We start from the raw sequence: 88601 nt of genomic DNA, 5'->3' as shown, positions 1-88601 counted from the left end.
CTCCGACGCGGCCCTGGCGCCCCCCACCGTGGCGCCCGCGCCCCGCGCCGCGGGACTGCCCAGAGCGGTGTGGGCCACGGTCGTGGCGCTCTACGTGGTCCTCTTCCCGTACCACCCGGGTCTGCGCTCGCCCAACGAGCTGTGCCGGCTGTGGCAGACGCGCGCCCTGGTGGAGGACGGGACGCTGGAGATCAACCGCGCCCTGCGCGACTACGGTCCGGTGGGCGACCTGTCCGTGATGGACGGGCGCTACTACCCGTCCAAGGCGCCGCTCCTGTCCTTCGCCGCGGTGCCCGTGTACGCGGGCCTGAGAGTCATTGGCGGCAGCCACCGCTACGCCGTGCCGGAGGTGCCGCTCGTCTTCTTCAGCCGCCTCTTCCTCACGGTGCTGCCCACGCTGGGGCTGCTGTGGCTGGTGCGCCGCTTCCTGCGCGCGTTCCTGTCGCCCGTCGTCGCGGACGGCGTCACGGTGACGTACGCGCTGGGCTCGCTCGCGTTCAGCTACTCGCTGCTCTTCATGAGCCACCAGACGACGGCGGTGCTGCTCTTCGCGGGCTTCTACGCGCTCTGGAAGCTGTCGCGCGGCGATTGGCGCGAGCGCGGCTACGTCGTGGCCGGCGCGTGCGCGGGCGCCACCGTCGCCGCCGAGTACACCGGCGCGCTGGGCGTGCTGGGCCTCATCCTCTACGCCGTGCTCACCGTGCTGGGCACGCCGGAGCCCTGGGCCGCGCGGCTGAAGAAGCTGGGCCGGGCCACGGGGCTCGCCGTGCTGGGCGCGCTGCCCTTCATCGTGGCGCTGGGGCTCTACCACCAGGCCACCTTCGGGCACCCGCTGGAGACGGGCTACAAGCACCTCAACGACGCGGCCTACCAGCCGTGGCACCTGGGCGGCTTCCTGGGCATCCGCACGCCGGATCCGCGCGCCTTCACGCTGTCGTTCTTCTCCCCGCTGCGGGGCCTCTTCACCCTGTCGCCGTTCCTCTTGCTCGCGCTGCCCGGACTCGCGCTGCTCAAGCGCCTGGGCCGGACGTCCGCGGAAGGACGCGCCCTCTTCTGGATGTCCGCGGCCACGCTCGCCGGCTACACGTACTTCACCTCGTCGTTCACCTACGACTCGTGGGGCTGGACGACAGGGCCCCGGCACCTCACGGGGCTGGTGCCCTTCCTGCTGCTGCCCGCGGGCCTGGTGCTGGAGCGGCTGCGCGGCGCCGGCCGGCCGGTGCTGTCCGGCATCGCGGCCATGCTGTGCGCGGCGTCCGTGCTCGTCACGGGGCTGGCCACCTTCGTCAACTACATCCCCGACGACGTCTCCACCCCCGTGCTCGCGCTGGCCCGGCCGCTGCTCCTGGACGGCTACCACCCGCCCAACCTGCTCGCCTGGCTGGGCCTGCCCACGTCCCTGGCGGGCGCGGTGCTGCTCGCGGCGCTCGTCACCGTGGCGGCGTCCGTCTTCGGAGCGCTGCTCCGGGACGCGGCCGGACGCACGCCTCCGCCAGCGGCCTGGGTGGCGGGGCTCGCGACGCTGGCGGTGCTCACGAGCGCACAGGCGGCGTTCACCCGGAACGACCGGGCGGATCAGAACGCGGTGCGCTTCCTGGAGTCCGTCTGGCTCCAGCCTCCCAACCGCCCCACCGCGCCCTTCTGGCCCCGCGCCGGTTCCTGAGCGCGTGGCTATACTGGCGTCCCCCTCCCTCGGAGACCGTGCATGACCTCGCGGTGGTGCCTGCTGTCCACCCTCCTGCTGTGCGCCCCGGCCGTTTCCCACGCCGAGGACGCCGCCGCCCTCTGGGACAAGAGCTGCAAGAACTGCCACGGTCCGGACGGCCGCGCCCAGACGCGCATGGGCCAGAAGGAGTCCATCCCCGACATGAGCCGGGCCGCCTGGCAGAAGGCGGAGTCGGACACCGAACTGCGAGACGTCATCGCCAACGGTTCGTCCCACAACCCCAAGATGAAGGCCTACAAGGACCGGCTCACCCCGGAGCAGCTGGACGCCCTGGTGCGATACATCCGCACCTTCAAGGCGAAGGAGTAGCGCTCGTGAATAACCCTCCGCGCCCGGGCGTCGTGGGGATTGGGAGAATTGGAGCCGCCATGAAGACCCTCACCGTCGCCATCGTGTTCTGCCTGTCCATGGTCAGCCTCTTCACGTCGGTGCGCGCCGACGCCAATGCCTTCCCCCGCCTGGAGCCGGGCGTCTCCCAGCCGGTGGCGCTGATGCCCAAGGGCGGCGACGGCAAGGGCGGTGGCAAGGGCGGCAGCGACGGCGGCAAGGGCGGCGAGGAGGACGAAGAGGAGTACCGCCGGCAGACCCGCGCCCTCTCCCAGAAGGCCGCCCTGGAGCTGGTGGACCCCGGTGTCCTGGACGACATGCTCCGCCTGCGCGCTGCCGTGCGCGGCGGCCAGCGCTGAGGCTCGGGCTACCTCGCAAGAATGAGGGGGCTCGCAAAGTTTGCGCAGCCCCCTGACGTCAGACGGCACCCCCCCGCCTCACGGACATCCCTTATTCCGGCGGGTTGAGCGCCGGAATTCCCGGCACGAAGCTTGCTGTTCATTGGCTCCCAAGCCGTACCTCCCCCCAGGGGTACGTGAAGGAGCCCCCGATGGTGCGTCGCCCAACTCCCCGCCGTCAGTCCCGTGGCTTCACGCTCCTGCTCGCGCTGGGCGTGGTCGCGGTCGTGACGATGGCGGTGATGCTCAGCTACAGCGTGGTGGGCCGCGAGGCCGACACCCAGGCGGACACCCGCCGCCAGAAGCAGGCGTTCTTCGCCGCCGAGGCGGGCCTCGCCGAAGGGCGCGAGACGGTGCGCCTGCTGCTGAACAACAACGGGAACAACGCCACGATGGGCCTGTCCGCCGCCCTGGGAGGGGTCGCTCCGGTGGCCGACATCCCCGCGCTGGCCGCCGCCAATCCCCCCTGGTACGAGCTGCTGCCCGGACCGGAGGACGGATGGAACCCGTACACGGTGACCACGACCAACCTGAGCGCGTCTGAAGTCCCCGTGGGCGTGGACTTCCCGGAGCAGCGCAACGTGCGCTACCGCGTCTTCATCCGGGATGACCTGGATGACGACCAGAACACCGTCGACAGCAACCGCCAGCTGTGGGTCCTCGCCGTGGGCGAGGTGACCATGGAGAACGGCCGCCGTCCGACGCGCTCCATGGTCCAGGCGCTGGTCACCAACGCGATTGGCGAATCCATCTTCGCGCCCGGCTGCATCACCAAGGGCTGCGGCCCGGACATGACCTACAACAATCCCACGGACCAGAAGGCGCCCGCGGGAACCACCATCACCCTTCCGTGACCTCGTCTTCTCCCACGAGCCCCCCCATGAAACGCCTGATTCCCCTGCTGCTCCTGCTGCCGGTGCTCGCCAGCGCCCAGGACCGAGGCGCGGTGGCCTTCAACAAGGCCTGCGCACAATGCCACCAAGCCAGGACCCCGACGGAGAAGCAGCCGGTGGGGCCGCTCGGCGTGCGCAAGCCCGTGGGTCCCTACATGGACCAGGTGCTGGACAAGAAGACCCTGGTGGAGGTCCGCACGTGGGTGCAGTCCCCCCACATGATCAACCCGAAGACGGACTGCGACACGCGCCTGCTGCCCCGCGACGAGCTGGACGCCCTCACCAGCTACCTGTCCACCGTGGTGGTGGCCCCCGCGCCCCCCCGCCGGATGATGCTGCGCAAGCAGATGACGGAGCAGGTGGCGGCACGCAAGGCGCGTGACAAGGCCGAGGCCGAAGCGAAGGCGAAGTCCCAGCCGAAGAACCAGGGGAAGCAGTGATGCGCACGCTCTTTCAACGAACCCTCACGGCGCTGGTGCTGGCGGTCGCGACGCCCTCGCTGGTCCACGCGCAGCAGCTCTGCCAGGACGACCTGTCCAACGACAAGCAGGGCGCCTTCAAGCTGGGCCCTGACGGCCTCACCGTCGCCAACGACACCATCCTCCTGCGCAAGGACGGCCGGCTCCAGCTCAACACCAACCTCAAGAAGCTGGACTCAGAGAACATCATCTTCCCGTTCGACCAGACGGTCACCATCGACTACGTGTACGAGTCCGCCGGCGCGTCGCACTCGCTCGGCTACATGTACATGGAAGACGTGGTGAAGCGGGGCTACGCGGACAAGGACACCCACGAGCTGGTCGACCTGAACGACAACGGCATCCTCGACCTGCACGAGGCCATCTACAACCTGACGCCGGACGACGACACCGTCCTGCCCATCAAGTACGTGGGCCTGTCGCGGCGCTGCAACAACACCTTCACGTCCGGGGGCAAGAAGTACAACGAGCCCGAGCTGGCGATGGGCGCCTGCGGCAGCACCTTCCGCCACGACGACGACGTCACGGACGCGCGCCCGGGCCGCGGGCACTCCGCCGAATTCAACATCGCCACGGACTGGGTGGGCGTCAACGACGTCAACGACGCGCAGGGCGACCGGGGGCTGTTCAACTACATCCCCAACCTGCTCGAGCCGAAAGTGCCGGAGAACGGCAACCTGGGCATTGGAAGAATGGTCTACCTGCTCGTGGACGACGACAGCGACCATACCGTCACGCGCAACCTGGGTCCCGTCGCGGACGCCGACGACACCTTCAACGGCGTGCCCGACTACAACGTCTCCCAGTATGACTTCCGGGGCATCAAGCTCCCCGCGCCCATCAAGCCCCCTAACGATGCGCCGAAGTCAGAAAAGGACCAGTACGCCGCGGACAAGGACAACTACGAGAAGATCAACACCGGCGACCGCCGGGTGAACCTGGGCCTCGTCGCGGGTGGCAAGGAGATCATCTTCTTCGCCGTCGTCTACTACGAGGCCCGCCACAACACGGACAACGACACGGTCGCCCCCTGCCTCAAGCGCCAGCCCTATACGGGCAACCCCCTCGAGGACGGCAAGTGCCTGTTGCACCTGCAGACGTCCGTCTCCGTGTTCTTCTCCAAGGCCACCTGGAACCTGGACCAGAACTTCAAGGCGCCCACGAACAACGTGGTGGCGGAGCGCAACATCGGCTGCAAGTACTCCGAGAGCTGCAACTCCCCCACGGACGGGTCCGCCTGCAAGATTGACGGCACGAGCCCGGTCAAGAAGGCCTGCGGCTGGCTGGAGAATGACACGCTCAAGCGCCTGGACTCGCCTGCCTACAAGAACCTGAAGATGCCCATGGAGGGCGTGGTCGTGCCGGTTCCGGGTAAGGACATCACCGACCCGGAGAAGGCCGCTGCCATGGCCAGCATGAACTTCATGCCCCACGTCATCGTGGGCGCGCCCACCACGGACCCCTTCCGGTGGATCCTCGGCTTCGAGGACCTCAACGGCGGCGGTGACCGCGACTTCAACGACATCGTGTTCATGATCAACAAGGAGAACGGCGGTGGCGCCAAGTCCACCACCATCACCTCTGACGTCATGACCGACGATCCGGCCAAGGGCAAGCTGGGCCCGGAATTCACCATCACCAAGGTCCGCTTCCGCCGCCAGGACGACGTCGCCCCGTACGCGACCCCGGGCAACCCGCCCACGAACATCCGCACCAAGTCCTCCTGCAACATGGTGGAGGATCCGGCCTGCAAGCCCGCCCCAGCCTGCACGAAGGCGCCCTGCTGGACCGAAGAGGTCGCGGGTGCCTGCACCGCGAGCAGCGTGAAGCCCACCATCACCTATTCCATCGCCGTGGACTGCCGCACGCTGAACGCCGCGGGCATCTACGAGAAGAACGAAAACCCCGCGTGGGTGCCGGTGCCGCTCAACAACGACAAGCAGTACCCCGACCAGGAGGTGGAGATCGACATCCTGGCGCTGGGCCTCACCGGGTCGCAGCTGTGCTGGAAGGTGGACATCAGCAGCCCCAGCGAGCTGTGCCGTCCCATCATCGACGAGGTCGACATCGGCTACCAGGCGGTGCGCTCCGGCTCCTACGCGCGCTCCAGCCCCAGCACCCTGGGCAACGTCGCGGTCTGGGGCGTGAACGAAACGCCGGGCCAGAACTGGGGCAAGGGCTGGAGCGCCACCGAGGGCAGCCTGCCCGCGGCCGGCACGCGCGCCTATGACGACGCCAAGGACTTCACCATCCGCGGCCGCCTGTACATGCAGTCGCTCTACGAGCCGGGGGTCGCCAAGACCGACCCGAAGCTGCGCTGGGAATCCGGCCGCGTGATGGCGCTGTCGCTGGCCGGCTCCGCTCGCAAGCTCTACACGACGAACGGCTCGGGGGTCCGCACGGAGGTCAGTGACGTGGCCGCGTTGGGCAACACGCTGCTGCCTTCCTCCTACTGCAACACGTACAGCGAGATTGACGGCCGCTACCTGTACGACATGAACAACGACGGCACCTGCAGCGTCGCCACGCAGACGGATCCCGCCGCCAACCCCTACAGCGACCGCCAGTTCCTCGTCGACTGGTTGTACGGGTACGACAACAAGCGGACCTCGACGTTCCGCCCCTGGGCCTTCGGCGGCATCAACCTCTCCACCGTGGCGGTGGCGGTGCCCCCGTACCAGGACAACTGGTACCAGAACGCGAAGGGCACCGAGCGCGACACCTACCGCAAGAACTTCATGACGCCCCTCCAGGAGCGCAGCACCAAGGCCTTCGTGGGGACGATGTCGGGCGTGCTGCACGCCTTCGACGCGGGTGAGTTCCGCAACGCCCTGAACGACGACTGCGTGGGGGAGGCCCAGTTCCGCGGCTACTTCCTGCCGAAGACGTGCCCTGCCGACAAGACCAAGGCGATCCGCGAGTACGGGACCGGCAAGGAAGAGTTCGCCTACATGCCCTTCCTGATGCTGGATCAGTACCGCAACCAGTACGTGCGCTTCCGCGGCTCGGGCACCCTGCCCAAGCCGCAGATGGACGCTTCGCCCAGCATCGCCAACGTGGACCTGGGTGACCGCAACGACTGGAACGACAACATCAAGTACACCTGGACGCCCGCGGCCACGGCGCAGAAGCAGCAGGGTGCCAAGACGGTGCTCGTCTCCGCCACGGGCAAGACCAGCCCGGTGGTCTTCGCGCTGGACATCACGGATCCCTCGAAGACGGACCGGTACCCGCTGCCCATGTGGGAGTTCAGCCTGGCGAACACGGAGGTGACGTCCGCCTTCACCCAGGCCGTGAAGGACGACAAGACCGGCACCGTGAAGCTGCCGGACAACTCGGGCTCCCGGCACGCGCCTTCGGTGGGGCGCATCTCCTGGGGCTCCGCGCAGGACAAGGACCGGCGCTGGGTGGCGGTGGTGGGCACCGACTACGACCCGGGCGAGGCGCGCGCGGGCGCCGTCTACATCCTCGACATGAAGACGGGGAAGCCGCTCGAGTACGGAAGCGGCAAGTACGCGGGCGTCGTCACCTTCGAGCAGGGCTCGGGCATCGCGGCGGAGACAGCGATGCTGGACCTGGACCAGGACGGCTCCTACGACGTCCTGTACGTGCCCACCACGGCCGGCAGCGTGTGGCGCGTCAACCTCAAGGACGTGAACACCTCGCGGAAGCTGGGCAGCCAGGTGCAGAAGTGCATGGTGGCCCACGCGGCGTCCGCGCTGGAGGGCCGCGCGGATGCGAGCCAGACGCAGCTGGACCTGCAGGAGCTCTACTCCAACATCGCGGTGAAGCTGGTCGCGACGGATGCGGGCCCGGCGGTGCGCTTCTACTTCGGCACCAGCGACAGCCCCGACAAGTACACGGACGGCTACCTCCCGGATGTCCAGAACCCCCAGAACCCCACGTACCAGTACCACCTGCTCGCCTTCGAGGACACGGACCCCACGGGCAAGAACGGGTGCACGGAGCTCAAGCCCCTGTGGGTGCAGAAGATGAGCCCGGGCCAGAAGCTGTGGGGCGGCGTGGCGCTCAGCTCGGACAACATCTACGCGGCGACCGCGGTGGGCACGGCGGCGGACATCTGCAGCCTGAACGCGGACGCGAAGGGTGAGGCCTACATGGCCAGCCAGTCGAGCGGCGCGCTTGTCGGTGGTGGGGCGACCGAGCTGGACGGCCACGCCATCTCCGCGCCGGTGGTCCACGACGAGCACCTCTTCGTGCTCACGGCCACGGGTAAGATGAAGGTCAAGGGCGGAGAGGACTGGAACAACAAGGCGGGCACGAGCGGCGTGCCGCGCTCGCAGATCATGTTGTGGGAACCGCTGCCTGACGGGAGACTGCCGCAATGAAGCAGCGCGCCTCACGGGGTGTCACCCTGCTGGAAGTCATGGCCACCATGGCCGTCATGCTGCTGGGAGTCGCGGCGGCGATGACCGTGGTGAGCCAGACGACCCGCTCCAATCGCCGGACCCTGACCGCCAACCAGGCGCAGATCATCGCGGAGCAGACCCTGGAGAACATCCTTCAGCGGGGCTGCCAGGGTTCGGTGACGTGCGAGACGGCGTCGAACGAAACCTTCGACGTGTACCAGACGTCGGAGGGGTTCCAGCGGGAGACGGCTCCCACGGATCCGAACATCGTCGCGCGCAAGTACACGGTGACCGTGGACGTGGACAACTCCGTGGTCCCCGGCAGCATCGAGGATGGCAAGGCGGGCGAGCCGGCCATCACCCGCCCGCTCGTGGGGGCCACGACGGGCACGCTCGTGAACGTGCGGGTCTCCGTGGCCTGGGATGAGCCGGGCATCCGCGAGGGCCAGCAGATGGTGGTCCTCCAGAGTCGAATGGCGCCATGAAACCGTCCTCCTTGCGCAACCGGGGCTTCACGCTCCTTGAAGTGATGATCGCCAGCGCCATTGGGGTCATCGTGCTCACCACGGGGCTGGTGGTGGGCGCCCAGATGCAGAAGCGCGCCCTGTTCGAGGAACAGACGATGACCGCCCAGGTCACCGGGCGGGCCGTGAAGGATCAGATCACGCTGGACGTGTCCCGCGCGGGCACCGGCATGGGCAACACGCCCATCTCCTTCGCGAACGACGACGAGCGCTCGGCCATCACGGTCTGGTCCAAGCCGGACCTGACGACGGGCATCGGGACCACGCTGGGCGCGGACCCGACGGACTACGCGCCGCCGCCCGTGGGGTTCCCGGCGTCGGACGCCCTCCAGCTCTACTGGGGGGACACGAACGGGATGCTCACCCTGAGGACCTGCGACACGCTGTCGCGGATCCGCGAGGAGGAGACCACCACGGCGGGCACCTTCTGCACGCGCCCGAATCCCTCGACGGCGCTGGCGGATCCCGCCACCCCTACGCTGGCCGTTATCGCCAGCGGCGGCAACAAGAAGGCCTGTCCCGTCCTGGTGGACAGCGTGCAGGAGTCCTCCGGGAAGCTCGTCATCAAGGGGCCGACCCCCGAGGTGCCGCGCTCGGATGTCTGCGCCGGCAAGGACCTGTGGACGAAGGCGTCCGGGGACGTCGAGAACTGGGTGGCCCTGCGGCTGAGCGGCGCGGCCTACCGGGTGAACTGGATGGGCGGCATCCCCACCCTGGAGTACCGCGCCCCGAACCAGGAGGACTGGTCGGTGTTGAGCCGTGACGTGGAGCAGCTCACCGTGCGCGAGGGCGTCGTCAATCTCGCCAATCCCCTGAACACGCTGGACTGGTATCCCGGCGAGAACCCGGCGGCCCCGGGCGCCCCGCATCCGGCCATCTCCGACTGCGACGTGGGCAAGTACACCCTGGGCTCTTGCAAGACGGACGACCTCGCCTTCGGGGGAGGTCCTCTTCCGGCCGCGACCACGAAGGAAGAGGTCATCAAGCGCCTCCGCCAGCGGGTGCGTGAGCTGGAGGTGACGCTGGTCATCCGCACGCGGCGCATCAACCGCGACGCGGACACCACGGGCACGGATGAAGAGGGCCAGGCGAAGGACGGCTACACGCGCCGTCGCTACACGTTCCGCGTCGCGGCGCGCAACATGACCGTGGGCCTGACCCGGCCCGTTTCGGCTCCGGTGACTCCATGAAGCAGACGCGTGGCATGACGTTGTTGGAGATACTGACCGCGCTGGCGGTGGTGTCCGTCTTCATCGCCCTGGCGGTGGGAGGGCTGCAGGGGCGCATTGGCGGGCAGCGCGAGAGCATGGCCACGCGCGAGCTGTGGTCGGGCGCGCTGCGAGCGCGCCAGCTGGCCATCAGCACCAACCAGCCCGTGCGCATCGTGGTGGAGAAAGACGTCGACCTGCCGGATGGCACGCGGCGCACCGTGGCTCGCTGGGAACAGCTGAAGTGCGGCGATGACCTGGCCAACCCGGACCAGTGGTCCATGAACCAGTGTCCCAGCACGGCCTGCGTGGCCACGACCTGCCGCGACATGCCCGACTGCTGCAGCACCACGGGGCCGGACATCGTCATCCCGGACAGCATGAGCGCGGCGGACATCAACAACCTGTGCTTCCTGCCGGGTTCCGGCCGGCCGGCGTTGAACAAGATGGACTGCATGCAGGGGCAGCTGGGCCAGGCCGCCCTCGTCGCCGCCGCGGCGCCGAAGGACCACCAGATCCAGTTCCGGTTCACCTCCGGCCGCCCCAAGAGCGTGCTGATGGTGGAGCCGCTGACGGGCCTGTCCAGCGTGATGGATTGCGACTCGGTGGCCGCTACCACCACGGACGCCACCCGGAAGGACCTCCGGCTGGCGAACGCCTGCAACGAGCCCTGAGCGGGCCCGCCGCGCGCCTGGGGACCTTCCCGTGTCCCGGGCGCGCGTGAGCCTCCCCGCCCAGCCGCCGTCCCGCTGTCCCCATGGACACGACAGGTGTCCGCATCCAGCGTTGATTTGGGAGAAGCCGCACCCTAATTAGCCGAGGGCCCCACACGGGCCCCCGAATGGATACCTCTCTTCCTCCGAAGTCCGATGGCACGTCCTGGCCCGGCGGTGCTCCCCCTCCCTCCGGTGATGCCTTCGCCCGGCTCCTCGCCTCCCTGCGCGTGGGGCACCGCGCGCGAACACAGGGGGTGAAGGGCGCGGCGCGCGGCCACCTGCTCGCCCGCCTGCACCGCGAGCTGCGCGCGCCCCTGGTGTGCGTGGCCGTGGATGAAGAAGCGGCGGACGCGCTCGCGCACGACCTGGCCTTCTTCCTGGGAGGCACCGGCAGCCTGCTGGAGCCCCGCGTGCTGCGGCTGCCCGCGGACGAGGTGCTCCCGTACGACGAGCTGTCACCGGAGGCGGGCCCCATCACGGAGCGCCTGGGCGCGCTGTTCCACCTGGCGCGCGGCACGCCGTTCCCCGCGCTGGTGCTGTCCCTGCGCGCGCTGCACCGCCGCGTGCTGCCGCTGGGGGTGATGGAGGGGCTGGCCCAGCGCGTGGAGGTGGGCCAGGACTTCGACCGCGACTCGCTGGCGCGGAAGCTGGCGCTGATGGGCTACCAGAACAGCCCGCTGGTGGAGGACAAGGGCACCTTCAGCGTGCGCGGCGGCCTGCTGGACGTCTTCAGCCCGCTGTACGAGCGGCCGGTGCGCCTGGAGTTCTTCGGGGACACCATCGAGTCCATCCGCGTCTTCGACCCGGAGTCGCAGCGCACCGTGGACGCGCTCAAGACGGTGGACCTGGTGCCCGCGCGCGAGCTGCTGCTCACCGACGACACCCGCCCGCGCGCCGAGGCCGCCGCCCGCGCGGTGGCGGACCGCATCAACCTGCCCACCATCAAGCTGCGCGAGCGGCTGGACGCGCTCCGCGAAGGGCTGCCCGGCTTTGGCCTGGAGGGGCTCCTGCCCGGCTTCTTCGAGGGTGGGCTGGCGTCGGTCTTCGACTACCTGCGCGCGTGGGCCCCGGAGCCCGTCGTCTACCTGGACGACCCGGTGGGCCTGGACCGCGCGCTGGAAGAATTGTCGGTGGAGCTGGCGAAGGGCGTGGAGGAGGCGGACGCGCGCCAGGACCTCACCTATCCGCCGGAGCACCACTTCCTCACGCGCGAGGGCGTGGCGGAGGGCCTCAAGGCCCTGCGCGTGGTGGAGGGCGGAGGCCTGTCGCTCACGCAGTCCGAAGCGCCCGTGGCCTTCACCTTCGGCACGACGCAGGACCTGCGCGAGGCCATCCTCGCGCACCACGGTGAGGAGGGCGCGCTCACCCCGCTGGTGGAGCGGCTGCAACGCTGGCGCGACACCGGCGTGGCGTGCGCGGTGGCGTGCGGCACGCTCAGCCAGGCGGACCGGCTGAAGCGGCTGCTGTTGGACCGCTCCGTGATGGTGAAGGTGCACACGGAAGCGTTGCAGGACCCGGCGAAGCTGTACGAGCCGGCGGTCTGGGCGCACCTGTTCACCGGCGAGGTGAGCCACGGCTTCATCGACCCGGAAGGCCGTCTGGCGGTGCTCGCGGATGAAGAGATTTTTGGCGTCCGCTCCCGCCGCCGCGTCAAGCGCAGCAAGAAGCTGGACGCGTTCGCCGCGGGCTTCAAGGACCTGAAGGAAGGCGACCTCATCGTCCACACCGACTTCGGCATCGGGCGCTACGCGGGCCTGACGAAGATGGAGGTGCAGGGCGTGCCGGGGGACTTCCTCGTCCTGGAGTACGCGGGGCGGGACAAGATCTACCTGCCGGTGGGCCGCATGCGGCTCATCCAGAAGTTCACCGGCGGCGACCCTGAGAAGGTCCAGCTGGACAAGCTGGGCACGGCGAGCTGGGAGAAGACGAAGAAGCGCGTCAAGGAGCAGCTGCTCAAGATGGCGGCGGAGCTCCTGCAGATGGCCGCCGCGCGCAAGGCACACCCTGGCTACGCGTTCGCGCCTCCGGACCGCTACTTCGCCCAGTTCGAGGCGGACTTCGAGTTCGAGGAGACGCCGGACCAGGCGAAGGCCATCGAGGACGTGCTGTCGGACATGCAGAAGGCGCAGCCGATGGACCGGCTCGTCTGCGGCGACGTGGGCTACGGCAAGACGGAGGTGGCGATGCGCGCCGCCTTCAAGGCCACGTTGGATCGCAAGCAGGTGGCGGTGCTGGTGCCCACCACGGTGCTGGCGCAGCAGCACTTCCACTCCTTCAAGAAGCGCTTCAAGGACTACCCCGTCACGGTGGAGGTCATCTCCGGCATCCGCAAGCCGCCGGAGATCCGCGACATCCTGCGCCGCGCCAAGGAGGGCAAGGTCGACATCGTCATCGGCACGCACAAGCTGCTGGCGGGCGAGGTGGCCTTCAAGGACCTGGGGCTGCTGGTGGTGGATGAGGAGCAGCGCTTCGGCGTGAAGCAGAAGGAGGCGCTCAAGCGGCTGCGCACGCAGGTGGACGTGCTGACGCTGACGGCGACGCCCATCCCCCGCACGCTGCACATGAGCATGTCCGGCGTGCGCGACATGAGCATCATCGCCACGCCGCCGCAGGACCGCCGGGCCATCCGCACCTTCGTGATGAAGTACGACGAGGCCGCCATCAAGGAGGCCGTCGAGCGCGAGATTGCCCGCGGTGGCCAGATCTTCTTCGTGCACAACCGCGTGGAGTCCCTGCCGTCCATGGAGCAGGAGCTGAAGAAGCTCTTGCCGAACGTCTCCATCGGCGTGGCGCACGGCCAGATGGGCGAGGGGCAGCTGGAGAAGGTGATGCTCCAGTTCACGGAGCACAAGTTCCAGGTGCTCTTGTGCACCAGCATCATCGAGAGCGGCATCGACATCTCCAGCGCCAACACGATGATCGTCAACCGCGCGGACCAGTTCGGCCTGGCGCAGCTCTACCAGCTGCGCGGACGCGTGGGCCGCAGCAAGGAGCGCGCGTACGCGTACCTGCTGGTGCCCACCCGCCGCCCGGTGACGAAGGACGCGCAGCGGCGCCTGGAGGTGCTCCAGAACTTCACGGAGCTGGGCGCGGGCTTCTCCATCGCCAGCCACGACCTGGAGATCCGCGGCGCGGGCAACCTGCTGGGCGAGAAGCAGTCCGGCGCCATCGCGGAGATTGGCTTCGACCTGTACGCGCAGCTGATGGAGGAGGCCGTCGCGGAGCTCCAGGGCCAGCCGCCCAAGGTGCACGTGGAGCCGGACATCAACCTGCCCATGCCGGCGCTCATCCCCGACGACTACGTGGCGGACGTGCACCAGCGGCTGGTGTTCTACAAGCGCTTCAGCCAGGCCAGCCACCCGGACGAGGTGACGGACCTGCGCGCGGAGCTGGTGGACCGCTACGGCGAGGCGCCCGACGAGGTGGACGCCCTCTCCGAGGTGACGCTCCTCAAGATCGACATGCGCGAGCTGCGGCTGCGCGCGCTGGAGGGGGGCCCGGCCCGGCTGTCCCTGGCGCTGGGCGGAGACGCGCTCCTGGACGGCGCGAAGGTCGCGGGGCTGGTGCAGCGCTCCAAGGGCTTCTACCGGCTGACGCCGGACATGAAGCTCATCGCCCGCGTGCCCCCGGAGGTGAAGGGGCACGCCCTGCTGGCGGAGGCGCACAAGCTGCTGCGCGACGTGGGCACCTGCGCGCTGCCCCGGCACTGACGCACGTCCGGGGACTTGAGATAGGCTGGCCGCCGAATGGCGATTGAGAAGGCGCTGTTGCTCATCGCGGACATCGGCGGCTACACCCGCTTCATGCGGCAGCACCGCTTCGGTCTCGCGCACGCGCAGGACACGGTGGCCCAGCTGCTGGAAGCCGTCATCGACGCGTCCGGCCGGTTCAAGCTGGCGAAGCTCGAAGGCGACGCGGCCTTCTTCTACGCCGTGGGCGAGGACACCTCGCCGGTCGCGAAGCAGGTGGCGGCCATCCGCCGTGCCTTCCTGGAGCGCCGGGAGCAGCTGGCCATCGACCGCATGTGCAAGTGCGACGGGTGCACGCAGGTGGGCAACCTGACGCTCAAGTTCGTGGCCCACGCCGGCGAGGTCGCCTTCCAGAAGGTGAAGCACCTCACGGAGCTGGCGGGCGTGGACGTCATCCTCCTGCACCGGATGCTGAAGAACGACGTGCCCGTGTCCGAGTACGTCCTGATGACAGACGCGGTGCACCAGCGCCTGGAGCCGGAGCTGCGCCAGCTCAGCCAGGGGCTGGAGCACGACTTCGAGGGCATGGGCCGCACGCCGACGCACTACATCGAACTGAGCTCACTGGTGACGAGCGTGCCCGCGCCGCGCCCCAACCTGCTGCGCAAGCTGTGGAACAAGCTGGCGATGGAGCTGCGCTCGCTGAAGTACGTGCTCGGCTTCAAGGAGGCGTGCGAGGGCTTCCGCAACGTGGAGGTCGTCGAAGACGCCGCACCCGGGAAGCCCTGAGCGCGGCCTTCAGCCGCCCGTGCAGAAGCGCGCGACGGCCTGCGTGAGCGCGGCCTCGCAGCGCACCAGGTCCTCCATGGGGACGAACTCGCCCGTCTGGTGCGCGACGCGGATGTCGCCGGGGCCGAACACCACGGCCTCCGCGCCCAGCTCCGTGAGCTGCGGGGCCTCCGTGCCGAAGGACACCGTTTCGGACGCGTTGCCGCTGACCTGCTCCAGGAAGCGCACCACGTCCGCGTCGCCTCGCGTGTGGACGCCGCGGTCCATGCGCAGGACCTTGATGCGCGCCTCGTAGGCGGGCTCGTCTCGGGTGAGCTCCTGGCGGATGTGCTCCAGCATCTCGGGGACGCGCTCCGCGGCCTGGCCGGGGATGGGGCGCCATTCGACGGTGAAGCGGCAGGAACCGGGCAGGACGTTCTTCGCCTTGCCACCCTGGATGAGGCCCACGTTCACGGTGGTGAAGGGCGGCTGGAAGCCTTCGTCGCGGTCCTCGCGGAGGACGGTGTTGGCCAGCGTCTCCAGCCGGTGCAGGAAGCGGCCGGCGCGGAAGATGGCGGACGCGCCCAGCTCCGGGTACGCGCTGTGCCCTTCCTTGCCCAGCACCTCCACCTCCGCCAGGCAGTAGCCCTTGTTGGCGCGCACGGGGATGAGGCGCGTGGGCTCGCCGACGATGGCGTGCCTCGCGCGGCCCAGGCCGGCGGACACCAGCTTCTTCGCGCCCACGAGGCCGACCTCTTCATCGGCGGTGAGGATGACGAGCAGGGGCGCGTCCAGCTTCGGCAGGTCCTTGCGCGTGGCGGTGTGCAGCGCGCAGGCGATGAAGCCCTTGGTGTCACAGGCGCCGCGGCCATACAGCTTGCCGTCGCGTTCCGTGAGGCGCAGCGCGTCCGTCCAGGCGGCGTCATAGGGCACGCAGTCGGAGTGGCCCACCAGGGCCAGCGCGGCGCGGTCCGCGTCGCCCTTGCGCGCGACGAGGTTCACCTTCGCCACGCCCGCGTCGTCGGTGTAGTGCTGGCGCTCGGCGGTGAAGCCCGCGGCCTCCAGCCGCGCCTGGGCGTAGTCGATGAGGGGCGCGTTGGGGCGCGAGGACGTGGTGTCCAGTGCCACCAGTTCCGCCAGGGTGGCCCGCAGGGCGGGCAGCGTGTCGCTCATGGGACGGCCTCCAGTCAGGCCACCTCCATGCCACCGCCCGCGCCGCGACGCCAGTGGGCCCGTGCCCTCAGCGTCGCGCGGAGGCCACCGCGGGCTACAGACCCGGCGCGGGCGACGGCGTGGACACCGCGTCCGGGTTCCCCAGCCCCTTGAGGATGGCCGGTTCGGACGCCGTCACGTGGCCCACGTAGAAGACGCCGTGGTAGCCCTCTGCGTTGGCCGAACTCCAGGTGTGCATGAAGAAGCGGTCCCCGTTGTCCTTGCCCTTCGCTTCCTTCACACCGCAGTCCAGCTTGCTGCTCTGCTGGTTCGCCGCGCAGATCCATGCCGTGCCGCTGTCGTAGGCCATGTCGAGTGCCGTGACGTCCTCGAGCTGTGCCTTCAGCAGGTGGCCCATGGGCTTGTACTGCTTGTCCCAGGGCAGCCCCTTCTCCGTGCGGGGGTGGATGTTGCCGCTCACCACCAGGTGGAAGCGCTCCGGCTTTGCCTTCACCTGTGCCAGCACCGTCTTCGTCAGCGCATCCTCACGCGGCTGGCCGGACAGCTTCGGGTGGTCGTAGACGAACACCGCCACATCCAGGCCCTGCGCGCGCAGGTGGCGCAGCTGCTCCAGCATGTTCGCCACCGCCTCGCTGCCACGGCCGTCCGGATACGGGCTGCGCCAGAAGGGGGCTTCCATCAGCTTGAGCCAGTCCACGTCACCCCCCTGGCTCTGGAGGAAGGCGGTGATGCGGTCCTCGTTCTCCACCGGCAGCTCCAGGCCCACCGTCACTGGCATGCCGGACGTGACGAGCTGGCACACGGCCTGCGCGATGAAGCGCGGCACCTCCTGCGTGCCGTGCAGCTCGCCCAGCAGCATCACCCCACCCACCTTCGCCAGCTTCTTCAGCCCGAGGATGGACTGGCCGCATTCGGTGAACACCGGTGCTTCCTTCGCGCCCGGCGCCTTCGCCACCTGCTGCTCCGCGCTCACCGCCTGCTGCTTCGCGAGCTTCGGCATGATGCCCCGGAACACGCGCCACTCCATGGTCAGGTCGCGCGTGCCCTGCCCCGACTCCATGTAGAAGGCATTCTCTCCCACCGGGAAGGCCAGCCGGTCCTCATCGTCTTCCACGCTCAGGATATTCGGATCACCGCCCCTGAGAACCACCCGGGAGACGCTCCAATCCAGCTCCTTGCCGGGCTGCGACAGCGTCTTGTTCACCGACTTGGTGATGCGGGTGATCCACAGCTTGCTCTTCGTCGGCGTCTCCCGCTTGCCCATGACCATGTACCGGTGCCAGTAGCCCGCGATCTTCGAGCCGCCAAACTCCTGCTTCCACTCGGTCTCCAGCACCATGCTGCCGCGGTCTTCGCGGTAGGGCAGGTGCGCGGCCGTGAAGTACTCACGGACCGACGGCCACATCTCCTCCAGGGGCACGTCGTAGATGGCCTCGTAGTCCGGCGTCTCCAGGTCCTGCCGTCCGGCGCAGCCCACCGCCAGGAGCAACGCCAGCCATCCCACTTTCACCCTTGAGCACATCCGCAGTGTCCCCTCTCGTTCCCCGATGCGCTGAACAACGCCGTGGGGGCGGTGGGCATATCGGGTCCCGTGCAAAAACCAGAGGCCGCGCAGGCCACCGTCTCCGGTGACTCGCACGGCCCCTGTGCTTCTCCCTCGGGTACGGGTTACGGAGCGGACGCGGGCTCTTGCGCGGGCGGCGCGTTCGGATTCCCCAGGCCCTTGAGGACGGCGGGCTCGGAAGCCGTCACGTGGCCCACGTAGAAGACGCCGTGGTAGCCGTCCTTGTTGGCGGAGCTCCAGGTGTGCACGAAGAAGCGGTCGCCGTTGTCCTTGCCCTTCGCTTCCTTCACACCACAGTCCAGCTTGCGTCCCTGAGCATCCGCCGCGCAGACCCACGCCGTGCCGCTGTCGTAGGCCATGTCCAACGCGGTGACGTCCTCGAGCTGTGCCTTCAGCAGGTGGCCCATGGGCTTGTACTGCTTGTCCCAGGGCAGCCCCTTCGCCGTGCGCGGATGGACGTTGCCACTCAGCACCAGATGGAAGCGCCGAGGTGTCGCCTTCACCTGCGCCAGCACCGTCTTCGTCAGCGCATCCTCACGCGGCTGGCCGGACAGCTTCGGGTGGTCGTAGACGAACACCGCCACGTCCAGGCCCTGCGCTCGCAACTGCCGCAACTGCTCCAGCATGTTGGCCACCGCCTCGCTGCCACGGCCGTCCGGATACGGGCTGCGCCAGAAGGGGGCTTCCATCAGCTTGAGCCAATCCACCTCACCGCCCTGGCTCTGGAGGAACGTGGTGATGCGCTCCTCGTTCTCCACCGGCAGCTCCAGACCCACCGTCACCGGCATGCCCGCCGTGACGAGCTGGCAGACGGACTGCACGATGAAGCGCGGCACCTCCTGCGTGCCGTGCAGCTCCCCCAGCAGCATCACCCCGCCCTCCTTCGCCAGCTTCTTCAGCCCGAGGATGGACTGGCCGCACTCGGTGAACACCGGTGCTTCCTTCGCGCCCGGCGCCTTCGCCACCTGCTGCTCCGCGCTCACCGCCTGCTTCTTCGCGAGCTTCGGCATGATGCCCCGGAACACGCGCCACTCCATGGTCAGGTCTCGCGTCCCCTGCCCCGAGTCCACGTAGAAGGCGTTCTCTCCCACCGGGAAGGCCAGCCGGTCCTCGTCGTCCTCGACGGAGATGCCGTATGCGACGCTCGAGGACGAATCGCCCGGGGCCCCAGTGCCGCGGTCATCGAGAATTCCGCCGACCCCGCGACCGACGCCCCAATCCAGCTCCCGGCCCGGCTGCGACAGCGTCTTGTTCACCGACTTGGTGATGCGGATGATCCACAGCTTGCTCTTCGTGGGCGTCTCCCGCTTGCCGATGACCATGTACCGGTGCCAGTAGCCGGCGATTTTGGAGCCACCGAACTCCTGCTTCCACTCGGTCTCCAGCACCAGGCTGCCCCGGTCCTCCCGGTAGGGCAGGTTCGCGTCCGTGAAGTACTCCCGGACCGACGGCCACATCTCCTCCAGCGGCATGTCGTAGATGGCTTCGTAGTCTGGCGTCTCCAGGTCCTGCCGCCCGGCGCAGCCCCCCACGGCCAGTCCCATCAGCATCACCAGAGACAACCAGATTCCTGAACGCATCCGAATCCTCCCGCACCACCAACGCGCCGGCGGCGCCCCCATATCGGACCGGGTCCCCGTCCTACGGATAGAGGCGCCGGGCGAGCTGCTGGAACGCCCTGCCACCCTCCTCCGTCAGCGGATGGCGGCCGTCCCGGACCACCAGCCGGCCCGCCACGGCCACCTCGCGCACCGCGCCTCCCGCCGCCCCGAAGACGATGCCCGGCAGGAGCGACGCCACGCCCGCGCCCACCAGCGACGGATGATTCACGTCCACCGTGAAGAAGTCCGCGGGAGACCCCGGCGACAGCGTGCCCGTGCCCATCCCCAGGCTTCGCGCGCCCTGCACCGTGGCCATGTCGAAGAGCCGCGCCGCCAGTCCGTCCAGGGTCCCCGTCCCCGGGTCCAGCACCGCCCGGCGCAGCCGCACCAGCCGCAGGTGCTGCTCCAGCTGCCGCGCCTCGTCCAGCAGGTCCACCACCGTCTGGCTGTCCGAGCCGAAGCTCACGCGCGCTCCGGCCTTCACCAGCGCGTCCGCCGGCACGATGCCGTCGCCCAGGTTGCGCTCCGTGGACGGGCACGCGCACACCGTGGCCTCCGCGCGGCCCAGCAGCGCCACCTCCTCCTCCGTCAGGTGCACGCCGTGCACCGCCGTGAAGCGCGGCCCCAGAAGGCCCACGTCCGATACCAGCTCCACCGGACGGCGGCCGTGCTCCGCGAGGCACGCTTCAATCTCCTTCGGCTGCTCCGCCACGTGCATGTGGATGGGCATGCCGGCGGGCGCGGCGCGGGCCACCTGCGTCAGCCAGTCCCGCGACACCGCGCGCACGCTGTGCGGCGCGAGCCCCACGTTCACCCGCGCGTCACCGCGCACCGCGTGGGCCAGCGCCTCCGTGGTGGACAGGAACGTGTCCACGTCCGCGTCGATGAAGCGGCGCTGACGCGGGTTCGCTTGCACGTTGAAGCCCGCGCGCGCGTAGCCCACCCGCAGCAGACAGATGCGCAGCCCCACGTCCGTGGCCGCGCGGATGACCGCGTGCGCCAGCGCGTTGCGGTCCGCGTAGGGTGTCCCGTCCGGCTGGTGGTGCAGGTAGTGGAACTCGCCCACCGTGGTGATGCCCGCGAGCACCATCTCCAGGAACACCTGCCGGGAGGCGATGTGGATCTCCTCCGGCGTGAGCGCCTCCGCGGCGCGGTACATCGCCTCGCGCCAGGACCAGAAGTCGTCCTGTCCTCCAGCGGACGCCACGTATTCGGTGCGTCCGCGGATGAGCCGCTGGAACGCGTGCGAGTGGCCGTTGACGAGCCCCGGCAACAGCGCCCGCCCCGCGAGCCGCTCCACGCGCGCCCCTTCGGGCACCGCGTCGAGGACCCGGCCATCCGCGCCCACCGCCAGCGCGCGGCCTTCGTGGAAACGCCCTTCCGTGAAGAGGAAGTCGGGTTGGTAGACAGTGATGTCGCTCACGCGCGGCAGCGTATGCCAGTTCCCCGCGACACGCGGTAGCGGCTTCAGGCGCCCATTTCGGCGGTGTCCATGAAGGGCAATCGGCTGTCCGCCCAGGGCCGGGTGCGCACCGCGTCGCGGATCCACGTGCCGTGGCGGCGTTCGTCCTCGCGGTGCTGACGGATAAGGGCCTTCACCTCCGGGGACCACTCGAACTGGAGCGCCAGCTCATAGGCCCGGTCGAACAGCTCCTCGTTGCCGAGCATGGCCCACAGCGTGGCCTCCGTCCCCATCAGCCCCGTCATGGCCGTCAGGCCCTTCATCGCGGAGCCCTTCAGGTCCGGGCGCAGCGTCACCGGTTCGCCCCCGAAGTGCCGGATGAGCGCGTTGAGGTCCTGCACGTGGCGCAGGTGGTCCGCGCGGAAGCTGTTGAGGCGCTCGCGCACCAGCGCGGGCCCGATGCGGGCGATGGCCACGTCGTACGCGCCCACCGCGTCGGCATCGAGCTGGGCCAGGCTGTGCAGGCGGCGCTCCACTTCGGACTTGTCGGCCATGGGTGCCTCCTCCAACCGGGTGCCATGAATGCTTGGGCCCGAACAACGTGGGGCCTCCTCCGCCCGGAACCAACGGCCCTCCCCGGTACCCATCCCTCCTTCGCACCCAGAGCAGGCGGGCAGCCTGGGTTTCACTCGGGGGTGTGGCCGAAAAGCGGGTCCCGGGTCCGCATGGAGCGCCTGTCCTCCTGGTCGCCCACCAACCCATGTGAGGAATTGCGCGCTCGCCCTCCTGTGCAGAGCGTTGGAGGGTGAAGACCTCCGAGACCCAGAAGCGGCTGCGGCGCTACCAGACGAAGCGCGACTTCCAGCTCACCCCCGAGCCGTCCCCGGACGTGGTGGCTCCGAGGACGTCCGCGCCCGTCTTCGTCATCCACAAGCACGACGCCACGCGCCTGCACTACGACCTGCGCCTGGAGATTGGCGGCGTGCTGGTGAGCTGGGCCATTCCCAAGGGCCCCAGCCATGACCCTTCCGTGAAGCGGCTGGCGGTCCAGACGGAGGACCACCCGCGCTCCTACGCGGACTTCGAGGGTCACATCCCGGATGACCAGTACGGGGGCGGTGATTCGCTGCTCTGGGAGTCCGGGACCTTCGAGGTCGTGCCTCCCGGCGACGCCGAGGCGCAGCTGAAGCGCGGGCACCTGGAGGTCCTGCTGCACGGCGCGAAGCTCAAGGGGCGCTGGCACCTCATCCGCACGCGTCCACGCGGCGGCAAGGCGCAGTGGCTCTTCTTCAAGGCGAAGGACGAATACGCCAAGGCCGGCTACGACGTCACCGTGGAGCGCCCCGAGTCCGTGAAGAGCGGACAGGTGGAGACGCAAGGGCCTCGCAAGCCCGGCGTGCTGCGCAACAAGAAGCCCGCGGCGCCCGTGCGCGCGGCCCGTCTCCCGAAGGCCGTGCGCAAGGCCGCGAAGAAGCCGGCCCGTCCGCCCTCGACGCCGGAGAAGCTGCTGGAGCGCGTGTGGCCGCCCATGCTCGCGCGGCTGGCCGTGTCCGACGAGGTGCACGACGAGACGCACGCCTACGAGGTGAAGTACGACGGCTTCCGCGCCGTGTGCGCGCTCACGCACGGGAAGCTCGCCTTCCAGAGCCGCCGGGGCAACGACCTGTCGGGCCGCTTCGCCCGGCTCACCGCCGCGCTGCGCGAGCTGCCCGCGAAGGACGTCGTCGTGGATGGAGAGATTGTCGCGCTCGACACGAAGGGCCGCTCGCGCTTCCAGATCCTGCAGAACACGGAAGAGGGCGCGGAGCAGCGCTTCATGGTGTTCGACCTGCTGTGGATGGACGGCGAGGACCTGCGCGAGCGTCCCTATACGGAGCGCCGCGCGCGGCTGGAGAAGCTGATGGCCGGGGCGCGGCTGCCCCTACAGCTCTCCGAGAAGGTGGACCTGCCGCTGTCGCGCGCCCTGCTGGAAGCGCGGCGCAAGGGGTGGGAGGGGCTCATCGCCAAGCGCGAGGACTCGCCCTACACGGGCACGCGCTCCGGGGACTGGCTGAAGCTGAAGGTGGTCGCGGGCCAGGAGGTCGTCATCCTGGGCTACCTGCCCATCAAGAACGAGCGGGCGAAGTCGGAGATTGGCGCGCTGCGCGTGGGAGTGCGCGGCAAGGACGGCTTCCACGACGTGGGCAAGGTGGGCACGGGCTACACGTCGAAGGACCGCCGCGAGCTGCGCTGGCTGCTGGACGCCACGCGCGTGAAGAAGCCCACCGCCGTGGATGCGCCCACGAACACGGACACCGTCTGGGTGAAGCCGAAGTACGTGGCGCAGGTGAACTTCACCGAATGGACGAAGGACGGCCGCCTGCGCCACCCCGTGTTCCAGGGCCTGCGCAGCGACAAGGTGCCGCAGGAGGTCGTGCGCGAACACCCCGCCCCCATCGAAGGCGCCGCACGCCGGGGCTCGCGGCGCGCGCCGGTGCAGGCCGCTGCCCGCACCGCGAAGGCGCCCGCCGTGAAGACGCAGCGTGGGAAGCAACGCGCGCCGGAGGTGGCCCTCACACACGGCGACCGCGTGCTGTTCCCCGAAGCCGGCCTGACGAAGGCGGACGTGTTCGCGTACTACGAGCAGGTGGCGCCGCTGCTGTTGCCCGTGCTCGCGGACCGGCCCCTGGCCCACCAGCAGTGGCCCGCGGGCATCCAGGCCCCCGGCTTCTTCCGGCACGAGCTGTCCGGCCTCCCCGCGTGGATGCCCACGCTGCGCGTGCGCCACGAGGACAAGACGCTGCGCCACGTGAACGTGAAGAGCACGTCCGCGCTCCTGTGGCTCGCCAACCAGTCCGCGCTCACGCTGCACATGTGGCTGTCCCACGCGCCCCGGCTGGCGCAGCCGGACTTCGTGGTGTTCGACCTGGACCCTGGCGAGGGCGGCTGGAAGGACGTGGTGAAGGTGGCCACCCTGCTGCACGCGCGCCTGGACGAGCTGGGGCTCAAGGCCTTCCCGAAGACGTCCGGCAAGCGCGGCCTGCACGTGCTGGTGCCCCTGGCGCCAGGCCACACCTACGCGCGCACCCAGGCGTTCGCGGACGCGCGGGCGCGAGAGCTGGAGGAGGAGCTGGGCGACATCGCCACCACGGAGCGCTCCATCCGCGAGCGCGGCGGGCGGCTCTACATCGACGCGGGCCAGAACGCGCGCGGCAAGACGGTGGTGGCGCCCTACTCCCTGCGCGCCGTGGAGGGCGCACCCTTCTCCGCGCCGCTCGAGTGGAGCGAGGTGAACGGCCGCCTGGACCCGCACCGCTTCCGCCTGAGGACGCTGAAGAAGCGCCTGGACGCCGTGGGGGACCTGTTCGCGCCCGTGCTCCGGCTGAAGCAGGTGCTGCCGGACGAGTGAGCAGGCGGCTGACGCGCCGCGCCCTGAACGGATGTTTCCCGAAGGGGCGGCGCGTGTTAGTGCGGCGCCGCCATGTCGTCCGTGACCGTCGTGACCCCGGCCGCGCAGCCCGCGCCGCGGTGGAAGGTGTCCCTCGCCTACGCCACCTGCTTCATCCTCTGGGGCTCCACGTGGGCCGCGGTCAAAGTGGGGCTGGAGGACCTGCCGCCCCTGCGCTTCGTGGGCACGCGCATGCTCGTGGCCGGGGTGGCGCTGTTGCCCTTCGCGCGCTCGCGCGGGACGGCGCTGGGGGGCGGCACCGGGTGGCGCATCGCGGGGCTGGGCATACTCCAGCTGGCGGTGCCCTTCGGGATGCTCTTCGTGGCGCAGCAATGGATTCCCTCCAGCTGGTCCGCGCTGCTCTTCTCCACCTTCCCCGTGTGGCTGCTGCTGGTGGGGCGCGTGGTGTTTCCGGACCAGCCACTCACCGGGCGCAAGCTCTTCGCGGCGGGGCTGGGCCTGACGGGCGTGGTGGCGCTCCAGCACCAGGAGCTGGTGTCGCTCAGCTTCTCCGGGCAGGTGCTGCTGGGCTGCGCGATGACGCTGTTCGCGGCGTCGGTGGTGGCGGTGGCCAACGTGCTGGTGCGCCGGCACATGACGCACGTGCCGCCGCATCTGCTGACGTTGGTGCAGACGTTGAGCAGCGCGGCGCTGCTGCTCTCCGCGTCCGCGATGTTCGAGTGGAGCCAGCCGTCGCACTGGACCCCGAAGGCGGTGGGCGCGCTCCTGTACCTGGCGCTGGGCGGGACGGTGCTCACCTACCAGTGCCTGTACTGGCTCCTGCCGCGCATCTCGCTGGCGGCGCTGGGCGCCATGGCGCTGCTGGACACGCTGGTGGCGGTGACGCTGGGCGTGGCGCTGCTGGACGAGCCGCTCACGCCGTCGCTGCTCGCGGGCGGCGTGCTCATCCTCACGGCGGCGGCGCTCGCCAACCGCGACGAGGCCCCGGAGGCGAAGGTGCCTCCGGAAGCCCCGCCCGCGGGGTGAATCAGAACGGCAGGGGCAGCGAGTACGCCGTGCCGTTCTGCGTGCCGGTGCGGTAGCTCCTCGGCGCGCCGATGACGACCGACGGCGGCGAGCCTCCGGAGCCCGGGACGACCGCGATGGACTGGCCCAGATAGGAGCGCTCCGCGCCGTCTCCCACCACCAGCAGGAACGGCGACAGCGCGCCCGTGGACCTCGCGCCACCGGCGAAGAGGAACGCCGCGCCGTCGCCGTCCGAGGCCACCGACGCGTTGGGCGCGCCCACCCACAGGTCCGGCACGCTGTCGCCATTCAGGTCCGTGCCGCCCGACAGCGACGTGCCGAAGCTCACCGCGCGGGCGCGGTACGTCACGGGAATGGGCGTCAGCCCGTCGTTGATGGCGCCCACCAGGGTCTCGCCGGAGGAGGCCGGGCGCCTCGCGTTGATGGCGGCGACGTCGTAGAGCAGCACCGTGGGCTGGTTCACGCCTTCGAACAGGTAGTTGTTGGCCGTCACCGCGATGAAGTCGCGCGAGTCCCCCAGGAACTTCCCCGCGCGCGTGGTGGCCACGCCCAGGTTCATCAGCGCGATGTTCTTCTCCGTGTCACCGGAGATGCGCACCATGGACGGCGTCGTGCGGGCAGCGCACCGCGTGCCCCCCGGGTCGTAGCCATAGAGGATGACGATGCCGGAGCGGGTGCCGTCGTTGTAGCGCCACGCCACCTCATCGCATCTGTCCCCGTTCAGGTCGCCCAACGCGGCGGGCGCGGACGTCTGCAGTCCGGCGGTCGCGGCGGAGAAGAAGGAGGAGTAGAGGGGGTCGCAGGCCAGCGTCATCTTCGCGAGCGACGCATCCTCGGGTGCACGGCCCAGGAACAGCTCGAAGCCGCGATCCCGCAGCACGGCCAGGTCCTGCTTGCCATCGCCGTTGAAGTCGAAGCCGCCCACCACCCCCCGGCCGATGCTGGTGCGCTTGCACCGGGCAGCCGCGGCATCGTCGCAGTCGGTGACCACGGACGGCGCGAACACGCGGTAGGCCGGCTTGAAGGTGCCGTCCGACTGGCCCAGCGACACCAGCAGTCCGCCCAACGACTGGGTGGCCGTCGTCATGCAGGCGTTCTGCACGTAGGGGTCCCGCTCCGTCGCGGCGGAGTTCGTGGCCGGGATGACGAGCCCCGTGGCGCCGGCCACCATGTCCGGCCGGCCGTCGCCGTTGAAGTCCGTGAACGCCACGTCCACGCCCACGTTGCGGCCGCCGTGCCACGGAGAGCTGGCGCCCTCCCCTGACACGATGGCCTTCCCCGGCTCCGCGGTGTCGAAGGTGTACGCGCGGCCCACGGTCATGTCCGCGCCGTCGTTGTTGGGGCCCGGGCCGGAGAAGCCCGGCGAGCCCACCAGGGCCATCACCTTGCTGTTGAGGCGCGCGACCGCCACGGTCTCACCGAAGCGCTCCACGCTGGCCTTGGCCGTCACGTCCATGCCGCTGCGCGACCACTCCGCGATGCTCGCACCGGCCTTGGAGAAGACATCCACGCGGCCGGTGAAGGCGCCCGGGGTGAGAGACGCGCGGCCGGAGAAGCCCGCCAGCACCGGGCCGGACGGCAGGTTCCACGCCGCGAGGCCCGCGCCCAGCACCTCCGCCTTCGCCGCGCCGCCCAGCGCCGCGAGCGGCTTGTTCATCACCGTGTCCTTCGACAGGCCGGTGAGCGGGAACACCAGCACCTTGCCCGCGTTGCCCAGCGTCGCCGTGCCCGCCGTCACCGACGCGTAGGGCGCGCCCAGGAGCAGCTCCGGCCCCGCCGTGCCGTCCACATCCATCACCGCCCAGCTGCGCGTCGCGGTGATGCTCCGCGCGTCGCCGTAGAAGCGCGCGAACGCGTTCGCCAGCGGCACCGTCGGCGGATTCACCACCGACGGGTCCGCCGCCAGCGTCGCGCCCCGCAGGTCGAACAGGTACGCGCCGCCCGCGTCCTGCGCCGCCGCCACGCCCCCCACCTTGCTCAAGTCCGGCGAGTCCGCCTTGTCCGCCATCACCACGAGGAACGGGGGGCGGCTGCCCTCGCCAGGGATGGCGCCCAGGCGGAAGGTGCCCTCGTTGGCCATCGTCTCCACGGCGGTGTTGGACACCAGCACGTACTGGTCCGCCGCGGAGCGGTAGCGCGGCGCCGAGTCCCGCGCGAAGTACACCGCCACGGCCATCTGCTGCCCGTTGGTGCTGCCGTCCGCGTTGTAGCGGGTCAGCCGGTGCAGCGCCGCCAGGTCCGGGCGGCCGTCGTCGTTGAGGTCCGCCACCACGAGCGCCCGGCCCAGCTCCGTGGTGCTCTTCAGCAGGAACTTGCCGCTCGCATCCAGGTCCTGGCCGCCCAGGCGCACCACCGGCAGGTCCGGAACGGTCTGACCCTTGGTGAGGATGAAGATGTCGATGACGCCGCGCCGGCTGATGCCGGAGAGGGTGGACAGGTCCGCGCCGGGCGAGCCCACGAACAGGTCCATGTCCCCGTCGCCATCCGCGTCCGCGATGGCCAGGCCCGTGCCGAACCCGCCGCGGCCCAGGCCGGTGAGCGCGGGCCTCATCAGCGCGGGCCCCTGGCCCGGCTTGAACGAGTAGAGGTACACCGCGCCCGAGTCACCGATGGTGACGTCCGCGGCCGGCGAGGACACCGCCAGGTCCGCGATCCCGTCGCCGTCCAGGTCACCCGCGGCCAGCATGTCACCGAAGAGCGCGCCCTCCGTCTCACCCGTCAGCACCCAGGTGGGCTTCGAGGGCAGGCCGGACGCGCTGCCCTTGTAGATGAACACCGCGCCGCCCGTGGGGCGCGCCAGCTCGCTCTCGCGCTGGCCCACCGCCAGGTCCTGGATGCCGTCGCCGTCGAAGTCCGCGGTCACCAGCGTGGCCACGTCCGACAGCTTGCCGTGCGCCAGCAGGGGCCGCGTCAGCTCGTCCAGCACGCGCACCGACACCGGGGCCACGTCGCCGGTGAAGGCGTCCTTCGCCTCCAGCACGACGGTGCCTGCCGCGCCCGCCTCCACCACGATGCGGCCGTTCACCACGGAGCCGGGGCCGGACTTCTTCGTCCACGTCACGCGGTCCGAGCCGCCCGTCGTGCCCAGCGGCGCGGAACTGCCCGACGGCACGCCCAGGTACTGCGGGTCGCCCACCAGCTTCGCGGCCTTGCTCACGGTGTACTGGAGCGACTCCGTGTCGCCGGACTTCGTGTCGCGCACCGTGATGACGTCCAGCGCCTCCACCTGCCCCGCCGTGTAGAGGCCCGCGTCGGAGAGCGTGGCGCCGGAGCCGTTGTTGGTGAGCGCGAAGGTCGCCGTGCCCACCAACCCTTCGATGGCGATTTGAAAGGACGTGCCCGGCCGCAGCATCGCGCGCGCGGGCGCGACGCCGAACCTGGAGATCACCTTCACCCGCACGCTGGTGGCGCCGCCGCACTGCTCGTCCACCACCGTCAGCGTGTCCTCGCCGGGCGTGCCGCCCGCGACGAAGCGATTGCCACGCACGTCGCCGGAGGAGCCGCCTGCCTCCGCGCGGAAGGAGTAGTGGCCGCTGCCGCCGCCGGCCGTCAGCGTGGCCACGCTGCCGGAGCGCACCGTGGTGGGCTCCGCCGACAGCGTCAGCGGGGCAAGGCCCTCGCAGGGGCCCACGTAGGGAAGCTGGTCGGCGGGCTTGAGCTCACCGTCACAGGCCAGGGTCAGCAGCGCGGCGAGGGGGGTCGCGCGGAGGAGACGTTTCATGGGGGTGCCTCGGAAGGGGGCGCCCGTCCTCCCCCGGGACGAAAGGAAGACGGGCGCATGCAACTGACGGAGAAGCAGTCTTGAAGCAGGGACTTCAGGGCAGCGCGCCGGAAGACACCCACCGCTGGATGAGGGCGATGCCCTGCTGATCCAACGGCCCGTCCGCGGGCATGCGCACGTCGCGCACCGCCGCGTTGATGAGCTGGGCGTTGGACTTCCACAATTCGTAGGTGTTCAGCGCCCGGCCGTTGCCGCCGGGGGTGTGGCACTTGGCGCAGCGGGCTTCGTGGATGGGCCGGATGTCGCGCGCCCAGCTGGGGACGGTGGCGAGCGGCTGGTAGAGGAAGGGCATCTGCCGGCGCGCCTCCGTGCCGTCCTCGAAGCGGGACACGACGCTCAGCGTGTGGCCGCCCGGCGCCAGGGTGGTGAAGGAGAACGCCTTGAGCGTCTCGCCGTCCGCCTCCAGGCCGCCCATGCTGAACGCGGGCCCGGTGGCTTCGACCTCCTGGCCTTCCAACTGGAAGTGGACGCTCTTCGGCGGAGTGCCCGGCGGCAGGCGGGCCTGGACCACCAGCCCGTCATCCACCACCAGCATGCCCTGGTGCATGCCCGTCACGCGCGGCGCCGGCGTCTGGCTGATGGCCAGGGCCTGCTCACCCACGCGCAGCCACGCGCAGCCGCTCTCGTCCGCGGCCAGCAGCGTCACCGCGCCGGATGGCAGCCCCTCCGCGGAGCCCCAGAGCTTCGTGTCCGCGTCGTAGGTGAAGAGCCGGTCCCCGGCGCGGGCCCAGAGGTAGCGCCCCGCGCCCAGCAGCTGTTCGGGCAGCGCCGGCAGCGGCACCGTGCTCCAGCCGTCCGTGTTCCGGCGCAGCACGCGGGTGCTGGTGAGCACCCAGGCCTCACCCGCCGTGCCCGTGCCCGCGCTCAGCCCCGCGAGCGCGCGCACCGTCTCACCTCCGGCGAGAGGCGCGTCCGTGCCGCGCACCTGGTAGACGCCCGGCGCGGACGCCACCACCACGTTCAGCTTGCCCTCGCGCGCGAACCACAGGCCCGCGAGGCCGTCCTCCGCGGGCGCGGCCGCCATGGTGGTGATGCCGGTGAGCGGCTGCCCGGACAGCTTCAGCGACGCGAGCACGCCGCCTTGAATCTGGAACAGGCCCGTGGGGTGGGCAATCCAGGCGGCGCCGTCCGCGGTCCGCGCGGTGGCGACGATGCCGGTGCCCAGCACCTCCTGCCACAGCGGTTCGATGAGCCAGCCCTGGTCCGCGAGGAACAGGCCGCGGTCCGTCTCCACCAGGGCGCTGTGCGGCCCCAGGCGGAAGGTGGCGCGCACCGAGCCCAGCGCCGCCGTGTTCTTCGGGTGGGCGGAGAGCGCGGCCTTGCTGCCATCCAGCCGCAGGCGCACGGCCTCACCCGTCGCGGTGGCGAAGATGCCGCCGCCGGACTGGTCCGCGAAGCCGGGCACCGCGGCCAGCGACTGCGCCGTGGTGACCCGCGTGGCCGTGAATGCCGCGGGCTTCGCCGGGTCGCTGCCCGGAGGTGCGTCCTCGCCGCATGCGGCGGACAGCACCGCGGACATCAGCAGGAGCGAGGTGGGGAGGAAGCGCGCCACGGTGGGGGAACCGTGGCGCGGACGGGGACGCATGAGGGGAGTGCTCATCAAGGTTCAGGCAAGGATGAACCGCAGCGGGTCCACCCGCGTGATGCTGTAGTCCAGCTTCGCCGAGGCCAGCACCGTGGCGATGATGTGCTCGGGGAAGATGTTGGAGCCGTTCGGATCATTGGCGCCCGTGCGCAGGTCCACCAGGCCCGGCGACATGCCAATGTCACCGCTGCGGCCCACCACCAGGTTGTGCTTGATGCCCGCGCCCATCAGCAGGCAGCTGTTGGACAGGTGGTGGTCGCGGCCGCCCGTGGCGTTGATGGTGGGCGTGCGAGCGAACTCGCTGAACACCAGGATGGTGGTGTGGTCCATGAAGTTGCCGCCGCCCGGGTGCTGGGTGGCGCGCAGGTCCGTCACCAGCAGGTTCAGCGCGTTGAAGCCCGCGCGCTGGTTGGTCGCGTGCGTCTGCTGCGTGCCGAAGTGGGTGTCCAGGCCGCCCGCCAGGTTGATGGACACGCACTGGCTGATGCCCTTCTTCAGGGCGGTGGCCACCATGGCCGCGCGGCCCGCGGCGCTGTTGTACGGGTAGGCCTGGTTGTTGAGCCCGTAGAAGTCGCGCACGGACTGGTTGGCCGCCAGCTGGAAGCGGAACGAGTCCGACAGCTTGTTCTCCATCACGGTCTGCATCTGGCCGCGGCTGCTCTCATAGGCGGTGCCCACGCCCCGCGCGGTGAGCGCCTGCTCCTCGCAGGTGATGGGCATGCCGTTGAGGTCGATGAGGCTCTTCTCGATTTCGCTGTCCAGCTGGCGCGACGCCACGGGCGGGTCCAGCGTGAGCACCAGGTCCGCCAGGCCGCTGACGCGCAGCGCGTTGGCGTAGCCGCCGTAGCGGTCGTTGTAGGACTCCACGCCCTGGGCGATGGACGGGATGGGCACCGTGGGCTTCATCTGGCCCACGATCTCCGTGGCGGTGGAGGAGCCGCGCGCCGCGCTGCCGATGGGCATCTTCCCGGTGAGGAAGTAGCGGTAGCCCACCTCGTGGGTGAGCGTGCTCATGTTGATGCCGCGCACCACCGTCATCAGGTCGTAGTGGTCCGACAGGTTGGCCACGCGCGGGTCGCCGATGGCCGGCCCGAACGCGATGTTCGACGGGCCCGCCCCCGCCCGCTCCTTGGGGGTGACGGGGGTCTGCGCGAAGGCCCCGTCGGTGAGCAGGCTGTAGCCCGGCATGATGCGCGTCTCGCTGACGCGGTCGGCGGTGAACACCGCCGGGTCACGCGGGTCGAACGCGAGCAGCTGATCCCACCCTCCGCTGAAGTAAACGAACACGAAGCAGCGGTCGGGCGGGGCCAGGTTCGTCGCCTGGGCCACGGCCTTGAAGGGGATGCCTCCCAGGAGGAGGGAGCCCATGAAGCCGGCTCCGGCCTTGAGGAAGGTGCGGCGCTCGGGGCTGCTGAGGTCGTCTTGGCGTGTCTTCTTCATCGCAGGCACCGTCAAGGTCAGTAGGTGATGAAGCGCGAGTCCGTCAGCATGGCGATGCAGACCACCGCCAGCGCCTGGTCGCGCTTCTTGAGGGTTTCGGCCCGGGCCGCGGCCTTGCGGAAGAACGTCGCGTAGCGCGTCAGCTCCTCACCGGCGAGGGGCGCGCCCCAGAACCGGGTGGAGAGGTACACGAGCGTTTCGTCCACCTGCGCGTCCGTGAGCTTCGTCAGGTCGCTCATGGGCGAAGGCAGCGTGCGCCCCAGGGTGCGCAAGCTCACGTCCACCTGCGCGATGTCCTTCTGCGCCTGGGCGATGCAGACCTTGCGCGCGCCGTCGTCCAGGAAGCGGGCGAAGACGAGGTTGGGCTCCGTGTTCTCCGAAGTGATGAGCGCGTAGTCGGCGCGGCCCAGCGACTGGGCGCGCGCCTCCAGCTCATCCCACTCCATGCCCACGGCGATGCGGATGGACTCCTTGAGCTGCGCGACGGTGAGGCGGCGGGGCGCGCGGCCCACGCTGCCGCCCTGGGCCTCCGGGTCCGGCAGCGGGTCGATCTGGTCCGTGTTCCCGTGCGGGTTGGGCACCGGGTCCAGCTGGGCGTCCAGCGGGACGGGCTTGGCGGGGACGTCCACGGAGCCCTGGGTGCAGCCCGTGGCGAGCGCGAGCAGCGCGGTCAGCAGAAGGCGGCGCATCAGTCGATCCTCCGGTACGCGTCGGACATCACCACCTGCTCGATGAGGCCCTTGAGGCTGTGGTTGTTCTTGGCGAAGTCCTGCGACAGCGTCTGGAGGTACATGCGCTGCTCCTCGGCCGTCATGGCGCGGCCCAGGAACTCGTTCCAGACGCGCTTGACGGTGCAGCGCTCCAGGTCGCCCGTCTCCATCATGCGCTCCACCAGCGCCTGCGGACCGCCCTCGATGTTCTTCTCCTCGGCCGGGCTGCGGTAGAGGTAGGTCTTCAGGAGGCCCAGCGAGTTGGCGCCGTCGCCGTCGAAGGCCTGCATCACGTACTGGCTGCACTCGCCGCCGCAGTTGGTGTCACCGTTGATGGCGCAGTCGCGGCACTTCACGTCCAGGCGGGGGAACTGGTCCGGGGACAGGAACAGCGCGGAGCGCTCCGCGTAGCGGCCCCAGTGCGCGCCCGTGGGCTCGATGGTGGCGTGGCAGTAGTTGCAGCCGCAGCGCGTGGCCAGGTTGTTGCTCCGGTTGCAGATGTCGTCCGGGGACGGCAGGTTCGCGTCCGCGGCCGGGGCGAAGTGCTTGCAGAGGAACGCCTCGTAGAAATGGTTCACGCGGGCGCGCTGCGTGGGGAAGCGGTAGAGGAACGCGGGCGTGGTGAGCACGCCGGAGTGGGTGTTGTCGCGGACGTACGAGGTCCACTCGGTGGCGTTCGCGTACGTCACGGCGGGCAGCGTGGCCGCGTCCGCGGGGGACTTGATGCTGAAGACGCCCACGCCCTGGCGCTGCTTGTAGAACTCCGCCAGCGGGCCGTTCACGAAGGAGCCGCGGGTGGTGAGGATGTTGAAGTAGGGCTCGTCGTTCCGCACCACGGAGTCCGTGATGTAGAGCGGCTCCTCGTTGAAGGCGGCCACGCGCGCGGTGTGCACGTCGGCGATCTCGCAGCGGCGCATCTTGTCGCCGCAGCCGCAGCTGCGGTCGCTGTTGAAGCGCGGCGTCTCACAGGACTCGCCCGTGTACGGGTTCGCCGCGCGGTCCTGCGCCTCCACGGCACACACCTTCACGGTCTCCGTGGTGGTGGACCAGAAGGGCTGCACCGTGGTGGTGACGTAGCCCTCGCGCTGCACGCAGCCGCGCTGCGTCGCCCAGACGCCGTCGCGGGTCGGCCTGTTGTTGACGTCCGTCTTGATGTCGAACCCGCAGCGCTTCAACGTCAGGGTGCCGGTCCCACCCGCCGGCTGCACCCATTCGGTGATGGTGCCCGTGGCCGGCGACGCCACCAGCACGTTGGTGGTGTTCTTGTTCGGGTCCGGCAGGCAGAGGTAGCCCACGGACTTGCCCGCGGACGCCAGGAAGCGGTTGTCGCAGAAGTTCACGTACTTGCCGTACGTCGCGTCGGCCTTCAGCGCGTTGCAGTCCGCGAACTTCAGCTCCGGCGCCGTGGAGGCCACGTCCAGCTGGCGGCACTGGTAGAAGTTCGTGTCGTAGTCGTAGCTGACCGGCAGCGGAATGCCCTGCGCGTCACGGCAGGCGGGGGCCGTGGAGTTGTCCTGGTGGGGGTCCTGCGGGTTCGCCTTGCAGCTGTCCTGCGCGATCTCCCCATCACAGCGCTGGCTCTGGCCACCGCGCAGGTTGTTGGAGTTGTTGCCCGCGAAGCTCAGCGGCGTGCCGGACACGCGGTAGTCGCCGTTGCCCTGCACGCTCGAGTTGATGTTCGAGCGCAGCAGCGCGCGGTGGTAGTTGCGCATCCGGGCGTAGAAGGACTCGTCCTTCATCATCGCGCGGACGTCTTCCGCCGTGACGGAGCCCTTGGCCTGGAACGCCTTGTACTCCTCCATGGTCGGAGGACGTCCCAGCAAATCGAGAGAAAGCTGACGTAGATGCCGCTCCAAGGGAACCTTCGCCACGGGCGCGCACACCGCTTCTTCAGCGGCTGCGGGCAGGGCGAGCAGGAGGGCGGCGCTCGCCAGGGGGGCAAGGCAACGCACGCTGAACACGGGGAACCTCCGAGAGGGGGGGTCGGGGGTGACGCAGTGGACCGAAGTATGAAGGAATTTCCGGTTTGATATCCAGTTGACCTAACCGATTCCATTCAACCGACATGTAGGCATTAGCCGGATTCCGCTTGGAGTCCCTGTTGCAAGCTGTCCGGACGCGGTCCACAAGGGAGACATGTCCAACGCCGCTTCCGGGCTCACCCCGTCGTCTTCGTCCACCAACGACCGCTCCTTCTTCATCGCGATCGGCGTGGTGTCCGCTGGCGCGCTGGCGCTGCTGGCGTGGCTGCTGCTCATCCGGCGCGGAGGCGCGGGCATGGGCGTGGACCTGCGCTTCATGCCGGCGGTGAACGCGGGGCTCAACGCGACGGCGGCGGCGCTGCTTTTGGGCGGCTGGGTGGCCATCAAGCGCGGCGCGCGGAAGGTGCACCAGAATCTAATGGTGAGCGCGTTCGCCGCGTCCGCGCTGTTCCTGGTGGGCTACCTCGCCTACCACTTCGTGCACGGGGACACGCGCTACGTGGGCGACTTCCGAGGGCTGTACCTGACGCTGCTGGCCAGCCACGTGCTCCTGTCCATGCCGGTGCTGCCCATGGCGCTGGTGGCCTTCTACTTCTCCTGGCGGCAGCAGTTCGCCCGGCACCGCAAGGTGACGCGGTGGCTGGCGCCCATCTGGCTCTACGTGTCGGTGACGGGCGTGGTGGTGTTCTTCATGCTGCGCGGCGGCGTGCCCGCGGTGTCCTGAAGCGCCGCGCTACGGCGCGGTGTGCTCGGACGTGGACCGCGCGGGCCCCGCGGGGAGCGCGATGCCCCGGGGCAGGCGCACGGTGAAGGTGGAGCCCTGCCCCTCCACGCTGCGCACGGCGAGCGTGCCGCCGTGCAGCTCCACCATGCGGCGCGCGCTGGCCAGGCCCACGCCGCTGCCGGACACGTCCCGGGACACGTTGCGCCCGCGGTGGAAGCGCTCGAAGACGAAGGGCAGGTCCCCGGCAGGGATGCCGATGCCCTGGTCCGTCACGGCGAGCAGCACGAACTGCTGCGTCTGCGCTTCTTCCACCGTCAGGTGCACGATGACGGTGGAGCCCGCGGCGCTGTACTTCACCGCGTTGCCCATCAGGTTCTCCAGCACGCGCTCCAGGGCGTGCGCGTCCCAATCGCCGGTGAAGTCGCGCCCGTCCGGCACCTCCAGGACGAAGTGGTGGCGTGACGCGTTGGCCTCCAGCTCGCGCACCTTGCCGCGCACCATGGCCAGCAGGTCCATGGGCTCGCGCTTGAGGGGGCGCTCCTGGCCGCGCGTCACCTCCAGGAAGTGGTCGATGAGCTCGCCCATGCGGTGCGCCGCGCGCACGATGTGGCCCAGGCGCGTCTCCAGGGCGGGCGTCATCGCGGCGGGGGGAATCTGCCGGCGCAGCACCTGGGCGTTGAGCGTCATGATTTGAAGCGGGCCCTTCAAGTCGTGCGTCGCCAGCGAGAAGAGTTCGTCGCGCACGGCCAGGGCCTCGCGAGCGGCGGCCTCGGCGCGCTCGGCACGCAGGCGGCGCTCCTCCAGCTCGCGCGTCATCAGCACCGTGTCCACCGCGGCGCGCAGGCTGCGGCGCAGGCGCTCCGGGCTGAAGGTCTCCTTCACCAGGTAGTCCTGGGCACCGGCCTTCATGGCGTCCACCGCGACGCGCTCGTTGCCGCTGCCGGTGAGCACCACCACGGCGGGCACCCTGGGCAGCGCCAGCTCCGTGAGCCTCTGGAGCATGCTGACGCCGTTCATGCCGGGCAGGTGGTAGTCGAGCAGCATCGCGTCCACGGTGTTGGCGGCCAGGTACGCCAGCGCGTCCTCCGCGGAGGACACCGGCACCACCTCCCACTGCATGTCCGGGTCACGCGCCAGCGCGCGGCTGACCGCGAGGCGGTCCGCCATGCCGTCGTCCACCAGCAGCACGCGCAGGCTCATGCTTCCGGCTCCTGGACCTCGGGCAGGCGCGCGGCCTTGAACCAGAAGGCGTGGAGCGCCTCCGCGGTGGCCTGCAGCTGGGGACCGACTTCGGGCTTGAAGAGGTAGCTGTTGGCGCCGTCCGCGTAGGCGCCCTCCACGTCCCCTACCTCCACGGAGGAGGAGAAGATGATGACGGGGATGGAGCGCAGGTCCGGGTCCGCCTTCAGCGTGGCCAGCACCTCGCGCCCGCTGATGCCGGGCATGTGCAGGTCCAGCAGGACGAGCACCGGGCGCTCCGCGTCCGCGTGGGCCCCGCGCCGGTAGAGGTAGTCCAGGGCGTTCTCGCCGTCGCGCACGCGCACCACCGGCACGGGCAGGGGCAGCCGCTTCGCGATGCGCATCAGCGCCTCCGCGTCTGGATCACTGTCCTCCACCAGCAGCAGCGGCTTCATGAACGCGGTCCCTCGCCCAGCGTGAAGAAGAAGGTGGAGCCCTGGCCCGGCGCGGAGTCCACCCAGAGCGCGCCGCCGTGCAGCGACACCAGCCGGCGCGCGATGGCCAGCCCCGCCCCCGTGCCGCCGCCATAGGCCTGCGCGGGATGCAGGCGGCGGAACAGCTCGAAGATGGCTTCGTGGAACTGCGGCGCGATTCCGATGCCCGGGTCCTTCACGTAGAAAAGGTAGGGCGCGGTGACGTGCCGCGCCGCCTCCGGGCGCGCTTCCCCGGGCCCCACGAAGCCCACCTCCACCCAGCGCGGCTCGGCTGTCTGGTACTTGGCCGCGTTGCTGATGAGGTTGGCCCACACCTGGCGGATGCGGACGGCGTCACACGCCACCGTGGGCAGGCGGCGGGGCAGGCGGACCTCCACCCTGCCCTCCTCCAGCCGTGCGCCCAGCGTCCTCAGCACGTCCTCCACCAGGGCCTGCTGATCCGTCTCCTCCCACGACAGCTCCAGGCGGCCCAGGCGGCTGAACTCGAAGAGGTTGTCCAGCAGCTCGTGCGTGCGCTTCGCCAGCCACCCCAGGGCCTCCAGCTGCCCGAGTCCGTCCGTGCCCAGCGTGGAGCCGAAGTCCTCCTGCAGGAAGGAGCTGTACTGGAGGATGCCGCGCAGGGGCTCCTTGAGGTCGTGCGCCACGGTGCCGCCGAACGCGTCCAGCTCCGCGTTGGAGCGGGCCAGCTCCCGCGACAGCCGGGCCAGCTCCTCCGCGTGCCGCAGCACCACGCCCACCAGCGCCCCCTTGAGCGCGCGCGCCGCCTCCAGGTCCTGCGCGGACCACGGAGTGGAGGCGCCCTTCATCTCCTCGCGCCACACGTCGAAGGACGCGCGGGGACGCAGCCGTGCATGGCCCGGTTCCGGACGCACGGGCTTGTTCGGGTTGCCGGCCCACGCCACGGTGCGCGCCACCTCCGGGCGGAACCACAGCGCGAAGTGCGGCACGGACGGGTCCAGGCGCACCGCCAGCAGGCCCGCGGCCACGTCCGCGCGCGAGGCCAGCGGCGGGTACACGTCCCCCAGCCGGTCCACGTGGAAGGCTTCCTCCGAAAGCTCGCGCTCCGAAAGCCAGGCCACCAGGGCGCGCACCTCCTCCGCGGACGGCGTGGTGCCGAGCAAGAGGGGCGACGCCTCCGGGCCCGCGCTCGCGCCCAGCACCAGCGCCACGCCGTGGGAGCCCGTGAGCTCCATCAGCAGCGGGGCCTGCGCCTCCAGCGCCTTCGCGGGGCTGTGCTCGCCCAGGTTCGGCAGGACCAGCGCGTTGAGCAGCGACGCGCGGCGCGCCTGGGCGGCGGACTCCAGGCTCCGCTCCTCCGCGGCGAGCTGGAGCGACAACACGCGCGCCAGCACCTCGCACGCCTGCCGCCGCGCGGCGGACACCGTGCGGGGCGCCAGGTGGTGGCAGGCCATGAGCCCCCAGAGCTGTCCGTCCTTCAGGAGCGACACGCTGAAGGACGCGCCCACGCCCATGTTGCGCAGGTACTCCAGGTGGATCTCCGACACGCTGCGGAGCGCGGAGCCGGACAGGTCCAACGGGCGCTGGGTGCCCGGCAGCACCGGCGGCACCAGGCCCACGGCCTTCGCGTCCACGTCCGCGATGAGGCGCACGGGGTTGCGCGTGTAGAGGGCGCGCGCCTGCGCGGGGATGTCGCTCGCGGGGTAGTGCAGGCCCATGAAGGAATCCACGCCCTCGCGCACGCTCTCCGCCACGACCTCGCCGTGGAAGTCCGCGTGGAAGCGGTAGACCATCACCCGGTCGTAGCCGATGAGCTCCCGCACCGCGTCCGCGGCCTCTTGAAGCAGCGCGACCGTGCCCTTCGCGCGCGCCAGCGGCGACACCAGCCGCTGCACCGCGCCCAGCGCCGTCTCCTCCGCGCCCACGTCCTCGTCCGCCAGCGGCTCCAGCTCCAGCACGCGCAGGCCGTCGCTGTCATGCAGGAGCGCGGAGCAGCGCTGTCCCGACACCTCCACGGTGACGGGCCCCGGCCCCGTGCCCGCCTCCACGCGCGCGAGCAGCCCGCGCGGCAGCACGCCGGACAGGGGCTTGCCCAGGAGCGCATCCGGCCCTGCGCCGAGCAGCGCGGGGACGTTCGCGCTCACGACCGCGACGGCCTCCGTGTCCGGGTGGAAGGCGACGAGCACACCCCGGGGCTGGATGCCCCCCAGCAGGTGGATGGGCTCGCGTTCGCAGACGCTGAGGTCGGCATCAGAGACGGACGGAGCCATCGTGCTCTCGCATCAACCAGGCGGCGAAGGTGTCGAAGGTATCGCGGGCGCCCTGCACGACGGCTGCGTCGAAGGTGTCGGAGGCCGCCCGTTCGGACGCCCGGGTGAGGGCTTCACCGAACGCGCGCCACATGGGGCCCACCTGGTCGCCATAGGCCCGGAAGAAGGCGAAGTTCCCCACGCGTGCGTCCGGCCCGAAGTGGCGCGTCAGGTGGCGCAGGATGAGCTGGCCCCCCAGCGTGGAGCCCTCCAGCACGTATGCGCAGCCCAGCGCCTCCGCCAGCCCCGGCAGCGCCGGCAGTGAAGAGGCGCGCGGCAGCCGCGCGAGCGAGGCCGTGTCGTGCCCCATGGCGCGCAGGTCCGCATCCAACAGCGGCGTCTTCCAGCGCGCCCTCGAATCCAGCGCCGGCTCCAGGGCCGCCAGGGGTCCGGCGAGCAGCGCTTCCAGGGGCAGGTAGAGACCGTAGAAGGCCTCCAACTGGCGCTGGTAGGCCGCGGGTGTCAGGTGCGCGTCCATCAGACGCACCGCGCCCTCCGTGCGCTCATGGTGGGGGCGCGTCTCCGTCCTCAGCCGCTGCATCAGTTCCAAGGTGCCCGGAGGATCGGGAGCGGCGCGGCACGAGGAAAGAACCAATTGCGCTGAATGTTGGCCGTTCATCGCGGGTGACTGTTGTCCGTTCACTTACGCATGCGGCGGGGGGCGCACGGAGCGTGAGGCTTCACGGGGTGCCTGTTTCCCCGGCACCACTCCACGCGGTGAGTCGACCCCCTGAGTCGCCCTGTCTTTACGGGCCGCGACACAACGCGTTAGCCTGAATGCTCCACAGCTTGGCTTCCCGCGTCATGCGGGAAAGGGGCCCTGACGATGCCGTTCACCCTCCCTCCGCGCTACGGGCTGTATGAGCCGGAGACCGAGCACGACGCCTGCGGCGTGGGATTCGTGGCCCACATCCGTGGACAGCGTTCGCGGGGCATCGTGGAGGACGCGCTGGAGCTGCTCAACCGGCTGAGCCACCGCGCCGCGGCAGGGCGCGACCCGGAGACGGGCGACGGCGCCGGCATCCTGGTGCAGCTGCCGCACCGCTTCTTCAACCACGAAGCGCCGCGGCTGGGTTTCGAATTGCCGCCGCGACGCCAGTACGGCGTGGCGCAGGTGTTCCTGCCGCCGGAGCCGGAGGCGCGCCGCGCGTGCGAGGCGCTGTTCGAGGACGTGGTGGAGGAGGAGGGGCAGCGGCTGCTCGGCTGGCGCGACGTGCCGGTGGCGCCGGAGGAGCTGGGGCCGCTTGCTCGGGAGGCGGCGCCGGTCATCCGGCAGCTCTTCATCGCGCGCAGGCGCGTGGTGCCCAGCGCCTTCGAGCGCAAGCTCTACCGCATCCGCAAGCTGGTGGAGAACCGCGTGCTGGCGCGCGGCGTGGATCCGCAGGGGCGCTTCCACGTGGCCAGCTGTTCGTCGGAGACGCTCATCTACAAGGGCCTGCTCTTGCCCCGGCAGCTGCCGCGCTTCTACGCGGACCTGCGGCACCCGGAGTTCGTCAGCGCGCTGGCGCTGGTGCACTCGCGCTTCTCCACCAACACCTTCCCCACGTGGGAGCTGGCGCAGCCGTTCCGCTTCATCGCGCACAACGGTGAAATCAATACACTGCGTGGCAACCGCAACTGGATGACGGCGCGGCGCGGGCTGCTCCAGACGGCGAAGCTGGGCGGGAGCCTGGAGCCGCTGTGGCCCATCATCGTCCCGGGCAAGAGCGACTCCGCGCAGTTCGACAACATGGTGGAGCTGCTCTACCTGGGCGGCCGCACCCTGCCCCACGCGATGATGATGATGATCCCGGAGGCGTGGGAGGGCCACAAGGAGATGGGCGACGAGCGCCGCGCCTTCTACGAGTACTCCGCGTCCCTGTTGGAGCCGTGGGACGGCCCCGCGGCCATCGCGTTCACGGACGGGCAGCTCATTGGCGCGACGTTGGACCGCAACGGCCTGCGCCCCGCGCGCTACCTGGTGACGGAGGACGACCGCATCATCCTGGCGTCGGAGACGGGCGTCATCGACGTGCCCTCGTCGCAGGTGCGCCGCAAGGGCCGGCTGACGCCGGGCCGCATGCTGCTGGTGGACACCACGGAGGGGCGCATCCTGGAGGACGAGGAGGTGAAGCATGAAATCACCTCGCGCTGGCCCTACCGCCGCTGGCTCCAGCGCAACGTCTTCACCTTCGAGGACCTGCCCGCCGTCCCCGCCCCCGCGCGCCTGAAGGGCGAGACGCTGTGGAGGCTGCAGCGCGCGTTCGGCTACACGGACGAGGACGTGCGCACCACGCTGGCCCCCATGGCGGAGACGGGCAAGGAGCCCACGGGCTCCATGGGCACGGACACGCCGCTCGCCGTGCTGAGCGACCAGGCCCCCACCCTCTTCAACTACTTCCACCAGTTGTTCGCGCAGGTGACCAACCCGCCCATCGACCCGCTGCGCGAGGCGCTGGTGATGACGCTGGCCACCGCGCTGGGCCCGGAGGGCAACACCTTCGAGGAGACGCCGGAGCAGTGCCACCGGCTGTCGCTGCCCGGCCCCATCCTCACCAACGGGCAGCTGGCGCGGCTGGCGAACCTGCGCGGAGACACGGGCCTCTTCGAGCCGCGTCCCTTGAGCCTGCTCTACCCGCACGCGGGCGGCGCGGCGACAGCGCTGGAGGTCGCGGTGGAGCGGCTGTGCACGGCGGCGGTGGACGCCGTCGACGCGGGCGCGAGCATCCTGGTGCTGAGCGACCGGGGCGTGGACGCGGCGCACGCGGCCATCCCCGCGCTGCTGGCCGTGTCCGCGGTGCACCAGCGGTTGGTGCGCGACGGCACGCGCATGTACACGGGCATCGTGCTGGAGACGGCGGAGGCGCGCGAGGTGCACCACTTCGCGTGCCTGTTCGCCTACGGCGTGTCCGCGGTGAACCCGTACCTGGCGCTGGACACGCTGCGTGCGCTGGCGGACGCGGGCGAGCTCAAGGCGGACGCGGACAAGGCGCAGGCGCAGTACCTGCACGGCCTGGAGGAGGGCCTGCTCAAGGTGATGTCCAAGATGGGCATCTCCACGCTCCAGTCCTACCGCGGCTCGCAGCTCTTCGAGGCGGTGGGCCTGCAACGAAGCCTCATCGAGAAGCACTTCACCGGCACGTCGTCGCGCGTGGAGGGCGTGGGCCTGCCGGAGCTGGGCCGCGAGGTGGCGGAGCGGCACGCGCGCGGCTTCGGCGCCGGCGCGGACGGCGAGGAGGACCTGCTGCCCGTGGGCGGTCAGTTCCGCTGGCGCCGGCAGGGTGAGCGGCACAAGTGGAACCCGGCCACCGTGGCGAAGCTCCAGGAGGCGGTGCGCACGAACGACGCGGCCCGGTTCCAGGAGTACTCGAAGCTGGCGGACGACGAGACGCGCGAGCACAGCAACCTGCGTGGCCTCTTGGACGTGGTGACGGACGGCTGCACGCCGGTGCCGCTGGAGGAGGTGGAGCCCGCGCTGGAGCTGGCGCGGCGGTTCGTCACCGGCGCCATGTCCTTCGGCTCCATCAGCGCGGAGGCGCACGAGACGCTGGCCATCGCGATGAACCGGCTGGGCGGCCGGTCCAACAGCGGCGAGGGCGGCGAGGAGTCCCGCCGCTACACCAAGGACCCCAACGGCGACTCGCGCCGCAGCGCCATCAAGCAGGTGGCCAGCGCGCGCTTCGGCGTCACCGCGGAGTACCTGGTTAACGCGGACGAGCTTCAAATCAAGATGGCCCAGGGCGCCAAGCCCGGCGAGGGCGGCCAGCTTCCGGGCCACAAGGTGGACGAGCGGATTGCCCGCGTGCGCTGGAGCACGCCGGGCGTGACGCTGATTTCGCCGCCGCCGCACCACGACATCTACTCCATCGAGGACCTGGCGCAGCTCATCTACGACCTCCAGTCCGTGAACGCGAAGGCGCGCGTGAGCGTGAAGCTGGTGAGCGAGGTGGGCGTGGGCACCATCGCCGCGGGCGTGGCCAAGGCGGGCGCGGGCTGCGTGGTGGTGGCGGGCTACGAGGGAGGCACGGGCGCCTCTCCGCTCTCCAGCCTCCAGCACGCGGGCCTGCCGTGGGAGCTGGGGCTGGCGGAGACGCAGCAGGTGCTGGTGCACAACGGCCTGCGCTCGCGCATCCGCGTGCAGGTGGACGGCGGCCTGCGCACCGCGCGTGACGTGCTGGTGGCGGCGCTCCTGGGCGCGGAGGAGTTCGGCCTGGCCACCGCGAGCCTCGTGTCCGTGGGCTGCATCATGCTGCGCAAGTGCCACCTCAACACCTGCTCGGCGGGCATCGCCACGCAGGACCCCAGCTTGCGCGAGCGCTACCAGGGCACACCGGAGAACGTCGTGAGCTTCTTCCTGCTGCTGGCGGAGGACCTGCGCCGGCACATGGCGAAGCTGGGCGTGCGCAAGCTGGATGAGCTGGTGGGCCGGGTGGACCTGCTGCGCCAGCGCGCGGCGGTGGACCACTGGAAGGCGCGCAAGGTGGACCTGTCCGCGCTGCTCACCGCGCCGTCCGCGCCGGCCACCGAGCCGCGCCACTGCCAGACGCCACACCGCAAGGACGTGGCGGACCACCTGGACCACGAGCTGCTGACGAAGGCGCAGTCCGTGCTCGCGGGCGGGCCGCCGCTGATGCTGTCGCTGCCGGTGGCGAACACGCACCGCGCGGTGGGCGCCATGCTGTCCGGCGAGATTGCCCGCCGCCACGGCGCGCAGGGGCTGCCGGACGGGAAGCTGCGGGTGAAGCTGAAGGGCTCCGCGGGCCAGAGCTTCGGCGCGTTCCTCGCGTCCGGCGTGACGCTGGAGCTGGAGGGCGACACCAACGACTACCTGGGCAAGGGGCTGTCCGGCGGACGCATCATCGTCTACCCGCCAGAGGGCAGCCGCTTCACTCCCGAGGAGAACGTGCTCGTCGGCAACACGGTGCTCTACGGCGCCACGGCCGGCGAGGTGTACCTGCGGGGACTCGCGGGTGAGCGCTTCGCGGTGCGCAACAGCGGCGCGCAGGCGGTGGTGGAGGGCGTGGGCGACCACGGCTGCGAGTACATGACGGGCGGCGTGGTGGTGGTGCTGGGCCAGACAGGCCGCAACTTCGCGGCCGGCATGAGCGGCGGCACCGCGTACGTGCTGGACCGCGAGCGCAGCTTCCGCGAGCGCTGCAACCTGGAGATGGTGGAGCTGGAGTCGCTGGTGGACGAGTCGGAAATCTGGCTCGTGCACGGGATGATTGAACGCCACCTGCACCACACCGGCAGCGCGCTCGCGCGGCGGGTGCTCGACAACTGGGAGCTGATGGTGCCGCAGTTCATGAAGGTGATGCCGTCCGACTACAAGCGCGTGCTCCAGGCGCGCAGGGCGGCGCGCAGGCCGCCGCCGGCCGCGGGCGTGCAGCAGCTCCACGTCGTTGGCGGAGGGGCCTGAACCATGGGCAAGCCCACGGGTTTCATGGAGTGGCAGCGCGTCCACGCACCCAAGCGGGACAAGGTGGAGCGCCTGGAGGACTGGCGCGAGCTGCACCTGCCGCTGGCGGCGGACGAGGCGAAGCGGCAGGCGGGGCGCTGCATGGACTGTGGCATCCCCTTCTGCCACCAGGGGTGTCCCCTGGGGAACCTCATCCCGGACTTCAACGACGCGGTGTACCGGGGCCAGTGGAAGGAGGCGTACCAGGTGCTCAGCCGCACCAACACCTTCCCGGAGTTCACCGGACGGCTGTGCCCCGCGCCGTGCGAGGCCGCGTGTGTGCTGGCCATCGACCGGGACGCGGTCACCATCGAGCAGATGGAGAAGGAGATTTCGGAGCGCGCCTTCGCGGAGGGCTGGGTGAAGGCCCGGCCTCCAGCGCGGCGCACGGGCAAGCGCGTGGCGGTGGTGGGCTCCGGCCCCGCGGGACTGGCGGCGGCGGCGCAGCTCAACTCGGCCGGGCACAGCGTGACGGTGTACGAGAAGGACAGCCGCGCCGGTGGCCTGCTGCGCTACGGCATCCCGGACTTCAAGCTGGAGAAGGCGGTGCTGGACCGCCGGCTCGCGCTGATGGAAGCGGAGGGCATCGTCTTCCGCACGGGTGAGGACGTGGCCGTCACGCCGGGCTGGCGCGCGCTGCGCGAGCAGTACGACGGCGTGGTGCTGGCCCTGGGCGCACGCAAGGCCCGCGAGCTGGACGTGCCGGGCCGCGAGCTGTCCGGCGTGATGCAGGCCATGGACTACCTGGAGCACCAGAACCGCGTGGTGACGGCGGGCGCCGCGCCGGACGCGCGGCTGGAGGCACAGGGCAAGCGGGTCATCATCCTCGGCGGCGGCGACACGGGCTCGGACTGCCTGGGCACGGCGCTGCGCCAGGGCGCGGCGAGCGTGATGCAGGTGGAGCTGCTCCCCGCGCCGCCACAGGTGCGCGCGAAGGAGAACCCGTGGCCGCGCTGGCCGCTGGTGTTCCGTACGTCGTCCAGCCAGGAGGAGGGCGGCGACCGCGCCTTCGCGCTGATGACGAAGCGGCTGGAGGGCGAGGACGGCCAGCTCAAGCGCCTGCACACGGTGGGCGTGGAGGTGCAGCGCGAGCCGAACGGCGCGCTGAAGCGGGTGGAGGTGCCGGGCTCCGAGCAGGTGTTCGAGGTGGACCTGCTCGTGCTGGCCATGGGCTTCACCGGCCCGAACACGGACCGGCTGGCGGAGGAGCTGGGCGTGACGCTGGCGCCGCGCGGCACGGTGCAGGTGGACGCGAAGTTCGCCACCTCCGCGCCGGGCGTGTACTGCGCGGGCGACGCCAGCCGGGGCGCGAGCCTCATCGTCTGGGCGCTCGCGGACGGCCGCGAGGCGGCGCGCGCGCTGGACACCTGGCTGTCCGGCACCACCTCCGTGCTGCCCACGCGCGGCCAGGACTGCGCGTTCTGAAAAGACGCAAACGGCACGGGGCCCCTCCTCCTGAGGGGAGAAGGAGCCCCGGCCGGCTTTAGTGGACGCGGGCCGCGGGCGGCTGGAGGAAGTCGAGCGGCACCTCCCGCGGCTGCGTCCTGAAGTCCTGGCGCAGCTCCAGCAGTTTCTTCACCACGCCGACGTCGCGGATGGGCCCCACCGTGAGCGCCGGCTCGGGCGAGCCGGGCGGCACGTCCAGGGGCACGCTTCCGGCGAGCGCCTCCATCCGCTCCAGGTAGCCCGTGTCCAGGCCCCTGACCCATCCGCACGTGGTGCAGTTGGCCAGTTCCTGGAGCCGCTGATGCCGGCGCAGCAGGTCCGCGAACGACCACGACGCCACGGCGGACCCGAACTGGGCGTCCGGTACGGCGAACATGAAGCCTGGGCCCCCGCCCGTCAGGAACCTGGACAGCCGCGCCGGGATGCCCGACGTGGGGCTGACGTGCGTGAAGGCCAGGTTGTCCGTGCCGGAGAGGTCGTTCGTGCCCGTGTCCTTGAAGTGACAGCCATTGCACGTGTTGACGGAGAACTCCTTCCGCGCGCAGACCTCCGTGGCATTCGTGGGCACCACGCTGAAGCCCTCCCAGTGGGTGGGCGACGCCACCAGCGAGTTGGCGCCCAGGAACGGCCTGCCATTGAAGGTGCGAGGCACCGTGAACTGCGCGGTGCACCGGGTGGGGACGGTCACCGGCTGCTCGACGCCGTTCTTGACCTGGGTGCGTACGAAGGAGTCGATGTCCGGATCCGTCTGGGAATCATGGGTCGCGTCATCCGGAGTCAGCGCCATGGTGTGGACGCGCAGGAATCCGTTGGAGGGTTTGTCCTTGCCGGTGACGGGGTTCTCGTCCGCCAGCCGGAACTCGCGCAGCTCCCACGGAAACGCCAGGGCGGCCTCGTTGGTGCGGATCTGGTTGAGCGCGTTGGCGTTGCCCTTCCCCGGAGCCCGCCCCCGCAGGACGACGCTCTGGGTCATCTGCGTGAGCTGCGCCTTGTAGGCCGCGTTGAAGGAGCTGTACGTCCCCAGCAGCGCCCACTGCCGTGCCCAGGCGACGACCGGCGAGCACCCCTCGCCGGGCACGCCGTATTCGAAGATGACGGTGAAGGGCTTGAGGTTGCAGGTCGCCTCCGTGCCGCCGCTTCCCCAGGGCGAGGGGCGCGTCAGCCCGAAGATGAAGCGCAGCTCGCCCGGGTCGGTCTGCCGGTCGGCGTAGTCCCAACTGCTGGCCAGGTCGATGCGGTTGACGATGGACAGCAGCCGGAAGGGCGCGATGTCCAGGTCCAGCGGCTTGCTCAACACCACCTCCCAGCGGTTCGTGGAGGCGTTGAACTCAAGGGACGAGGTCGCGCCGCTGGCGGCGGCCCAGGGGGCAATCACTTCGTCATACATCTTGCGGCGCGCGGGCACCGTGTCGCCGTTGGACTGGAAGTCATTGAGCCAGAGCGACAGCCAGTTCAGCACGAAGGCCTCCGGCCGCGCGCCAGACCCCTGGGCCATCTCCCGCATGAGGTGCGCGAAGGTCCACACGCCGCCCTTCGTCCCCGCGCCGGTGCACGGGTCCCACGTGCGCGCCGGGTCGAGCACCACGGCCGGGTCGCGGATCATCAGCGTCCGCTCCCACCGGGGCTGGGTGGAGGCCGGCAGCAGGGGGCAGATCGTAACCGGCACCTGCTCGCCCCACCCGAAGGCCGCCGCGTCCACGGGGAGTCCTTCGTAGCGGGCAGCCGGGTGGCGTCCGTTGAACAGGACGGTCTCCCGGGTGGTCACCCCAAGCTCGCCCGAGGCCAGGCGGCGCTCATTCTCCTGGCGCCGCTCCAGCTCCGAGTCCGGGAGCTGCGCGAAGAGCGTGAAGAAGTCCGGACCGGGGCTCGAGGGAATCGCGCCCAGCCGCGCCAGGGTGTCGGAGTGGAACAGGACCGTGGGCCGCGCCGGGTCACCCACCACGCGCACCAGGCTGTCCGCGAGCAGCCGGTTGGCCGGGGGCGGCAGCTTCACGTTCACGGCCGTCGTCTCCCCCAGGGGCGTGGGCTGTTCCAGCTTCTGGGCGAACGTTCCGGCGACGGACAGGCCCGGCACGAGGGGCAGCTCCCCCAGGCTCGTGCTGCTCACCCGCGAGTCCTCCGCGGCGTCCTGCCCTGAAGGCTCCGGAGCCGGCTCCTGCGCCGGTTCCTTCGCGCAGCCGCTGATCGCCAGCACGGCTCCCACCACGACGATTCTCAATTCCTCGCACTTCCACAACATACATTCCCCCGGGAAAAGCCAGCCTTTGTCTTGAATGGCTGGCATTGATTCAACGCCGCGGGGGTGAAGTGCGCGCACGGACGCCCGACCCATGAGGTTCGAAGTCAGGCCCCGGACAAGGTGCTGCCCGCGCGATTGATCAGCAGGGGCTCCACCCATTCCCTTCCCGACAGGCTCACGGCCTCGCGGGGTCCACACGCTTGGAGGCCCAACGCATCACGGGGCCCGTCAGTGGACGCGGGCCGCGGGCGGCTCGAGGAAGTCGAGCGGCAGCTCCCGCGGCCGGATCCTGAAGCCGGGGCGCAGCTCCAGGAGCTGCTTCACCACGCCGACGTCGCGGATGGGGCCCACCGTGAACGTCGGCCTGGGTGAGCCGGGCGCCACGTCCAGGGGCACGCTCCCGGCGAGTGCCTCCATCCGGTTCAGGTAGCCCGCGTCCAGGTCGATGAACCATCCGCAGGTGGAGCAATGGGCCAGCTCCTGGAGCCGCTGGTGGCGGCGCAGCAGGTCCGCGAACGGCCACGACGTCAAGGCGGTCCCGAACTGGGCGTCCGGCACGACGTACATGAAGCCGTTGCCCCCACCCGTCAGGAACTTGGACTGCCGGGCCGGGATGCCCGACGTGGGACTGACGTGCGTGAAGGCCAGGTTGTCCGTGCCGGAGAAGTCGTTCGTGCCCGTGTCCTTGAAGTGACAGCCATTGCAGGTGTTCACGGAGAACTCCTTCCGCGCGCAGACCTCCGTGGCGTTGGTGGATAGCGCGGAGACCGCCTCCCAGTGGGTGGGCGGCGCCACCTGCGCGTTGGCGCCCAGGAAGGGCCTGCCGTTGACGGCGTCCGGCACCGAGAAGCGGGCGGTGCAGTGGGTGGGGACGGTCACCGGCTGCTCGACGCCGTTCTTGACGTGCGTGCGCACGAAGAAGTCCACATCGGGGTCCGTGCGGAAGTCGTGGGTCGCGTCATTGGGAGTCAGCGCCATCGTGTGGACGCGCAACAGCCCGTTGGAGGGGGTGTCCTTGCCGGGGTGCTCGTCCGCCAGGTGGAACTCCCGCAGCTCCCACGGAAACCCCAGGGCCACCTCGTTGGTGCGCAGTTGATTGAGCGCGCTCCGGTTGCCCTTCCCAGGCACCCGCCCATGCAGGACGACGCTCTCCGTCATCTGCTGCAGTCGCGACCGGTAGGCCGCGTTGAAAGACGGGTACCTCCCCAACCCCACCCACTGCCGCGCCCAACCGGTGATGGCCCTGCACCCCTCGCCCGGCACGCCGTATTCGAAGATGGTGGTGAAGGGTTTGAGGTTGCACGTCGCCTCCGTTCCACCTCCCCAGGGGGAGGGGCGCGTCAGCCCGAAAATGAACCGCAGTTCGCCCGGGTTGGATGACCGGCCTCCGTATTCCGAGCTGCCCCCCAGGTCGATGCGGTTGACGATGGACAGCAGCCGGAAGGGCGCGATGTCCAGGTCCAGCGGCTGGCGCAGCACCACCTCCCAGCGGTTCGTGGAGGCGTTGAACTCGAGGGACGAGGTCGCGCCGCTGGCGGCGGCCCAGGGGGCAATCACTTCGTCATACATCTTGCGGCGCGCGGGCACCGTGTCGCCGTTGGACTGGAAGTCATTGAGCCAGAGCGACAGCCATTCCAGCACGAAGGCCTCCGGGCTCGCGCCAGACCCCTGGGCCATCTCCCGCATGAGGTGCGCGAAGGTCCACACGCCGCCCTTCGTCCCCGCGCCGGTGCACGGGTCCCACGTGCGCGCCGGGTCGAGCACCACGGCCGGGTCGCGGATCATCTGCGTCCGCTCCCACCAGGCCTCGGTGGAGGCTGGAATCTGGGGACAGCTCGTCTGGGGCACGAGCGCGCCCTGCGCGAAGGCGTTGGCGTCCATGGGGAGCCCCTCGTAACGGGCAGCCGGGTGGCGGCCGTTGAACAGGACGGTCTCCCGGGTGGGCATCCCGAACTCGCCCGAGGCCAGCCGTCGCTCGCGCTCCGCTCGGCGCTCCACCTCCGGGTCCGGGAGCCGCGCCAAGAGGGTGAAGAACTCGGGGCCGGGGCTCGACGGAATCACCCCCAGCCGGGCCAGGGTGTCGGAGCGAAAGAGGACGGTGGGCGCTGACGGCTCACCGACCACGCGCACCAGGCTGCTCGAGAGCCCACGATTGGCGGGGGGCGGCAGCTTCATGTGCACCGCCGTCGTCTCTCCCAGGGACGTGGGCTTGCCCAGCTTCTGGGCGAAGACCTTCGCGACGGACAGGCCCGGCACGACGGGCAGCCCCCCCAGGCTCGTGGTGTCTCCCGGAGCAGCCTGCACGCCCGCCGGGGCCTCCCGTACCGGTGGGGGCTGCTCGGATGCAGGCTCCTTCGAGCACCCCCACACCGCGAGCACGATTCCCAGGACAGCGATTCTCAATTCATTGCATTTTCGCGACATGCGCTCCCCCCATGGCGACGCCAGCCCCGTCATTCGATGACGGGCCTTATCTCAACGCCGCAGGCGCCCATGCATGACCGGACGTCCGATGCATGGCAGGTCGCAGTCAGGCCCCTGACAGGGCGCTGCCCGCGTGAATGATCAGCGGGGGCTGTGCCCATCCCCTTCCCGACAGGTTCCCGGCCTCGCGGGGTCCGCACGTTTGGGGCCCCAACGCACCACGGGGCCCACCCGCGTGAAGCGAGGGGCCCCGTGTCTACGGCATCGACAGGGAGAGGATGTTACGCGGGCACGGGCTCCGACGAAGCGGCGTGCTCCGGTGCGGTGGGCGCGCTCGGGGCGGGCGGCGTGGGGACGGCGAGCGCCGCGGTGGGGACCTCGCCCACGGTCTCTCCGTGCTGGCTCAGGTCCAGGCCCTCTTCCTCCTGCTCACGGGTGACGCGCAGCGGGACGATGCGGTCGACGATCTTGTACAGGATGTATGAACCCACGAACGAGAAGACGGAGACGACGACCAGCGCCAACAGGTGCATGAGGAAGGTGCGCGTGGTGCCGTAGAGCAGGCCCACGTCCTTGGCGAGCACGCCGGTGAGCACCATGCCCACGATGCCGCCCAGGCCGTGGCAGGGGAACACGTCGAGCGTGTCATCCAGGGCGGTGCGGCTCTTGAAGTGCACGGCGGCGTTGCTGACGAAGCTGGCGACCAGGCCCACCACGATGCTCTGCCCCACGGTGATGAAGCCGGCGGCGGGGGTGACGGCGACCAGACCCACCACCGCGCCCACGCAGGCGCCCATGGCGCTGGGCTTGCGGCCGCGCAGCCAGTCAAAGGCGATCCACCCGAGCATCGCGGCGGCGGAGGCGGTGTTGGTGGTGGCGAAGGCGAGCGTGGCCAGGGACGACGCGGACAGCGCGGAGCCCGCGTTGAAGCCGAACCAGCCGAACCACAGCATGCCCGTGCCGAGCATCACGAAGGGAACATTGGCGGGAGCGTGCGTGGCGTGCGTCAGGTGCACCTGGCGGCGGCCCAGCACGATGGCGCCCGCGAGCGCGGCGAGGCCCGCGGACATGTGCACCACGGTGCCACCGGCGAAGTCGAGCACGCCCCACTGGCGCAGGAAGCCCTCCGGGTGCCACGTCCAGTGGGCGAGCGGCGCGTAGATGAAGACGCTGAAGAGCACCATGAAGAGCAGGTACGCCTTGAAGCGCACGCGCTCCGCGAACGCGCCGGTGATGAGCGCGGGGGTGATGATGGCGAACTTGAGCTGGAAGAGCGCGAAGAGGAGCAGCGGCACGGTGGGCGCAAGGTCCGGGTGCGTCTCACCGCCCACGCCGCTGAACATGAAGAAGGTGCGCGGGTCACCGATGAGGCCGTGGAAGCTGTCGCCGAAGCAGAGGCTGAAGCCCACCACGACCCACAGCACGCTGATGACGGCCATGGCGATGAAGCTCTGCATGAGCGTGGAGACCACGTTCTTCAGCCGCACCATGCCGCCGTAGAAGAACGACAGGCCGGGCGTCATCAGCAGCACCAGCGCCGTAGCGGTGAGCAGCCACGCGGTGTCCGCCGGGTTGATGGGACCGCCCTGCTTCACCTGCGCCGCCGGGGCCACCAGGAGTCCCGCCACCCCCACCGCCACCAGCAGGGCCACCGCCATCCACTTCTGCATCGCCGCACCTCTCCAGAGAGCTGACGCGATGCATCGTAAGCCTGAAGTGGGCTAATTTCAATCCGTCAGGACCTAGATTTCACAAAATTAAGCCTAAATTCAGCATCTCGAAGCACAGCGGACAACATTTCAGCAGCAACCACCGAGCCAGGGGCCTGGTCGCTACCTCCTGTCCAGGATGCGTCCCTGTCCGTCGATCGCGTAGAGGGCGCCACCCTGGGCGAGGCTGTCCTCCGTGGGTCAATCCTCCTCCGACTCCATCGCGTTCAGTTCTTCTGGCAGCGGGGCGTTCATCAAGGTGAGCCGCCCAGGGAGTTGGACCACGAGGAAGCCGGCACCGCCGATCCGGATGTGCATGCCATGTACGGCTGTACCTTCATTGAGCCATGCATCGGCTTCAGTCCGCGTTCCGAAATCCCGTTCGACCTTGATCTTGAAATCCGGGCTGAGGATCTCACGGTAATAGCGCTTGAAGTCGTCCAGCTTGTTCATGTGCCGGACGTAGACGAGGCAGATCGCCGCGACCTGGAGGGCATTCCATTCTCGTGAGCCCTTCTCGTGACGCTGGGTCTCGTCATCCAGGACAGCGAGCACATCCTCCACATTGATCTCCGGCTCTTTGCTCACGGATACGTCCTTTCAAATGGGGCTCAAAACCAACAGTCCCGCAGGAGCCACGACGAGCGAGAAAGCCACTCCCCCGACGACGACCACGGTTCCCAAGGCGACCTCGGACTTGTGTTCCCGGAGCCAGTCCAACGCGGCAGTCATGTCAGGGAATCGCAGTTCCCGTTTCGTGCCCTGTTGCTCCAGTGCCTCCTGTTCCTTGATGCAGTTCATGAACGCTTCAAGGCATTGGCTCGTGCAGAGCCGGTGGTGGCTCTCTGAGTGCTTCTCCATGTCTTTCACTGTCGGCTTTCGTCTCCAGCACTTCTGGAAGCACTGCTTCTGCATCTCGCCGCAGTAGGCATCCGCCCCAGAGCCGCCTGTGCCAGGTCCTTCAGCCGTCCCGACGCCTCGCGCATCCTCGGAGACGACATAGGCCTTCCGTTCGGGACGTTGGGTGTGTCCACAAGCGGTAGCCAGCATCACCATGAGGACGAAGAAGGCCCCGGCATGAGAACCGGGACTCCCGTGCCGGACGCTGGGGCTCATGGGCGTCACTCCACTCCCGAACCCCAATCGTCTTCAAGCCGCGACGGGCCTCTGTCCCGCGCAGGTCAGTTCACCTGCGCGAGCGAACCATCGACTTCCGCGTCCTCGTTCTCCGGCGCGTCCTCCACCGCGTCAACGCCCTGCGGAATCCCGTCCACGTAGGTGACGACGTTGTTCGGCAGCGCGGCCACTCGCGGGCCCGGCGTCACCACGCCCGTGAGGTTCAGCGGATCCACTCCGGACAACTGGATGCGCACACCTGACGGAGGCGCACGCCGCACCGCTCGCGCCATGTCCACCGCTTCTGGCAGCGCGAACTGCTCACCCACGAAGCCCGACACGAAGCGCCCACCGCGCAGCTCGCCTCGCGCTTCCATACGCCGGTAGACGAACAGCAGCTCGCGCCACGTCGGCGCCAGCGACTCGCGCATCACCAGGTCGCGCCAGACGATGCCGTAGCGCTGGAGGAACAGCTTCGCCAGCGACTCCGTCACCTCTTCCTGTGACTTCGGCTCCGACGGAGCCAGCAGGCTCCAGCGGCCCGGCCCGCCCCGGTTGAGCAGCTTCTGCCGCTTGCGGTGCGCCGGGCTCTGCAGGATGCGCAGGTTCTGCACCGCGTCCGCCGTCACAAGCCCCTTCGCCACCAGCTCCCACAGCGCGTCCTCCACCTCCGCCGGCAGCCGCCGCGCCCGCGTCACCAGGTCCTGGAAGAAGCACGCGCCCCGCCGCTCCAGCACGCCCACCACGTCCTTCGCCGCCGCGCTCAGGTCCGGCGGCGTCCACACGCCCCCGTCCGCCAGCACCGCGTGCGGACGCGCCGCCGCGAGCATCCACTCCAGGTCCTCGCGCACCGTGAACGTCAACGGCGCGTTGCGCGTCGGTGAGGACCGCTTCGCCACCACCGGCTCCGGCGCCTCCACCGGCGCGCCCCTGCGCGGGCCCGCGGGCTTCGGCGGATCCTTCAGCGTCACCCGCCCCCATGCGACCTCGCCCGCGTAGCACGCGCGCTCCATCAGGTCCGGCGTGTAGCCCCGCATGCGCACGGGCAACAGGAAGCGCTCCCACGCGGAGGCCGGCGCTTCGTACCCCTGCAGCAGCCGCACCGCCTTGAGCAATCCCGTGGAGCCGCGCAGCGCGTCCACGTCCTCCAGGTGATGCCACCGGAAGAGGAAGCGCATGAAGTCCTGGGGACTCAGCGGCTCAATCTCGCGGCGCAGCCGCCCCACCGTCAGCCGGTGGATGCGCTGGAGCAATCGCCGGTCGCACCACTCCAGCACCGGGCTTCCGTCCGCGTCCCGAGGCACCGGCACGTCGTCCTGTGCGCGGAACTGGCCTCGCAGCACGCTGCCCTGGCTCTCCAGGTTGTGCAGCGCCAGGTTGATGTCGTCCGGATCCAACAGCGTCAGCCGCGCCAGCTCCGTCACCGTGGTGGGCCCCACCAGCTCCATCCGCCCACGCACCACCTGGAGCACCGCCGCGTCGCGCTCCACCGGCCGGTCGTACTCCAGCACCGGCAACACCGGCTGCGTCCGAGCGTCCGGGAAGAGCGCGCGCACCGCGTTGCCCCGCTCCGCCGACACCAGGAACCGCCCGCCCTGCCGCTCCAGCCAGGCCACGCGCCCCTGCTTGAAGAGCCCTGTCTCCAGGCCCCGCGGCACCTCCGACGCTCGCACCAGCACGAGTTGCAACAGCGCGTCGTGCAACTCGTCCTCGTCGCGCATCGGCTGCGCGGCGTCCTCCACCACCTGCCGGATGGCGTTCGCATCCAGCGCGCCGAACGCCGCCGCGTCCTCGGCCGGCATCGCGCGGCGCAGGGCCACGTTGCGCACGCGGCGCTCCTCGGCCGGCGCGTCGTCCAGGAAGGTGTAGGGCTGGCTGTTGATGAGCGCGTGCGCGAAGACGCTCGGCTCCGGGACGTCTCGCGCGACCAACTGGATGCGCCCGTCCTTCATGCGCCGGAGCACCTCGCGCAGCCCGTCGATGTCCATCGCCTCGCGCAGACAGTCGTCCATCGTCTGCTTCACCAGCGGATGGTCCGGCAGCTCCACGTCCCCGCCGCCGTGGTTGTCCTGGCAGCCCACCTGCGCGGGGAACACCGCCGCCAGCAGGTCCTCGCTGCGCGCGCGCTGGAGGTTCGGCGCCACGCGCTTGCCTCCCATCATCCGGTGCAGCGTCAGCGCTCGCGACGCCACCCACCGGAAACGCGTGCCGAAGATGGGTGCCTGGAGGATGGCCTGCACCAGCACCTCCTCCACGTTGTCCGGGTGCAGGAAGTCGAAGATGTCCGCCAGCGGGAACGAGTGCTGTTCCCCCAGGCTCAGGAGGATGCCGTCCTCCGTGGCCGCCGCCTGCAACTCGAAGTCGAACGAGCGGCAGAAGCGCTTGCGCAGCGCCATGCCCCACGCGCGGTTGATGCGGCTGCCGAACGGCGCGTGGATGATGAGCTGCATGCCGCCGGCCTCGTCGAAGAAGCGCTCGGCGACGATCTGCGTGTGGCTGGGCACCACGTCGCCCAGCATCTTCTTGCCCAGCCGCAGGTAGCCCAAGAGCGCGTCCACCGCGGGCGGCGGCACGCGCAGGAGCTTCTCCAGGAAGCCCGCGGGGTCATCGTGGCGCAGCAACTCCTCGCGCAGCCGGCCCACCTGGAGGCTCAGCTCGTCCGTGCGGCCCGGGGCCTCGCCGCGCCAGAAGGGCACGTTGGGCGGCGCCCCCTTCGCGTCCTCCACCATCACCGTGCTGCCCATGACGCGCTGGATGCGCCACGCGGTGCTGCCCAGCAGGAAGATGTCCCCCGGCGAGGACTCCACCGCGAAGTCCTCGTCCAGCGTGCCCACCACCTTGCCTTCCGGTTGCGCGGTGACGCTGAAGCTGAACGTGTCCGGAATGGCGCCGCCGTTGGTGAGCGCGGTGATGCGCACGCCCCGGCGCCCCTTGAGCCGCTGGTTCACCCGATCCCGGTGCAGGTGGATGCTGCCCCGGCCGCGGCGTTCGGAGACGCCTTCGGAGAGCATCTCCAGCACCTGCTGGTACTCCTCCCAGGTGAGGTCCTGGTACGGGTACGCGCGCTGGAAGATGCTGAAGAGGGCGCGCTCGTCCCATTCCTCGCACGCGCACGCGGCGACAATCTGTTGCGCCAGCACGTCCAGCGGCTTCTTGGGGATGCGGACCGCGTCCAGGTCACCCTCGCGCACGGCGTTGAGGAGCGCGACGCACTCCACCAACTCGTCGCGCGTCATCGCGAAGAGGACGCCCTTGGAGATGCCCGCCTTGTGGTGGCCCGCGCGGCCCACGCGCTGGAGCAGCACGGAGATGGCCTTGGTGGTGCCCAGCTGTACGACCAGGTCCACGTTGCCCACGTCGATGCCCAGCTCCAGCGACGCGGTGGCCACCATCACGCGCAGCTGACCGGCCTTGAGGCGCTCCTCGGCGGACAGGCGCATCTCGCGGGACATGCTGCCGTGGTGCGCGGCCACCCACTGCTGGCCCAGGCGTTCGCCCAGGTCGTGCGCCACGCGCTCGGACATCTTGCGCGTGTTGACGAAGATGAGCGTGGTGCGGTGCTCGCTGGAGAGTTGGATCAGCCGGTCATAGACCTGCCCCCACATCTCGTGGCTCGCGATGGAGGACAGCTCCGCGTCCGGAATTTCGACCTTGAGGTCCCACGGGCGCTGGTGGCCCACCTCCACGCGCTTGCACTCGGTGAGGGACGCGCCGGTGAGGAAGCCGGAGATGGCGTCCAGCGGCTTCTGCGTGGCGGACAGGCCCAAGAGCTGGGGCCGCACGTCGGTGAGGGCCTTGAGGCGCTCCATGGACAGCGCGAAGTGGCTGCCGCGCTTGTCGCGGGCGAGCGCGTGGATTTCGTCCACGATGACCGTGCGCACGTGGCGCAGGGTGGCGCGGGCACGCTCGGCGGTGAGGTAGAGGTAGAGGGACTCGGGCGTGGTGATGAGGATGTGCGGCGGGCGGCGCACCATCTGGGCGCGCTCGCCCGCGGGCGTGTCGCCGGTGCGCACCTGGACGCGCAGGTGCTGGGGTTCGTAGCCCTCCTCGCGCGCCAGGGTCATCAACTCCTCCAGCGGCTGGAGGAGGTTCTTCTGCACGTCGTTGCCCAGGGCTTTCAGGGGCGACACGTAGAGGACGCGCGTGTGGTCGGGCAGCGTGCTGTCGAGCGCCAGGCGGAACAGCGAGTCCAGCGCGGCGAGGAACGCGGTGAGCGTCTTGCCGCTGCCCGTGGGCGCGGCGATGAGCACGTCATGGCCGCCGTGGATGAGCGGCCAGCCTTCAATCTGCGGACGGGTGGGTTCGCCCAGGCGTGATGCGAACCAGCGCCGCACCACCGGGTGGAAGGCGGCGAGCGCCGGATGGGCCGCGGACTCCGACGAGAAGGCGAGGGCGATTTGAGGGGACATGGCGGGCTCCCAGAGGGCCAGCCTGAACACAGGTACAGCGCGTCGTCAACGGACGGGGGGTGCCGCCTCCTCGCTGACTGAACCTCCAGACGGGCATGTGCGTCGCGGTAACCTTCCGGGCGCGACGAACCGCTTTCCTTGAAGAGGCCCCACCATGCGGATGGGATTGCTGTTGCTGGTCGCCTGCTTCATGGGCTGCGCTTCTGTCCGCGCCCCAATGACGGAATGGGGTGCAGCAGAGGATGACTCACCTCCGGACGATGCTTGCGTCCTTTCACTCCAATGCGATGGCGACGTCTGCGGCCTCTACGCGTGTCATGCCCTCCCTACAGGCCGGGTGGTTCGCACCTTCAGCAATGCACCCGTGTTCGTCGCTCCAGGCGGCACCGCGCAGCGCAACTGGGGGAGTGCACAGCGGCTCCCAGGCGACTCCCTTCCCGTGATGCGGAGGTCCATAAGCGCATCCATCGCGAAGCGGACCGAGGTCCCTGGAACACGGAATGGCTGGCGTTTCGCGAGCGGACCCTGGGACGCGCCACCAAGCCCATGCACTTCGAGCAGGCCTCGCTGATGATCCAGCGATTCGACCTCTTCGGGCTTACGATGACCTACTGGCAAGGCGTCGACCTCGCCCCCATTCCCGAGCCGTGATGCCGATGCGCTTCTACCAACTCCAACGTCCGGCCCCTTCCACTCCGCGACACTGGAGCGGCAACCTCTCCGCCGAGCACATCTGGAGCCTGCCCGGGGTAGAGTGCCCCACCTGCCATGAGACCTGGAGCGGCCAGTTCACGCTTCCCAGCGTGAATCTGTCCTCGTTGCCCGAGCGCGACCTGCTGGTGGAACCGCGTGTCGAACCCCACGCGGAATACGCGCGCCTTGCGTCCCATGTGCAGCCGTTCCTCCCAGCCGATCTGTCCCCGGAACCCGGCATGCAATTCGGTCCGCTTCGAGGCACGGCGAGCGGAACCTTCGGCCCCTTGAGCGCACGCTACGGCTGGGAGGTACTGGTCACGCAGGAAGCCTTGCGGCACCTCCAGGCCGTGGGGATCCGGGGGCTCGTTCCCGTGCGCGCGGAGTTGCAGGGACCTGGCGAAGGGGGCGTGCTGTATGAGCTGGAGCTTCCCCTGCGCGGACTTCTGCACCGGGACGCAGTCCTGACAGGCCCCCAGTGCCCAACGTGCGGATGGTACGAGACGCGAATCTCGCCCGAGCCCTGGCTGGACGGAGATGAGCTCCCTCACGACGTGGACCTCTTCCGCCCCACGAACGGAGCGACGTTCACCTTCGTCAACGAACGCTTCGTCGAAGCAATCGAAGCCCTGGGCCCATCCGACGTGATGTTTCGCGAAACCGCTGTCGTGCCGGAATGCCGCACAGGCTCGGTCCACTGAGTTCAGCGCCGGACCGTACAAGCACGCAACGCCGCCCCTCATTCCGCGGAAAAGTGAGCCGCGCGCTCCAGCCCGAACCGAGGCACACTGAGCGCCTTGAAAAGGAGCTACACCATGAGCTGGGAAGAAGACCTGCAGGGCCGTGAGCCCCCGCCCTCCCTGGAGACGCTCATCGTCCCGCGCGTGCGCGACCTGGGCGACGGCTTCCATGTCCGGCGCGCCCTGCCCTCCGCGCGCCGCCGCATGGTCGGCCCCTTCATCTTCCTGGACCAGATGGGCCCCGCGGACTTCGACCCCGGCCGCGGCCTGGACGTGCGCCCCCATCCGCACATCGGACTGTCCACCGTCACCTATCTCTTCCAGGGCGAAATCCTCCACCGCGACTCGCTGGGCTTCGTGCAGCCCATCCGCCCCGGCGCCGTGAACTGGATGACCGCCGGCCAGGGCATCGCCCACTCCGAGCGCACCGGCCCGGAGACGCGCGCCGCCGGTGGCCGCCTCTTCGGCATCCAGGCCTGGCTCGCCCTCCCCAAGCAGCACGAGGAGACCGCCCCCGCCTTCGTCCACCACCCCGCGGACACGCTCCCCATCATCGACGGCGAGGGCATCCACCTGACCGTCATCGCGGGCCAGGTGCACGGCGGCAAGTCCCCCGTGCGCGCCCACTCCGACCTCTTCTACGCGGACGCGAAGATGGAGGCGGGCTCCCGCCTGAAGCTCTCCGCCGAATACGAGGAGCGCGGCCTCTACCTCGTGGAAGGCACCGTGGAGGTGGAGGGCACGCGCTTCCGGCCCGGCGAACTGCTCGTGTTCAAGCCGGGCAGTGAGATCATCCTCAAGGCGGAGTCCTCCGCGCGGATGATGCTCCTGGGCGGCGAGCCCATGGACGGCCCGCGCTACCTCTTCTGGAACTTCGTGTCGTCCTCCAAGGAGCGCCTGGAGGCCGCCAAGGCGGACTGGAAGGAGGGCCGCTTCGCGGCCGTGCCCACGGAGACGGAGTTCATCCCCCTGCCGCCGGATGATCCGCCGGCGCCCGTGCGCTACCCGTAGAGCCGGCGCACCGGCGCCAGCGTGCCCGCGGGCCGCTGCGACTTCGCCTGCGACCACGTCAGCCGGTACGTCGCCGCAGTCCCGTCGAAGGCGATGGGCTTCACCTCCGGGGAGCCCGCGCCCGACGCGCGCAGCGTCTCCGCCAGGAAGCCGCAGGCGAAGAAGGGGTTGTCCGCCAGCACGTCCTTCACCCACAGGGTGGCGTCCTGCTTGGACAACTCCTCCACCCGCACCTCGTTGAAGTTGTTGCCCGCGCGCAGGTTGTACGGCACGCGCTCCAGCGTCTTCTGCGGGCCCAGGTGCGTGACCAACTGCATGCTCGCCCGCCCCACGGACGTCTGCTGGAAGCCCTTCAGGTAGCGGGCGCCCAGCTCCAGGTAGGCCGACTCCAGCGGCTGGCCGGGGAAGACGTCCCGCGCGGCCACGTCCAGGAAGGCGCGCCACTGCTCCAGCGAGTAGTGGGGGCGCAGCGGCTCCGACAGGTTCAGGCCCGCGGCCTTCAGCTTCTGGCGTCCTTCACGTGTCAGGTAGGGCCCCAACGCACGCACGAAGAGGGCTTCCACGCTCTGGGCGAAGATTTGCTTTTCGGATGGGGCCATGCCCCCAGGGTGGGGGCGCCCCTGCGCATCCGGAAGGGTGGACGCCATGCATCCGTCCACGAGTCGTCAAACCCGTAGCTTTTTCAGCCTCGCGGCAGACGCACCGTGAAGGTCGTCCCCTGGGCCTCGGTGGAGGTCACCTGCACGGTGCCGTCGTGGGAGCGGACAATCTGGCCGGCGATGTAGAGCCCCAGGCCCAGCCCTCCGGCCGTGCCTCGCTCCCGGTCGCTGCGGCCGGCGCGGCGCCACGCGGCGAAGAGGTGCGGCAGCTGCTCCGCCGGAATGGGAGCGCCCAGGTTGTGCACCCGCAGCACGGCGTCCCCGTCCAGCCCCTCCGCGCTCACGCGCACGGGTGAATCCGGCGGGCTGAACTTGAGCGCGTTGGACACCAGGTTGCCCACCACCTGCTCCAGCCGGTCCGCGTCCCACGCGCCGCGCCCGTCACCCCGCACGTCCAGCAGCACCTCGCGCTGGGGCTGGCTGGCGCGCACTTCCTCCACCGCGCCGCGCACCACGTCGAACAGGTCGCAACGCGAGCGCACCACCGGCAGCCCCGCGCCCAGCCGCGCCCGCGCGAAGTCCAGCAGCTGGCGGATCATCCGATCCATGCGCACTGCGCTGGTGAGGATGCGCTCGGTGAAGACGCGCTGACGGTCGGACAGCTCACCCTGGCGCTGGAGCTGCTGCGCGGACATGGACAGCGCGTTGAGCGGATTGCGCAGGTCGTGGCCCAGGATGCCGATGAACTGCTCGCGGAAGTCCTCCGCGTTGCGCATCTCCGTGATGTCCTGGCCGGTGGCGATGACGGCCTCCACCGCGCCCGTGGGCCCGGTGGCCGGGGACATCGTGTACTCGAAGTGCCGCGGGCCCTGGTCCGAGGACAGGCTGACGCGGCCGCGCTGCACCTGGCCCGTGCGCCGCGCCGCGTCCAGCGCCTTCGCGTAGGGCTCCAGCTGCGGGTCCATCTCGCGAATCGCGTCCATGCTCCTGCCCGGCACGTGCACGTGGTGCGAGCCACGCGACGCGGCCACCGCCTGGTTGGCGTAGATGAGCGTCCCGTCGCCGTCATAGAGCGCGATGGGGTCCGCCGCCGCGGCCATGGCCAGCTCCAGGAGGCGGCGCTGCTGCTGCACCTGGTCGGAGAGGACGCGCACCTCTCGCTCCGCGCGGCGCAGGCGCAGGAGCGCGTGCACCTGGGCCACCAGCTCCTCCGGATCCACCGGCGCCACCAGGTACGCGTCCGCGCCGTGCTCCAGGCCCTGCGCCCGGTCCGCGGCGCCCACCGCCTGCGCGGACAGGTGCAACACCAGCGCGTTGCGCGTGCGCGGGGAGGCCTTCAGGCGCCGGCACACCTCCAGGCCGCTCATGTCCGGCAGGCGGACGTCCAGGATGACCAGGTCGGTGTGCTCGTCCGCGAGCGCCAGCGTCTCGCTGCCCGTGCCCGCCTCCAGCACCTGGAAGCCCGACAGGGACAGCACGCGCGACGTGACGTAACGGCTGGCCAGGTCGTCGTTGACGTTGAGGATGGTGGGCGAGGAAGGCATGCGGGCGGATGAAACCGTGGCCCTTCTTCGTAATGGCTGCCCCCGGGCGCGCCAAGTGTCGCACGTGGGAAAATGTCTTCTCTGACGGAACAGCCAGGGGAACGGGCGTCCGCGGCCGCTCGCTGGACGACAGGGTGACTCCCCCGCCAGCGCGTTTCGCGATAGGGATGACCCATGCGCCCTCCCTGCCGCCCGCTTCCCGCTGATGGCCGCTTCCTCCAGGCCGTGGGGCCCACGCCGCTCGTGCCCGTGCGGCTGGACCCGGAAGGTCCGACCATCTGGTGCAAACTGGAGTTCCTCAATCCCAGTGGGTCCACCAAGGATCGCATCGCCCGGTACATGCTGGAAAAGGCGTGGCGTCTCGGGGAGCTGAGCCCGGGCGGCGACGTGGTGGAGGCGTCCAGCGGCTCCACCAGCATCGCCATGGCGCTGGCGAGCGCGCAGATGGGCTGCCGCTTCACGGCGGTGATGCCGGAGGGAGTGACGGAGGAGCGGCTCATCGCCATCCGCGCCTACGGCGGCGAGGTGGAGCTGGTGCCGCGCTCGGAAGGCATCCGGGGCGCCATCGCGCGGGCGGAGGCGCTGGCGAAGGAGCGCGGAGGCTACGCGCCCCGCCAGTTCGAGAACCCGGACAACGCGGAGGCGCACCGCGTGTGGACGGGGCAGGAAATCCTGGCGCAGGTGCCGGGCGGGCTGGTGCACGGCGTGGTGAGCGGCGTGGGCACGGGCGGCACCATCGTGGGCCTGTTCCAGGCGTTCGCGGAGGCCGGCTGTCCGGTGACGCCCTTCGTGGCGCGGCCCATCGCCGGGCTGGGATGTGACATCGAGTGTTGCAGCTTCAGCGCGCGCGTGCCGGGCGTGGTGGACGGCCTGTCGCGGCTGTACCGCGAGGCGGACATGCCGGGCCGGGTGGAGCTGGACGTGTCGGACGACCTGGCCATGAGCACCGCGCGGGCGCTCATCCGCCGGGGCTTCCCGGTGGGCCCGTCCTCCGGCCTCAACTACGCGGCGGCGGTGGAGGCGGCGAAGCAGTTGGGCCCGCAGGCCCAGGTGGTGACGGTGTTCCCGGACCGCATGGAGCGCTACTTCTCCACGGAGCTCGTGCAGCCCCGGGCCGCGCCGAAGGCTGGCTGAGGTTTCACGTGCGCATGCGCACGCGCGTCTCGTGCACCGTGTCCGGAGGCGGCGCGGTGCGCTCGCGCTCCTGGGCGCGCATCAGGCGAAGGATGCTGGGCCCCAGGACGTCAATTTCCGTGGAGGCGTAGGCCTCCGTGCCGAAGCGGCGGATGGAGTCCGTCTGCTTCTCCAGGATGCGCACGTCCTGCCCGAAGATGTGCAGGCCCACCGGCAGCACGAAGGGCACCGCGGCCTTGAGCAGCCAGCGCGGCACGGGCAGCTTCACCGTCACCACCGCGTACACGAGCGTGTCCCAGTCACTCACGGGTGTCATGGCGGAGTTGACCAGGATGTGGCTCTTCTCCCCGATGCGGTACTCCACCTGCGCGATGGACGGCATCAGGAAGCGGTCGAAGTGCTGCACCACCCCACCGCCCGGCGCGAGCAGCCGCCCCACGAGCCCCTTGGGCGCGGGCTCGCCCAGGTACTCCGCCTCCACGCGGTCCGCGCTCCTGCGCACCACCACGTCGATTTCGTTCTTCTTCTCCGCGGTGCGGAACAGGCCGCCGTGGAGGAAGGCCGTGTGCGGCACGTCCAGCGTGTTCTCCAGCACCGCGTGCAGCGACCCGGGCGCGCGCAGCACCCGGCGCACGGTGGTGTAGTCCGCCGCGTCCAGCAGCGGGAAGCGGAAGGGCTCCGACGTGGGCTCCACGCCGGGCGTGGAGTAGACCCAGACGAAGCCGTCCTGCTCGCGCGTCGCGTAGGTCGCGGCGCAGCGGGAGCGGGCCTCGGGCTCGCCCACCAGGCCGGGGATGAGCCGGCACTGGCCTCCGGTGTCGAAGCGCCACCCGTGGTAGCCGCACTCCAACTGCCCGTCCTTCACGCGCCCCAGCGACAGGGGCACGTTGCGGTGCGGACAGCGGTCCATCAGGGCCCCGGGCTTGCCGCCTTCGCCCCGGAAGAGCACCAGGGGCGTGCCCTGCAGCGTGCGCGCGAGCGGCTTGTCCCCCAGCTCGCGCGACGTGCAGAGGATGAACCAGGAGTGCGGAAGCCGGACGACGGAGATGTGACTGGGGGGCGCACCTGGGGTGCGCCCCTCCTCGCGGGCGTTCATGCGCCCAGTCTAATGGGCCCGGGCCTCCGTGCACGCCCCCTTCAGGCGGGCAGGTCGGCGAAGCGTTGGGCGGCCTCCGGGTTGAGGGGCTGGGGCATCACCCCGCCGCTCATCCCCCGGCAGGACTCCTCACAGCGGCGGCACGCGTACGCGCAGGCAGCCATCAGCCCCTCGTTGCCCAGCTCCTCGCAGGCGGTCGCGCAGGCGGCGCACACCTCCGCGCAGGCGAAGCAGGTGCGCGAATGCAGGTCCGAGCCGCGCAGCATGAAGCGCGCGCTCGTCTCGCAGATGTCCGCGCAGTCCATCAGCAGCCGGAGGTGGCCGGGCTCGGCGAGCCTGCCTCCCCGCTTCAGGCAGTCCGCCAGGGTCTCCAGGCAGACGCGGTGACAGGCCGTGCAGTCGTCGATGCACTCCCGAATCGCGTCGTCGCCTCGCATCACTTCGGCGTTCGCCATGGTGGCTTCCTTTCGGGCCAGTGAGCTTCGGGCCTCACTCACGGTGGGCACGCGCGAGGACGCCACCATCGCGCCTCGCGCGGCCGGCTGGCCGGCTGCCTCCGGACCTAGAGCTTCAGTCGTCGCAACCGCAGGGCGTTGCCGATGACGGACACGGACGAGAGGCTCATCGCCGCGCTCGCGAACAGCGGGCTCAGGAGCAACCCGAGGACGGGGTACAGCAGGCCCGCCGCCAGCGGCACTCCCAGCAGGTTGTAGACGAAGGCGAAGAAGAGGTTCTGCCGGATGTTGCGCAGCACGGCCTGGCTCAGCCCGCGCGCCCGGGCGATGCCTCGCAGGTCGCCCTTCACCAGCGTCACGCCCGCGCTCTCCATCGCGATGTCCGTGCCCGTCCCCATGGCGATGCCCACGTCCGCCCGAGCCAGCGCCGGGGCGTCATTCACGCCGTCGCCCGCCATGGCCACCACGCGCCCCTGGGCTTGCAGCGCCTTCACCGCGTCGCCCTTCGCGTCCGGCTGCACGCCCGCTATCACCTCCGTGATGCCCAGCCTGCGCGCCACCGCGTGCGCCGTCGTCGGGCTGTCGCCGGTGAGCATCACCACGCGCAGGCCTTCGTCCCGCAGCCTCGCCAGGGCCTCCGGCGTGGACGGCTTCAGCGGATCCTCCACGCCCAGGAGCCCCGCCGCGCGGCCGTCCACCGACACCAGCACCACCGTCTGCCCCTCCTGGCGCAGCGCCTCCGCGCGCTCCGTCAGCGCCTCCACCTCCACGCCCAGGCTCCGCATCAGCGCCGCGTTGCCCAGCGCGACCTCGCGTCCTTCCACGCGGCCCCGGACGCCCTGCCCTGGCACGGACTGGAAGTCCTCCACGCCACCGGGGGACACGCCTCGCTCCTTCGCGCCCGCGACCACGGCGGCGGCCAGCGGGTGTTCGCTGCCGCGCTCCAGGCTGGCGGCCTGGCGCAGCAGCGCGGATGCGTCCACGACGCCCGGCGATGGCTCCACCGTCACGAGCCGCGGCTTGCCCTCCGTGAGCGTGCCCGTCTTGTCCACCACCAGCGTGTCCACCGCCGCCATCCGCTCCAGCGCCGCCGCGTCCCGGATGAGCACGCCCATGCGCGCGCCCTGTCCCGTCCCCACCATCACGGACATGGGCGTGGCCAGGCCCAGCGCGCACGGGCAGGCGATGATGAGCACCGCCACCGCGTTCACCAGCGCGTGCGCGAGCCTCGGCTCCGGGCCCCACACGCCCCAGACCACCGCCGTCACCACCGCCACCGCGATGACCGCGGGCACGAAGATGCCGGCCACCCGGTCCGCCAGCCGCTGGATGGGCGCGCGCGTGCGCTGCGCCTCGGCCACGCGCTGGACGATGCGCGACAGGAGCGTGTCCTGCCCCACCCTCTCCGCGCGCATCACGAGCGTGCCCGTGCCGTTCACCGTGCCGCCCGTCACCTTCGCGCCCGGCCCCTTCTCCACCGGCACGGGCTCTCCGGTGACGAGTGATTCATCCACCGAGCTCGCGCCCTCCAGCACCTCGCCGTCCACCGGCACCTTCTCACCAGGGCGCACGCGCAGGCGCCATCCGGCGTGCACCTGGGACAGCGGCGCGTCCTCCTCGTGGCCGTCGTCCGAGATGCGCCTCGCCGTGGCGGGGGCCAACGACAACAGGGCCCGCAGCGCGCCGGACGTCGCGTGGCGAGCGCGCAGCTCCAGCACCTGCCCCAGCGCCACCAGCGTGAGGATGATGGCGGCGGCCTCGTAGTACACGGGCACGGTGCCGCCGTGCCCCGTGCGCGCGCCTTCCGGCAACAGGTGCGGGAACAGCGTGACGCCCACGCTGAAGACGTACGCCGCGCCCGCGCCCAGCGCGATGAGCGTGAACATGTTCAGGTGCCGGTTCTTCACCGACGCCCAGCCCCGCTGGAAGAACGGCGCCCCCACCCACAGCACCACCGGCGTCGCCAGCGCGAACTGCGCCCACACGAGCGCCGAGGGCGACAGCCCGTGCCTCACCGGCAGCATGTCCGACATGCCCAGCAGCATCAGCGGCGCGCTCAGCACCAGGCCTACCCAGAACCTTCGCGTCATCGAACGCAGCTCCGGGTCCGGCGGCTCCTCCACCGTCACCGTGCGCGGCTCCAGCGCCATGCCGCACTTCGGGCAGGTGCCGGGCCCGTCGCTCACCACCTCCGGGTGCATGGGGCAGGTGTACTCGACGCGCGTCTGGAGCGCGGGCGGCGCCTCGGGCTCCAGCGCCATGCCGCACTTCGGGCAGGCCCCTGGCGCGTCCTGCCGCACCTCTGGATCCATGGGGCACACGTACACGGCGCCCGGCGTGGCGGGCGGTGGCGGCGTTTGGGGCTGGAGGAACCGCGCGGGGTCCTCCTGGAAGCGCTGGCGGCACTTCGGGTTGCAGAAGAACCAGGTGTGGCCTTCGTGCTCCCAGCTCCCACCCCGGGGCGCGCGAGGGTCCACCTCCATGCCGCACACAGGGTCGATGGCCGGCCCCTCCCCGCCCACGGGGGGCGGCCGGGGTGAAGGCGGGACAGGGGAATGCGAGTGGGGATGCGTCATGGGGATGCCTCCTTTCCCCGGGCCAACGCGGCACCCGGCGCGCTCTTACACATGCGTAACCCTCCCTCCCGAAGCCCGTGCCGCCCGCGCTCCGCCCACTGGGGGGCAGGGCGCCAGGCGGGCCCGGGGGTTTGTGCCCGGGGGGTCTTTTCCGGTAGGACGCGGCGTCGGAGGCCTGGAGTTCCGAGGGCTTGCGCGTCCGGCCGCGGTAGACCCGGCGCGAAACGGCCAGGAAAATCCGCTCGCTCCGTATGGTCATGGAAGCAAGGTCGGGGCCCGACCAGAGAGAGCATCGAATGCGACGCATGTGGGTGACCTGGGGGGCGGTGCTGGCCCTCCTCGCCGGCGGCTGTGATGCCATCGACCTGTCGGACATCACCCAGCGCGACGCGAAGACCCGGGTGCGCCCGGAGCCTCCTGGCGAGCACTGCGAGTTCGGCGGGGACGCGGTGGAGTCCGGCCTGGACCGGGACCGGGACGGGGAGCTGGACGACGCGGAGGTCACCGCCACCGACTACGTCTGCGACGCCGCCCTGCCCCAGGTCCTCACCCGCGCGCGGGCCGAGGCCCACGGAGCGAACTGCACGCTGGGGGGACAGGCGGTGCAGTCCGGCCTGGACCAGGACGGCAATGGGCAGCTCGACGACGCGGAGGTCTCCGCCACCGAGTATGTCTGCGCCACCTCGGTGGCCAACGTGCTCCTGCGCGTGCGGCTGGTGAGCCCGGGCGCGCGGTGCTCCCTGGGCGGACAGGTGTCGCACGCCGGCCATGACGCCAATGGCAACGGGCTGCTGGAGGACGAGGAGATTGCCCAGGAGGTGTACGCCTGCGACGAGCCAGCCCCCGTCGTGTTGCGCCTGCGCTCGCTGGCGGCCTTCACCGCACCGTGCGACGGCGACGACAGCGGCGGCACGGCCCTGGAGGCGGGCCCGGACCTGGACGGTGACAAGGCGCTCGCGATGTCCGAGGTCGAAGCCACCCACTACTTCTGTGGCCTGGAACTGACCGAGCTGAAGCTCCGCCACCAGACCGAGCCCGCGGGGCCGAACTGCTCACGCGGGGGCACGAGCGTGGAGGCGTTCCAGGACCTGGATCACGACGGCGAGCCGGACCACGACGGCGTCTCGGCGACCGTGTACGTGTGTCAGGCCACCCGCGTGCACGACGGGGACTTCGCGGTGACGAGCCCCGTGGACCTGGTCGCGCTCGAGGGTGTCACCCACCTGCGGGGCGAGCTGATCATCTCCGCGCCCACGCTCACCGACGCGTCCCTCCCCTCGCTGGCGGTCATCGAGAAGAGCCTCACCGTGCGGGGCAACGCCAGCCTGCGGCGGCTGTCCATGCCCGCCCTGCGCTTCGTGGGCGGCATTGTGGCGGTGAGCTCCAATGCCCGGCTGGACGCGCTCACGCTGGGCACGGCGCCGGACACCATGGTGCAGGTCGAGCGCAGCCTCCTGGTGGAGGACAACCCCATGCTCCCCACGCTGGAGGGACTGGCGGCGGTGCAGCCCGTGGACAGCATCTCCCTGCGCGCGAACAACGCGCTGGTGGATCCCGGCCTGCTTCCGTACGTCACCGTGCTCCGCGGGTCGCTCATCATCGAGAACCACCTCCGGATGGACCGGACGCCCTTCAGCCAGCTGACCCAGGTCCACGGGGAGGTGCGCATCACGAACAACGCCGCGCTGGGCGGCCCCTCCGGCCTGGAGCGCCTGACGGACGTGGGGGGCGCCCTGCAGCTGAGGGACAACCCGGTGATGGAGGTGCTCCACCCGCTGGCCCAGCTCGTCTCCGTGGGGGAGCTGCTCATCTCCGGCAACCCCCGGCTGACGGACACGACGGGGCTCGAGCGGCTCTCCTACGCGGGCCGCATCCACATCCAGGGCAACCAGGGGCTCTTGAGCGTGGGGGACATGCCCTCGCTGTCGTACGTGACCGGGGGCTTCTTCGTGAAGTACAACGAAAAGCTTCAGCGCGTGCACCACCTGCCTTCCCTGGGCAACGCGACCACGGTGTCCCTCGTGGGCAACACGGCGCTGACGTCCCTGGAGGGACTCCACCAGCTGACCCGGCTGAGCAACCTTGAGGTGCTGGGGAACGCCGCGCTGACGAACCTGGGCGACCTGGCGCGGCTGCGAGAGGTGGACTTCTTCAACCTCCAGGGCAACACGGCGCTCACGGACTTCGGCCTGACGGAGCTTGCGCGCGTGTCGCTGGCCTTCACCGCCGTGGACAACCCGAAGCTGCCCACGTGCCGGGCCACCGCGCTGGCGGCGAGCGTGTTCCAGGGCGACCCGCTGGGGGGCGTGAACATCGACAGGAACGACGACGCGGCGACCTGCCCCTGAGCAGGCGCCTCAGCGGCGCGGCTTGCAGGAGCAGTCCAGGCAGCCGTGCGCCGCGCACGCACCGCAACCGCGCTCCAGCGAACGCTTGAGCGCGAGCCGCGCACGGTGCAGCCGCACGCCCGCGTTGTTGGGGGTGATGCCCACCTCGCGCGCCACGTCCGGCACCGCCCGCCCCTCCAGGTCCACCTGGCGCACGAGCCGGGCGTACTCGGGCTTGAGCGTGGGCAGCAGGTCCGCGAGGCACGCGCACACCGCGCCCTTCAGCTCCAGGTCCACGGTGGCGGAGTCCGCGTCGCGCGCCTCCACCTCCAGCGCGCGTCCTTCCGCGGCCTGCCGGCGGTGATGGTCCACCAGCGCGTTGCGCAGCAGGCGGTAGAACCACGCCACCGCGCTCTCGCCGTCCTTCAGCGCCCCGCCCTTCTCCAGGGTGCGGGCGAAGGCCGTCTGGAAGAGGTCCTCCGCGACGGCCCGGCTTCCCACGCGCCGCTCCACGAAGGCGAGGAAGCGGCGCTGATGGGCCAGGAGCGCCGCCACCACGTCCTCGCGGTCCGGGGGCAGCCCTGCGTCTGGCCCTTCAGCCTCCATGCGACTCCTTCGTGACTACGGAGGGCCGTTGCCCTGGCGCAGCGAGTTCAGCTCCACCGCGGTGGCGTAGACCTGGGCCCAGGCGCGGTACTTGAAGCGGTCCAGCACGCCCTTCTGGTCGTTCGCGTAGTCGAACATGTCCTTGCGGAACAGCGCGTCGGCGGCCTTGCGCGCCTCGGGCTTCAGCGGCGTGCCCTTCTTCTCGAAGTAGCGCAGCAGGTCATAGCCGTAGTCGTGCGTCTTGGCCGCCTTGTCGAACTCCTTCACCGGGCCAATCTGGCCGGGGACGGAGGCGTAGCCGAGCGGGTCCTGCATGCGCTGGCCGTGGGGCGTCTGGATGCTGTACGGCTTGTAGCCCATCACCTTCTCGAAGTCCGCCGGGGGCGGGCGAGCACCGGTGAGGTATTCGTTCATCAGCTTGCCGTGGTCGCCCGCGGGCGCGCCGGAGATGGCGGCGGTGCGCTGGGTGGCGGCGGTGCCGGAGGAGAAGGAGTCCTTCACCACGTTGCGGGCCGCGGGGGCGGCCGGACGCGTGGCGGGGGCTTCCTTCGCCTGGGTCTGGGGCGTGAGAACGGGCTTGTTGCGGATTTGCATGGGGGGCCTGTGCGAGAAGTCTTCTCGATTTTTCGGAAACCGCCCATCCAAAGTTGCGGATCCGCACGCGAAGTCACGCAGAATGCGCTCAAAGCGCCGCAGGGCGCATTGGAGGACTGCATGGGAAGCGACGCGTACCTCGATGAAATCCAACAGTTGCGCGCCGACGACGCGCAGGGCGCCCTGAACCTCGTGGACCGGGCGAGGAAGCAGGCGGACCTCTCCATCGAGGAGCTCACCGGGCTGGCGCACGCGCTGGACGAGCGCAAGCAGCGGGTCGCCACGCTGACGCTCCTGGAAGAAGCCCTGCGCCGGGAGCCTACGGCGGCGGAGCCGGCCTACACGCTGGCCATGCTCTACCTGGAGCAGCAGCAGGACGCACGGGCAGTGGAGATCCTCAAGCCCGTCCTGGCCGCTCAGCCGGACCACGACAAGGCGAACCTGACCCTGGCCATGGCGCTGGCGAAGACGGAGCCCTCGCAGGCACGCGCGCACGCGGCCCGGGCCGCGAAGTCCCCGGACGAGGATGTCCGGGCGCAGGCGCAGGAGCTGGAAAAGGTCCTCGCGGAGCACGCGTCCCGCTAGGGGCCTTCAGTCGCCGCGCTTGAAGTCCTCCGTGCGCACGCCGTAGCGCTTGAGCAGGCGGTGCAGGCTCTCGCGCTCCATGCCCGCGCGCTCAGCCGCGTGGGTGACGTTGCCGGAGAACTCCTGCATGAGCGCGGTGAGGTAGTCGCGCGACACGGCATCGCGCACACGGTCCACCGCTTCACGGTAGGGCTGCTTCGCCAGGGCCTCCGCGGACGGAGCCACGGAAGGCGCGGGGGCACCGGACACCCCCAGCTCCGGGGGCAGATCCTCCGGGGTGATGCGCGGCCCGGTCGCCACCGCCGCCGCGCGCGCCACCGCGTTCTGGAGCTGGCGGACGTTGCCCGGCCACGGCGCGCCGGTGATCACCTGGAGCGCCTGGGGCGTGAAGCCCTCCAGCTCCGGCCGTTTCGCGGCCGTGAGGAAGTGCATGGCGAGCAGCGGGATGTCCTCGCGCCGCTCGCGCAGGGCCGGCATCCGCACCGTCACGCCGCCCAGCCGGTAGAACAGGTCCTCGCGGAAGCGGCCCTTCACCACCTCCTGAGCGAGGTCCCGGTGCGTCGCCGCCACTACACGCACGTCCACCGTCACCGGCGTGGTGGTGCCCACGCGGCGGATCTCCTTCTCCTGGAGCGCTCGGTTGAGCTTCACCTGCACGGGCAGCGGCAGGTCGCCCACTTCGTCCAGGAAGAGCGTGCCGCCGTGGGCCTCCTCGAAGAGGCCGGCCTTCGCGCCCGTCGCCCCGGTGAAGGCGCCCTTCGCGTGGCCGAAGAGCTCGCTCTCCACCAGCTCCGCCGGCAGCGCGCCGCAGTTCACCGCGACGAAGGTCTTGTCGCGGCGGGGGCTCTCGCGGTGCAGCGCGCGGGCGGCCAGCTCCTTGCCGGTGCCCGTCTCACCGGTGAGCACCACGGTAAGGTCGCGCGCCGCCACCTGCGCGAGCAGCGCGTGCGTCTTCTGCAACGCAGGGCTGGTGCCACGCAGGCCGTGGAAGTCCGGCATGCGCGCCACGCGGGCGGCGAGTCCCTGTGCGTCGCGACGCTGGCGCTGGCGCTCCAGGGCGCGGGCAACCACCAGGGCCACCTCGTCCGGGTCGAAGGGCTTGGACAGGTAGTCGTACGCGCCGTCCTTGATGGCCTCCACGGCCTTGGGGATGCTCGCGTAGGCGGTGACGAGGACGACCTCCGTCTCCGGCGCGCGCCGCTTCACTTCGCGCAGCACCGTGAAGCCGTCCGCGCCCGGCATCTGGATGTCCGTGACGACCACGTCGAACGTGCGCGCGGAGACCAGGGCCAGCGCCTGCACCCCGTCGGGCGCGGTCGTCACCGCGTACGCGTCCCCGAGGATGCGCGCGAACAGCTTGAGCATGTTCTCCTTGTCGTCCACGACGAGGACCGAGGGCTTCGCGCCGCTCATGCCGCCGCCTCCTGTTCACGCGACGGCACGGGCAGGGACAGCGTGAAGCGCGCGCCGCCCAGGGCCCCGGTGTCCACGTCGATGCGGCCGCCGTGCGCCTCCGCGATGGCCTGGCTCACCGCGAGCCCCAGCCCCGTGCCAGAGGGCTTCGTGGTGAAGAAGGGCTCGAACAGCCGCGCCCGCGCTTCCGGCGTCACCCCGGGCCCCGAGTCCGATACCGCCACGCGAGCGCTCCCGTCCGCGTCCACCGCGATGCGCACCTCCACCCTTCCCTCCTCGCCCGCGGCCTCCGCCGCGTTCTTCACCAGGTTGAGCAGCACCTGCCGCAGCCGGGGCGCCTGCGCCCACGCGGTGCCCTCGCCGTGCACGTCCACGGTCACGGTGCCCAGGCGCGTGGCCTCACGCAGGCGGGAGACGACCTCCTCGCACGCATCGCGCAGCGCCACCGGCTCCCGCGGCCCGCGGCCCGGACGCGCCAGGTCCAGCAGCCCCTCCACGATGTCCTGGCAGCGCACCGCCTCCTCCTCCACCACGCGCAGGTCCTCCGCGAGCGAGCCCTCCGCCCGCCGCTGCAACAGCCGCACGTACCCGAGGATGACACCCAGCGGGTTGTTGATTTCATGCGCCACGCCCGCCGCCAGCCGGCCAATGCCCGCCAGCTTCTCGTGCTGGACGAGCCGCGCCACCGCGTTGCCGATGTACACGCCCACCCCGGCCGCGAACAGCGTGGCCCCGCCCAACAGCAAGAGCGCCCAGCGGAAGCTGTCGCGCTCCACCGCGCCCACGTGCGACTCGAAGGCGTCCATGGACGCGTCCGAGTCCGCCGTCAGCGCGTCCACCCGCGCCTGGATGCGCGACACCCACTCCAGCGCCCGCCCATGCGCGGCCTCCACCGCGCCCGCGTCCTTCGCCATCACCGCGGGCAGCAGCGTGTCCCGGTAGAGCGTGTCCAGCGCGTCGCCCGACGCCTGGATGTCCGCCACCGCCGCTCGCTCGTCCGCGTCGCGCGCGTGCTCCGAAAGCCGCCGCGTCAGCGCCTCCACGCGGGCGCGGGCCTCGGTGTGGAAGCGCCGGTGGCTGTCGTTGCCCAGGATGATGGTGTGCGCCAGGTGCGCGTACTGGTCCCTCACCGCCGTGGCCAGCTCACGCGCCTCCCGTGCGCGGCCGCCCACCTCGCGCAGCGCACGCGTGCCCTCGTGGATGTCCGCCAGCCGGCCGAGCGCATAGCCCGACGCCGCCGCGAACAGCGCCACCAGCGCGCCGAACGCGAGCAACACCCTGCGGGTCGTGGTGCCGGAGACAGGTCCCATGGGAAGCCCTCTTATACGGCGCGCGCCCCTTTTCGCCCGCGCCCTCCGCATGTCCTCCCCAGGCGGTCCAGGCCGCATTCCCCTTGCGCCCCTCCCCTCCGGCCGAGCATGACTCGCCCGAGGCGGCGCGGGCCCATCCTTGGGGGACACCCGTTGCCAGGAGCCACTCATGGCGATGCGCTTCAAGAACCTGGATGGCAGCGGACCGCAGGCCTTCACCCGCGTCTTCAAGTGGGCCGTCACGGACAAGCTCGCGGGCAAGCGCCGCAGCGCGCCCGCGCGCGCGGTCGTGCCACACGTGGAGCCGGACCTGGCGGTGCTCGCCACCCCGCCCGCCCCGGGAGAGGGCGCCCGCCTGACGTGGCTGGGCCACGCGAGCTGGCTGGTGCAGCTGGATGGCGTGTCGCTGCTCATCGACCCGGTGCTGCGCGACTCCATCAACGTCATCATCCGCCGCAACGTGCCGCCCGGCGTGCCGGTGGAGAAGCTGCCGCGCATCGACGCGAGCCTGGTGTCCCACAACCACTACGACCACCTGGACCTGCCCACGCTCAAGCAGGTGGGCGCCCGCATCGTCACCGGCCTGGGCCACGCGCCGGTGTTCCAGGGCCAGGGCCTGCCCTTCCATGAGCTGGACTGGTGGGAGTCCACGCAGGTGGGGCCCGTGCGCGTGCACTACGTGCCGTCCCAGCACTGGAGCCGCCGCGGCCTGCACGACGCCAACCAGATGCTCTGGGGCGGCTTCGTGGTGGAGGGCTCGAGCGCGCGTGTCTACCACTCCGGCGACACCGCCTACTTCCAGGGCTTCAAGGAGATTGGCGCCAGGTTCCCCAAGCTGGACGCGGCGCTCCTGCCCATTGGCGCCTACGACCCCGCGTGGTTCATGCGGCTGCAGCACATGAACCCGGAGGAGGCGGTGCAGGCCTTCGAGGACCTGGGCGCGATGGCCTTCTTCGCCATGCACTGGGGCACGTTCAAGCTCACGGACGAGCCCTTGGACGAGCCGCCCGCCCGCCTGGACGCGGAGTGGCTGCGCCGGGGCTGGCCGCGCGACCGCGTGCACGTGCTGCCCGTGGGCGGTACACACACCGTGCGGCACGGTTGAGCGCTGGCGGGGCTTGTGGTCTCAAGCGGGCATGCTCCTGCCCACCCTCGCCGCCCTGGTCCTCACGCAGGCCCCACCCCCACTCACCACCGTCTCCGAGCAGAGCGGCTGGAAGCGCACCGGCCGCTACGCGGAAGCAGAGAGCCTCTGCCGCGCCTTCCCCAAGGCGTTCCCCGGCAAGGCCCGCTGCGACACGCTGGGCACCACGCCGGAGGGCCGCCCCATGGTGGCGCTCGTCGTCAGCCAGGACGGCACGCTCACCGCGGACGCGGCGCGCAAGAAGGGGCGGCCCGTCGTCTTCTTCCAGGGCGGCATCCACGCGGGTGAAATCGACGGCAAGGACGCGGGCTACTGGCTCTTGCGTGACGCGCTCCAGAACCGGGCGTCCGTGCCGGACCTGCTCAAGGGCGTCACCGCCGTCTTCGTCCCCGTCTTCAACGTGGACGGCCACGAGCGCTTCAACCCCAACCACCGCCCCAACCAGGTGGGCCCGGAGGAGATGGGCTTCCGCGTCACCGCCCAGAACCTCAACCTCAACCGCGACTACGTGAAGGCGGACGCGCCGGAGATGGTGCTGCTCTTGAAGTACCTCAACGCGTGGGACCCGCTCGTCTACGTGGACCTGCACGTCACCGACGGCGCGAAGTTCGAACCCGACGTGTCCGTGGGCCTGGAGCCCCAGAAGTCCGGCCCGCTCGCGCTGCGCGAGCTGGGCACGAAGCTGGTGGACGAGCTCTTCACCGGCCTCACCGCCCAGGGGCACCAGCCGCTGCGCTTCTACCCGTCCTTCATCGTGGACGACGACCCCACGAGCGGCTTCGCCTACGGCGTCCCCCCGCCGCGCTTCAGCCATGCCTTCTGGTCCGTCCACCACCGCTTCGGCGTGCTCGTGGAGACGCACTCCTGGAAGAACTACGCCGAGCGCGTGAAGGCCACCCGCGACGTGCTGGAGGGCCTCCTGAAGCTCGTGGCCCGCGACGGCGCCGCGCTCCAGGCCGCCGTGAAGACGGAGGACCAGAAGGCCGTGGCCGGTCAGGTGCGCGAAGTGGTGCTCGGCTGGAAGAACACGTCCAAGCGCGAGGCCATTGCGTTCAAGGGCTACGCCTATGAGCGCCTGCCGTCGGACATCTCCGGCCAGCCGTACATCCGCTACGACGACACGCAGCCCCAGACGTGGAAGGTGCCGTACCTGCCGGACGTGGAGCCCGCCCTCACCGCGAAGCTGCCCGAGGGCGGCTACCTGGTGTCCGCCGCGCACGCCGCGTGGGTCGCGCCGAAGCTGGCCGCGCACGGCATCGCGTTCCAGCGCCTCACCCGCGCGGTGCCCGCGGCGAAGGTGGAGTCGTTCCACTCGAAGGACTTCCAGTTCCAGGTGCGCACCAACGAAGGCCACCAGGGCCTCACCGCGAAGGGTGAGTGGAAGCCGGACACGCAGGACCTGCCCGTGGGGACGCTCTACGTGCCGGTGGCGCAGAAGAACGTGCAGTTGGTGGCGCACCTCTTCGAGCCCGCGGGGCCGGACTCGCTGCTCACGTGGGGCTTCTTCAACGCCCACTTCGAGCAGAAGGAGTACATCGAGGACTACGTGCTGGAGCCCTACGCCCGGGAGCTGCTGGCGAAGGACGCTGGCGTGAAGGCCGCGTTCCAGGAGCGCCTGAAGGACGCGGGCTTCGCCAAGGACCCGCGCGCCCGCCTGCGCTTCTTCGCCGAGCGCCACCCGACCTGGGACGAGCGCCTGGGCCTCTACCCCGTGTACCGCGCCGCCAGCGCGCCTCCGAATCTGGCCGCGAAGTAATCCTGGGGAAAGAAGAAGCCCCCGGCCCGCTTCCCCCCTGAGGGGGCGTCGCGGAGCGGGGGCTTCGGATTCAGCGCCGCGCTCCCGGTCCATGAGGCACCGGGAGCGCGTTTTCATTCCGGCCTAGCCGATGGGCTTCTCGCAGACGCATGAGCTGACGTTGCAGGTGAAGCCCGGCGCGCAGCCGCCGCAGTCCGACTTGCAGACGCAGGCGCACAGCTCCGCGTTGGCGCCGAAGGCGTTGCCGCAGTTGAGCGCGCCCGTGTCGCAGACGCAGCCGCAGGCGTTGTTGTCGAACTTGTAGCCCGCCGCGCAGGTCGCGGACTGCACGCAACTGCACGAGCAGGTGCCCGTGTTGCACGTCTCGAAGGTGCCGCACGTGCCGCCGCAGTCCTGGGCGCAGGTGAAGTCACACACCGCGCGGTCCGTGTTGCACACCTTTCCCGGGGGCGCCGTGTCACCGCAGTCCGCCGGGCACTCGCACTTGTCCGTGGTGCGGTTGCAGGCGAGCTTGCCCTTGCAGAAGTCCGGGTCGTTCGGGTCGTAGTACGTCGTGTCGGACGCGCACGGAGGCGGGTTGCCGTCCGCCTTGGCCGTGCGGTCGATCCAGTAGCGGTACGACAGCGCCGCCTGCGTCTTGCCGGACTCCTTCGGACGGCAGGCGCCGTAGAAGGACACGGTGCGGTTGATGCCGTCCACGTCGAAGCCGTTGGTGCGGCTGCGCGGCAGGTCCCCGATGCTCGGGCAGATGCCCGGATCCACCACCGCCTCCACCGCGACCTTCAGCGACGCGCCAATCGGCGGCTTGAGCGTGCGGTAACCCACCGACGCGATGACGCTGTCCACGATGGCGTTGATGGTGTTGGTGATGGAGGTGTTGTCCCGGATGCTGCCGGACACGCCGCCCGTGGCCTGGATGACCTCCAGGTGGCGCGGGTTCGTGTTGTCCTCACCCGAGTAGCACTGGCCGCCGTCCGGCGGGCAGATGATGCCGTGCACCTGGATGCGCTGGCCCGTGGGGTTGCTCGTGGTGCCGGCCGTGGTGCCGCTGTTGAGGAAGTACGCGGAGTAGTTGGCCACCGTGTCCGTGGACTGGTCCTTCACGTCCGTGAGGATGACCACCACCACCTTGGCGCCCGGACGGATCTTCGTCTCCGGGCCGCCCGTGGACGCGGCCATGTCGTTGATGGCCTTGCGAGCGGCCTCCAGCGGACGCTCGCTGCCGTCACCGCCCAGGGCCACCCAGCAGTTGGTGTTGGCCGTACAGGTGGTGTTGGGCAGCGGCGTGTACGTGGGGTTCTGGGTGGTGCCACCCTTCACCGCGCACACGTTGTTGTTGCACACCGCGTTCTGGGTCAGCCACGCCTTGAACTGGTCGATGTTGGTGGTGAAGGGGCGGATGACGTTGCGGTTGGCGCTGTTGCCCACCGTGTAGCTGGTGGTCACCATGGACACGCGCCAGTCCAGCGTCGCGTTGCCCAGCTTGTTGGCCACCGCCGTGCCCGCGTTCGCCAGCGACGTCTGCGACGACGCCATGGAACCGGAGTCGTCCACCACGAAGAGGAAGTCCACCACGGCCGTGTTGCCGGTGAAGACCTCGCACTGCACCGCGTCCGCGTCTCCGAACTGCGCCAGCGCGGAGCCGCCCGCCGTGTCCGCCGTGGTGAAGATGCTGCCCGCCTCGTTGTAGCGGGCCGCCGGCGTGATGGCGAGCACCACCACGACGCTCTGGTTGGAGCGGTGCACGTACTGCGCCTGGATCTTGAACGGGCCGTTGATGCCCGCCGTACCGCCGAGCGTCTCCGTGCTGTTGGGCACCAGCTGGCGCGCCAGCGAGTTGGTGAACGCCTTCAGCTCCGTCGTGCCGGCGAGCGCGTAGCGGGAGACCGCCGCGGGGAAGCCGTCCCAGGTGGTGAACGTCTGCGTGAACTCCACGTCCGCCGGAGACAGGAGCGCCGTGCCGGTGCGGATGCCCGACTCGTCCGTCGAAGGCGTGGAGGACGAGCCCACCTGGCCGCGCTTGTAGGCGATGAACGTCACCTGCTTCGTGTCGTCATAGCCCATCACGCCCACGGTCTGGCCGTTGGCCTTCAGGTTGAGGAGGTTGGCGGCCTTGAAGGTGTTGGGCAGCGCGAGCCGGATGTCCGCGCCGCTGTCCTCCTTGAAGGTCACCGTGCGCAGGTTCTGCACGCTGCACGCCTTGCCCGCGGGCGTGGTGCCCGCGCCGTCCTTGGGGTCCAGCGGGTTGAGCTCGCCGGGGTCCACCTTACCGTTCTGGTTGGAGTCCTCCGCGCCGTCGGGGATGCCGTCGCCGTCGGTGTCCGCCTTGTTGGGGTCCGTCTTCGTCGTCGGGTCCGCGTCGCCCACGTAGTTGCAGCCAGCGCTCGGGGGGGCCGCGGCCGTGGTCACGCCGCGCTCCACGCCGTCGAGCAGACCGTCACCGTCGGTGTCCGGGTTGGTGGGGTCCGTCTCGCCGGGGTCCACCTGGCCGTTGGAGTTGGGGTCCTCACCGAGGAAGCCGTTGCGGCCGGCGCCGTCCTGGAGCCCGTCGCAGTCGGTGTCGGTCAGGCGCGGGTCGGTCTCACCGGAGTCCACGCGGCCGTTCTTGTTCGTGTCCTCCACGCCGTCCGCCACGCCGTCGCCGTCCGTGTCGGCGTTGTTCGGATTGGTGCCGGTGGCGACCTCGACGGAGTCCGGGATGCCGTCGAAGTCCGCGTCGGGGACGGCCGCGTTGCAGTCCGCCTTGCGCGGATCCGTCTCGCCCGGATCCACCTTGCCGTTCTTGTTCACGTCCTCGGCGCCGTCCGAACAGGTGTCGCCGTCCGAGTCGGGCTTGAGCGGATCCGTGCCCGACTGCTTCTCCAGGCCGTCCGGCAGGCCGTCGCCGTCGGTGTCGCGCAGGCGGGGGTCGGTCTCGCCGGGGCTCACCGAGCCGTTCTTGTTCGCGTCCTCCACGCCGTCCGCGATGCCGTCACCGTCGGAGTCCGCCGTGTTGGGGTCCGTCTCCGTGAGGTCGCGCTTGCCGTTGCGGTTGGCGTCCTCCAGGCCGTCCGGCAGCCCGTCGTCGTCCGTGTCCGCCTTCACCGGCGAGGTGCGCGTGGTGGGGTCCTGGTCCGCGTAGAACGAGCACGCGGGGTTCACGCTGCTCGTGCGGCCCACCTCCACGCCGTCACGGATGCCGTCGCCGTCCGTGTCGCGCCGGCCGGGGTGCGTCTTCAGGCCGCCGGCGTAGACCGTGGAGAACTCCTCCTGGTCCGTCAGGCCGTCGCAGTCCGAGTCCTTCGTGGCGTTGTCCGGATCATACGGGTTGACGGGGACCTCACCGGGGTCGGGGTCCGGGTCGATGATGACGCCCGCGTCCTCGACATAGCCGGCGTCGAAGCCCGCGTCGGAGCCGGCGTCGGAGCCGGCGTCGTCGCCGCCGGGACCTCCGTCGTTGGTGGGGGTGGGATCATCAGGGCCGGGGTCCGGGTCACTGCCGCCGCAGCCCGCCATGAGCGTGGCGGCAAGCAGTGTGCCGGAGAAGAGTCGGATCCAATTGCGCATAACGGGTCAGCACTCCGGGAAGGGGGGACGGAGAATTGACTCAGCATAGAGGGATGCGCGCCTGATTCCGATGTAGGTGCGCCCTGGGACGGAGGTGGAATCACGATTCGTAAACTCGGCGTTCACCTCTGTCGCCTGTTTCCGGCTGCACTGTCTTTACGGAGGCCAGGCGGGCTCGGTTATCGTCCGCCCCGTGCCTGTGTTCGGTCTTGCGGCGGTATGGGGGGAAGCGGCTTCGCCTGAGATGGCGGCAGCCGTCGTGGAGGGCCTGGGCGCGCTTTTGCCGTCCGCGCAGTCGATGCAGCTCGTGGTGGCGTTTCGCGACGAGGCCGGCGCGCTGGAGGTGAAGGTGGAGGTGCCCGGTTATCCGCGCGCGGCGGTGGAGCGGCTGGGCGAGGAGGTTCGCAAGAGCGGCGGCACGTTCGTGGAGCTGTGGCGGCTGCCCAAGGCGGAGCGGGACGCGCTGCGCTCGCGCACGCTGTCGGGCGGCACGCCCTTCGCCGGCAATGAGCGCACGCAGGCCGCGCAGGAGCTGCGGCAGCACCTGGAGGCCCTGTCCGCGCGAGGTCCCCTGCCCGCCCCGTCCACGCCGAAGGCTCCGCCGCCATCCGAGGCACCGCCCGCGCCCCAGGCCGCTCCCACCGGAGGCGGGGTCGCGCCGGAGACCGGACCGTCCGAGGAGTCATCGCCGTCGGATCCGCCCGCGCCGTCCCCCGCGCCATCACCCGCACCCTCTGGTGATGAATCCCAGCGCCGCGCCCGGCGCTTCGCGGTGAAGCTGGAGATGGAGTTCCGCACGGAGCTGGACTTCGTGCGCGAGCACGCGCTGAACATCAGCAACGGAGGACTCTTCGTGCGCACGGCGCACCGCCCGCCGCAGGACAGCGTCGTCACCGTGGACGTGAAGCTGCCCAACGGCCAGCGGCTGCAGGGCGAGGCGCTGGTGGTGCACGTGGTGGACGAGCAGTACACCGGGGGCGTGGGGCTTGCCTTCCTGAGCGACGACGCCACCTTCTCGGCGACGCTGGACGGGTACCTGGCGAGCCTGGCCGGAGAGAAGGCGTGACGTTGGAGGAAGGCAAGACACCCGAGTGGCCGCGCGACCTGGGCCGCTTCCAGCTGCTGTCGCGGCTGGGGCGCGGCGGCAACGCGGAGGTGTTCCGCGCGCGGATGCTCCAGGGGCCGTATGCGGGGGAGGAGATGGCCCTCAAGCGCGTGCGACCGGAGCGCCTGCGGGACCCGGAGGCGCGCGAGCAGCTCCTGCACGAGGGGGAGCTGGCGCGGTGCCTGGACCATCCGCACATCGTGGGCTTCCGGGAGTACGGCGAGCTGGCGGACGGGCCCTACCTGGCGCTGGAGCTGGTGGACGGCACGGACCTGGGGCGCGTGCTGGCGCAGTGCCGGCGCCGGCGCATCGAATTGCCCATCGACATCTCCGTGATGATGGTGCGCCACGTGCTGGAGGCGCTGGCGTACGCGCACAAGGCCACCAACTCCAAGGGCCTGCCGCTGGCGCTGGTTCACTGCGATGTGTCTCCGCACAACGTGCTCTTGTCGCGCGGCGGAGAGGTGAAGCTGGCGGACTTCGGCGTGGCCCGCTCGCGCGCGGGCCTGGAGGTGGACCTGCGGCGGGTGGGCAAGCAGAACTACCGCTCACCGGAGCTCCTGGCGGGCGAGGTCTCCGTGGCGGTGGACCTGTGGGCGGCGGCGGTGCTGCTGTACGAGCTGCTGTCCCTGGAGTCGCCCTATGCAGAAGGGACGGCCGAGGAGGTGGAGGCCTCCATCCGGGGCCTGCGGTTGACGCCCGTGCGCATGGTGGCGCCGGAGGTGTCGGATCCGCTGGCGCTGGTGTTGGACCGGGCGCTCGCGCCGCACCCGTCGCAGCGCTTCTCCTCCGCGGAGCAGTTCGCGCGGGCGCTGGCGGCGCTGAGCGACGACCGCGTGGCGACGCCGCTGGCCGTGGCCGCGGTGGTGCGCGGCCTGATGGGCGCGGAGCCGGTGACGGGCTGAGCTACGCCACCTGCTGATCCGAGGGCACGACCATCCCCGCGTCGCCCTCGACGACGAGCTTGCTGCGGCCGCCGCCCTGCTTCACCACGCGCACCTGCACGCCGATGCGCTCGGCGAGCCCGCTCACGTGGGAGATGATGCCCACCTGGCGGCCGGTGGCCTGGAGCGCGTCGAGCGTGGCGAGCGCGACCTCCAGCGTCTCCGGGTCGAGCGTGCCGAAGCCCTCGTCGATGAAGAGGGTCTCCACCTGCGTCGTCTCCGACGACAGCGAGGCCAGGCCCAGCGCGAGCGCGAGCGACACGAGGAAGCTCTCGCCGCCGGAGAGGCTGGCCACGCTGCGGACCTCGTCGCCCATGTCGCCGTCCACCACCTGGAGGTCCAGGTCGTGGCCGGGCACGCGCTCCAGGCGGTAGCGGCGGGCCAGCTCGCGCAGGTGCGCGTTGGCGTGCAGCAGCAGCGCGTCCAGGGTGAGGCTCTGGGCGAAGACCTTGAACTTCTTTCCGTCGTGCGAACCGATGAGGTCGCCCAGCGTCTTCCACACCTCCGCGTCGGCGCGGCGAAGCTCCAGGGCCCGGGCCTCCGCGCCATGGCGAGCGCGGGCGGTGTCGTCGGTGTCCAGCTTCGCGCGCAGCAGGGCCTCGGCGCGGCTGCGCACCTCCACGTCGGTGCGCAGGCGTTCGCAGAGCTCCGCGACGTCCCCTTCCGCGAGAGAGGGAAGCCCGGAGGCCTCATGGCGGACGCGGCGCTCGCGGCGCTCCCCGAGGACGGCGCGGGCCTGGGCCACGGACTCGCGCAGGGTGTTGAGCGCGCGGGCCTCCGAGTCGCACCAGGCGGCGCCGCGCGACAGCAGGGCCTTGAGCTGCTCCAGGGTGGTGCCGTGACCGGCGAGGCGTTCCGCGAGGACGGCCTGGGCGCTGTCGAGCGCGCGGGCGGCCTCGGTGCGCAGGCGCACGGCGTCCTCGGCGCGGGCGGTGGCCACCTTCTCCGCCTGCTGGAGGGCTTCGGAGTCCTCGCGGGCGCGCTCGTAGGTGGACTGGGCGGCGTCGATGCGCGCCTGGACCTCCGCGCGCACCTCCTGCGTGGGGCGGCCCTGGAGCAGCCGGGCGCGCGCCCTGGACGCATCCAGGAAGGCCGCGTCCTTGAGGCCCGCGCGGTGGGCGGCGGTCTCCGCGTCCTCGTGCCGGGACTGGAAGCGGACTTCTTCACGGGCACGCAGGCCCTGTTGCTCCTCCAGGCGCTTGCGCGAGGTCTCCAGCTCCGCGAGCTTCTCGCGCCACTTCGTCACGCGCGCCAGGCACTGGCCCTGGAAGCGCGCGGGGTCCGCGGCGAGCTTGTCCTTCCAGGTGACCTCCTCGCTGGCGAACGGAGGGGACACCTCGGTGAGGGCGCGCTCGCGGGCATCGCGGGCGGTGTCCCGGCGAAGCAGTGCATCCCGGTGGGACTGGGACGCGCGGGACTGAGCGTCCTCGGCCTTGCGAAGGGCATCGGCCGCGCCTTCGCGCCGGGTGCGCCGGGTCTCCAGCAGGGCCCGGGCCTCGCGAGCGGCACTGGCGCGGGCTTCCGCGGAAGCCTCTTCGTCACGAAGGGTCGCGAGCCGCGCGCGCACGTCCTCCTGAGCGGAACGGATCCATGCCTGCGCGGTGGAGTCCTCAGCGTCCTCAGGGGGTGATGCAGCGGCACGGGCATCCTGTGCGGCGTGCTCCATCTGCCCGCGAGCGGCCGCCTTCGCATCCGCCGGACTTGAGCGCCCGGCTTCCGCGTTCGCAACGCGTGACGATGCCTTCGCATCCGCCAGTGTTGCCGTGTCCTCCCCCGGAAGCGCCACGCGGGCCCACCGCTCGCGAGCCGCGCGCCAGGCATCACGATGCACGGTGCGCTTGCGGGCCGCCGTGTCGCGCCGGGCTTCGGCCTGGGTCGCGGCCGTGTCCGCGGTCGCCTGCCGCACGCTCGCCGCGCTCTCCTGCTTCGCCGCGGCATCGCGCGCCGACTCCAGCTCCAGCACCCGGGCCGAGGCCTCCGCGACCAGCCCTTCCAGCGCGGAAGCCTCCCGGGCATACGGATGTTCGAGCGCGCCGCACAGTGGACACGGCTCACCTTCATGCAGCGCGGCCCGGTGCGAGGCCAACCCCTGCGTCGCCTCCGCGCGCGACTGCGCACGGCGCGCCTCGTGGAGCATCGCCTCCTGCGTCGCCCGCCGCGCCGCCGCGTCCTTCGCCTCCTCCGCCGCGCGCAAGGAGACCTCGCGGTGCGCCTTCACCTCCGCCGCCGCATCACCTTCCGCCGTGCCCTCCGCCCGAGCGCCTTCACCCGCGAGCGCCAGGGCCCCCAGCGCGTCCTGTCGCGACAGCAGCGCATCCCGGAGCGCCCGCCGCGCCGCGCCGCCATCCTCGCCCAGCGCGGCTTCCGCGTGCGTCGCCAGGGCCTGCGCCTGCGCTTCCGACTCGACCGCGCCCTGGTGCTCCTCGCGGCGAGCCTGGGCCTCGTTGCCCAGGCGGTCCGCGTCCTTCCCCAGCCGGTCCGCGTCCGCGCCCGCCGACTGTTCGTCCTTCAGCGCTCCCGCGAAGCGCTCCAGTTCGCGCTGCCAGCGGGGCCACTCCGTGGCCAGGGACTCCCAGCTCGCATGCGACGTGCGCCACGCTTCGGCCGCGTCCACCAGCACCTGGGCCTTCGCTTCCGCCGTCTGCACCAGCGCCAGCGCATCGCGAGCCGACGCTTCCGCGGCCTTCGCCTGCGTCGCCAGCTCCGCGGCCTCACGGGCCTCGCGCTCCGCCTCCGCGCGGCGCGTGTCCAGGGTCGCGGCCTCCTCCAGCGCCGGACGCACCGACGCCTCCGCCTCCAGCGCCGCCGCCCGCGCGGCCTCCGCCTGCATCCGCACCTGCCGCTGCGCCGCCGCCGCCGCGAGCGCCGCTTCCGCCTGCGAGGCCCGCTCCAGCTGCTCGGCCTCCGCCCTCACGCAGCCCTGCTCCGCGGCCTCCACCGCGGACACCACCGCGCGGAAGCCCTCCGCCGCGCGCACCGACTCCAGCAGCGCCTCGCGAGGCGCCGCCGCCTCCCGCTCCGACTCCGCCCGGGCCACCGCGCCTTCGGCCTGCTGCTCCTGCCCCACGAACTCCGCGCGCTGCGCGTACCAGGACCGGGCCGCTTCCGCCTCGCGCGACCGCGTCTCCTCGCGGACCCGCGCCGCCTCCTCCTCGCCCAGCTGGGCGCGCACGCCCTCGCGATCCGCGTCCGACATCAGCGCGATGGCCGCGAGCCCCAGCGACAGCCGCTTCAGCTCCTCCTGCTCCTTCGCGTTCTTCTCGTGCGCGGCGATGGACAGGCGGCTGTACACCTCCGTGCCCGTCATCCGCTCCAGCAGCTCCGCGCGCTCGTTCGCGTCCGCGCGCAGGAACGCCGCGAACTCCCCCTGCGCCAGCAGCGCCGAGCGCCGGAACTGATCAAACGACAGCCCCAGCCGCTCTTGGATCGCGTGGAGCACCTCGCCCTTGGTGCGGCCGAACAGCTGCCCCGAGGCCACGTCCGTCAGGCTCAGCTCCTGCGGCCGGAAGCGCCCTTCCGCGCGTTCGCGAGCACGCCACACATTCCACCGCGCCCGGTAGCGCCGCCCGTCCTTGCCCAGGAAGTCCACCTCCGCGTGGCCCTTGCCCGCCCCGCGCCGCAGCATGCCGCGCACGTCGTACGCGGACAGGCGCGCCTCCTCGTCCTCGTCCGCCCGGCCCACCAGCACCTTGCTGGGCCCGCCCAGCCGGGGCGTGCGGTCGAACAGCGCCAGGCACAGCGCATCCAGCAGCGTGCTCTTCCCCGCCCCCGTCGCGCCGGAGATGGCGAACAGCCCCAGCCGGTCCAGCGGCGCCCGGTCCAGCTCCAGCGCGAAGTCCCCCGCGAAGCTCGTGAGGTTGCTGCCGCGAATCGCGAGAATCTTCACGACGCGTCCTCCTGCACCTGCGTGAGCAGCGCGTGGAACGACTCCAGCAACCCCGGCGAGGGCGCCTCCTTGAAGTCCCGCGCATACCGGGCGAGGAACACGTCCTCCGGAGTGCGCTCTCGCAGCGACAACCCCGGCCGCACGTCCGCCAGCGCCCCGCCCGTGCCCGTGTAGAAGGGCGTCAGCTTCACCAGCCGCGCCGCCCGCCCTTCCAGCGCCTTCTCCACCTTGTGACGCAGCGCCGGCTCCGGCCGGGGCAGCGACACGCAGACCTCCAGGTACGGCCGCATCGACTCCGGAGCCTCCGCCTCGTACGCGGGCAGCGCCGCGAGCAGTTCCAGCACCTCCGACAGCGGCGCCGCGTCCCGCGCGGGCACCCGCATCATGTCCGTGGTGCGCGGCACCGACAGCGGGCGCACCTGCGTCAGCGCCCCGTCCTCCACGTCCAGCACCAGCACCTGATGCCGGTAGTGCGCCTCCGACAGCGACAGCGGCAGCGGAGAGCCGCTGTAGCGCACGCCCTCGCGGCCACCCACGCGCTGCGCCTTGTGCAGGTGCCCCAGCGCCGCGTACGCGACGTCCTCCGGGAACAGCTCCACCGGCAGCGCATGCTGGTTGCCGCCGAGAATCTTCCGCTCGCTCAGCTCCGACAGCTCCGAGCCCGTCATGTAGCAATGGCCCATGGCCACCAGCGCCTGCCCGGACCGGCGACGCCTGCGCGCCGCGTCCAGCACCTCCGCGTACACGGAGCGCACGCCCTCCACCAACCTGTCCCCTTCACTGTCCGGCACGGACGGCAGGTCCGAGGGCCGCAGGTACGGCACCGCCGCCACCCACGCGCCCACCTTCCCGCGCGCGTCGTGCACCGGCACCACCAGCCGCTCCATCTCCAGTCCACCCCGGTGGCGCGGCAGGCCGCCCACCACGCGCACACCCAGGGCGTGGAACAGCGGATCCGGCGCGTCCAGGCGAGCGGCGGAGTCGTGGTTGCCGCCCACCACCACCACGTCCAGCTTCGGCAGCGTGCGACGGGCGCGCGCGATGAAGTGGTACCAGGCCGCCTGCGCCTCCGCGCTGGGGTTGGCCGTGTCGAAGATGTCCCCGGCCACCAGGAGCGCATCCACCTCCTGGGACTCCAGCGTGTCCAACAGCCACGTCAGGAACGCGGCGTGCTCCACTTCGCGTGAGACGTCATACAGCGTGTGGCCCAGGTGCCAGTCCGACGTGTGCAGCAGGCGCATCCGGCGTTCACCCTCCCTCGTGGCCCGGTGGCGGGTGCGGGCCGGGCAGCCTCCCCCGGTCCCATCCCCGACTCCAAGCGGCGAGCCCCCGCTCCCTTACCC

59 protein-coding genes are annotated in these 88601 nt (G+C 70.8%); 27 read left to right on the top strand and 32 right to left on the bottom strand.

Going from position 1 to position 88601, the window contains the following annotated elements; translation table 11 throughout:
- Positions 1-13 precede the first annotated feature (13 nt).
- The 11 genes from D7Y21_RS04295 (at position 14) to D7Y21_RS04245 (ending at position 15119) form a co-directional block, all read left to right on the top strand.
- Positions 14-1663: a hypothetical protein gene (locus D7Y21_RS04295; protein WP_370038091.1), complete on the top strand. Its 1650-nt coding sequence runs from the start codon at positions 14-16 to the stop codon at positions 1661-1663.
- 42 nt (positions 1664-1705) lie between these two features.
- On the top strand, positions 1706-2035 hold the full coding sequence (locus D7Y21_RS04290; protein ID WP_120562060.1) for a cytochrome c: 330 nt from the start codon (positions 1706-1708) through the stop codon (positions 2033-2035).
- A 59-nt stretch (positions 2036-2094) separates the two neighbouring features.
- Positions 2095-2412, top strand: coding sequence for a hypothetical protein (locus D7Y21_RS04285; protein WP_120562061.1), 318 nt, complete (start codon positions 2095-2097; stop codon positions 2410-2412).
- Positions 2413-2603: 191 nt separating this feature from the next.
- The gene (locus tag D7Y21_RS04280; RefSeq protein ID WP_120562062.1) at positions 2604-3305 is read left to right on the top strand and encodes a hypothetical protein; all 702 of its coding nucleotides are present in this window, start codon (positions 2604-2606) and stop codon (positions 3303-3305) included.
- Positions 3306-3331: 26 nt separating this feature from the next.
- Entirely contained in the window at positions 3332-3784 is a 453-nt protein-coding gene (locus D7Y21_RS04275) for a c-type cytochrome (RefSeq protein ID WP_120562063.1), read from the top strand.
- Positions 3784-8172: a DUF4114 domain-containing protein gene (locus D7Y21_RS04270; RefSeq protein ID WP_121711421.1), complete on the top strand. Its 4389-nt coding sequence runs from the start codon at positions 3784-3786 to the stop codon at positions 8170-8172. The genes D7Y21_RS04275 and D7Y21_RS04270 overlap by 1 nt, the downstream gene beginning before the upstream one ends.
- Positions 8169-8678 (top strand): prepilin-type N-terminal cleavage/methylation domain-containing protein, encoded by a 510-nt coding sequence (locus D7Y21_RS04265; RefSeq protein ID WP_120562065.1) that lies wholly within the window; start codon positions 8169-8171, stop codon positions 8676-8678. The genes D7Y21_RS04270 and D7Y21_RS04265 overlap by 4 nt, the downstream gene beginning before the upstream one ends.
- Complete coding sequence (locus tag D7Y21_RS04260; protein WP_121711419.1) at positions 8675-9907, top strand: PilW family protein; 1233 nt, start codon at positions 8675-8677, stop codon at positions 9905-9907. Before D7Y21_RS04265 ends, D7Y21_RS04260 begins: the two co-directional genes overlap by 4 nt.
- Positions 9904-10599 carry a Tfp pilus assembly protein FimT/FimU gene (locus D7Y21_RS04255; protein WP_120562067.1) on the top strand — a complete coding sequence of 232 codons (696 nt, stop codon included), beginning with the start codon at positions 9904-9906 and terminating at the stop codon, positions 10597-10599. Before D7Y21_RS04260 ends, D7Y21_RS04255 begins: the two co-directional genes overlap by 4 nt.
- Positions 10600-10766: 167 nt before the next feature.
- Positions 10767-14351: a transcription-repair coupling factor gene (mfd, locus tag D7Y21_RS04250; protein WP_121711417.1), complete on the top strand. Its 3585-nt coding sequence runs from the start codon at positions 10767-10769 to the stop codon at positions 14349-14351.
- Positions 14352-14387: 36 nt separating this feature from the next.
- On the top strand, positions 14388-15119 hold the full coding sequence (locus tag D7Y21_RS04245) for a DUF2652 domain-containing protein (protein WP_120562069.1): 732 nt from the start codon (positions 14388-14390) through the stop codon (positions 15117-15119).
- A gap of 9 nt (positions 15120-15128) precedes the next feature.
- Here D7Y21_RS04245 and argE read toward each other — a convergent pair whose 3' ends face one another.
- The 5 genes from argE to D7Y21_RS04220 all read right to left on the bottom strand — a co-directional run bounded on the left by argE (position 15129) and on the right by D7Y21_RS04220 (position 21392).
- Positions 15129-16271 (bottom strand): acetylornithine deacetylase, encoded by a 1143-nt coding sequence (gene argE, locus D7Y21_RS04240; protein ID WP_121711415.1) that lies wholly within the window; start codon positions 16269-16271, stop codon positions 15129-15131.
- 94 nt (positions 16272-16365) lie between these two features.
- Entirely contained in the window at positions 16366-17793 is a 1428-nt protein-coding gene (locus tag D7Y21_RS04235) for a hypothetical protein (RefSeq protein ID WP_121711413.1), read from the bottom strand.
- Positions 17794-17939: 146 nt separating this feature from the next.
- Positions 17940-19415: a hypothetical protein gene (locus D7Y21_RS04230; protein ID WP_121711411.1), complete on the bottom strand. Its 1476-nt coding sequence runs from the start codon at positions 19413-19415 to the stop codon at positions 17940-17942.
- A 61-nt stretch (positions 19416-19476) separates the two neighbouring features.
- The gene (gene hutF / locus D7Y21_RS04225; RefSeq protein ID WP_121711409.1) at positions 19477-20859 is read right to left on the bottom strand and encodes a formimidoylglutamate deiminase; all 1383 of its coding nucleotides are present in this window, start codon (positions 20857-20859) and stop codon (positions 19477-19479) included.
- Positions 20860-20903: 44 nt separating this feature from the next.
- The gene (locus tag D7Y21_RS04220; protein WP_121711407.1) at positions 20904-21392 is read right to left on the bottom strand and encodes a DUF2383 domain-containing protein; all 489 of its coding nucleotides are present in this window, start codon (positions 21390-21392) and stop codon (positions 20904-20906) included.
- Between the two features lie 251 nt (positions 21393-21643).
- Here D7Y21_RS04220 and ligD point away from each other — a divergent pair, with 251 nt between their 5' ends.
- Together ligD and D7Y21_RS04210 are read left to right on the top strand one after the other, a co-directional pair.
- The gene (ligD, locus tag D7Y21_RS04215; RefSeq protein WP_120562075.1) at positions 21644-24226 is read left to right on the top strand and encodes a DNA ligase D; all 2583 of its coding nucleotides are present in this window, start codon (positions 21644-21646) and stop codon (positions 24224-24226) included.
- A 72-nt stretch (positions 24227-24298) separates the two neighbouring features.
- Positions 24299-25252, top strand: a complete 954-nt coding sequence (locus tag D7Y21_RS04210; RefSeq protein ID WP_121711406.1) for a DMT family transporter — start codon at positions 24299-24301, stop codon at positions 25250-25252.
- A gap of 1 nt (position 25253) precedes the next feature.
- Here D7Y21_RS04210 and D7Y21_RS04205 read toward each other — a convergent pair whose 3' ends face one another.
- The 5 genes from D7Y21_RS04205 to D7Y21_RS04185 all read right to left on the bottom strand — a co-directional run bounded on the left by D7Y21_RS04205 (position 25254) and on the right by D7Y21_RS04185 (position 34570).
- Positions 25254-28973 carry an FG-GAP-like repeat-containing protein gene (locus D7Y21_RS04205; RefSeq protein WP_121711403.1) on the bottom strand — a complete coding sequence of 1240 codons (3720 nt, stop codon included), beginning with the start codon at positions 28971-28973 and terminating at the stop codon, positions 25254-25256.
- Positions 28974-29067: 94 nt separating this feature from the next.
- Positions 29068-30618, bottom strand: a complete 1551-nt coding sequence (locus D7Y21_RS04200) for a cytochrome c (protein WP_121711401.1) — start codon at positions 30616-30618, stop codon at positions 29068-29070.
- 21 nt (positions 30619-30639) lie between these two features.
- Positions 30640-32058 (bottom strand): DUF1501 domain-containing protein, encoded by a 1419-nt coding sequence (locus D7Y21_RS04195; RefSeq protein WP_121711399.1) that lies wholly within the window; start codon positions 32056-32058, stop codon positions 30640-30642.
- Between the two features lie 17 nt (positions 32059-32075).
- Entirely contained in the window at positions 32076-32747 is a 672-nt protein-coding gene (locus D7Y21_RS04190) for a hypothetical protein (protein WP_120562080.1), read from the bottom strand.
- The gene (locus tag D7Y21_RS04185) at positions 32747-34570 is read right to left on the bottom strand and encodes a DUF1585 domain-containing protein (protein ID WP_233611971.1); all 1824 of its coding nucleotides are present in this window, start codon (positions 34568-34570) and stop codon (positions 32747-32749) included. The genes D7Y21_RS04190 and D7Y21_RS04185 overlap by 1 nt, the downstream gene beginning before the upstream one ends.
- A 334-nt stretch (positions 34571-34904) precedes the next feature.
- Between D7Y21_RS04185 and D7Y21_RS04180 the strand changes: the two genes are divergently transcribed.
- Positions 34905-35474 carry a DUF420 domain-containing protein gene (locus D7Y21_RS04180; RefSeq protein WP_120562082.1) on the top strand — a complete coding sequence of 190 codons (570 nt, stop codon included), beginning with the start codon at positions 34905-34907 and terminating at the stop codon, positions 35472-35474.
- A 9-nt stretch (positions 35475-35483) separates the two neighbouring features.
- Here D7Y21_RS04180 and D7Y21_RS04175 read toward each other — a convergent pair whose 3' ends face one another.
- Genes D7Y21_RS04175 through D7Y21_RS04160 form a run of 4 tightly spaced genes read right to left on the bottom strand, consistent with a single transcriptional unit; the run spans position 35484 to position 39955 of the window.
- Complete coding sequence (locus D7Y21_RS04175) at positions 35484-36674, bottom strand: hybrid sensor histidine kinase/response regulator (protein WP_120562083.1); 1191 nt, start codon at positions 36672-36674, stop codon at positions 35484-35486.
- Positions 36671-37108: a response regulator gene (locus D7Y21_RS04170; RefSeq protein ID WP_120562084.1), complete on the bottom strand. Its 438-nt coding sequence runs from the start codon at positions 37106-37108 to the stop codon at positions 36671-36673. Before D7Y21_RS04170 ends, D7Y21_RS04175 begins: the two co-directional genes overlap by 4 nt.
- Entirely contained in the window at positions 37105-39375 is a 2271-nt protein-coding gene (locus D7Y21_RS04165; protein ID WP_121711398.1) for an ATP-binding protein, read from the bottom strand. The genes D7Y21_RS04170 and D7Y21_RS04165 overlap by 4 nt, the downstream gene beginning before the upstream one ends.
- Positions 39356-39955, bottom strand: coding sequence for a biliverdin-producing heme oxygenase (locus D7Y21_RS04160; RefSeq protein WP_121711396.1), 600 nt, complete (start codon positions 39953-39955; stop codon positions 39356-39358). Before D7Y21_RS04160 ends, D7Y21_RS04165 begins: the two co-directional genes overlap by 20 nt.
- 285 nt (positions 39956-40240) lie before the next feature.
- On the opposite strand from D7Y21_RS04160, the gene gltB reads away from it, so the two are divergent.
- Both gltB and D7Y21_RS04150 read left to right on the top strand, forming a co-directional pair.
- The gene (gene gltB / locus D7Y21_RS04155; RefSeq protein ID WP_121711395.1) at positions 40241-44812 is read left to right on the top strand and encodes a glutamate synthase large subunit; all 4572 of its coding nucleotides are present in this window, start codon (positions 40241-40243) and stop codon (positions 44810-44812) included.
- Positions 44813-44815: 3 nt separating this feature from the next.
- The gene (locus D7Y21_RS04150; RefSeq protein ID WP_121711393.1) at positions 44816-46276 is read left to right on the top strand and encodes a glutamate synthase subunit beta; all 1461 of its coding nucleotides are present in this window, start codon (positions 44816-44818) and stop codon (positions 46274-46276) included.
- A gap of 58 nt (positions 46277-46334) precedes the next feature.
- Here D7Y21_RS04150 and D7Y21_RS04145 read toward each other — a convergent pair whose 3' ends face one another.
- The 6 genes from D7Y21_RS04145 to D7Y21_RS04120 all read right to left on the bottom strand — a co-directional run bounded on the left by D7Y21_RS04145 (position 46335) and on the right by D7Y21_RS04120 (position 58194).
- Positions 46335-48515, bottom strand: a complete 2181-nt coding sequence (locus tag D7Y21_RS04145) for a hypothetical protein (protein ID WP_233611970.1) — start codon at positions 48513-48515, stop codon at positions 46335-46337.
- 249 nt (positions 48516-48764) lie between these two features.
- Positions 48765-50939, bottom strand: coding sequence for a hypothetical protein (locus tag D7Y21_RS04140; RefSeq protein ID WP_233611969.1), 2175 nt, complete (start codon positions 50937-50939; stop codon positions 48765-48767).
- A gap of 302 nt (positions 50940-51241) precedes the next feature.
- Complete coding sequence (locus D7Y21_RS04135) at positions 51242-52630, bottom strand: ammonium transporter (RefSeq protein ID WP_120562091.1); 1389 nt, start codon at positions 52628-52630, stop codon at positions 51242-51244.
- Between the two features lie 240 nt (positions 52631-52870).
- The gene (locus D7Y21_RS04130; RefSeq protein ID WP_120562092.1) at positions 52871-53257 is read right to left on the bottom strand and encodes a hypothetical protein; all 387 of its coding nucleotides are present in this window, start codon (positions 53255-53257) and stop codon (positions 52871-52873) included.
- A 12-nt stretch (positions 53258-53269) separates the two neighbouring features.
- Complete coding sequence (locus D7Y21_RS04125) at positions 53270-53785, bottom strand: hypothetical protein (protein WP_121711387.1); 516 nt, start codon at positions 53783-53785, stop codon at positions 53270-53272.
- A gap of 65 nt (positions 53786-53850) precedes the next feature.
- Positions 53851-58194, bottom strand: coding sequence for a DEAD/DEAH box helicase (locus D7Y21_RS04120; RefSeq protein ID WP_199735351.1), 4344 nt, complete (start codon positions 58192-58194; stop codon positions 53851-53853).
- A gap of 154 nt (positions 58195-58348) precedes the next feature.
- Here D7Y21_RS04120 and D7Y21_RS43595 point away from each other — a divergent pair, with 154 nt between their 5' ends.
- From D7Y21_RS43595 to D7Y21_RS04105, 4 genes are all read left to right on the top strand, one after another.
- A complete protein-coding gene (locus D7Y21_RS43595) occupies positions 58349-58765 on the top strand; it encodes a DUF2380 domain-containing protein (RefSeq protein WP_370038090.1) in 417 nt (138 codons plus the stop codon).
- Positions 58699-58845, top strand: a complete 147-nt coding sequence (locus D7Y21_RS43590) for a DUF2380 domain-containing protein (RefSeq protein ID WP_370038088.1) — start codon at positions 58699-58701, stop codon at positions 58843-58845. Before D7Y21_RS43595 ends, D7Y21_RS43590 begins: the two co-directional genes overlap by 67 nt.
- Positions 58845-59588 carry a double-CXXCG motif protein gene (locus D7Y21_RS04110; protein WP_121711383.1) on the top strand — a complete coding sequence of 248 codons (744 nt, stop codon included), beginning with the start codon at positions 58845-58847 and terminating at the stop codon, positions 59586-59588. Before D7Y21_RS43590 ends, D7Y21_RS04110 begins: the two co-directional genes overlap by 1 nt.
- Before the next feature lie 114 nt (positions 59589-59702).
- Positions 59703-60638 carry a pirin family protein gene (locus D7Y21_RS04105; RefSeq protein ID WP_121711381.1) on the top strand — a complete coding sequence of 312 codons (936 nt, stop codon included), beginning with the start codon at positions 59703-59705 and terminating at the stop codon, positions 60636-60638.
- On the opposite strand, the gene D7Y21_RS04100 is transcribed toward D7Y21_RS04105, so the two are convergent.
- Together D7Y21_RS04100 and D7Y21_RS04095 are read right to left on the bottom strand one after the other, a co-directional pair.
- Positions 60629-61237: a DUF2378 family protein gene (locus tag D7Y21_RS04100; RefSeq protein ID WP_121711379.1), complete on the bottom strand. Its 609-nt coding sequence runs from the start codon at positions 61235-61237 to the stop codon at positions 60629-60631. The genes D7Y21_RS04105 and D7Y21_RS04100 overlap by 10 nt on opposite strands.
- An 83-nt stretch (positions 61238-61320) precedes the next feature.
- Positions 61321-62781: an ATP-binding protein gene (locus D7Y21_RS04095; protein WP_120562098.1), complete on the bottom strand. Its 1461-nt coding sequence runs from the start codon at positions 62779-62781 to the stop codon at positions 61321-61323.
- 174 nt (positions 62782-62955) lie between these two features.
- Between D7Y21_RS04095 and D7Y21_RS04090 the strand changes: the two genes are divergently transcribed.
- Complete coding sequence (locus tag D7Y21_RS04090) at positions 62956-63915, top strand: PLP-dependent cysteine synthase family protein (RefSeq protein ID WP_120562099.1); 960 nt, start codon at positions 62956-62958, stop codon at positions 63913-63915.
- 4 nt (positions 63916-63919) lie between these two features.
- Here the strand turns inward: D7Y21_RS04090 and D7Y21_RS04085 are convergent, their stop codons facing one another.
- The 3 genes from D7Y21_RS04085 to D7Y21_RS04075 form a co-directional block, all read right to left on the bottom strand.
- Positions 63920-65011: an aromatic ring-hydroxylating dioxygenase subunit alpha gene (locus tag D7Y21_RS04085; protein WP_121711377.1), complete on the bottom strand. Its 1092-nt coding sequence runs from the start codon at positions 65009-65011 to the stop codon at positions 63920-63922.
- 41 nt (positions 65012-65052) lie between these two features.
- Positions 65053-65466, bottom strand: a complete 414-nt coding sequence (locus D7Y21_RS04080; RefSeq protein ID WP_120562590.1) for a four-helix bundle copper-binding protein — start codon at positions 65464-65466, stop codon at positions 65053-65055.
- A gap of 107 nt (positions 65467-65573) precedes the next feature.
- Positions 65574-68042, bottom strand: a complete 2469-nt coding sequence (locus tag D7Y21_RS04075) for a heavy metal translocating P-type ATPase (RefSeq protein ID WP_121711374.1) — start codon at positions 68040-68042, stop codon at positions 65574-65576.
- A gap of 296 nt (positions 68043-68338) precedes the next feature.
- Here D7Y21_RS04075 and D7Y21_RS04070 point away from each other — a divergent pair, with 296 nt between their 5' ends.
- Positions 68339-70390 (top strand): hypothetical protein, encoded by a 2052-nt coding sequence (locus D7Y21_RS04070; RefSeq protein ID WP_121711372.1) that lies wholly within the window; start codon positions 68339-68341, stop codon positions 70388-70390.
- 9 nt (positions 70391-70399) lie between these two features.
- Here the strand turns inward: D7Y21_RS04070 and D7Y21_RS04065 are convergent, their stop codons facing one another.
- Together D7Y21_RS04065 and D7Y21_RS04060 are read right to left on the bottom strand one after the other, a co-directional pair.
- Complete coding sequence (locus D7Y21_RS04065; RefSeq protein ID WP_120562103.1) at positions 70400-70975, bottom strand: RNA polymerase sigma factor; 576 nt, start codon at positions 70973-70975, stop codon at positions 70400-70402.
- Positions 70976-70990: 15 nt separating this feature from the next.
- Positions 70991-71569, bottom strand: coding sequence for a hypothetical protein (locus tag D7Y21_RS04060; RefSeq protein ID WP_120622871.1), 579 nt, complete (start codon positions 71567-71569; stop codon positions 70991-70993).
- Between the two features lie 120 nt (positions 71570-71689).
- Between D7Y21_RS04060 and D7Y21_RS04055 the strand changes: the two genes are divergently transcribed.
- Entirely contained in the window at positions 71690-72154 is a 465-nt protein-coding gene (locus D7Y21_RS04055; protein ID WP_120562105.1) for a tetratricopeptide repeat protein, read from the top strand.
- A 6-nt stretch (positions 72155-72160) separates the two neighbouring features.
- On the opposite strand, the gene D7Y21_RS04050 is transcribed toward D7Y21_RS04055, so the two are convergent.
- On the bottom strand, positions 72161-73567 hold the full coding sequence (locus D7Y21_RS04050) for a sigma-54 dependent transcriptional regulator (protein WP_121711370.1): 1407 nt from the start codon (positions 73565-73567) through the stop codon (positions 72161-72163).
- Positions 73564-74877: a sensor histidine kinase gene (locus D7Y21_RS04045; RefSeq protein ID WP_121711368.1), complete on the bottom strand. Its 1314-nt coding sequence runs from the start codon at positions 74875-74877 to the stop codon at positions 73564-73566. Before D7Y21_RS04045 ends, D7Y21_RS04050 begins: the two co-directional genes overlap by 4 nt.
- 169 nt (positions 74878-75046) lie before the next feature.
- Between D7Y21_RS04045 and D7Y21_RS04040 the strand changes: the two genes are divergently transcribed.
- Both D7Y21_RS04040 and D7Y21_RS04035 read left to right on the top strand, forming a co-directional pair.
- Positions 75047-75982: an MBL fold metallo-hydrolase gene (locus D7Y21_RS04040; protein ID WP_120562108.1), complete on the top strand. Its 936-nt coding sequence runs from the start codon at positions 75047-75049 to the stop codon at positions 75980-75982.
- A 31-nt stretch (positions 75983-76013) separates the two neighbouring features.
- The gene (locus tag D7Y21_RS04035) at positions 76014-77777 is read left to right on the top strand and encodes a M14 family zinc carboxypeptidase (protein ID WP_121711366.1); all 1764 of its coding nucleotides are present in this window, start codon (positions 76014-76016) and stop codon (positions 77775-77777) included.
- Positions 77778-77900: 123 nt separating this feature from the next.
- Here D7Y21_RS04035 and cglD read toward each other — a convergent pair whose 3' ends face one another.
- Positions 77901-81323, bottom strand: a complete 3423-nt coding sequence (gene cglD, locus D7Y21_RS04030) for an adventurous gliding motility lipoprotein CglD (RefSeq protein WP_121711364.1) — start codon at positions 81321-81323, stop codon at positions 77901-77903.
- Between the two features lie 244 nt (positions 81324-81567).
- On the opposite strand from cglD, the gene D7Y21_RS04025 reads away from it, so the two are divergent.
- Both D7Y21_RS04025 and D7Y21_RS04020 read left to right on the top strand, forming a co-directional pair.
- Positions 81568-82389 (top strand): TIGR02266 family protein, encoded by an 822-nt coding sequence (locus D7Y21_RS04025; protein ID WP_233591434.1) that lies wholly within the window; start codon positions 81568-81570, stop codon positions 82387-82389.
- Entirely contained in the window at positions 82386-83333 is a 948-nt protein-coding gene (locus tag D7Y21_RS04020; protein WP_199735350.1) for a serine/threonine-protein kinase, read from the top strand. Before D7Y21_RS04025 ends, D7Y21_RS04020 begins: the two co-directional genes overlap by 4 nt.
- A 1-nt stretch (position 83334) precedes the next feature.
- Here the strand turns inward: D7Y21_RS04020 and D7Y21_RS04015 are convergent, their stop codons facing one another.
- Positions 83335-87258 (bottom strand): AAA family ATPase, encoded by a 3924-nt coding sequence (locus D7Y21_RS04015; protein WP_121711362.1) that lies wholly within the window; start codon positions 87256-87258, stop codon positions 83335-83337.
- Positions 87255-88499 carry an exonuclease SbcCD subunit D gene (locus D7Y21_RS04010; protein ID WP_121711360.1) on the bottom strand — a complete coding sequence of 415 codons (1245 nt, stop codon included), beginning with the start codon at positions 88497-88499 and terminating at the stop codon, positions 87255-87257. The genes D7Y21_RS04015 and D7Y21_RS04010 overlap by 4 nt, the downstream gene beginning before the upstream one ends.
- Positions 88500-88601 lie beyond the last annotated feature (102 nt).

Source organism: Corallococcus sp. AB045 (assembly GCF_003668895.1).
Classification (GTDB): Bacteria; Myxococcota; Myxococcia; order Myxococcales; family Myxococcaceae; genus Corallococcus; species Corallococcus coralloides.
The sequence above is the reverse complement of the archived record's forward strand: the minus strand, read 5'-3'. Positions and strand labels throughout refer to the sequence as shown.

Coding starts and splice junctions, on each gene's coding strand:
- D7Y21_RS04290 (WP_120562060.1), top strand. CDS start 1,706: ATGACCTCGCGGTGGTGCCTGCTGTCCACCCTCCTGCTGTGCGCCCCG.
- D7Y21_RS04285 (WP_120562061.1), top strand. CDS start 2,095: ATGAAGACCCTCACCGTCGCCATCGTGTTCTGCCTGTCCATGGTCAGC.
- D7Y21_RS04280 (WP_120562062.1), top strand. CDS start 2,604: ATGGTGCGTCGCCCAACTCCCCGCCGTCAGTCCCGTGGCTTCACGCTC.
- D7Y21_RS04275 (WP_120562063.1), top strand. CDS start 3,332: ATGAAACGCCTGATTCCCCTGCTGCTCCTGCTGCCGGTGCTCGCCAGC.
- D7Y21_RS04270 (WP_121711421.1), top strand. CDS start 3,784: ATGCGCACGCTCTTTCAACGAACCCTCACGGCGCTGGTGCTGGCGGTC.
- D7Y21_RS04265 (WP_120562065.1), top strand. CDS start 8,169: ATGAAGCAGCGCGCCTCACGGGGTGTCACCCTGCTGGAAGTCATGGCC.
- D7Y21_RS04260 (WP_121711419.1), top strand. CDS start 8,675: ATGAAACCGTCCTCCTTGCGCAACCGGGGCTTCACGCTCCTTGAAGTG.
- D7Y21_RS04255 (WP_120562067.1), top strand. CDS start 9,904: ATGAAGCAGACGCGTGGCATGACGTTGTTGGAGATACTGACCGCGCTG.
- mfd (WP_121711417.1), top strand. CDS start 10,767: ATGGATACCTCTCTTCCTCCGAAGTCCGATGGCACGTCCTGGCCCGGC.
- D7Y21_RS04245 (WP_120562069.1), top strand. CDS start 14,388: ATGGCGATTGAGAAGGCGCTGTTGCTCATCGCGGACATCGGCGGCTAC.
- argE (WP_121711415.1), bottom strand. CDS start 16,271: ATGAGCGACACGCTGCCCGCCCTGCGGGCCACCCTGGCGGAACTGGTG.
- D7Y21_RS04235 (WP_121711413.1), bottom strand. CDS start 17,793: ATGTGCTCAAGGGTGAAAGTGGGATGGCTGGCGTTGCTCCTGGCGGTG.
- D7Y21_RS04230 (WP_121711411.1), bottom strand. CDS start 19,415: ATGCGTTCAGGAATCTGGTTGTCTCTGGTGATGCTGATGGGACTGGCC.
- D7Y21_RS04220 (WP_121711407.1), bottom strand. CDS start 21,392: ATGGCCGACAAGTCCGAAGTGGAGCGCCGCCTGCACAGCCTGGCCCAG.
- D7Y21_RS04210 (WP_121711406.1), top strand. CDS start 24,299: ATGTCGTCCGTGACCGTCGTGACCCCGGCCGCGCAGCCCGCGCCGCGG.
- D7Y21_RS04205 (WP_121711403.1), bottom strand. CDS start 28,973: ATGAAACGTCTCCTCCGCGCGACCCCCCTCGCCGCGCTGCTGACCCTG.
- D7Y21_RS04200 (WP_121711401.1), bottom strand. CDS start 30,618: ATGCGTCCCCGTCCGCGCCACGGTTCCCCCACCGTGGCGCGCTTCCTC.
- D7Y21_RS04195 (WP_121711399.1), bottom strand. CDS start 32,058: ATGAAGAAGACACGCCAAGACGACCTCAGCAGCCCCGAGCGCCGCACC.
- D7Y21_RS04190 (WP_120562080.1), bottom strand. CDS start 32,747: ATGCGCCGCCTTCTGCTGACCGCGCTGCTCGCGCTCGCCACGGGCTGC.
- D7Y21_RS04185 (WP_233611971.1), bottom strand. CDS start 34,570: ATGGAGGAGTACAAGGCGTTCCAGGCCAAGGGCTCCGTCACGGCGGAA.
- D7Y21_RS04180 (WP_120562082.1), top strand. CDS start 34,905: ATGTCCAACGCCGCTTCCGGGCTCACCCCGTCGTCTTCGTCCACCAAC.
- D7Y21_RS04175 (WP_120562083.1), bottom strand. CDS start 36,674: ATGAGCCTGCGCGTGCTGCTGGTGGACGACGGCATGGCGGACCGCCTC.
- D7Y21_RS04170 (WP_120562084.1), bottom strand. CDS start 37,108: ATGAAGCCGCTGCTGCTGGTGGAGGACAGTGATCCAGACGCGGAGGCG.
- D7Y21_RS04165 (WP_121711398.1), bottom strand. CDS start 39,375: ATGGCTCCGTCCGTCTCTGATGCCGACCTCAGCGTCTGCGAACGCGAG.
- D7Y21_RS04160 (WP_121711396.1), bottom strand. CDS start 39,955: ATGCAGCGGCTGAGGACGGAGACGCGCCCCCACCATGAGCGCACGGAG.
- gltB (WP_121711395.1), top strand. CDS start 40,241: ATGCCGTTCACCCTCCCTCCGCGCTACGGGCTGTATGAGCCGGAGACC.
- D7Y21_RS04150 (WP_121711393.1), top strand. CDS start 44,816: ATGGGCAAGCCCACGGGTTTCATGGAGTGGCAGCGCGTCCACGCACCC.
- D7Y21_RS04135 (WP_120562091.1), bottom strand. CDS start 52,630: ATGCAGAAGTGGATGGCGGTGGCCCTGCTGGTGGCGGTGGGGGTGGCG.
- D7Y21_RS04125 (WP_121711387.1), bottom strand. CDS start 53,785: ATGAGCCCCAGCGTCCGGCACGGGAGTCCCGGTTCTCATGCCGGGGCC.
- D7Y21_RS04120 (WP_199735351.1), bottom strand. CDS start 58,194: ATGTCCCCTCAAATCGCCCTCGCCTTCTCGTCGGAGTCCGCGGCCCAT.
- D7Y21_RS43595 (WP_370038090.1), top strand. CDS start 58,349: ATGCGGATGGGATTGCTGTTGCTGGTCGCCTGCTTCATGGGCTGCGCT.
- D7Y21_RS04110 (WP_121711383.1), top strand. CDS start 58,845: ATGCCGATGCGCTTCTACCAACTCCAACGTCCGGCCCCTTCCACTCCG.
- D7Y21_RS04105 (WP_121711381.1), top strand. CDS start 59,703: ATGAGCTGGGAAGAAGACCTGCAGGGCCGTGAGCCCCCGCCCTCCCTG.
- D7Y21_RS04100 (WP_121711379.1), bottom strand. CDS start 61,237: ATGGCCCCATCCGAAAAGCAAATCTTCGCCCAGAGCGTGGAAGCCCTC.
- D7Y21_RS04095 (WP_120562098.1), bottom strand. CDS start 62,781: ATGCCTTCCTCGCCCACCATCCTCAACGTCAACGACGACCTGGCCAGC.
- D7Y21_RS04090 (WP_120562099.1), top strand. CDS start 62,956: ATGCGCCCTCCCTGCCGCCCGCTTCCCGCTGATGGCCGCTTCCTCCAG.
- D7Y21_RS04085 (WP_121711377.1), bottom strand. CDS start 65,011: ATGAACGCCCGCGAGGAGGGGCGCACCCCAGGTGCGCCCCCCAGTCAC.
- D7Y21_RS04080 (WP_120562590.1), bottom strand. CDS start 65,466: ATGGCGAACGCCGAAGTGATGCGAGGCGACGACGCGATTCGGGAGTGC.
- D7Y21_RS04075 (WP_121711374.1), bottom strand. CDS start 68,042: ATGACGCATCCCCACTCGCATTCCCCTGTCCCGCCTTCACCCCGGCCG.
- D7Y21_RS04070 (WP_121711372.1), top strand. CDS start 68,339: ATGCGACGCATGTGGGTGACCTGGGGGGCGGTGCTGGCCCTCCTCGCC.
- D7Y21_RS04065 (WP_120562103.1), bottom strand. CDS start 70,975: ATGGAGGCTGAAGGGCCAGACGCAGGGCTGCCCCCGGACCGCGAGGAC.
- D7Y21_RS04060 (WP_120622871.1), bottom strand. CDS start 71,569: ATGCAAATCCGCAACAAGCCCGTTCTCACGCCCCAGACCCAGGCGAAG.
- D7Y21_RS04055 (WP_120562105.1), top strand. CDS start 71,690: ATGGGAAGCGACGCGTACCTCGATGAAATCCAACAGTTGCGCGCCGAC.
- D7Y21_RS04050 (WP_121711370.1), bottom strand. CDS start 73,567: ATGAGCGGCGCGAAGCCCTCGGTCCTCGTCGTGGACGACAAGGAGAAC.
- D7Y21_RS04045 (WP_121711368.1), bottom strand. CDS start 74,877: ATGGGACCTGTCTCCGGCACCACGACCCGCAGGGTGTTGCTCGCGTTC.
- D7Y21_RS04040 (WP_120562108.1), top strand. CDS start 75,047: ATGGCGATGCGCTTCAAGAACCTGGATGGCAGCGGACCGCAGGCCTTC.
- D7Y21_RS04035 (WP_121711366.1), top strand. CDS start 76,014: ATGCTCCTGCCCACCCTCGCCGCCCTGGTCCTCACGCAGGCCCCACCC.
- cglD (WP_121711364.1), bottom strand. CDS start 81,323: ATGCGCAATTGGATCCGACTCTTCTCCGGCACACTGCTTGCCGCCACG.
- D7Y21_RS04025 (WP_233591434.1), top strand. CDS start 81,568: ATGGCGGCAGCCGTCGTGGAGGGCCTGGGCGCGCTTTTGCCGTCCGCG.
- D7Y21_RS04010 (WP_121711360.1), bottom strand. CDS start 88,499: ATGCGCCTGCTGCACACGTCGGACTGGCACCTGGGCCACACGCTGTAT.